This window comes from Stenotrophomonas sp. 99219_Sma, assembly GCF_056480785.1.
In genome coordinates, this window is the sequence record NZ_CM151117.1 from 1,235,478 (window position 1) to 1,347,722 (window position 112,245).

At 66.4% G+C, this 112,245-nt stretch carries 102 protein-coding genes, 1 tRNA gene and 2 pseudogenes (2 of these 105 running past the window's edge); 50 read left to right on the forward strand and 55 right to left on the reverse strand.

The features are described 5' to 3' along the window. Positions 1-269 carry the 3' portion of a DUF423 domain-containing protein gene (locus ACZK13_RS05625; RefSeq protein WP_019659313.1) on the forward strand. It extends 103 nt beyond the left edge of the window, so the window shows 269 of its 372 coding nt (coding positions 104-372); its start codon lies off the left edge, out of view; its stop codon occupies positions 267-269. A gap of 394 nt (positions 270-663) precedes the next feature. Here the strand turns inward: ACZK13_RS05625 and ACZK13_RS05630 are convergent, their stop codons facing one another. The 5 genes from ACZK13_RS05630 to ACZK13_RS05650 are packed head-to-tail and all read right to left on the reverse strand — an operon-like array spanning position 664 to position 3,363. Further along, positions 664-1,473 (reverse strand): M15 family metallopeptidase, encoded by an 810-nt coding sequence (locus ACZK13_RS05630; RefSeq protein ID WP_032127600.1) that lies wholly within the window; start codon positions 1,471-1,473, stop codon positions 664-666. A 9-nt stretch (positions 1,474-1,482) separates the two neighbouring features. Further along, positions 1,483-2,076 (reverse strand): PH domain-containing protein, encoded by a 594-nt coding sequence (locus ACZK13_RS05635; RefSeq protein WP_032127599.1) that lies wholly within the window; start codon positions 2,074-2,076, stop codon positions 1,483-1,485. A gap of 3 nt (positions 2,077-2,079) precedes the next feature. Continuing rightward, positions 2,080-2,259: a DUF4177 domain-containing protein gene (locus tag ACZK13_RS05640; protein WP_032127598.1), complete on the reverse strand. Its 180-nt coding sequence runs from the start codon at positions 2,257-2,259 to the stop codon at positions 2,080-2,082. Then, positions 2,256-2,435: a type II toxin-antitoxin system antitoxin gene (locus ACZK13_RS05645; RefSeq protein ID WP_065178114.1), complete on the reverse strand. Its 180-nt coding sequence runs from the start codon at positions 2,433-2,435 to the stop codon at positions 2,256-2,258. The genes ACZK13_RS05640 and ACZK13_RS05645 overlap by 4 nt, the downstream gene beginning before the upstream one ends. A gap of 46 nt (positions 2,436-2,481) precedes the next feature. Continuing rightward, entirely contained in the window at positions 2,482-3,363 is an 882-nt protein-coding gene (locus ACZK13_RS05650; protein WP_032127597.1) for an SPFH domain-containing protein, read from the reverse strand. 137 nt (positions 3,364-3,500) lie between these two features. On the opposite strand from ACZK13_RS05650, the gene purT reads away from it, so the two are divergent. Next, positions 3,501-4,688, forward strand: coding sequence for a formate-dependent phosphoribosylglycinamide formyltransferase (gene purT, locus ACZK13_RS05655; RefSeq protein ID WP_014646362.1), 1,188 nt, complete (start codon positions 3,501-3,503; stop codon positions 4,686-4,688). Positions 4,689-4,759: 71 nt separating this feature from the next. Here the strand turns inward: purT and ACZK13_RS05660 are convergent, their stop codons facing one another. Further along, entirely contained in the window at positions 4,760-5,965 is a 1,206-nt protein-coding gene (locus ACZK13_RS05660) for an endonuclease/exonuclease/phosphatase family protein (protein ID WP_125893785.1), read from the reverse strand. A gap of 38 nt (positions 5,966-6,003) precedes the next feature. Then, positions 6,004-6,759: an arginyltransferase gene (locus ACZK13_RS05665; protein ID WP_478482343.1), complete on the reverse strand. Its 756-nt coding sequence runs from the start codon at positions 6,757-6,759 to the stop codon at positions 6,004-6,006. Positions 6,760-6,915: 156 nt separating this feature from the next. Between ACZK13_RS05665 and ACZK13_RS05670 the strand changes: the two genes are divergently transcribed. Beyond that, positions 6,916-7,479, forward strand: a complete 564-nt coding sequence (locus tag ACZK13_RS05670) for an EF-hand domain-containing protein (RefSeq protein ID WP_478450578.1) — start codon at positions 6,916-6,918, stop codon at positions 7,477-7,479. A 51-nt stretch (positions 7,480-7,530) separates the two neighbouring features. Here the strand turns inward: ACZK13_RS05670 and ACZK13_RS05675 are convergent, their stop codons facing one another. From ACZK13_RS05675 to ACZK13_RS05690, 4 genes are all read right to left on the reverse strand, one after another. After that, the gene (locus ACZK13_RS05675; RefSeq protein WP_049398908.1) at positions 7,531-8,748 is read right to left on the reverse strand and encodes an RNA polymerase sigma factor; all 1,218 of its coding nucleotides are present in this window, start codon (positions 8,746-8,748) and stop codon (positions 7,531-7,533) included. A gap of 208 nt (positions 8,749-8,956) precedes the next feature. Further along, positions 8,957-9,466 carry a pathogenicity-like protein gene (locus tag ACZK13_RS05680; protein WP_032127591.1) on the reverse strand — a complete coding sequence of 170 codons (510 nt, stop codon included), beginning with the start codon at positions 9,464-9,466 and terminating at the stop codon, positions 8,957-8,959. Between the two features lie 4 nt (positions 9,467-9,470). Continuing rightward, on the reverse strand, positions 9,471-10,391 hold the full coding sequence (gene tesB, locus ACZK13_RS05685) for an acyl-CoA thioesterase II (RefSeq protein WP_004148214.1): 921 nt from the start codon (positions 10,389-10,391) through the stop codon (positions 9,471-9,473). Between the two features lie 127 nt (positions 10,392-10,518). Beyond that, a complete protein-coding gene (locus tag ACZK13_RS05690; RefSeq protein WP_032127589.1) occupies positions 10,519-11,295 on the reverse strand; it encodes an enoyl-CoA hydratase/isomerase family protein in 777 nt (258 codons plus the stop codon). 34 nt (positions 11,296-11,329) lie between these two features. On the opposite strand from ACZK13_RS05690, the gene ACZK13_RS05695 reads away from it, so the two are divergent. Continuing rightward, on the forward strand, positions 11,330-11,776 hold the full coding sequence (locus ACZK13_RS05695) for a copper chaperone PCu(A)C (RefSeq protein WP_125895428.1): 447 nt from the start codon (positions 11,330-11,332) through the stop codon (positions 11,774-11,776). Positions 11,777-12,017: 241 nt separating this feature from the next. Here the strand turns inward: ACZK13_RS05695 and ACZK13_RS05700 are convergent, their stop codons facing one another. From ACZK13_RS05700 to uvrA, 3 genes are all read right to left on the reverse strand, one after another. Then, positions 12,018-12,743, reverse strand: a complete 726-nt coding sequence (locus ACZK13_RS05700) for an enolase (protein ID WP_125895429.1) — start codon at positions 12,741-12,743, stop codon at positions 12,018-12,020. Between the two features lie 98 nt (positions 12,744-12,841). Continuing rightward, complete coding sequence (locus tag ACZK13_RS05705; protein ID WP_006424673.1) at positions 12,842-13,249, reverse strand: acyl-CoA thioesterase; 408 nt, start codon at positions 13,247-13,249, stop codon at positions 12,842-12,844. Next, complete coding sequence (gene uvrA, locus ACZK13_RS05710) at positions 13,249-16,251, reverse strand: excinuclease ABC subunit UvrA (protein WP_478482344.1); 3,003 nt, start codon at positions 16,249-16,251, stop codon at positions 13,249-13,251. The genes ACZK13_RS05705 and uvrA overlap by 1 nt, the downstream gene beginning before the upstream one ends. Before the next feature lie 316 nt (positions 16,252-16,567). Between uvrA and rplU the strand changes: the two genes are divergently transcribed. The 3 genes from rplU (at position 16,568) to cgtA (ending at position 18,388) form a co-directional block, all read left to right on the forward strand. Next, positions 16,568-16,876: a 50S ribosomal protein L21 gene (rplU, locus tag ACZK13_RS05715; RefSeq protein WP_005408557.1), complete on the forward strand. Its 309-nt coding sequence runs from the start codon at positions 16,568-16,570 to the stop codon at positions 16,874-16,876. Positions 16,877-16,894: 18 nt separating this feature from the next. Continuing rightward, a complete protein-coding gene (gene rpmA, locus ACZK13_RS05720) occupies positions 16,895-17,158 on the forward strand; it encodes a 50S ribosomal protein L27 (RefSeq protein WP_005415704.1) in 264 nt (87 codons plus the stop codon). 177 nt (positions 17,159-17,335) lie between these two features. Then, positions 17,336-18,388: an Obg family GTPase CgtA gene (gene cgtA / locus ACZK13_RS05725; RefSeq protein ID WP_032127584.1), complete on the forward strand. Its 1,053-nt coding sequence runs from the start codon at positions 17,336-17,338 to the stop codon at positions 18,386-18,388. Between the two features lie 204 nt (positions 18,389-18,592). On the opposite strand, the gene rpsT is transcribed toward cgtA, so the two are convergent. Continuing rightward, a complete protein-coding gene (gene rpsT / locus ACZK13_RS05730; protein ID WP_005408560.1) occupies positions 18,593-18,862 on the reverse strand; it encodes a 30S ribosomal protein S20 in 270 nt (89 codons plus the stop codon). A gap of 117 nt (positions 18,863-18,979) precedes the next feature. Here rpsT and murJ point away from each other — a divergent pair, with 117 nt between their 5' ends. The 7 genes from murJ to ACZK13_RS05765 all read left to right on the forward strand — a co-directional run bounded on the left by murJ (position 18,980) and on the right by ACZK13_RS05765 (position 28,705). Further along, on the forward strand, positions 18,980-20,584 hold the full coding sequence (gene murJ / locus ACZK13_RS05735) for a murein biosynthesis integral membrane protein MurJ (protein ID WP_125895443.1): 1,605 nt from the start codon (positions 18,980-18,982) through the stop codon (positions 20,582-20,584). A 75-nt stretch (positions 20,585-20,659) separates the two neighbouring features. Next, entirely contained in the window at positions 20,660-21,607 is a 948-nt protein-coding gene (locus ACZK13_RS05740; RefSeq protein WP_032127582.1) for a bifunctional riboflavin kinase/FAD synthetase, read from the forward strand. Further along, positions 21,604-24,435: an isoleucine--tRNA ligase gene (ileS, locus tag ACZK13_RS05745; protein ID WP_125895432.1), complete on the forward strand. Its 2,832-nt coding sequence runs from the start codon at positions 21,604-21,606 to the stop codon at positions 24,433-24,435. The genes ACZK13_RS05740 and ileS overlap by 4 nt, the downstream gene beginning before the upstream one ends. After that, the gene (lspA, locus tag ACZK13_RS05750) at positions 24,435-24,959 is read left to right on the forward strand and encodes a signal peptidase II (RefSeq protein WP_049424357.1); all 525 of its coding nucleotides are present in this window, start codon (positions 24,435-24,437) and stop codon (positions 24,957-24,959) included. The genes ileS and lspA overlap by 1 nt, the downstream gene beginning before the upstream one ends. Before the next feature lie 27 nt (positions 24,960-24,986). Beyond that, positions 24,987-25,937, forward strand: a complete 951-nt coding sequence (ispH, locus tag ACZK13_RS05755) for a 4-hydroxy-3-methylbut-2-enyl diphosphate reductase (protein ID WP_049424359.1) — start codon at positions 24,987-24,989, stop codon at positions 25,935-25,937. Positions 25,938-26,159: 222 nt separating this feature from the next. Continuing rightward, entirely contained in the window at positions 26,160-28,043 is a 1,884-nt protein-coding gene (locus tag ACZK13_RS05760; RefSeq protein WP_253143264.1) for a M61 family metallopeptidase, read from the forward strand. Next, positions 28,040-28,705 carry a lysoplasmalogenase gene (locus ACZK13_RS05765; protein WP_478482345.1) on the forward strand — a complete coding sequence of 222 codons (666 nt, stop codon included), beginning with the start codon at positions 28,040-28,042 and terminating at the stop codon, positions 28,703-28,705. The genes ACZK13_RS05760 and ACZK13_RS05765 overlap by 4 nt, the downstream gene beginning before the upstream one ends. A gap of 83 nt (positions 28,706-28,788) precedes the next feature. On the opposite strand, the gene ACZK13_RS05770 is transcribed toward ACZK13_RS05765, so the two are convergent. From ACZK13_RS05770 to ACZK13_RS05790, 5 genes are read right to left on the reverse strand one after another with little or no spacing between them, the layout of a single operon-like run. After that, positions 28,789-29,508, reverse strand: coding sequence for a hypothetical protein (locus tag ACZK13_RS05770; RefSeq protein ID WP_032127576.1), 720 nt, complete (start codon positions 29,506-29,508; stop codon positions 28,789-28,791). Further along, positions 29,505-30,461: a hypothetical protein gene (locus ACZK13_RS05775; protein WP_032127575.1), complete on the reverse strand. Its 957-nt coding sequence runs from the start codon at positions 30,459-30,461 to the stop codon at positions 29,505-29,507. Before ACZK13_RS05775 ends, ACZK13_RS05770 begins: the two co-directional genes overlap by 4 nt. Before the next feature lie 46 nt (positions 30,462-30,507). Then, on the reverse strand, positions 30,508-33,306 hold the full coding sequence (locus ACZK13_RS05780; protein ID WP_478482346.1) for a TonB-dependent receptor plug domain-containing protein: 2,799 nt from the start codon (positions 33,304-33,306) through the stop codon (positions 30,508-30,510). A gap of 11 nt (positions 33,307-33,317) precedes the next feature. After that, positions 33,318-34,286 (reverse strand): FecR family protein, encoded by a 969-nt coding sequence (locus tag ACZK13_RS05785; RefSeq protein WP_285302732.1) that lies wholly within the window; start codon positions 34,284-34,286, stop codon positions 33,318-33,320. Further along, the gene (locus ACZK13_RS05790; RefSeq protein WP_229301228.1) at positions 34,283-34,762 is read right to left on the reverse strand and encodes an RNA polymerase sigma factor; all 480 of its coding nucleotides are present in this window, start codon (positions 34,760-34,762) and stop codon (positions 34,283-34,285) included. Before ACZK13_RS05790 ends, ACZK13_RS05785 begins: the two co-directional genes overlap by 4 nt. A 284-nt stretch (positions 34,763-35,046) precedes the next feature. Between ACZK13_RS05790 and ACZK13_RS05795 the strand changes: the two genes are divergently transcribed. The 3 genes and pseudogenes from ACZK13_RS05795 (at position 35,047) to ACZK13_RS05805 (ending at position 40,143) form a co-directional block, all read left to right on the forward strand. Continuing rightward, on the forward strand, positions 35,047-37,920 hold the full coding sequence (locus ACZK13_RS05795) for an autotransporter domain-containing protein (RefSeq protein ID WP_478482347.1): 2,874 nt from the start codon (positions 35,047-35,049) through the stop codon (positions 37,918-37,920). Positions 37,921-38,017: 97 nt separating this feature from the next. Next, positions 38,018-39,022, forward strand: a complete 1,005-nt coding sequence (locus ACZK13_RS05800; protein ID WP_478482348.1) for a 2-hydroxyacid dehydrogenase — start codon at positions 38,018-38,020, stop codon at positions 39,020-39,022. Between the two features lie 413 nt (positions 39,023-39,435). Beyond that, positions 39,436-40,143: pseudogene (locus ACZK13_RS05805) on the forward strand (integrase core domain-containing protein). 110 nt (positions 40,144-40,253) lie between these two features. Here the strand turns inward: ACZK13_RS05805 and ACZK13_RS05810 are convergent. The 3 genes from ACZK13_RS05810 to ACZK13_RS05820 all read right to left on the reverse strand — a co-directional run bounded on the left by ACZK13_RS05810 (position 40,254) and on the right by ACZK13_RS05820 (position 43,448). Then, on the reverse strand, positions 40,254-40,556 hold the full coding sequence (locus tag ACZK13_RS05810; RefSeq protein WP_253143259.1) for an OB-fold protein: 303 nt from the start codon (positions 40,554-40,556) through the stop codon (positions 40,254-40,256). Between the two features lie 97 nt (positions 40,557-40,653). After that, positions 40,654-41,871, reverse strand: a complete 1,218-nt coding sequence (locus ACZK13_RS05815) for a chymotrypsin family serine protease (RefSeq protein ID WP_253143258.1) — start codon at positions 41,869-41,871, stop codon at positions 40,654-40,656. Positions 41,872-43,031: 1,160 nt separating this feature from the next. Further along, the gene (locus ACZK13_RS05820; RefSeq protein ID WP_253143257.1) at positions 43,032-43,448 is read right to left on the reverse strand and encodes a hypothetical protein; all 417 of its coding nucleotides are present in this window, start codon (positions 43,446-43,448) and stop codon (positions 43,032-43,034) included. Positions 43,449-44,009: 561 nt separating this feature from the next. Between ACZK13_RS05820 and ACZK13_RS05825 the strand changes: the two genes are divergently transcribed. Then, positions 44,010-44,085: transfer RNA gene (locus ACZK13_RS05825), tRNA-Thr, on the forward strand. A gap of 95 nt (positions 44,086-44,180) precedes the next feature. On the opposite strand, the gene ACZK13_RS05830 is transcribed toward ACZK13_RS05825, so the two are convergent. Together ACZK13_RS05830 and ACZK13_RS05835 are read right to left on the reverse strand one after the other, a co-directional pair. Further along, positions 44,181-44,513, reverse strand: coding sequence for a hypothetical protein (locus tag ACZK13_RS05830; protein ID WP_253143256.1), 333 nt, complete (start codon positions 44,511-44,513; stop codon positions 44,181-44,183). A gap of 28 nt (positions 44,514-44,541) precedes the next feature. Next, the gene (locus ACZK13_RS05835; RefSeq protein ID WP_253143255.1) at positions 44,542-45,162 is read right to left on the reverse strand and encodes a GyrI-like domain-containing protein; all 621 of its coding nucleotides are present in this window, start codon (positions 45,160-45,162) and stop codon (positions 44,542-44,544) included. Between the two features lie 352 nt (positions 45,163-45,514). On the opposite strand from ACZK13_RS05835, the gene cyoA reads away from it, so the two are divergent. The 4 genes from cyoA to cyoD are packed head-to-tail and all read left to right on the forward strand — an operon-like array spanning position 45,515 to position 49,531. After that, a complete protein-coding gene (gene cyoA / locus ACZK13_RS05840) occupies positions 45,515-46,555 on the forward strand; it encodes a ubiquinol oxidase subunit II (RefSeq protein WP_032127566.1) in 1,041 nt (346 codons plus the stop codon). A 2-nt stretch (positions 46,556-46,557) separates the two neighbouring features. Beyond that, positions 46,558-48,555: a cytochrome o ubiquinol oxidase subunit I gene (cyoB, locus tag ACZK13_RS05845; protein WP_049462341.1), complete on the forward strand. Its 1,998-nt coding sequence runs from the start codon at positions 46,558-46,560 to the stop codon at positions 48,553-48,555. Further along, positions 48,552-49,190 (forward strand): cytochrome o ubiquinol oxidase subunit III, encoded by a 639-nt coding sequence (gene cyoC / locus ACZK13_RS05850; RefSeq protein ID WP_012510428.1) that lies wholly within the window; start codon positions 48,552-48,554, stop codon positions 49,188-49,190. The genes cyoB and cyoC overlap by 4 nt, the downstream gene beginning before the upstream one ends. After that, positions 49,190-49,531, forward strand: coding sequence for a cytochrome o ubiquinol oxidase subunit IV (gene cyoD / locus ACZK13_RS05855; RefSeq protein WP_005408584.1), 342 nt, complete (start codon positions 49,190-49,192; stop codon positions 49,529-49,531). Before cyoC ends, cyoD begins: the two co-directional genes overlap by 1 nt. Before the next feature lie 117 nt (positions 49,532-49,648). Here cyoD and ACZK13_RS05860 read toward each other — a convergent pair whose 3' ends face one another. Next, a complete protein-coding gene (locus ACZK13_RS05860) occupies positions 49,649-51,709 on the reverse strand; it encodes a putative bifunctional diguanylate cyclase/phosphodiesterase (protein WP_125894539.1) in 2,061 nt (686 codons plus the stop codon). A gap of 149 nt (positions 51,710-51,858) precedes the next feature. On the opposite strand from ACZK13_RS05860, the gene radA reads away from it, so the two are divergent. The 4 genes from radA to ACZK13_RS05880 all read left to right on the forward strand — a co-directional run bounded on the left by radA (position 51,859) and on the right by ACZK13_RS05880 (position 58,148). Beyond that, positions 51,859-53,235, forward strand: coding sequence for a DNA repair protein RadA (gene radA, locus ACZK13_RS05865; protein ID WP_014646395.1), 1,377 nt, complete (start codon positions 51,859-51,861; stop codon positions 53,233-53,235). 144 nt (positions 53,236-53,379) lie between these two features. Continuing rightward, entirely contained in the window at positions 53,380-55,236 is a 1,857-nt protein-coding gene (locus tag ACZK13_RS05870; protein ID WP_478482349.1) for an ATP-binding protein, read from the forward strand. Between the two features lie 48 nt (positions 55,237-55,284). Further along, the gene (locus ACZK13_RS05875) at positions 55,285-57,591 is read left to right on the forward strand and encodes a tetratricopeptide repeat protein (protein ID WP_478482350.1); all 2,307 of its coding nucleotides are present in this window, start codon (positions 55,285-55,287) and stop codon (positions 57,589-57,591) included. 92 nt (positions 57,592-57,683) lie between these two features. After that, positions 57,684-58,148 (forward strand): YqhG/Tai3 family protein, encoded by a 465-nt coding sequence (locus ACZK13_RS05880; protein WP_121503901.1) that lies wholly within the window; start codon positions 57,684-57,686, stop codon positions 58,146-58,148. A gap of 90 nt (positions 58,149-58,238) precedes the next feature. On the opposite strand, the gene ACZK13_RS05885 is transcribed toward ACZK13_RS05880, so the two are convergent. Next, a complete protein-coding gene (locus ACZK13_RS05885) occupies positions 58,239-59,033 on the reverse strand; it encodes a cytochrome c biogenesis protein CcsA (RefSeq protein WP_121503900.1) in 795 nt (264 codons plus the stop codon). A 122-nt stretch (positions 59,034-59,155) separates the two neighbouring features. Here ACZK13_RS05885 and ffh point away from each other — a divergent pair, with 122 nt between their 5' ends. Next, complete coding sequence (ffh, locus tag ACZK13_RS05890) at positions 59,156-60,532, forward strand: signal recognition particle protein (protein ID WP_005408591.1); 1,377 nt, start codon at positions 59,156-59,158, stop codon at positions 60,530-60,532. Positions 60,533-60,581: 49 nt separating this feature from the next. Here ffh and ACZK13_RS05895 read toward each other — a convergent pair whose 3' ends face one another. After that, positions 60,582-61,544: an IS110 family transposase gene (locus tag ACZK13_RS05895; RefSeq protein ID WP_478482351.1), complete on the reverse strand. Its 963-nt coding sequence runs from the start codon at positions 61,542-61,544 to the stop codon at positions 60,582-60,584. Positions 61,545-61,882: 338 nt separating this feature from the next. Between ACZK13_RS05895 and ACZK13_RS05900 the strand changes: the two genes are divergently transcribed. The 9 genes from ACZK13_RS05900 to ACZK13_RS05940 all read left to right on the forward strand — a co-directional run bounded on the left by ACZK13_RS05900 (position 61,883) and on the right by ACZK13_RS05940 (position 67,439). Next, entirely contained in the window at positions 61,883-62,965 is a 1,083-nt protein-coding gene (locus ACZK13_RS05900; RefSeq protein ID WP_049424473.1) for an NAD(P)H-dependent flavin oxidoreductase, read from the forward strand. Further along, positions 62,962-63,744 (forward strand): aminotransferase class IV family protein, encoded by a 783-nt coding sequence (locus tag ACZK13_RS05905; RefSeq protein WP_478482352.1) that lies wholly within the window; start codon positions 62,962-62,964, stop codon positions 63,742-63,744. The genes ACZK13_RS05900 and ACZK13_RS05905 overlap by 4 nt, the downstream gene beginning before the upstream one ends. Positions 63,745-63,875: 131 nt before the next feature. Then, positions 63,876-64,136: a 30S ribosomal protein S16 gene (gene rpsP / locus ACZK13_RS05910; RefSeq protein WP_005415733.1), complete on the forward strand. Its 261-nt coding sequence runs from the start codon at positions 63,876-63,878 to the stop codon at positions 64,134-64,136. A gap of 44 nt (positions 64,137-64,180) precedes the next feature. Then, on the forward strand, positions 64,181-64,693 hold the full coding sequence (rimM, locus tag ACZK13_RS05915) for a ribosome maturation factor RimM (protein ID WP_010483256.1): 513 nt from the start codon (positions 64,181-64,183) through the stop codon (positions 64,691-64,693). Between the two features lie 8 nt (positions 64,694-64,701). Further along, positions 64,702-65,460 (forward strand): tRNA (guanosine(37)-N1)-methyltransferase TrmD, encoded by a 759-nt coding sequence (trmD, locus tag ACZK13_RS05920; protein WP_088025178.1) that lies wholly within the window; start codon positions 64,702-64,704, stop codon positions 65,458-65,460. Positions 65,461-65,614: 154 nt separating this feature from the next. Continuing rightward, positions 65,615-66,016 (forward strand): 50S ribosomal protein L19, encoded by a 402-nt coding sequence (gene rplS, locus ACZK13_RS05925; protein WP_005408597.1) that lies wholly within the window; start codon positions 65,615-65,617, stop codon positions 66,014-66,016. 82 nt (positions 66,017-66,098) lie between these two features. Then, positions 66,099-66,479 carry a DUF6404 family protein gene (locus ACZK13_RS05930; RefSeq protein ID WP_049462347.1) on the forward strand — a complete coding sequence of 127 codons (381 nt, stop codon included), beginning with the start codon at positions 66,099-66,101 and terminating at the stop codon, positions 66,477-66,479. Positions 66,480-66,558: 79 nt separating this feature from the next. Beyond that, positions 66,559-66,993 carry a DUF1801 domain-containing protein gene (locus ACZK13_RS05935; protein WP_478482353.1) on the forward strand — a complete coding sequence of 145 codons (435 nt, stop codon included), beginning with the start codon at positions 66,559-66,561 and terminating at the stop codon, positions 66,991-66,993. Positions 66,994-67,031: 38 nt separating this feature from the next. Continuing rightward, positions 67,032-67,439, forward strand: a complete 408-nt coding sequence (locus tag ACZK13_RS05940) for a DUF1801 domain-containing protein (RefSeq protein ID WP_478482354.1) — start codon at positions 67,032-67,034, stop codon at positions 67,437-67,439. Between the two features lie 177 nt (positions 67,440-67,616). Here the strand turns inward: ACZK13_RS05940 and ACZK13_RS05945 are convergent, their stop codons facing one another. Next, positions 67,617-69,077 carry an MATE family efflux transporter gene (locus tag ACZK13_RS05945; protein ID WP_049399635.1) on the reverse strand — a complete coding sequence of 487 codons (1,461 nt, stop codon included), beginning with the start codon at positions 69,075-69,077 and terminating at the stop codon, positions 67,617-67,619. Positions 69,078-69,139: 62 nt separating this feature from the next. Here ACZK13_RS05945 and ACZK13_RS05950 point away from each other — a divergent pair, with 62 nt between their 5' ends. The 3 genes from ACZK13_RS05950 to ACZK13_RS05960 all read left to right on the forward strand — a co-directional run bounded on the left by ACZK13_RS05950 (position 69,140) and on the right by ACZK13_RS05960 (position 71,097). Beyond that, entirely contained in the window at positions 69,140-69,379 is a 240-nt protein-coding gene (locus tag ACZK13_RS05950; RefSeq protein ID WP_125894513.1) for a hypothetical protein, read from the forward strand. Positions 69,380-69,388: 9 nt separating this feature from the next. Further along, on the forward strand, positions 69,389-69,796 hold the full coding sequence (locus ACZK13_RS05955; protein WP_005408603.1) for an RNA-binding S4 domain-containing protein: 408 nt from the start codon (positions 69,389-69,391) through the stop codon (positions 69,794-69,796). Between the two features lie 113 nt (positions 69,797-69,909). Continuing rightward, positions 69,910-71,097: a glycoside hydrolase family 5 protein gene (locus ACZK13_RS05960; protein ID WP_032127549.1), complete on the forward strand. Its 1,188-nt coding sequence runs from the start codon at positions 69,910-69,912 to the stop codon at positions 71,095-71,097. A 72-nt stretch (positions 71,098-71,169) separates the two neighbouring features. Here ACZK13_RS05960 and ACZK13_RS05965 read toward each other — a convergent pair whose 3' ends face one another. The 3 genes from ACZK13_RS05965 to mutS all read right to left on the reverse strand — a co-directional run bounded on the left by ACZK13_RS05965 (position 71,170) and on the right by mutS (position 76,389). Next, positions 71,170-71,772: a DUF937 domain-containing protein gene (locus tag ACZK13_RS05965; RefSeq protein ID WP_049424483.1), complete on the reverse strand. Its 603-nt coding sequence runs from the start codon at positions 71,770-71,772 to the stop codon at positions 71,170-71,172. A gap of 108 nt (positions 71,773-71,880) precedes the next feature. Beyond that, complete coding sequence (locus ACZK13_RS05970; protein ID WP_049399631.1) at positions 71,881-73,524, reverse strand: catalase; 1,644 nt, start codon at positions 73,522-73,524, stop codon at positions 71,881-71,883. A gap of 195 nt (positions 73,525-73,719) precedes the next feature. Continuing rightward, positions 73,720-76,389, reverse strand: coding sequence for a DNA mismatch repair protein MutS (gene mutS / locus ACZK13_RS05975; RefSeq protein WP_428993067.1), 2,670 nt, complete (start codon positions 76,387-76,389; stop codon positions 73,720-73,722). A 227-nt stretch (positions 76,390-76,616) separates the two neighbouring features. On the opposite strand from mutS, the gene ACZK13_RS05980 reads away from it, so the two are divergent. Further along, a complete protein-coding gene (locus ACZK13_RS05980; protein WP_032127545.1) occupies positions 76,617-77,894 on the forward strand; it encodes an O-antigen ligase family protein in 1,278 nt (425 codons plus the stop codon). Continuing rightward, positions 77,894-78,886, forward strand: a complete 993-nt coding sequence (locus ACZK13_RS05985) for a glycosyltransferase (RefSeq protein ID WP_049462355.1) — start codon at positions 77,894-77,896, stop codon at positions 78,884-78,886. Before ACZK13_RS05980 ends, ACZK13_RS05985 begins: the two co-directional genes overlap by 1 nt. Positions 78,887-78,914: 28 nt before the next feature. Here ACZK13_RS05985 and ACZK13_RS05990 read toward each other — a convergent pair whose 3' ends face one another. After that, a complete protein-coding gene (locus ACZK13_RS05990) occupies positions 78,915-79,307 on the reverse strand; it encodes a barstar family protein (RefSeq protein WP_049462356.1) in 393 nt (130 codons plus the stop codon). 280 nt (positions 79,308-79,587) lie between these two features. Here ACZK13_RS05990 and ACZK13_RS05995 point away from each other — a divergent pair, with 280 nt between their 5' ends. Both ACZK13_RS05995 and ACZK13_RS06000 read left to right on the forward strand, forming a co-directional pair. Then, the gene (locus ACZK13_RS05995; protein ID WP_032127542.1) at positions 79,588-81,810 is read left to right on the forward strand and encodes a methyl-accepting chemotaxis protein; all 2,223 of its coding nucleotides are present in this window, start codon (positions 79,588-79,590) and stop codon (positions 81,808-81,810) included. A gap of 166 nt (positions 81,811-81,976) precedes the next feature. Beyond that, positions 81,977-82,345 carry a glycine zipper 2TM domain-containing protein gene (locus tag ACZK13_RS06000; RefSeq protein ID WP_032127541.1) on the forward strand — a complete coding sequence of 123 codons (369 nt, stop codon included), beginning with the start codon at positions 81,977-81,979 and terminating at the stop codon, positions 82,343-82,345. A gap of 120 nt (positions 82,346-82,465) precedes the next feature. Here ACZK13_RS06000 and ACZK13_RS06005 read toward each other — a convergent pair whose 3' ends face one another. The 5 genes from ACZK13_RS06005 to ACZK13_RS06025 all read right to left on the reverse strand — a co-directional run bounded on the left by ACZK13_RS06005 (position 82,466) and on the right by ACZK13_RS06025 (position 88,140). Beyond that, positions 82,466-83,593, reverse strand: coding sequence for an ABC transporter permease (locus tag ACZK13_RS06005; RefSeq protein ID WP_180837957.1), 1,128 nt, complete (start codon positions 83,591-83,593; stop codon positions 82,466-82,468). Continuing rightward, positions 83,590-84,777: an ABC transporter permease gene (locus ACZK13_RS06010; RefSeq protein ID WP_478482355.1), complete on the reverse strand. Its 1,188-nt coding sequence runs from the start codon at positions 84,775-84,777 to the stop codon at positions 83,590-83,592. The genes ACZK13_RS06005 and ACZK13_RS06010 overlap by 4 nt, the downstream gene beginning before the upstream one ends. Then, positions 84,762-85,775 (reverse strand): HlyD family secretion protein, encoded by a 1,014-nt coding sequence (locus ACZK13_RS06015; protein ID WP_032127538.1) that lies wholly within the window; start codon positions 85,773-85,775, stop codon positions 84,762-84,764. The genes ACZK13_RS06010 and ACZK13_RS06015 overlap by 16 nt, the downstream gene beginning before the upstream one ends. Further along, positions 85,768-87,168 (reverse strand): TolC family protein, encoded by a 1,401-nt coding sequence (locus tag ACZK13_RS06020; protein WP_478482356.1) that lies wholly within the window; start codon positions 87,166-87,168, stop codon positions 85,768-85,770. Before ACZK13_RS06020 ends, ACZK13_RS06015 begins: the two co-directional genes overlap by 8 nt. Before the next feature lie 78 nt (positions 87,169-87,246). Next, entirely contained in the window at positions 87,247-88,140 is an 894-nt protein-coding gene (locus ACZK13_RS06025; protein ID WP_478482357.1) for a LysR family transcriptional regulator ArgP, read from the reverse strand. Positions 88,141-88,246: 106 nt separating this feature from the next. On the opposite strand from ACZK13_RS06025, the gene ACZK13_RS06030 reads away from it, so the two are divergent. Then, a complete protein-coding gene (locus ACZK13_RS06030; RefSeq protein ID WP_032127535.1) occupies positions 88,247-88,867 on the forward strand; it encodes a LysE/ArgO family amino acid transporter in 621 nt (206 codons plus the stop codon). A gap of 175 nt (positions 88,868-89,042) precedes the next feature. After that, on the forward strand, positions 89,043-89,711 hold the full coding sequence (locus tag ACZK13_RS06035; RefSeq protein ID WP_032127534.1) for a hypothetical protein: 669 nt from the start codon (positions 89,043-89,045) through the stop codon (positions 89,709-89,711). On the opposite strand, the gene map is transcribed toward ACZK13_RS06035, so the two are convergent. From map to ACZK13_RS06110, 15 genes and pseudogenes are all read right to left on the reverse strand, one after another. Beyond that, positions 89,708-90,490, reverse strand: a complete 783-nt coding sequence (gene map, locus ACZK13_RS06040) for a type I methionyl aminopeptidase (protein WP_293793497.1) — start codon at positions 90,488-90,490, stop codon at positions 89,708-89,710. The two genes, ACZK13_RS06035 and map, sit on opposite strands and share 4 nt — an antisense overlap. 10 nt (positions 90,491-90,500) lie before the next feature. Then, the gene (locus tag ACZK13_RS06045) at positions 90,501-90,713 is read right to left on the reverse strand and encodes a ParD-like family protein (RefSeq protein ID WP_012510456.1); all 213 of its coding nucleotides are present in this window, start codon (positions 90,711-90,713) and stop codon (positions 90,501-90,503) included. Positions 90,714-90,781: 68 nt separating this feature from the next. After that, positions 90,782-91,141, reverse strand: a complete 360-nt coding sequence (locus ACZK13_RS06050) for a bleomycin resistance protein (RefSeq protein ID WP_125894499.1) — start codon at positions 91,139-91,141, stop codon at positions 90,782-90,784. A gap of 174 nt (positions 91,142-91,315) precedes the next feature. Further along, the gene (locus ACZK13_RS06055; protein ID WP_253143358.1) at positions 91,316-92,200 is read right to left on the reverse strand and encodes an arginase family protein; all 885 of its coding nucleotides are present in this window, start codon (positions 92,198-92,200) and stop codon (positions 91,316-91,318) included. Between the two features lie 3 nt (positions 92,201-92,203). Beyond that, positions 92,204-93,268, reverse strand: a complete 1,065-nt coding sequence (locus tag ACZK13_RS06060) for a GNAT family N-acetyltransferase (protein ID WP_478482358.1) — start codon at positions 93,266-93,268, stop codon at positions 92,204-92,206. Positions 93,269-93,297: 29 nt separating this feature from the next. Beyond that, positions 93,298-94,700 (reverse strand): annotated as a pseudogene (locus ACZK13_RS06065) (aspartate aminotransferase family protein). Between the two features lie 64 nt (positions 94,701-94,764). Further along, positions 94,765-95,481 (reverse strand): MtnX-like HAD-IB family phosphatase, encoded by a 717-nt coding sequence (locus ACZK13_RS06070; RefSeq protein WP_032127528.1) that lies wholly within the window; start codon positions 95,479-95,481, stop codon positions 94,765-94,767. Positions 95,482-95,655: 174 nt separating this feature from the next. Further along, on the reverse strand, positions 95,656-96,858 hold the full coding sequence (locus ACZK13_RS06075) for a DegT/DnrJ/EryC1/StrS family aminotransferase (protein ID WP_125894494.1): 1,203 nt from the start codon (positions 96,856-96,858) through the stop codon (positions 95,656-95,658). 10 nt (positions 96,859-96,868) lie between these two features. Further along, positions 96,869-97,267, reverse strand: a complete 399-nt coding sequence (locus ACZK13_RS06080) for a DMT family transporter (protein WP_125894491.1) — start codon at positions 97,265-97,267, stop codon at positions 96,869-96,871. Continuing rightward, positions 97,264-97,623 carry an EamA family transporter gene (locus tag ACZK13_RS06085; protein ID WP_012479558.1) on the reverse strand — a complete coding sequence of 120 codons (360 nt, stop codon included), beginning with the start codon at positions 97,621-97,623 and terminating at the stop codon, positions 97,264-97,266. The genes ACZK13_RS06080 and ACZK13_RS06085 overlap by 4 nt, the downstream gene beginning before the upstream one ends. 1 nt (position 97,624) lies before the next feature. Continuing rightward, the gene (locus ACZK13_RS06090; protein ID WP_010483180.1) at positions 97,625-98,461 is read right to left on the reverse strand and encodes an alpha/beta hydrolase; all 837 of its coding nucleotides are present in this window, start codon (positions 98,459-98,461) and stop codon (positions 97,625-97,627) included. A gap of 79 nt (positions 98,462-98,540) precedes the next feature. Continuing rightward, positions 98,541-99,920 (reverse strand): sensor histidine kinase, encoded by a 1,380-nt coding sequence (locus ACZK13_RS06095; RefSeq protein ID WP_005412674.1) that lies wholly within the window; start codon positions 99,918-99,920, stop codon positions 98,541-98,543. After that, entirely contained in the window at positions 99,917-100,600 is a 684-nt protein-coding gene (locus ACZK13_RS06100) for a response regulator (protein WP_014646433.1), read from the reverse strand. Before ACZK13_RS06100 ends, ACZK13_RS06095 begins: the two co-directional genes overlap by 4 nt. A 134-nt stretch (positions 100,601-100,734) precedes the next feature. Continuing rightward, positions 100,735-101,862: a metallophosphoesterase gene (locus tag ACZK13_RS06105; RefSeq protein ID WP_180837966.1), complete on the reverse strand. Its 1,128-nt coding sequence runs from the start codon at positions 101,860-101,862 to the stop codon at positions 100,735-100,737. A gap of 73 nt (positions 101,863-101,935) precedes the next feature. Continuing rightward, positions 101,936-102,385, reverse strand: coding sequence for a winged helix-turn-helix transcriptional regulator (locus ACZK13_RS06110; RefSeq protein WP_180837967.1), 450 nt, complete (start codon positions 102,383-102,385; stop codon positions 101,936-101,938). A 77-nt stretch (positions 102,386-102,462) separates the two neighbouring features. Between ACZK13_RS06110 and ACZK13_RS06115 the strand changes: the two genes are divergently transcribed. Then, positions 102,463-103,680 carry an MFS transporter gene (locus ACZK13_RS06115; RefSeq protein WP_293793416.1) on the forward strand — a complete coding sequence of 406 codons (1,218 nt, stop codon included), beginning with the start codon at positions 102,463-102,465 and terminating at the stop codon, positions 103,678-103,680. A gap of 95 nt (positions 103,681-103,775) precedes the next feature. Here the strand turns inward: ACZK13_RS06115 and ACZK13_RS06120 are convergent, their stop codons facing one another. Then, a complete protein-coding gene (locus ACZK13_RS06120) occupies positions 103,776-105,191 on the reverse strand; it encodes a GGDEF domain-containing protein (RefSeq protein WP_125894485.1) in 1,416 nt (471 codons plus the stop codon). Positions 105,192-105,480: 289 nt separating this feature from the next. On the opposite strand from ACZK13_RS06120, the gene ACZK13_RS06125 reads away from it, so the two are divergent. Both ACZK13_RS06125 and ACZK13_RS06130 read left to right on the forward strand, forming a co-directional pair. After that, positions 105,481-107,730, forward strand: a complete 2,250-nt coding sequence (locus ACZK13_RS06125) for a TonB-dependent siderophore receptor (protein ID WP_253143353.1) — start codon at positions 105,481-105,483, stop codon at positions 107,728-107,730. A gap of 179 nt (positions 107,731-107,909) precedes the next feature. Beyond that, positions 107,910-108,890, forward strand: a complete 981-nt coding sequence (locus ACZK13_RS06130) for a cation diffusion facilitator family transporter (protein ID WP_107432646.1) — start codon at positions 107,910-107,912, stop codon at positions 108,888-108,890. 38 nt (positions 108,891-108,928) lie between these two features. Here ACZK13_RS06130 and nfi read toward each other — a convergent pair whose 3' ends face one another. Then, positions 108,929-109,603 (reverse strand): deoxyribonuclease V, encoded by a 675-nt coding sequence (gene nfi / locus ACZK13_RS06135; protein ID WP_253143352.1) that lies wholly within the window; start codon positions 109,601-109,603, stop codon positions 108,929-108,931. A gap of 94 nt (positions 109,604-109,697) precedes the next feature. Here nfi and gpmA point away from each other — a divergent pair, with 94 nt between their 5' ends. Continuing rightward, positions 109,698-110,447 (forward strand): 2,3-diphosphoglycerate-dependent phosphoglycerate mutase, encoded by a 750-nt coding sequence (gpmA, locus tag ACZK13_RS06140; protein ID WP_019337589.1) that lies wholly within the window; start codon positions 109,698-109,700, stop codon positions 110,445-110,447. Positions 110,448-110,656: 209 nt separating this feature from the next. Next, positions 110,657-112,245: the 5' portion of a M13 family metallopeptidase gene (locus tag ACZK13_RS06145; RefSeq protein WP_253143351.1), read on the forward strand. It continues 505 nt past the right edge of the window; 1,589 of the gene's 2,094 nt are visible here — the first part of the coding sequence; it begins with the start codon at positions 110,657-110,659; its stop codon lies off the right edge, out of view.

Here is a 112,245-nt window from a genome sequence, read left to right on the forward strand (position 1 = left end):
GTGTGGCCGACCCGCTGGCGCAGCAGCATCTGAACATGGCGGCGCTCTATGCGTTCGCGCATGGCGCGGTACTGGTGGCGCTCGGGCCGCGCGCGCAGGGCGCGATCGCGCACCTGGCGTTGTACGTGCTGCTGCTGGGCGTGCTGCTGTTTTCCGGCAGCCTGGTGGGCGGTGCGTTGTGGCAGTGGCCGACACGGATGGCACCGATCGGTGGCACCAGCATGATGGCTGGATGGGTGCTGCTGGCGATCAATGCGTTGAGGCGGTGACGGTCGCAGGGCTGTCGCTCCGATCCATGCCGATGCGATCGTGATGGTCCATGGGCGTTACTTTTCTTTTCGCGCGAAAAGAAAAGTAACCAAAAGAAACGCGCCGCCGGCCGCGAGCCGGTGCTGCGCACCGGTCCCCTGTGCTCCTCGGCCCGTCGAGGGACGGTGCGGGAACTCGCTGCGCTCAGACACCCGCACCTCTTCGCCCTCGCCGGACCTGCGGTGCTCGGCTCGCTTGAAGGCGGACCCAACAGCCGCGCGCTGATCCGTTGTAGAGGCTTCGAGCGAAGCGACCGGCTTCTGTCTTTGCCTTCTTGTTCCATCTCGTGGTGGGCGCGCGCGGAATCCGCCCGGACAGCTCCATGAAGTTCGCCGTGCAGCCGCCACGAGTGGCTCAGCCGTTGGCCGGTCTCCAGCACCAGTGCCAAGGTTCGTAGACGATCCCATGCGGGTTGTCGCGCGGGTAGCTCAGCTGGAAGCCATGCCCACCGGCATTCGCCTGCAGCCACGCAAACGCGTCGGTGGCTTCGAACGATTCTTCAGCCGGGGCGTCGCCCGGTGTACCGATGTCCAGCGCGTGGCCGCTGTGGTGTTCACTGAAACCCGGTGCGGCATTCACCTTCAGGATCTCCGCCACGCTCAGGCCGCGCGCCAGCTTCCGTTCGAAGATGCCCAACTGGTAGGCATGGCTGCGGAAGCCGGAGATGGCGTCCAGCGCAATGCCATCCTGTGCCGCATGCAGTCGCATCCGTCGCCAGCCCTGCGCGGCGCCACGGCGCAGCCATAGCGGGCGGGCGAAGCGATCGCGGCCGGCAAAATGCAGCAGGCAGGGTTCGGGTTCCAGCGGCAGGCCGCTGTCGTCGGCGTAGCGCTGCGGGTCCAGGCCAAGCTGCTGCAGGCGCTGCTGCAACCCGGCCAGCGGCAGCCACTGATCTTCCAGTCCGGCGCCGAAGGGCCGTGCAGCCGCGGTGTCCAGCAGCGCCAGTGCATCCTCGACCCCGGGCTCGCGCGGCAGGCGCGGCACCATCGAATGCACGCCGTGCGGCAGTACCGCCGCCAGATAGCGGCCATCACGCTTGCGCCGCAGCACCCACTGCGCCTGCGACAGCAGGCGTGCATCCAGGTTGCTGCGTGCGCGCAACAGGTGGGCGGGCCACAGCTCGATGGCCTCGGTATTGATCAGCAGGGGCGGGCGTCGTTGCATCGCCTCAGCTTACTGCCGTGGTGCCGACGCGGCCACCTTGCGCAGCGCATCGAGCAGCGCCTGCGGCCGGTCCACGCTGAGCAGCAGCGTGCTGCCATCACTGACCGGCAGGGCGAGGACACGCGCACGGTCGGTGACCAGCGCGAAGCCCTTGCCGCCACCCTGCAGGCGGAAGTGGCCCGAGTAGAAGCCCGGCATTGAATAGCCATTGGTTTTGACACGGATGCCATAGCGGCGGTCACGCTGCAGGTCGACCACCTCGGCCTGGTCCAGCCGCAGCTGCGCCACCGGCACGCGCCGCCGGTACATCGTCGAGCGCACGTCCAGCACGTTGCCGGCCAGCTCCACCCGGCGACGGAAGAAGGCGGCCCCCAGCCCGACAGCGAGTACAGCGATGACGATCAGGCTCCATGCCGCACTGCCGCCCATCCGGAACCAGGGCGGCGACAGCGTTACTTCGATCCAGGGTGCGTTCGCCGGTGCCTTGTACAGCTGCGCATACAGGCAGGCCACGAAGGCAGCCAGCAGCGGCAGCACGATCCACAGCACGCGCAGCGGCGAACTCTCGGCCACGTCAAAGGGTTTCGGGTCACTGCCGCCCATGGTTCAGGCCTCCTTCTTGAACACCAGCATCGCCGGGCGCATCGGCGCCGGGATGATGATGTTGACCAGCTCCCAGCCCAGCTGGCCCTGCCGGCTCAGCTCGGCCTGGACATCCTCGGCCTTGAGTACGCCCATCATGGAGGTCTTGACCTCGATGGTCTGGTAGCTCCAGCGCTTGCTCATTCCTTGTCCTCCGACGATGGCGTGGGTTTGGGCAGGCGTCCTGCCTTGCGCAGGGCGTCGCGCAGCACGTACTCGATCTGCGCGTTGAGGCTGCGCAGCTCGTCATCAGCCCAGCGCTGCGCCGCGGCCAGGACCTCGGCATTGATGCGCAGCGGATAGGCTTTCTTCTCACTCATGGGGGGCTCCTGGCGGGGCGGTGGGGCGCCCCGTTGCGAGGGTGGCTCAGTACAGCGAGCCTGCATTGACGATCGGCTGGGTGCCGCGGTCCGAGCACAGCACGGTCAGCAGGTTGCTGACCATGTGCGCCTTGCGTTCCTCGTCCAGCTGCACCACGCCGTTCTTCTGCAGTTCGGCCAGGGCCATCTCGACCATGCCGACCGCACCGGCAACGATGCGCGTGCGTGCGGCGATCACCGCGTTGGCCTGCTGCCGCTGCAGCATCGCCTGGGCGATTTCAGCGGCGTAGGCGAGGTGGCTGATGCGCGCATCGATCACCTGCACGCCGGCGTCGGCCAGGCGCTCGGCCAGTTCGTTCTTCAGGTGCTGGGAAATCTCGCTGGCATGACTGCGCAGGGCCAGCTGGCCATCCTCATGCTGGTCGTAGGGGTAGCTGGTGGCCATCGCGCGCAGCGCCGATTCGGACTGGATGTGCACGAAGCTCTCGTAGTCGTCCACGTTGTAGACCGCCTCGGAGGCATCGACCACCTGCCAGACGATCACCGCCGCGATCTCGATCGGGCTGCCATCCAGCTCGTTGACCTTCAGCTTGCCGCTCTCGAAGTTGCGCACGCGCTGGCTGACCCGGCGCTTGGCATAGAAGGGGTTGTTCCAGCGCAGGCCGTTGTCCTTCACGGTGCCCACGTATTTGCCGAACAGGCTCAGCACCGCCGCCTGGTTGGGCTGGACGGTGTACAGGCCGGCCAGGGCGAAGATCGCCAGCGCCGCCACCAGAATGCCGGCCAGCATCAGCAGCAGGTTGGGGGAACCGGTGCTGGCCTTGGCTGCTACCCCCAGTACGAACAGGGCGCCGCCGGCGAGGGCGACAAGCAGGGCGCCGGCCAGCGTGCCGAGGCCGTTGAGCGAAGACAGCGACTTCTCTTTCATGGCGGTACGTCCTTGAGGGTTCGGAATTAAGATATCAAAGTGATATCACTTATCGACTACCGTTCGTCGGATGCCATGGCCGGGGTGCCCGGCCAGCTAGAATGCCCACCCGCCTTCACATCGCTGCTGGAACCGCCATGGCCAAGCTTGGAACTCCGTTGTCCCCCTCCGCCACCCGCGTGCTGCTGCTGGGCTCGGGCGAACTCGGCAAGGAGGTGGCCATCGAGCTGCAGCGGCTGGGCGTGGAAGTGATCGCCGCCGACCGCTATGCCGATGCCCCGGCCATGCAGGTCGCGCACCGCTCGCATGTGATCGACATGCTGGATGCGATGGCCCTGCGCGCGCTGATCGCCCAGGAGCAGCCGCACCTGGTGGTGCCGGAGATCGAGGCCATCCACACCGAAACCCTGGTCCAGCTGGAACAGGAGCAGGGCCTGCGGGTGATCCCGACCGCGCGCGCCGCCCGCCTGACCATGGACCGTGAAGGCATCCGCCGCCTGGCCGCCGAAACCCTGGGCCTGCCGACCTCGCCCTACCGCTTCGTCGATACCGAAGCCGAGTACCGCGCCGCTGTGGCCGCCATCGGCCTGCCGTGCGTGGTCAAGCCGGTGATGTCGTCCTCGGGCAAGGGCCAGAGCACGCTGCGCAGCGAGGCGGACATCGCCCCGGCCTGGGACTACGCGCAGACCGGTGGCCGTGCCGGTGCCGGCCGCTGCATCGTCGAAGGTTTCATCGATTTCGACTACGAGATCACCCTGCTGACCGTGCGCCATGCCGGCGGCACCTCGTTCTGCGCGCCGATCGGGCATCTGCAGAAGGACGGTGATTACCGCGAAAGCTGGCAGCCGCAGCCGATGTCGAGCGCGGCACTGGCGCGTGCCGAAGAGATCTCGCGTGCGATCACCGATGACCTCGGTGGCTGGGGCCTGTTCGGTGTCGAGCTGTTCGTGAAGGGCGACGAGGTGTGGTTCAGCGAAGTGTCGCCGCGCCCGCACGACACCGGCCTGGTGACGCTTGTTTCGCAGGAACTGAGCGAGTTCGCGCTGCACGCGCGCGCCATCCTCGGCCTGCCGATCCCGGTGATCCGCCAGAGCGGCCCGTCGGCCTCATGCGCGCTGCTGGCGCATGGCGAGGGCGTGCCGTACTTCAACAACGTCGCCGCCGCCCTGCAGGTGCCGGACACCGCCGTGCGCCTGTTCGGCAAGCCGAGCGTGCACGGCCATCGCCGCGTGGGCGTGACCCTGGCGCGCGCGGAAACCATCGACGAAGCGCGCGCCATCGCGCGTGATGCCGCCGACGCCATCGGCGTCGAACTGCGCCCGTAAAGCAAAAAGGGGACGGAGGGGATTAAGTCGTTTGTGGCACAAACGACTTAATCCCCTCCGTCCCCTTTTTGTTATTTCACATCCACCCACACCAGGTGGTGGTCGCTGCCGTCGGCGATCTTCGCTTCCGGGCTCTCATTGGCCGGCCAGAACACGCCGCTGCCGATGTACTCGAAACCGGTCGAGGGCAGCACGTAGTCCAGGCGCATGGTGCCGGACTTTGGGCCGAAATCGCCGGTGGCATGGAACGGTGCGCCCTTGCGCTCGATGCCCTTGGCCGCATAGGCCAGGCTGGTCTGCTCGCCACCAACGCTGCGCGGGGTGGGGTAGCGCAACACGCGAGCGTTCTCGATCAGTTCGACGATCGCCTCATGGCGGCCATCACCATCGACCGGGTCGTTGTTGAGGTCGCCCAGGATCACGAAGCGCGCGTCCTGCGCCAGGCCACCGCACTGCCCCTTGTCGTCGCACAGCCACGGCTTGTCACCCTTGGACAGGTATTCCTGCCACAGGCGCAGTTCGTCGTGGTTGCGCGCGGCGTTGCGCTTTTCCGGGCCATCGAACACTGGCGGGGTCGGGTGCGAGACCAGCGCGTGGACCACGCCGACCGGGGTCTTCACCGGCACGTCCCAATGCGACTTCGACGACAGGCGCAGCTGCGACCACACGTGGTCGTTGTAGAAGCTCTTGCCGGTGCGCGGGTCGACCGGACGGATCGCGCCCGGCATCGCGCTCCACTTCAGCAGCTGAAAGCTGCGCACCTTGGCTTCATCGATCGGGTAGCGCGACAGCACCAGCATGCCGTACTGGCCCGGGTGCAGGCCGTAGCCCCAGGCATCGTTGCCGCGGCTGCGGCCTTCGCCGCCGACCACGCCGTTGTTGTCCAGGTCCAGGCCGCTGGGCACGCCGGTGTTGACCGGGGCCAGGTAGCGGTAGGCGAAGTGCAGCGGCTTGCCGCCGCCGGGCTGGGCCACTTCCAGGTAGCGCTTCTGGAACAGGTCGGCGGCGCGGTGGGCGTCGTCGAAATCGAATTCGTTCAGCAGCACCAAGTCCGGGCGCGCCTGCTGCAGCACCGCGGCGATCTTGCGCGCGTGCTCGCTGTCGCCTTCCAGTTCCTTGATCAGGCCACCGGTCTCATCGGAGTACAGCGAGGTGTTGTAGGTGGCCAGGCGCAGCGCAGCGGACGGCTTTTCGGTCATCGCAGGGGACGTGGCGAAGGCGGGGGCGGTGGCGCCGCAGAGCAGGGCCAGGGCGAGGATCTGGGGTCGGAGGTTCATGCGCCGTATTGTGCACCCGGCCCGGTGTCAGTGGTTTGTCAGCGTCCGTCCAGTTCGTCGTCGAAATCGTGCCAGCGGCGGCCGTCATAGGCTTCCAGCGGTCGATAGCGCCGTTTGTAGTCCATCTTCTGATGCCCGCGGATCCAGTAGCCCAGGTAGACGTGCAGCAGGCCCTCGCGGCGGGCCCATTCGATCTGCTGCAGGATCGCGAAGGTGCCCAGCCCGCGCGCGGCATGGTCCGGGTCGAAGAAGGTGTAGACCGCCGACAGGCCGTGCTCGGTGACGTCGGTCACCGCCACACCCAGCAGCTGGCTGGGCTGGCCGTCGTGGCCGGGCAGGCGCATCTCCATGAAGCGGGTGTGCGACCAGCTGCCGATCAGGAACTGCTCGAATTCGTGCGGGCCATGGTCGTCCATGCCACCGTTGGCGTGGCGATGCACCAGATAGCGGTGATACAGCGCGAACAGGTCATCGCGGGCGGTGGCCGCGGTGATGCGTACTTCCAGGTCTTCATTGCGGGCGGCACAGCGGCGCTGGCTGCGGTCCGGGGCGAAGCGGGCCACCGGAATACGCACCGCCACGCAGGCCTGGCAGTGCGCGCAATGCGGGCGGTAGACCAAGTCGCCGCTGCGGCGGAAGCCCCAGCTCAATGCCAGCGGGTACAGGCCGCCGAGACGACGGTCGTGCGGATCCAGCACCAGGTCGCGTGCCACCCTGTCCGACCAGTACCCGCAGGGGTGTTCGCCGGTCTGGAAAAGCCGCAGTTCGTCGTCTCTGTCGCCGTGTATCGCCATGGGCACAGCATAGCCCCAGGCTGTCGCAGTGGCGGCGACTGTCCGCCGGATGAATGGAACCGGCAGCGGCGTCAACCGATGTCGCGCCCGGGCGTTGTTGTCCCCCGAGGGTGAAGTGATCACCCCGACGCAATCCCCATCCCCAGGAGTGACCTCATGATCCGTACCCCCCTGCTGCTGGCCCTGCTGCTCGGCACTTCCGCTAGCGGTATCGCGCTGGCCGCCGATGCCCCGACTGCGCCGGCGCAGCGCCCGGCCAAGCTGGACACCAACGGCGACGGCGTCATCGACCGCAGCGAAGCCGCTGCCAACCCGCGCCTGGCCGCGAAGTTCGACGAGCTGGACAAGAACAAGGACGGCAAGCTCTCGCGCGATGAGCTGCCGCGCTGGCAGCATGGTCGCCGTGGTGGCCACGGCGGTGAGCGCTGGGCCAAGCTGGACGTCAACAAGGACGGCCGCATCAGCCGCGAGGAAGCCAAGGCCGATCCGCGCCTGGCCGCGCGCTTCGACGAGCTCGACCTCAACAAGGACGGTTACCTGGACAAGGCCGACCGCGAGCTGCGCATGAAGCAGCGTCGTGATGCCTGGTTCGCCGCCGCCGACACCAACAAGGATGGCCAGCTGAGCAAGGCCGAGTTCGACGCGGCCAAGGGCCCGATGCACGGTGGCCCGCGCCACGGCGGTCCGCGCGATGGCGCGGCGCCGAAGCCGCAGCGCTGAGGTTCAACGCAGTGAATGACGACAACGCCGGCGCACTGCCGGCGTTGTCCGTTACAGGCGGCCGCTGCGCATCAGTGAGTACACCACCAGCGCGATGACCATCAGGTTCATGGCGATGATGCCGGTGCGGCCGTACATCGATTCGAACTTCCAGTTGATGCCGGTGCGTCCGCGGCGGGCCGAATCGCGCGCGATCATCGGTGCCATCACCCGCTGCAGCGGCACCAGGCACTGGTAGTTGACCACGCCCAGGCCTACCGCCAGCACCGTCAGCTGCGCCCAGACCGGCGCCTGCAGCATCACAGCCAGCAGGATCGCCAGGCACCAGAACATGCCGGTGATGATGTTGAGGTAGAGGAAGCGGCGCACGTCGCGGCGCTCGGACGCCGTTTCGGTGTACGACATCAGGAAGCGGCCGCCGAGATAGCTGCCGATCGCACCACCGACCACGCCGCCGATCACCGCCCCCCAGCTTTCGGCCGGCAGCACGTGCAGCTGGCCCAGCGTGGCAGTCAGCGAGCCCATCGCGGTGCCGCCCGCAGCGCTGGCACCGCCGAGGCCAAGCTTGCTGCCGCCGATGCCGACACCGGTGCCGAGCAGCACCGCAGCACTGGCCGTGCCGGGCGCAGCCACCAGTACCATCGAAACCACCGCCGTAGCGAACGCGGCACTGGGTGCGCTGCTGCGCGCGAACTCGCCGAAGCGTTGTAGCAGGCCGTCGCGCACCAGAGCGCGGGCACGCGACAGGCGCTTGCGCACGGCGGCGTCACTGAGCCCAAGCAGGTCGGCCACCTGCTGCGAGCGCTGGCCTTCGCGGTAGTACAGCAGCAGCACTTCGCGGCTGTCGGCGGGAAGGGCGGAGATGATGTCCTCGGCGGCGATCTCTTCTTCCACCCGTTGCAGGCGGTCGGCCGCGCCCGGGGCCGGGTCGGCGGCCATGCCCATCGCCACCTCGGCGGCCTCGCCGGTCAGCGGCCGGCCGCGCTGCGCGCGCAGCCAGTCGCGGGCCAGGTTGCGGGTGATCTGCCGCAGCCACGGCAGGAAGCTGGTCGAACTGCGCAGCTGGTGCAGCTGCTGCCAGCCCTTCACGAAGGCCTCCTGGGCGATGTCCTCACTGGCCTGACGATCGCGGGTGATGGCCAGCGCGATGGCGGTAACCGTGTTCTGGCAGGCCAGCACGATGCGGCCATAGGCGTGCTGGCAACCGCTGGCGGCGGCAGGCAGTTCGCGTTCCAGTGTCTGGTCGATCGATGCGGCGAACGTCGTCATGGCGGCGGCTCTCCTGCTGGGATTGTGTCCCAAGACGGAGCCGCGCGCCGAATGTGACCGGCCTTCTGCACGGTAGTGCCGGCCGCTGGCCGGCAACCTCATGACAAAAAAAGGGGACGGAGGGGATTAAGTCGTTTGTGCCACAAACGACTTAATCCCCTCCGTCCCCTTTTTCGGCTGCCGGCCAGCGGCCGGCACTACCCGTGCGTCACTTCGAGGGCTGGATGCGAACCCGGATTTCTTCCTCTTCCGGTGCGGCCTGCGGAGCCGGTTGCGCCTGCTGCGGCTGGGTCTGCGGGGCAGGGGCCGGTGCGACCGGCGCCGGGGCGCCACGATGGCGCAGGCCGATCACCAGCGCCACGCCGGCGATCACCACCAGCAGGGCGATGCGGATGCGCCAGGCCCAGCCACGGCCGCCGCCGGTCGTCTCTGCGGTGTCGCGGAAGGCGAATTCGGCGGTCGGATGGTCGCGGCGGGTGGTGTCGAGCAGTCGCGCCTCGCGCAGGATTTCACGCGCGCGCGGCTGGTCGTCGGCGCGCACGATCCACACCGCTGGGTAGGCGTTGGCGTTGCCCAGGTCGGTATAGCTGAACTGGCCGCGGCGACGGGTCTTGTACGAGCGCCCATTGGTCACCTTGACGTCGATGCCATGCCCGCGCAGGAGCTCGGCGACGCCTTCAACGGTTTCCACACGCTGGCTGCTGAAGATCTGGCGCATCGGATCAGTCCTTGGCCGGCACGGCGGCGGCCGCGGCCTGGTCGGGAACCACGCGGATCAGGCCTTCCTGCGCGGTGCTGGCCACCAGCACGCCATTGCGGGTGAAGAACTGGCCGCGGGCCAGGCCGCGCGAATCCTGCGCGCTGGGGCTGTCCAGCGAGTACAGCAGCCAGTCGTCGGCGCGGAACGGGCGGTGGAACCAGATCGCGTGGTCGAGCGAGGCCATCTGCACGTGCGGGTGGTAGTAGCTGATGCCATGCGGGAACGTGGCGGTGCCCAACAGGTGGAAGTCGGAGGCATAGGCCAGCAGCGCCTGGTGCAGCTCGGGCGCATCGCCGACCGGCTCGCTCAGGCGCAGCCACACCTGGTGGTAGGGCGGGCGCTTGGGCGGGTTGAGTTCATCGCGCGGGTAGACGTGGCGGAACTCGAACGGGCCGCCGCGCGACAGCCAGCGCTGCACCTTGATCGGCAGCCGCTCCAGCACTTCGGCCGGCAGCGGGCGGTTCGGTTCGATGTCTTCCGGCTGCGGCACTTCGGGCATCTTGTGCTGGTGCTCGGCGCCGGTCTCGGCCTGCTGGAACGAGGCCGCGCAGAAGAAGATCACCTTGCCGTGCTGGATCGCAGTGACGCGGCGCACCGAGAAACTGCCGCCGTCGCGGGTACGGTCCACGTCGTAGACGATGGGGTGGTCGATGTTGCCGGCGCGCAGGAAGTAGGCGTGCAGCGAGTGCACGTGGCGCCCGTTGTCGACCGTGGCCTGCGCCGCAGCCAGCGCCTGGCCCAGCACCTGGCCGCCGAACACGTACTTGGTGCCGATGTCGCGGCTCTGCCCGCGGAACAGGTTGTCCTCCAGCCGCTCCAGGGTGAGCAGGTCGATCAGCTCGGAGACGACGGGTTCGGGCGTGTCGTTCAAGGGGGCGGCCACAGCAATGAAGAGGCCCCGATTATACCGTTGCAGGCCAGTCCATCATTGGTAGTGCCGGCCGCTGGCCGGCAACCTCATGATCCTCCTGGGGCACCTGCGGTTGCCGGCCAGCGGCCGGCACTACCGGTTACTTGCCCAGCCGGGCGACCAGCGCCTGCAGGGCATTCTGCGCGTCCGGGGCGAACCAGGCCTCGACGAAGCGGTCGAGCTGGATCAGGTCCGGGTGCAGGGCTTCGTGCAGGTCGGCACGGGCAATGGCGCGGGTCAGCAGCATCGGCTGGCGCGGCTGCTTGAGCAGGTTCTGCAGCCAGGCGATGGCGCGCGCCACCACCAGGTCGCCTTCGGCCAGTTCATCGACCAGGCCGATCTGCAGCGCCTGTTCGGCCGGCACCAGCGAGCCGGTGGTCAGCAGGACGCCGGCGCGGTGTACGCCCACCGCGCGGCGCAGCAGGCGCTGGATGCCCTCCGGCGCGATCAGGCCCACCTGCACTTCGTTCAGGCCGATGGCATACGGCCGCGACGGATCGGCGCTGCGCGCCATCACCCGGTAGTCGCAGCACAGGGCCAGCACGCAGCCGCCCGCCGGTGCGTGGCCGGTGATCGCCGCGACCACCGGGATCCGGCTCTCGGCCAGCGTGCGCACGGCGCCAAAGAAGGCGTTCCAGGTGTCCAGCAACTTGTGCTTGTCATCACCATGCGAGAGCAGGTGCGGCACGTCCATGCCGCCGGTGAAGATGCGCTCGCTGCCCGACAGCACGATGCCGTGCGCGTCTTCGGCCATGGCCAGCTCGATGGCATGGATCAACTGCCGGCACAGTTCGGTGTCCAGTGCGTTGACCGGCGGCCGCGCCAGGCGCAGTTCGCGGATGGGGCCATGGTTGATCACCTCGATGAGCGTCGTCATGCTGCGGTCTCGTTGCGAAGAAGGAACCTGGGCGATGATAACCAAACCATTCGTTGGCGTACTGTTGGTTCTGTGTGCGGCCGCAGCATCGGCGTCGGCGGCGGAACCGGACTGCGTCACGGTGGAGCAGGGCTGGGCGCGGTTGCCACCGAATCCGGCGATGCCGATGACCGCCGGCTACGGCGTGATCCACAACGGCTGCAGCAAGGCGGTGGCGATCACTGGCGCGACCAGCAGCAGCTTCAATGATGTGTCGCTGCACGAGACCACGATCGTCGATGGGGTCAGCCGCATGCGCGCGATCGAGCGTCTGCCGCTGGCACCGGGCGCGCGCGCCGAGCTCAAGCCCGGTGGTCTGCACCTGATGCTGATGCAGGGCAAGGGCGCGTTGAAGGAAGGCCAGGCGCTGCCGCTGCGGCTGCAGCTGGAAGGCGGTGGCGAAGCGAGCGCGACGTTGGTGGTGCGCAAGGCCGCGCCGTAAGCGCGCGGGGAAACGGCACGCTGCTGCTGACGCAAGGGGTTGGGATGGCCGTCGTAGCGTCGAGCTTGCTCGACGGCCCCGGCCTGCAGCAGTCGAGCAAGCTCGACTCTACGGATGAAGCGACGATTGGGATGGCTGCCGTAGCGTTGAGGACGCTGGGCGCGAACGGAATATCCGGTAGTGCCGGCCGCTGGCCGGCAGGACGCGAAATGCCGGCCAGCGGCCGGCACTACCAGGGGGCTTACGACCAGTCGAACGAGAACAGCACCGTGCGGCTTTCCGGCTCGTACAGCATCACGATCGCATCGGCACCGGTGGCGCACCAGTTGTAGCCGGCCACGTCGGCCACGGCGAAGAATTTGTTGCCATTGCGGGTGATGATCACTGTTTCGGCATCGTCCGCAGCGTTGGGGTCATCGGCAGCTTCGGTGAAACCCAGCTCGAATGCCGCGGGAATCTCTGCGGTTTCGGTCCAGTTGCCGAAACTGATCGGGCCACCCAGCGTATCCAGATAATCGCGCTCGCTGGCCTCACCCTTGCCATAGCGCGAGTAGCAGGCGAGACGGCCATGCGTGGCATGGTAATCGCGGGCCTTGGCGTAGCTCTCGCGCATCTGCGCGATGTGTTCCTGCGCATCCTTGTCCTGCACCGCATCACCGATGAAATAGCCCGCGTTGCCGAGGAAGCGCATCTCGTTGCCGGCGGTCAGTTCGAAGGCGATCCAGTTGGTGCCGGTGAAATCGTTGTGGTGTTCTTCTGTGGTCTCGCCGATGCAGCCGTCATACGGCTCGATCGGGCACAGCATCGTTGCCACCTGGCCGGCCAGTTCCGGGCGCAGCACGCCGAGGTCGATCTTCAGCAGCGGCAGCAGGTGCTGGCCGAGCCAGGCCTGGTCGGAGGGGAAGACATCGGTGGGGAAGGCGACCATGCCGGGCAGCAGGTCGCGCAGTTCAGTCTGGTGGATCATGTCAGTCCTTTGAATTGGATCGGTAGTGCCGGCCGCTGGCCGGCATCCGCGATACATCTGGAGGTTGCCGGCCAGCGGCCGGCACTACCACAGGCGCGTCAGGTAGACGCGCTACGGATCGCCTCCGGCAGCGGCGCGCTCTTGCCGGTCTGGGTGTCCATCCAGACCACCACCACGTTGCCGTCCGAATAGAGCTTCGATTCGTCCTGCTGGTCGACGATGCGGTGGCCGATGGTCACGCTGCTGTTGCCCAGGCGCTCGACGAACAGCTCGACCAGGATGTCGTTGGGCCACACGATCGGCAGCCGGTAGTTGACGTTGGTCGCGGCCACCACGGGTGCGATGCGGTCGGTCATCGACACACCGTCCACGCCCAGCATCCAGCGCACGCGCGCTTCTTCCAGGTAGGAGATGTACTTGGCGTTGTTCACATGGCCCATGCTGTCCATGTCACGCCAGCGCACGCTGATCGGGATGCGGGCCAGGATCTTGTGTTCGCTGCTCATCAGGCGTCCTTTTTCTTCTTGCTGGCAGTGGCGGTCTTGCTGGTCTTGCCGGTGCTCTTGGCAGCCACGGCCTTCTTCGCCGGCTTCTCGGCCTTTTCAGGCTTCACCTTGCGCGGCGGGCGGGCGTCGGGCTTGTTCGCCACGGCGGCCGGCTGCTCCGGGCGCGCGTGGGTGGACGGCAGCATGCGCGCAAGGAACTGGCCGGTGTACGACTGCGGGCAGGCCGCCACGTCTTCCGGCGTGCCGGTGACCAGGATGGTGCCGCCGCGATGGCCGCCTTCCGGACCCAGATCAACGATCCAGTCGGCGGTCTTGATCACGTCCAGGTTGTGTTCGATCACCACCACCGTGTTGCCCTCGTCGCGCAGCTTGTGCAGCACGCCCAGCAACGCTTCGATGTCGTGGAAGTGCAGGCCGGTGGTCGGCTCGTCGAGGATGTACAGGGTGCGGCCGGTATCGCGGCGCGACAGTTCCTTGGACAGCTTCACGCGCTGCGCTTCACCACCGGACAGCGTGGTCGCGCTCTGGCCCAGCTTGATGTAGCTCAGGCCGACGTCGACCAGTGTTTCCAGCTTGCGCGCAATCGACGGCACCGGTTCGAACAGCTTCAGCGCATCCTCGACGGTCATTTCCAGCACGTCGTTGATGTTGAAGCCCTTGTACAGGATCTCCAGCGTCTCGCGGTTGTAGCGCTTGCCATGGCAGACGTCGCAGGGCACGTACACGTCCGGCAGGAAGTGCATCTCGACCTTGATCAGACCGTCACCCTGGCAGGCTTCGCAGCGGCCGCCGCGCACGTTGAAGCTGAAGCGGCCCGGCGAATAGCCGCGTGCACGCGCTTCGGGCACCTGTGCGAACAGTTCGCGCAGCGGCGTGAACAGGCCGGTGTAGGTGGCCGGGTTCGAGCGCGGGGTGCGGCCGATCGGCGACTGGTCGATGTCCACCACCTTGTCGAACAGGTCCAGGCCATCGATTTCCTTGTACGGAGCGATCGGGTGCGAGGCGCCGTTGATCTCGTTGGCGGCCAGCGAGAACAGGGTGTCGTTGATCAGGGTCGACTTGCCCGAGCCGGACACGCCGGTCACGCAGGTCAGCAGGCCCGACGGAATCGCCAGGTCCACGCCCTTCAGGTTGTTGCCGGTCGCCCCGCGCAGGTGCAGGGTCATCTTCGGGTTCGGCGTGTGCCGGCGCGCCGGAATCTCGATCGCGCGCTTGCCCGACAGATACTGGCCGGTCAGCGAACGCGGTGCCTCCAGGATGTCCTGCAGGGTGCCCTGGCCGACGATCTCGCCGCCGTGCACGCCCGCGCCCGGGCCGATGTCCAGAACGTAGTCGGCCAGCCGGATCGCATCCTCGTCATGTTCGACCACGATCACCGTATTGCCCAGGTCACGCAGGCGGGTGAGGGTGCCGAGCAGGCGTTCGTTGTCGCGCTGGTGCAGGCCGATCGACGGCTCGTCGAGCACGTACATCACACCGACCAGGCCGGCGCCGATCTGGCTGGCCAGGCGGATGCGCTGTGCCTCGCCACCGGACAGGGTGTCTGCCTTGCGCTCCAGGGTCAGGTAATCCAGGCCGACATCGACCAGGAAGCCGAGGCGTTCGCCGATCTCCTTGACGATCTTCGCGGCGATCTCGCCACGCCAGCCCGGCAGGCTCAGTTCACTGAAGAACTTCAGTGCCTCGTCGATCGGCAGCACCACCAGCTCCGGCAGCGGGCGATCGGCCACGAACACGTTGCGTGCTGCCTTGTTCAGGCGCGCGCCATTGCATTCCGGGCACGGCTGTTCGCTGATGTACTTGGACAGCTCCTCGCGCACCGCAGGCGACTCGGTTTCCTTGTAGCGGCGTTCGAGGTTGGGAATGATGCCCTCGAAGCGGTGCTTGCGCTGGGTGCGGCCGCCAGCTTCGGTGAAGTAGGTGAAGGTGATCGTTTCGTCGCCGCTGCCGTACAGCACGGCCTGCTGCACCTTGGCCGGCAGCGAGTTCCAGGCGGCGTCCACGTCGAACTTGTAGTGCTTGGCCAGCGAGGCGATCAGCTGGAAATAGTAGGCGTTGCGGCGGTCCCAGCCGCGCACCGCACCGGCGGCCAGCGACAGCTCCGGATGCACCACCACGCGCGAGGGATCGAAGAACTCGGCGATACCCAGGCCATCGCAGCCGGGGCAGGCGCCCATCGGTGCGTTGAACGAGAACAGGCGCGGCTCCAGTTCCGGCAGCGAGTAGTCGCACACCGGGCAGGAGTACTTGGAGGAGAACAGCGCCGGCGTGGCGTCGGCGGTGTCCAGGCTCTTCACCGAGGCCATGCCATCGCCCAGCTTCAGTGCGGTCTCGAAGCTCTCGGCCAGGCGCTGCTTGATGTCCTCGCGCGGGCGGAAGCGGTCGATCACCGCCTCGATGGTGTGCTTCTGGCGCAGCGCCAGCGGCGGCACCGCATCGATTTCATACAGCTCGCCGTCCACGCGCACACGCACGAAGCCCTGCGCACGCAGCTGGTCGAACACCTGTGCGTGTTCGCCCTTGCGGTCGCGGATGACCGGCGCCAGCAGCATGTAGCGCTGTTCCGGGTCCAGCGTCAGCACCTGGTCGACCATCTGGCTGACCGTCTGCGCTTCCAGCGGGTAGCCGTGGTCCGGGCAGCGCGGGGTGCCGACGCGGGCGTACAGCAGGCGCAGGTAGTCGTAGATCTCGGTGATGGTGCCGACCGTCGAACGCGGGTTGTGCGAGGTCGACTTCTGCTCGATCGAGATGGCCGGGGACAGGCCTTCGATGTGGTCCAGGTCCGGCTTTTCCATCACGCTCAGGAACTGGCGCGCATAGGCCGACAGCGACTCGACGTAGCGGCGCTGGCCTTCTGCATAGATGGTGTCGAACGCCAGCGAGGACTTGCCCGAACCGGACAGGCCGGTGATCACGATCAGCTTGTCGCGGGGCAGGTCGAGGTCGAGGTTCTTCAGATTGTGCGTCCGCGCGCCGCGGATGCGGATGAAATCCATCGCCATGGGGGATCCGGTTGTGGGGGCGTTGGCTGGGTGCCGGGCCAGCAGGGAACGGCAATCGGTCAGCCTACCGAGGTGACCAGATGGGGGCAATGGGCGACAATGCCAGCCCGATGTCTCACCTGATGAGACAGGCCGACAGGCAGGGGTCAGATCCCTTTTCACAACGTGAAAAGGGATCTGACCCCGTTCCGGCCGGGCCCCCGGGCCGTTCAGGGGTTGACTTGACCCGCGCCCGCTGATCTGCGTACAATCCCGCTCCTGTCCGCCCTCGATGGCGGCAGCTCAGACCACAATAACTACAGAGGAAGGCCTGGTCATGTACGCAGTACTGGTCACCGGCGGTAAGCAATACCGCGTGGCGCAGGGCGAAAAGCTCCGCATTGAAAAGCTCGAAGTCGAAGTCGGCAGCGAGATCAAGTTTGACAACATCCTGATGCTGGGTGACAGCGACGGCGTGAAGCTGGGCGATGCGCTGAAGGGCGCTGCCGTCACCGCCAAGGTCCTGTCCCAGGGTCGTGCTGACAAGGTCCGGATCATCAAGTTCCGTCGCCGCAAGCACCACATGAAGCGTCAGGGTCACCGTCAGTACTACACCGAAATCGAGATCACCGGCATCGCCGGCTAAGCATCAGGAGAAGCAGTCATGGCACATAAAAAGGGCGTAGGCTCCTCGCGCAACGGTCGCGACTCCAACCCGAAGTACCTGGGCGTCAAGATCTTCGGCGGCCAGGCCATCGAAGCCGGCAACATCATCGTGCGTCAGCGCGGCACCCAGTTCCACCCGGGTTCGGGCGTTGGCCTGGGCCGTGACCACACCCTGTTCGCCCTCGTGGACGGCAAGGTGGAGTTCTCGGTCAAGGGCGCCAAGAAGCGCCGCACCGTCAGCATCGTCTCGGCCGACGCCTGATCCAGGCATCGCCGGCACCCGTGCCTCGGCATGGGGGTGCTGCATGAAGAGCCCCGCTTCGGCGGGGCTTTTCGTTAGAGTGAAAGCAAGACCGGCCAGGCCGAGTTGCCGGCCAGCGGCTGGCATAACATTCAAGGCGACGGCTGGCAGGCCGCGCCCATCGCAGGCATCGAAACAATGAAACTGGTAGACGAAGCAGAAATCGAAGTGTTCGCCGGCAACGGCGGCAACGGCTGCATTGGCTTCCGTCGCGAGAAGTTCATTCCGCTCGGCGGCCCGGACGGCGGCGACGGCGGTGCGGGCGGCAGCGTGTACATCCGCGCCGACGAAAACCTGAACACCCTGGTCGACTTCCGCCATGACCGCATTTTCAAGGCGCAGCGCGGCGAGAACGGCATGGGCCGCCAGGCCTATGGCAAGGGCGGCGAAGACCTGACCATCACCGTGCCGGTCGGCACCGTGGTGATCAACGTCGCCACCGATGAAATCATCGGCGACCTGACCCAGCATGGTGATCGCCTGCTGGTGGCGCAGGGCGGTCGTGGTGGCCTCGGCAACATGCACTTCAAGAGCTCGACCAACCGCTCGCCGCGCCAGGCGCTGCCGGGCGAGCCGGGCGAAGAGCGCACGCTGAAGCTGGAGCTGAAGCTGCTGGCCGACGTCGGCCTGCTGGGCTTCCCCAACGCTGGCAAGAGCACCCTGATCCGTGCCGTTTCGGCGGCGACGCCGAAGGTGGCCGATTACCCGTTCACCACGCTGTACCCGAACCTGGGTGTGGTGAAGGTGGAGAACTACCGCAGCTTCGTGATTGCCGACATTCCCGGCCTGATCGAAGGCGCTGCCGACGGTGCCGGCCTGGGTGCGCAGTTCCTGCGCCACCTGCAGCGCACCCGCCTGCTGCTGCACCTGGTGGACATCTCGCCGATGGAGGGCGGGGTGGAAGGCATTTCCCCGGTCGAGCAGGTGCGCGCGATCGAGCGCGAACTGGAAAAGCATGATCCGGAGCTGCTGCAGAAGCCGCGCTGGCTGGTGCTGAACAAGGCCGACCTGATGTTCGAAGACGAAGCGAAGGCTGCGGCCGAACAGATCGTTGCCGAGCTGGGCTGGAAGGAGCCGTGGTTCCTGGTCTCCGCGCTGGGCCGCGAAGGTACTTTCCCGATCATGAGCCGGATCATGGCCTTCTTCGATCGCCAGAAGGAAGACGAGCTGGAAGCCCGCAACGCGCAGTAATGCTGTTGTGGTTCCATGCGAAAAACCCGGCTTCGGCCGGGTTTTTCATTTTCCGTTAGTGCCGGCCGCTGGCCGGCATTCCTCGGGGTTGCCGGCCAGCGGCCGGCACTACCGGATCGCGTGGATCGCAGGCAACAAAAAACCCGGCCGGGGCCGGGTTCTTGTCTGCTGCCCTACCCGAAGGGGCAGGGCGGCAACGCCGGATCAGGCGGCCTTGAGGGCCTTGATGCGGTCGTTCAGGCGGCTCTTGTGGCGAGCAGCCTTGTTCTTGTGGATCAGGCCACGCGCGCTGAAGCGATCCAGGATCGGCTGGGCAACGGCGAAGGCGGCTTCGGCGCCGGCGGCATCGTTGGCGTCCAGCGCCTTGATCACTTTCTTGACAGCGGTGCGCAGCATCGAGCGCTGAGCCACGTTGCGCGCGTTGCGCACGACGGTCTGCTTGGCGCGCTTCTTGGCGGACTTGATATTGGCCACGGTGGTGGTTTCCTGAAAAAATCGGTGTTATGGGAACAGCAAGCTAGCTAGTATGATGGCCCGAGAAATGCACGTCAAGTCGATTGTCAAGAGGGACGCTGAGTGAGTTCACCGAAGATGTTGCGAGGCCTGCTGTCGTTCAGCAGCATGACCATGGTCTCGCGGGTGCTCGGACTTGTCCGTGACCAGGTGATCACCACCACGTTCGGCACCAATGCGGTTACCGATGCGTTCTGGGTTGCCTTCAGGGTACCCAATTTCCTGCGCCGGTTGTTCGCCGAAGGCTCTTTCGCCACCGCTTTCGTGCCGGTGTTCACGGAAGTGAAGGAAACCCGCAGCCATGCCGAGCTGCGTGAACTGATGGCCCGCACCGCCGGCACCCTGGGTGGGGTGCTGATGCTGGTTACCGCGCTGGCGCTGATCTTCGCGCCGCAGCTGGCGGTCGCATTCTCGAGTGGTGCTGATACCGACCCGGTCAAGCAGACCCTGCTGGTCGACCTGTTCCGCCTGACCTTCCCGTTCCTGTTGTTCGTCTCGTTGACCGCGCTGGCCGGTGGCGCGCTGAACAGCTTCCAGCGTTTCGCGATGCCGGCGCTGACCCCGGTCATCCTCAACCTGTGCATGATCGCCGGTGCGCTATGGCTGGCGCCGCAGCTGGGCGGCACCCCGGAAAAACAGATCCTGGCGCTGGGCTGGGCGGTACTCGCCGCCGGCATCCTGCAGCTGCTGTTCCAGCTGCCCTCGCTGAAGGGCATCAACCTGCTGACCCTGCCGCGCTGGGGCTGGCGCCATCCGGGCGTGCGCAAGGTGCTGACGCTGATGGTGCCGACCCTGTTCGGTTCCTCGGTGGCGCAGATCAACCTGCTGCTGGATACCCTCATCGCAGCCAAGCTGACCGACGGCTCGCAGTCGTGGCTGTCGCTGGCCGATCGCTTCCTGGAGCTGCCGCTGGGTGTGTTCGGCGTGGCGCTGGGCACGGTGATCCTGCCGGCGCTGGCCCGCCATCACGTCAGCACCGACCGCGAGGGTTTCTCGCGCTCGCTGGACTGGGGCCTGCGGATGACCCTGCTGATCTCGGTGCCGGCCATGCTGGGCCTGCTGCTGCTGGCCGAGCCGCTGATCGCCACTCTGTTCCAGTACCGCCAGTTCACCGCCTTCGATACCCGCATGACCGCGCTGTCGGTGTACGGCCTGAGTTTCGGCCTGCCGGCGTTCGCCCTGCTGAAGGTGGTGCTGCCGGCGTTCTATGCCCGCCAGGACACCAAGACCCCGGTCCGTGCCGGTGTGGCCGCGCTGGTGGCCAACATGGTGTTCAACTTCGCCCTGCTGGCCGTGCTGTACCAGGTCATGGTGCCGGACGAGCTGAAGGCGCAGGGCGTGATGGCGGCCATCGGCAAGCAGCCGGGCCTGCACCTGGCGCTGGGCATCGCCAGCGCACTGTCCAGTTACCTGAACCTGGGCCTGCTCTGGTACTGGCTGGGCAAGACCGATGTCTACCAGCGCCGGCCGGGCTGGGGCGGCTATCTGGTGCGGCTGCTGCTGGCCTGTGCGGCCATGGTCGGCGTGCTGTTGGCCCTGCTGCATTGGGTTCCCGACTTCACCGTCATGGACAAATGGCACCGTATCGGTGGCCTGATGCTGCTGGTCGGCGGCGGTGGCGCGACCTATGCGGTGGCCATGCTGGCGATGGGCTTCCGCCCGCGCGACCTGCGTGGGCATTGATCGCGGCCCGTGGCGGCTATACTTCAGGGTTACACCATTGAAGCAGCGGCCCCGGTCGGGCCGGAACGAGAGTTGATGAGCAGGCTGTTCAGAAGCGTCGAGGGCGGGGAGCTGTTCCCCAACGGAAGCGTGGTCTGTATCGGTGCATTCGACGGCCTCCACCTGGGCCATCGTGCGCTGGTCCGCCACGCGGTTGCCCGCGCGCGCGCCTTGGGCGTGGCCGCGGTGGCCGTGGCGTTCGAGCCGCTGCCGCGTGAATTCTTCGCCCAGGGCACGCCGCCGCCGCGGCTGACCCTCGCACGCAGCAAGGTCGAGATCCTGCGCGAGCTCGGCGTCGATGCGATCGGTCTGCTGCGTTTCGATGCGGCGATGGCGGCGATGCCGGCCGAGACCTTCGTGCGCCAGCTGCTGGTCAATCGCCTGAGTGCGCGTGAGGTCTGGATCGGGCCGGAGTTCTGTTTCGGCAACCGCCGTCGCGGCGACCTGGCCCTGTTGCAGCAGCTCGGTGCCGAGCTCGGCTTCAGCGCCGGCGAGATCGAAGCGGTCGACCTGCATGGCGAGCGCATTTCCAGTACCCGCATCCGCCAGTTGCTGCAGGACGGCGACTTCGCCCGTGCCGGCGACCTGCTCGGGCGTCCGTACGCGATCAGCGGGCGGGTGGTGCGCGGCCGCCAGCTTGGTCGTACGCTGGGCTTCCCCACTGCCAACCTGCGGTTCCCGAAGACGCCGGCGCTGTCGGGCATCTACGCAACCTGGGTGCACGGCGTGTTCGACCAGCCGTGGCCGTCGGTGTCCAGCTTCGGCACGCGGCCGACCGTGGACGGCGTGGAGCCGTTGCTGGAAGCCCATCTGTTCGATTTCCAGGGCGACCTGTACGGGCGCCACATCGACGTGGAGTTCGTCGCCAAGCTGCGCGACGAAGAGAAATTCAATGATCTGGCGGCACTGACCGACCAGATGCACCGCGATGCCGAACAGGCGCGCGCCATCCTTTCCGAACATAGATTGCGAGCCACTGCGTGAGCCAGGACTACAAGACCACCCTGAACCTGCCAGCCACCGAATTCCCGATGCGCGGCGACCTGCCCAAGCGCGAGCCGGGCATTCTGGCGCGGTGGGAAGAACAGGGGCTCTACCAGCAGCTGCGCGACAACGCCGCCGGCCGCCCGCTGTTCGTGCTGCACGACGGCCCGCCGTACGCCAACGGCCGCATCCATCTCGGCCACGCGGTCAACAAGATCCTGAAGGACATCATCGTCAAGTCGCGCTACCTGGCTGGCTTCGACGCGCCCTACGTGCCGGGCTGGGACTGCCACGGCCTGCCGATCGAGATCGCGGTCGAGAAGAAGTGGGGCAAGGTCGGCACCAAGCTCGACGCCGTCGAATTCCGCCAGAAGTGCCGCGAGTTCGCCGAAGAGCAGATCAACATCCAGCGCGTGGACTTCAAGCGCCTGGGCGTGACCGGTGACTGGGACAACCCGTACAAGACCCTGAGCTTCGACTTCGAAGCCAACGAAATCCGTGCGCTGGCAAAGGTCGTGGCCAACGGCCACCTGGTGCGTGGCGCCAAGCCGGTGTACTGGTGCTTCGACTGTGGCTCGGCGCTGGCCGAGGCCGAGATCGAATACCAGGAAAAGGAATCGCCGGCGATCGACGTGGCCTACGCCGCGCGCGATGCGCAGGCCATCGGCCAGGCGTTCGGCGTGAGCGTGCCGGCTGACGTGGAAGTGGCCGTGCCGATCTGGACCACCACCCCGTGGACGCTGCCGGCTTCGCTGGCGGTGTCGCTGGGCGCGGAGATCAACTACGTGCTGGCCGAAGGCCCGGCGCACAACGGCAAGCGCCGTTGGCTGGTGCTGGCCGCGGCCCTGGCCGAGCGCGCGCTGCAGCGCTATGGCGTCGAAAACGTGGTGCTGCACGGTGAAACCACCGGTGCCGCGCTGGAGAACCAGCTGCTGGCGCACCCGTTCTACCCGGAGCGCGAGATCCTGGTGCTCAACGGCGAGCACGTCTCCGACGAGGACGGTACCGGTGCGGTGCACACCGCCCCCGGCCACGGCCAGGAAGACTTCGTGGTCAGCCAGAAGTACGGCCTGCTGGACAAGTACAACGCCGGCCAGGTGACCCCGATCGACGGCCGTGGCGTGTACCTGGAATCGACCCCGCCGGCCGGTGACGTGGTGCTGGCTGGCCAGCACCTGTGGAAGGCGCAGGAGGCCATCGTCGGCGTGCTGCGCGACAACGGTTCGCTGCTGGCCTTCCACCCGATCCGCCACAGCTACCCGCACTGCTGGCGCCACAAGACGCCGGTGGTGTTCCGCGCCACCCCGCAGTGGTTCATCTCGATGGACAAGGCCAACCTGCGCAACGATGCGCTGGCCGCCATCGATACCGTCGGCTGGTTCCCGACCTGGGGCAAGGCGCGCATCCAGAGCATGGTCGACGGTCGTCCGGACTGGACCATCTCGCGCCAGCGCACCTGGGGCGTGCCGATCGCACTGTTCACCCATCGCCAGACCGGCGAGATCCACCCGCGTTCGGTGGAGCTGATGCAGCAAGTCGCCGACCGCGTCGAAGCCGAGGGCATCGACGTGTGGTATTCGCTGGATGCCGCCGAACTGCTGGGCGCCGAAGCGGCCGACTACGAGAAGGTCACCGACATCCTCGACGTCTGGTTCGACTCGGGCGTGACCCATGAAGGCGTGCTTGCGGCGCGTGGCTTCGGCAAGCCGGCCGACCTGTACCTGGAAGGTTCCGACCAGCACCGCGGCTGGTTCCAGTCCTCGCTGCTGACCGGCGTGGCGATCGACAAGCGCGCGCCGTACAAGCAGTGCCTGACCCACGGCTTCACCGTGGACGAGCACGGCCGCAAGATGTCCAAGTCGCTGGGCAACGGCATCGAGCCGCAGGACATCATGAACAAGCTGGGCGCGGACATCCTGCGCCTGTGGATCGCCTCGGCCGACTACAGCAACGAGATGTCGCTGTCGCAGGAGATCCTCAAGCGCAACGCCGACGCCTACCGTCGCCTGCGCAACACCGCACGCTTCCTGCTCGGCAACCTGGACGGTTTCGATCCGGCCCAGCACCTGCAGCCGCTCGACCAGATGGTCGCGCTGGACCGCTGGATCGTGCATCGCGCGTGGGAGCTGCAGGAGAAGATCAAGGCGGCCTACGACGGCTACAACATGGCCGAGATCGTGCAGCTGCTGCTGAACTTCTGCAGCGTGGACCTGGGCTCGCTGTACCTGGACGTGACCAAGGACCGCCTGTACACGATGCCGACCGATTCGCACGGTCGCCGTTCGGCACAGAGCGCGATGTACCACATCGCCGAAGCGTTCACCCGCTGGGTGGCGCCGATCCTGACCTTCACCGCTGACGAGCTGTGGGGCTATCTGCCGGGCGAGCATGCCGGCCATGTGCTGTTCACCACCTGGTACGACGGCCTGGCGCCGCTGCCGGCCGATGCCCAGCTCAACGCCGCCGACTTCGACCAGCTGCTGGCCGTGCGCGAGCAGGTGGCCAAGGTGCTCGAGCCGATGCGTGCCAACGGCGCGATCGGTGCCGCGCTGGAAGCGGAAATCACCATCGCCGCCAGCGAAGAGCAGGCCGCGAAGTGGCAGCCGCTGGCCGATGAACTGCGTTTCCTGTTCATCAGTGGCGACGTGCAGGTGCGCCCGGCGACCACCGACGAGGTGTTCGTCAGCGCCCAGCCGACCACCAAGGCCAAGTGCGTGCGCTGCTGGCACCACCGCGCCGACGTTGGCAGCAACGCCGACCACCCGGAACTGTGCGGTCGCTGCGTGAGCAACATCACCGGCGCCGGTGAAGTGCGGAGCTGGTTCTGATGGCCGCGCCCCGTCCGCATCCGAACGCCCTGGTCTGGCTGCTGCTGTCGGCCGCCATCATCGGCTTGGACCAGTGGTCCAAGGCCTGGGTGTTGTCGAGCCTGCCGGAGTTCCAGCCGGTGGTGGTCATCGACGGCTTCTGGAACTGGTACCGCACCTACAACACCGGTGCCGCGTTCAGTTTCCTGAGCGACGCCGGTGGCTGGCAGAAACACTTCTTCACCGTGTTGGCGATCGTCATCAGCGGCCTGATGGCCTGGTGGCTGCGTAGCACTGCCCGCGGCAACTGGAAGGCCGCGGTGCCGTACGCGCTGATCATCGGCGGCGCGATCGGCAACGTGATCGACCGCCAGGTGCATGGCCATGTGGTCGACTTCATCCAGTGGTACGTGGGCAGCTACACCTGGCCCTCGTTCAACATCGCCGATTCGGCCATCGTGGTGGGTGCCATCGGCATCGCCCTGTTTGGCCTGTTCGACGGCAAGTCCGCCAAAAAGGCGGATAATGCCAATCCGAAACCGTAAGCCGGCCGCTGCCGGGAGACTGAACTGATGGATGTGCTGCTCGCCAACCCGCGTGGATTCTGTGCCGGCGTCGATCGTGCGATCGAGATCGTCAAGCGCGCGATCGAAACGCTGGGCGCGCCCATCTACGTCCGCCATGAAGTGGTGCACAACCGCTTCGTGGTCGACGACCTGAAGCAGCGCGGTGCGATCTTCGTCGAGGAACTCGATGAAGTGCCGGACAACAACACGGTCATTTTCAGCGCGCATGGCGTGTCCCAGGCCGTGCGCCAGGAGGCCGAGCGTCGTGGCCTGAAGGTGTTCGACGCCACCTGTCCGCTGGTGACCAAGGTCCACTTCGAAGTGGCCCGCCACTGCCGTGCCGGCCGTGACGTGGTGCTGATCGGCCACGCCGGTCACCCGGAAGTGGAGGGCACCATGGGCCAGTGGAACCGCGAAGCCGGCACCGGCCAGATCTATCTGGTCGAGGATGTCGAGCAGGTTGCCACGCTGCACATCAACCAGCCGGAAAACTTCGCCTATACCACCCAGACCACGCTGTCGGTGGACGATACGCGCGGCATCATCGATGCATTGCGTGAGCGCTTCCCGGCGATGCAGGGCCCGAAGAACGACGACATCTGCTACGCCACGCAGAACCGCCAGGACGCCGTGCGCGATCTGGCCAAACGCTGCGACCTGGTGCTGGTGGTCGGCTCGCCGAACAGTTCCAATTCCAACCGCTTGAGCGAGCTGGCCCGTCGTGAGGGCGTGGAGTCGTACCTGATCGACGGCGCGCACGAGATCGACCCGCAGTGGGTGGTTGGCAAGCAGCACATCGGTGTGACCGCAGGTGCCTCGGCGCCGCAGGTGCTGGTCGATGGCGTGCTGGCGCGCCTGGCCGAGCTGGGCGCCAGTGGCGTGGGCGAGCTGGACGGCGAACCGGAATCGATGGTGTTCGCGCTGCCGAAGGAACTGCGCCTGCGCCTGGTCGACTGACCGGGAAGCGCCTCATCCACGCATGGCGTGGATCTACTGAAACTGCTCTGGTGGGTGCGAACCAGCACAAGGTGGCTGCAAACCAGCACAAGGTGGGTGCGAACCTTGGTTCGCACGCTTCTGGGCATGCACGGATGGGCGCGCGCCCATGACCTTTGGCCATGGGGCGGGGCACTTTACAGGCCTAGCATCGGAAGATTCTCCGTTGTTGGAAGCTGTCCGATGAAGACCCGAGCCTTGGCGATGTCGTTGCTGTTCGCGCTGGCGGCCACGCCTGCACTGGCGCAGACCTCGCCACCGGCGAACGCGGCGGCTCCCGGCCTGCTGCGCATCGACGTGGACGCGCGCGATCTGGCCCGGCGCATCTTCAAGGTGACCGCCACCGTGCCGGCCAAGCCTGGCCCGATGACCCTGCTGTACCCGCAGTGGATTCCCGGCAACCATTCGCCCACCGGCCCGATCGACAAGCTGGCCGGCCTGCGCGTGACCGCCAACGGCAAGCCGCTGGCCTGGCAGCGCGACCAGTTCAACGTCTATGCGTTCAAGGTGAACGTGCCCGAGGGCGTGAGCGAGATCGTCGCCCACTTCGATTTCCTGTCCTCGCAGGGCGGCAGCCAGGGCCGGGTGGTGATGACCCCGGAAATGCTCAACCTGCAGTGGAACGCCAATTCGCTGTATCCGGCCGGCGTCGATGCGCGCAACCTGCAGGCGCAGGCCAGCGTGACCCTGCCCAAGGGCTGGTCGTTCGCCACTGCGCTGGAAACCGCGCGACGCGACGGTGACACCGTGGTGTTCAAGCCGATCTCGTATGACCATCTGGTTGATTCGCCGTTGTTCGCCGGCGAGCACTACCAGCGCATCGATCTCGACCCGGGTGCGAAGGTGCCGGTGCACCTCAATGTGTTCGCCGACGAGGCCAAGTCGTTGAAGCCGAGCGAGGCACAGATCACGATGCACCGCGCGCTGGTGCAGCAGGCCGACAAACTCTATGGCGCGCGCCACTACAACCACTATGAATTCCTGCTGGCGTTGACCGACCGCCTTGGCGGCATCGGCCTGGAGCATCACCGCTCCAGCGAGAACAGTGCCGATCCAGGCTACTTCACAGAGTGGGACAGCAACGCGTGGATGCGCGACCTGCTGCCACATGAGTACACCCATTCGTGGAACGGGAAGTACCGTCGCGGCGCCGATCTGGCCACCGCCAACTTCAACGTGCCGATGGGCGACAGCCTGCTGTGGGTGTACGAGGGCCAGACCCAGTTCTGGGGCCAGGTGCTGGCGGCGCGTTCGGGCCTGTGGTCGACCACACAGGCGCGCGACATGCTGGCCAACGTGGCCGCAACCTATGACCGTGGTCGCCCGGGCCTGGCCTGGCGGCCGCTGCAGGACACCACGAACGACCCGACCATCGCCCAGCGCCGCACGTTGCCCTACCGCAACTACCAGATGAGCGAGGACTATTACTCCGGCGGCCAGATGCTGTGGCTGGAAGTGGAGGGCAAGCTGCGCGAACTGAGCGGCAATCGCCGCAGCCTGGACGACTTCGCACGTGCGTTCTTCGGCGTCGGCAATGGCAATTGGGACGTCAATCCGTACACCTTCGATGATGTGGTCGCGACCTTGAACGGTATCGCGCCGTACGACTGGGCGACGTTCCTGCGCGGGCGCCTGGATGGCCATGGTTCGTTGACCGGCGGCCTGGAACTGGCGGGCTGGAAGCTGGTTTACCGCGATACTCCGAACGACGCCTACAAGGCGCAGGAAAAGCGCGCCAAGGCGGCGCTGCTGGCGTACTCGCTGGGCGCGACCGTGCTCGACAGCGGCGTGGTCGGCGACGTGATCTGGGACAGCCCGGCGTTCAATGCAGGACTGGCGCCGGGCATGAAGGTGATTGCGGTTGGCGGACGCGAGTACAGCAGCCAGCGCTTGAAGGATGCAGTGGGGGCCGCAGCAAAGGACAAGGCGCCGATCGTGTTGCTGGTGAAGCAGTTCGATCGCATCGAAACGATGAGCATCGCCTACCACGGTGGCCTGCAGTACCCGGTGCTGGAGCGCATCGCCGGCAAGCCTGACCGCCTGGCGGATCTGTGGAAGGCGCGATGAAGCCGCGCGCCCGCGATGGCGTGATCCTGTTGATGGCGATCCTCGCCATCGTGGGCGCATTCCTGCACGGCGATGGGCGTTGGCTGCACTGGCTGGCCAAGCCGGCCACCACGCTGCTGATCGCTGCCATCGTCTGGCGCGTGCATGATCCGGTGCAGCCGTTCTACCGCCGCGCGGTGCTGGCCGGCATGCTGCTTTCGTGCTTGGGTGATATCGCACTGATGCTGCCGATGGATGCGTTCGTACCGGGACTGGTCGCATTCCTGCTGGCGCATGTCTGCTACATCATCGCCTTCCGCGGAGGCCTGCGTGCCGGGCGTGGGCTGGTCGGCGCCAGCGTCCTGCTCGGTGCGTTTGCCGTGCTCAACGTGCTGGGCCTGTGGCCACACCTGCCCGCACCGATGCGTATTCCGGTGCTGGCGTACGTGGTGGTGCTGGCATCGATGGCGGTGCTGGCCCTGGCACGGCAGTGGCGCCGCCCGCAGCCTGACGCCATGGAGGCCGCCAGTGCCCGTTGGGCCGCTGCCGGTGCCGTGCTGTTCGTCGCCAGCGATTCACTGTTGGCCTGGGACCGCTTCGCCGGTGGCCTGCCGCTGGCCAGCCTGCTGGTGCTGTCCACGTACTACGCCGCGCAGTACGCCATCGCGCGCTCGGTGAAATAGAAAAAGGGGACGGAGGGGATTAAGTCGCAAACCGCACCAAGGCACATACGACTTAATCCCCTCCGTCCCCTTTTTTGTGTGGCCTACCGGCGGCTCACGCCGCGCAGGGCGCCCTGCGCATCGAACTGCAGGCGCACGGATTCGCGGTCACCGGCGACTTCGTCCGGCAGCCATACCAGCTTGCCGGCTTTGCGCACGATCACGTAGACGTGGCCGACTTCAGATGCGGGGTTCTGCAGCGCATTGCGCTGTTCCTGCAGCGCCTGCGCCACGCGCGGAACAGCCTCGAAATCGATGCTGGCCAGGGATGTGCTGCTGCGCTGCAGGCTGATGGTCGGCGCAAACTGCTGCGGGTTCACCGGATTGCCCTTGCGCCATTGGCCACGTTCAAAGTGATAGCTGTCGACGTGGCCCGGCTGTTGCGGATCGACCAGATCGAGGTTGATGCGGCCATCGTCGTAGAAGTGGATGCTGTGGAAGACCGTCAGCCGCTGGCCGGCCAGCGCTGGCATCTGCTCCAGTGCCTGACGGGCAGCCAGCAGGTAGTCCGCATCGAACAGGCGGTTGTTGCGCTCGGGCGCTCCAGCGGTGCTCGCGGCGGGGAAGGGCGCCGGGGACGGCACAAGCGATGCGGATTGTTCGCGCGGCGACTGGGACGAGACGGACGCGGGCAACCGGTCCGGCTGTACCGAATGCCCCAGCGTTTCGCTGATGGTCTGCAGGGCGCCGCCGGCAACGGCCACGCCCGCCAGAACCAGCAGCAGTACCAGGAACACGGTGCGGGTTGAGGGCGGCTGTTTCATACTCCCTCCAGGCGCACGTTGCTGCGGTCATCCGGGTCGTACAGCAGCGTCACATGCTCGCGCGGGATGTTGGCCAGTTCAATCAGCGGGATGAAGCGGCGCACGCGAGCCTGCTGCACGTTGCCTTCGCGGTCGATGTATTCCAGCTGGAACTCCACCTGCGGCTGTTCGTTGAGGTAGGTGCCGGTCTGACGCACCTTCAACACCCTGGCCTCCACGCCTATGCCGCGATACTTCAGCGCATCGCCGCGGGCATCGGCGTGCAGCAGGCGGCCGAGCAGGCGCAGGCCCAGCGCATAGCCACACAGCACCAGCGGGCACACCAGCAGCGGGTGACCGAACGACAGGAAGGTCCAGCCCAGCCCCTCGCTCTGCAGCTGGTAGGCCCACACATAGGCAGCGGCAACGATGGCGATGCCGAGTGCTGCACCGATGCCGCGCCGCCACAGGCTGGCGACATTCAGTTCGGGCTGGGCACCGTCCAGCACGATGTTGGGGAATGCTCCGGGTGTCCGGCCCAGGCGCGCATCGATGTGCCTGCCCACCTCGAAGCGATGCAGCTGGGGTTTGCTGTCGACCACCAGCATCTGTTCGCGGACCGGCGTACCGGACAGGTTCTTGAAGGACAACTGCAGTTTCCATTGCGCGAACCCACGTACCTGCACGCCGGTCTGTTCGGCCTGCTCGATCAGCGCACTGCGCGGTTCACCGTCGGCCAGGATCGACTGCACCCGGTGCAGTGCGCGTGGCGGCCCCAGCAACAGGTAGTGCAGGAAGGCGAACAGCAGCATCAGCCACAGGACCATCGACAGTGCGAGCAGCAACAGTGCCAGCCACGGTGCGCTGCGGTCGACCAGCGCTACCGGCCACGAAGTGCCGAAATAGAGAATGCAGGGAAAAGGCAACGCGAAGAACAGCAGGAACGCGCCCCAGAACCAGAGATAGGCTTTCATGGGGGAAGGGGACCGCGGTGGAACAGGGCGCGTAGATTACTACGCTTCAGCGGAACTGCAGGGTAAGCAGGTAGTAGCGGCCGAGCGGATCGTCCAGCCCGGGCATCTGCCCGCCATTGCCGACCAGATAGTTCACCGGTTGCGTGTCCAGCACGTTGTGCACGTCCAGCGCTGCAACGATGCGCGGCCCCAGCCGGCGTGCGAGGTGCAGGTTCCAGCGCAGCTGCCGTGGGTTCATGCAGTGGTTCCGGTCGACCTGCTTCTGCGGGCACTCCGCCCCCGGCAGCCAGGCACGCGTGCGCCCGATCTGGTTGCCGCGCAGCGCGATGTCCCAGTTGCTGTTCTGCCATTGCACGTTCAACACCGCAGCCAGCTCGGGTGTCACATGGCCACGCAGGTCCACGGCGGCCTCATGGTCACGGCGGCGAAGCAGTTCCTGCTGCTTCAGCGCATCGAGCGAAAACAACCATTGGCCGTTGCTGCCGCTGTCGATGCGGTACTCGCCACGCAGCACCCAGTTGCGGGAGGTGGTGCGGCCGATGTTGTCGAACGACAGGCGCAGGCTGCCCAGGTGGCCGTCTTCATCCAGTTCCCACGTGCTGCGGTTCCACACCGCATCGCTCGGCTGCAGGGCGAGGATCTCGTTGCGCAGTTCCACGATGTTGTGGGTCAGCGACAGCGAGAACGTGTCGTCGGGCGTCCACGTGGCTGCCAGCGAATGGCTGCGTGATCGTTCGGCCTTCAGTGCATCGTTCTCAACCACGTTGGCCGTGACGCTGCAGCCGCCACCACGCGTGGTGATCGCACATTCCGGAAGGGCACTGGACACCGGAAGCGTGATCGAGCCGAAGTAGCCGGGAGGCCGCCGTTGCTCGAACAGGCTCGGTGCACGATAGCCGCGCCCGCTGGCCAGCAGGAACGACCAGTGCGGCGTCGGGCTCCAGCGCAGCCCGGCACGAGGCGAGAACGCCATGAAGCCGCCGTCGCGGTCCCAGCGTGCAGCCAGGTCCGCGCGCAGCGTGGGGGCCAGCGGCAGGCCCAGCTCGGCGTAGACGCCACTGCTTTGTCGCGACAGGCGGCGTCGCTGCTGTGGCAGGCCCAGCGCAAGGTCGCCCTGGCTCAGCAGTGCGTCCGGGCGCGAGGTCCAGCGTTCATGGCGCAGGTCGATGCCGGTGGCCAGCTGCGCATTGCCGCCGGGCATTGCCATCAGCTCACGCTGCACGCCCCACCAGCCCTGCCATTGTGCGGTGCTGCCGCGGTTGCGGATGGACGGAAACAGCGTGTCCGCCTCGGCCGCCGGCGGCGCGTCGAAACCGGGAGTGAACCTGCGCGCCTGCGTTGCTTCAAGCAGGCGTGTCGTGCGCACGGTGCCTGCAGTGGACAAGGTCACGTCGCTGCGCTGCGCGCTGATGCCCGCCTCCCAGCTGCGCCGGCCCTGGTCGCGGCCGATGCCGAAGGTAAGGTCGGCATCGGTGGCGCGGACGCTGGGGCGCACGTTGCCGGCCTCACGCAGCACACTGTTGAAGGTGATTCCGCGCGAGACCACCGCAACGGCGGTCGGGCCCAGATCGAAGCGCTGGCGGTTGTGACTGGCCCGCGCCTCGACATAGGCATAGCGTCCCTCACCACGTTCATGCCGGTAGTGCAGGAAGGCCGACGCGGTATCCGAGGCGGGCTGCAGCGACCGCGGCCGCGCGCTGTCAAACCAGCAGCCATCCTCGCGCCGCTTCAGGGGCGGCTCGCAGCGCCGGGCGGGCACGTACCAGTTGCCGAAGATCGCGCCGATCGGATACAGCGAGGTTTCCGCGTGCCAGTCACGCTGGTCACCGGCGACATGTTCGACACGGTGCAGATCGAGTCCGGCAAACCAGCGGTCCCCGTTGCCACGCGCGCCGCCCGTGGCGGCCTGCAGGCGGTACTGGCCCGCATCGCCGCGGCTGCTGAGCCCGGTCTGCAGCATGGCTTCGGGCCCATCGGCCTGGTCGCGCAGGATGATGTTGACCACGCCGGACATGGCGTCGGCCCCATAGATGGCCGAGGCACCACCGCGTACCAGTTCGATGCGGTCGACGAAGCTCAGCGGAATGCCGCCGAGGTCGGTGAGCCCACCCTGTTCCAGCGACACCATCGGATAGCGCGGCAGGCGCCGGCCGTTGACCAGGAACAGCGTCGCCCGCGGGCCCATGCCGTCGAGACTGGTGGTGGCCGCTGCGCCCACCGGCAGGTACTGCGAATCGCCGCCGCGCGAGGTGCTCATGGCCGGATGGCCGTTCATGCCGGGCAGGTGCCGCAGCAGGTCGAACAGATTGCCGTAGCCGCTGCGCAGGATATCGTCGCGATCGATGGTGGTGACCGGCAGTGTGGTCTGCACCGAAGAGCGCGGCAGCCGGCTGCCGGTGACATGGATGGGCGCCAGTTCCACCTGGTGTGGCGTGTCGGCGGACTTGGGAGCCGGGCGCGGCAGGCGCGGGACTGCGACCGCTTTCGGCGGCGTGGCAGGGGGCTCGGGATGGACGCGCCGCACGACAAAGGCACCGGATGAAGTGCGCAGGATGTTCACCGGCAGGCCGGCGACCAGCTGCTTCAGGGAGGCCCCGGTATCGCGTTGGTCACGGCTGCCGCCGGTGCGCAGATCATCCAGTTCACGTGCGTCGAACAGCAGGGCGGTGCCACTCTGCCGGGCCCATTGCTGCAGTGCCGGCACCAGTGGGCCGGCGCCCACGTCGATCTCCAGCGTGCCGGCGGGCTCGCCGGCATCGGCCATCGGTAGTGCGGCAACACCCAGTGCAAGGCATAGCAGGGCGCGGAGCAGCCCCCACTGCAGCGCACCCGGACCTGCCTTCACTGCCGGTCTCCTCAGTAGGTGCGGCGCAGTTCCAGCGCGCCATCCGGACGCGTCTGGCCAGCCACGGACCAACCCAGTTCCAGCGCCGACAGCAGCTCCTGTGCATCACCGGCGCGGAAGGTGCCGCTTACCGCCAGGTCGGTGATCTCCGGATCGACGATCACCAGTGGCGTGCGGCCATAACGGTTCATGCGCTCGACCACGATCGACAGTGGCGTGGCATCGAACACCAGTTGCCCACGCAGCCAGCCTTCAGCGGCTGCGTTGGACGAGAGGGCAGGGCCCGGCTGGATACGGCCGGAGGGCAATACCTGCAGCTGTTGGCCGGGTGCCAGCGTGTGCTGCGCTGCGCCGTTGCTGACTTCCACGGCACCTTCCAGCAGTGCGACCTCGACCAGGCCGTCGCGCAGGCGTTCCACCTGGAAGGTCGTGCCGATGTCGCGGATCGTACTGTCGCCGGCGTGCAGCTGCAGCGCCTTGTTCGACGGAGCGACCTGCAGTTGCAGCCGACCCCGCTCCAGCACCAGATCACGATGACGCCAGCCGAAGCGGGCGCGGAGGGTGGTGCCGGCATCCAGCATGGCGACGCTGCCATCGGCCAGCGTCTGCTGCTGTGCCTGGTGCGAATCATTGGCGTAGACCTGTGGCGTCGGGTTGCCGTCGACGGCAACCATCCAGCCGATGCCGATCGCCATGCAGACACCGGCGGCAGCGGCCATGCCCGGCAACCAGCGCCGGCGCGGCGGACGCGCCGCCCGTGCCGCGGCGGTGCGCAGCCAGGGGTCAGCCGCAAGCTCCGCACCCTGCTGGAACAGGGTTTCGGCCTGCACCCAGGCTTTGACGTGGGCCGGATCTTCGGCCAGCCAGTCCTCGAACGTTTCGCGTTCGGCCGATGTGCAGTCCGGGGCTTCCAGGCGGGCTACCCAGGCGCTGGCGCGTTCAAACAGCTGTGCATCATCCCTGTGCGGGGTGCCACTCATTGGCCGTCCCTGTCGTTGTGCAGCGGATCCGATCCCAACTCCTGACGCAGGCCCTGCAGGGCCCGGGCGATATGTTTTTCCACGGTCTTGGCAGTAATTCCACAATGCCGCGCGATCTGCGTGTAGCTCATGCCGGTGATGCGGTTGAGCAGATAGACCTCGCGTGCGCGTTCGGGCAGCTTGAACAGGGCCTGCCGCAGCAGGGACAGCATCTGCCCTGACTCGGCCTGGCGCAATGGATCGGGCGAGGAACTGGACGGTTCGTCGCTGCCATCGTGTTCGGCCAGCGGCAGATGCGGCCGCGACTGCGGCGAGCGGCCGCGGTCTGCCAGGCGGTTGCGGGCGATACGATACAGCAGCAGGCGCAGTTCGTCCGGGCCCTGTGCGCGATAGCGGATCAGCCGCTCCATGCAGTCCTGCGCGATATCCTCCGCATCCTCAGGCCCGACCCCCCGCGTGCGCAGGAACGCGCACAGCGGTGCGCGCTCTTCGCGTACGAACGCGATGAAGGCATCCGCAGGTGCGGGCGGCTCCGGCGCGCGATGGATCAGGGGAGACGGGGTGGACAGGGCTGGCCTCGACTGTCGGTGGCGAATGCGTCATCGAGTTTTACGCGACGATGACCGGATGGGGAAGAGTGTGCATCGATCGAATCCTCATTGTGAATGTATTCATTTTTCAGGATCCGTTCCACTGGGGGAGATCGCCCCGCTGCGGCGTTGATCGTTCTACCCGCGTGTTGCGGGTGGAGAGAGAACGCATGAAGTATTCGAAGTTGAGCCTGGCCCTGGCCGGGCTGATGGGCGTTGCCGCCATATCCGTGGTGGATGACGTCATGGCAATGAGTTATCACGTGCAGGACGATCGCGTCTTCCTCAGCGGCGGCGTCACCGTCGCCGATGTGGTGGCGCTGCCCGCACTGCTGGCCAAGGCGCAGGCTGAAGGCCGTCCGATCCGCGAAGTCGTGCTGCGAACGTCCAACGGTGGCGCGCTGATTGCCGGCGAGTGGCTGCAGGCGGTGATCCGTACCCAGGGCCTGGACACCATCGTGTCCGGCCACTGCATTTCGTCCTGCTCGATCATGCAGTCCGGTGGCGTCAACCGTTACCTCGGCGGCGATCTGCCGCTGGTCGACTCGGTGCAGATCCATGCCGCCAGCAGTGGTGGCAGGATCACCTATGCGCCGTCGCCGCGCATGACCCAGATCTACACAGGCAACTACGGCGGTGGCATGGATGCGGGCCTGTTGCACAAGGCCATGTATGAAGTGGTGCAGCCCAATGGCCTGCTGGTATTCCGCGACCCGGCGCGTACCACGGGTACGTCGGTTACCTTCGATCCGGATGGCAGTGGGAGCAAGCTGGAGTCATTCCCGGGCCAGGACATCCGCAGCAACAGCATCATCAACACGGCGGGCTATCGCGATCCGGGTGACACCCTTCGTGTCACCAGCAACGTCAGCGGCGACATCAACCCGGGCTACCTGCGCACCGCGCGCCAGCTGCAGGCCTTCGTCGACGACGATTTCGCGCGCTGGAATACCGACTGGGCCAGCACCTACATCAACTATGCGGTGAGCCTGTACAACTTCTCCACGCGGGGGGCGAACGGTATCGGCGCGCAGTCGTTGCAGCAGCTGCTCGCCGACCCCGACCTCCAGGATGAACTGCGCGGCCAGCTGCGGCTGGCCGATCTGGATGCCTCGACCCTGGCCAACTCCGCCGGCGTGATCCGTGTCAGCAATGGCGCCACCTGGCGCACTGCTGAAACCACCGGCGCCGATTTCATTCTGGTGGACAACGGCACCATCGCACTGGAGGGTGGTGCGCTGCGCACCCCCGAGCTGCGGGTGATGCCGGGCAGCATCGTGGTCGGCCACGGTGATATCGCATCGGTCGGCACCGACAGCGATGCGCTGCTGGATGGCACCGGCCCGTCCTACCGCGAAGATGGCTTCAACCGCCTGCGCGTGTTCGGCACGCTGATGCCGCGCGGTGGGGATCTGGTGACCCACGGCTACGTCAACATCATGCCCGGCGGCCAGGTGCTGTTTGATGTTACCGAAGCCGGTGGTACCGGCAGTGGCCGCCTGCGCGTCGGCAGCTTCTACGACGGCGGCACCGAGGAGGGCGCGCTGGTGATCGCGCAGGGCGCACACCTTGCGTTGAATGTGGCCCAGGGCTTCTATGCCGGTGCCTACCGCCGCGATCTGGTGGAAGGGCCGATCTACCAGGGGGGCTTCCAGGATGTCGTGCGGCTGGGGGACGCCGGATACAGTGCCAGCATCACTGCCGGTGAAGTGTTCCGCCCGCGCCACAATTCACTGCTCAGCTTCAACGTGAAGCAGACGGCCGATGGCCTGTGGCTGACCGCCAACCCGGGCTTCGACCAGCTGGGCCTGTTTGCCAACGGTACGTCCGGCGACGGCCTGGGCCGCGCGCTGGCGACCGCCTCCGATCGCCAGGACAAGGGACTGAGATCGCTGCTGGGCGCACTGCAGTTCGCCGACCGCGATGTGATCGCACAACAGGCCGGTGCCCTGCGCGGTGATGCGCACGCCAGCCTGCGACTGGCCGACACCGCGCTGGTGGGCAGTATCGGCAACGTCGTGCAGCAGCACCAGTCGGCCATGCGCAGCGGCGGTGATGCCGATGGCCTGGCCTCGCAGGTGGCGCAGTCGGTCTCCTCCCAGCCGGGCATGCGCCATGGCAGCCTGTTCAACCAGCTGGCGATGCACCTGGTCGAGCCGGCGTCGGACAGCGTTGCGGGCAGCGGTGACGCTGGACGCAGCCACGGCATCTGGGCACGTGGTTTCGCCAGCCATGGTCGCATCGATGCTGACGGTGGCGTGGCCGGCCTGAGCCACACCATCGGTGGCATCGTGGTCGGTGCCGATACCCGCGTGGCCGATGACCGCGTGACCCTGGGCGTCAGCGTGGCCGCGGCGGACATGTCGACCAAGGCCAGCGATGGCTCTGGTTTCACCGGTGACGTGCGTGCGCTGGACGTGGGCGGCTACCTCGATGCGACGTACGCGCGCGGCTATCTGTCGGCGGCCGTGCGCTACACCGATCTGCGCCACGATACGCGTCGCAGCATCAACGGCATTGATGGCCTGCAGCAGCCACTGCGCGCCAAGTACAGCAACGATGCGATCTCCGCACGGGTGGAACATGCGTTCTCCTTCACCACCGCCAAGGGCCTGGTGATCCAGCCGTTGCTGCCGGTGGTGGACTACGCGCGCACCTCGGCTACCCGCTTCAACGAAGGGCAGGGCGCCGGTGCGCTGGTTGGCCGCAGCGGCAGCCTGGAGAGCATCCGCGTGGGTGCGGGTCTGCAGCTGTTCAAGACCTTTGAAGGCAACAACGGCGAGCGCATCACCCCGCGCGCCCGGGTGGTCTGGCAGAAGGAACTGGGCGATTCGCAGGCCCGCTACAGCACCGGCTTCGCCGCGGCACCGGATCTGGTGTTCGGCGCCAGCAGCCAGGCGGTGGGCGAGCAGGTGCTGGCCTGGAACCTGGGTGTGACCAGCCGTGCCAGCGAGCGGCTGTCGATCATGGCCGATTACGTGGGTGAGCGCCGCGACGGGCAGATCCAGAACGGCGTGATGCTGGGCCTGGGCTACAAGTTCTAAGTGGCACCCGGCACCGGCGATGACGGCATCGCCGGTGCCATCCCAACGCGGGTGCTGCTGCGGTATGGTCGGTATGCCATTCCACCCAGGCCCGTCCATGCAGATCGCCGTCTTCAGTGCCCGTCCCTACGACCGTCGTTTCCTTGATGAGGCGAACCAGCGCGATGCGGCTGGGGACGGCTTTGCGTTCGTGTACTTCGATGTGGCGCTGGACGTGCACACGGCCGCGCTGGCGCAGGATTGCGCAGCCGTATGCGTGTTCGTCAACGACCGCCTGGATGCGCCGGTGCTGCACGCCCTGCATGCGATGGGCGTGCGGGCCGTACTGCTGCGCTGTGCCGGCTTCAACAATGTGGACCTGGCAGCCGCGAAAGCGCTGGATCTGTTCGTCGCACGCGTACCGGCCTATTCCCCGGAGGCGGTGGCCGAGCATGCGTTGGCGCTGGTGATGACCCTCAACCGGCAGACTCATCGCGCCTACAACCGCGTGCGCGAGGGCAACTTCATGCTCGATGGCCTGCTCGGACGCACCTTGCATGGCCGCACGGTTGGCATTGTGGGTACCGGCAAGATCGGGCTGGCCACCGCGCGCATCTTCAACGGCATGGGCTGCACCGTGCTGGGGCACGATCCTTATCCGTCACCCGCGTTCGGCGGTATCGGCGAAATGGTCGGGCTGGATGAACTGCTGGCGCGTGCCGACATCGTGTCGCTGCATTGCCCGCTGACGCCTGAGACTCATCACCTGATCAATGATGCATCACTGGCCCGGATGAAGCCGGGCGCGATGCTGGTCAACACCTCGCGTGGCGGGCTGGTCGATACCCATGCGGTGATCTGCGCGCTGAAGTCACGCCGGCTGGGTCATCTGGCCATCGACGTGTACGAGCAGGAAAGCGCGCTGTTCTTCCAGGACCTGTCTGGCGAGATCATCGACGACGAGGCCTTCCAGCGCCTGATGACCTTCCCGAATGTGCTGGTGACCGGCCACCAGGGCTTCTTCACCGTGGAGGCGCTGCAGGAGATCTCGGCGATCACGCTGGGGAACCTGCAGGATTTCGCGGCCGGGCGGGTGTGCGCCAACCGGGTAGAGGCGGCGTAGGTACGCTGCGAGCGTGGACCCCATCCAGCCTGCCAGAGATATTCACTTTGGGTGAACATCATATGATGCTGTCGCGAGGGGGCTTGTGCCCTCGGTGGTACACGGGGCGCAAGGGACGGCGCGGCTGTTTTCCGGCCGGAACATGACGCCAGCACACGCCGATGGCTTGCCGGACGTCTGGTGATTGCCGACGCATTTGGACAAAGGGATGTTCCATGCGTAACTGGCAGCAGCAGTTGTTGTTGGGGGCAGTACTGGTTGGCGTCGCGTGGCCGGCCTGCGCAAGGAGTCCTCTGACTCCCCACACGGAGTACAACAAGCGGATCCGGACATGACCCACCCCCAGAAAACTGGTGCAGGCGAAAGTAGAGACGTCGGCAGCATTGGGCCCCGTGACAAACGAGGATTCAGGCATGAAGAAGTCGCGTTTCACCGAGGAGCAGATTGCCTATGCGCTGAAGCAGGCGGAGCTGGGAACGGCAGTAGGCGAGAGCTGCAGGAAAATGGGTATTGCCGAGGCCACTTTCTACGTATGGCGAAAAAAGTATGGTGGGCTTGGCCTTTCGGAATTGAAACGTTTAAGGCTGCTGGAAGGGGAAAACCGAAAGCTCAAGCAATTGGTTGCTGATCTCAGCCTGGACAAAGCCATGTTGCAGGAGGTGGTCACAGAAAAGCTCTGAGGCCTGCCCAGCGACGCACCTGGGTCGGCACGCATGAGTGTCTTGCTATCGTCGTGGACCAGTCGCTACGCGGGGAGCATGTGGCGGAGGCAATGACAAGATTGGCAGCCCAGCGAGGATCGCCGGGCGCAATCAAGGTGGACAACGGCAGCGAGTTCGCCGGAAGGTCATGGATTGTTGGGCTTATGAAAACAGGGGGAGCTGGATCTTTCCCGACGCGGCACGCCGACAGACAACGCGCTTGTAGAAAGCTTCAACGGTCGCCTTCGGCAGGAGTGCCTGAATGAGCATTGGTTCTTGTCACTGGCCGACGCATGGAGCAAGATCGAAGGGTGGCGGCGCTTCTATAACGAGGAACGTCCCCACAGTGCACTAGGATGGAAAACCCCGGAGGAATTCGCCCTGAAACACGGGTCCCATGCGAACTCCAGGGTGCCCTAGAACGCCGGATTTTCTACTTTGAAATGCACCGGGAATTGGCGGTGGGTCAGAACCACCACAAAGTCTAAAGTCTATGGTCTGTGCCCAACCCACAACCCAAGCGGCAGTGGTCAGGGGGCTGGCTGAACCAGCGTGCAACTTTTGAGCATCGGCATGCCGGAGACGTGCCCGTTGCCCAGGCAATCGAGCGTCACAGACTGCCCACTGCGCAAACCGGCCAGTTCGGCCTTGCGTGCCGGATCCAGCACCGGCACTGGCCGGTCGTGGATCCCTGTGCCCTCAAAGGCCAGGGAAGGTGGGCGGCGGTACAGGGCGGGCTCTTCGGCAACCACCCCAGTGACCCACAGCCGTTGGTCCTTGTAGCGCCTGTCGGCAGCGGCAGCGTCACGGGTGTAGGCCGTCAGCAGGACCATAGAGCCCACAGCAATCCCATGTGTTCAGGATCTGCCCGTTGGCGTCCGGCCGAGCATGCTGGCTCTGCATCCTCAGCCGGACATTTCGTCGGAGAGACTAACCGCCCGCCTCCAGCCCTAATGCGCTGACTGCGCCCCAAGGCATTGCGGAGACTCCCTTGCAGCTTCCCCCTTGCAGGCTTGCCTTAGCGACAATGCCGTATCCATTGTCTCCGAAGAAGATAGCGGCACCGCTATCTCCATATCCGCACGCCAACGACGATCCTTCGATGCGTATCCACGCGTTCGCGCAGGGAAGGTTTCCGGTTGGACCGCATGCGAGCTCGGGATTGTGCTTGATGCTCACGACAGTTCCGCAGGTGTATTGGCTGGTGACGCCTCTGAAGCACATGCTCTGGCCTTGAGTAGCGTTGGTCCACATGTACATGATGCGGCGCCTACTGTAATCCGAAGTGGAGGTGGCATACACCTCCCTGAGCGGTGTGTGTGACCCCACCGTATGCCACTGAACGTCGTGGCTCGCATCATTGATCTGGTCCACGAATGTCAGCGGCACGGTGTACTTCCCTGCGCCGGTTGCGTAGTTTCCGTAAATCAGATTGTCGGGGCAATGCGCCGCGGTGGTGATACCTCTTCGTCCGGTGGCCTTATGAATAACCGGAAATCCTGAGGTGCAGTAGCTATTATTGGATTGGAGGGGGGCGCCGCCAACAACATACTCCGCATTGACTGACTTCGGCATGTTGGGCCGGACTTCAATCTTGAGACCGGTGACTCTTTCAAGCTTCTTGATTGTATCCTTCAACTCTTCTGCTTGGCCGCTGTCTCCTTTTATGTCGATCAGCACCCGGTCTTCGCCTGGGAATCCAGTCGTCCCGGTGATGCCTGGTATGGCGCTATGAAGAAGAGGTCTGTGCTGAGCAAGCAGCGCGTAAAACTCGTCTTGGGTGTACTTGTGACCAACCTCGAACACCACACGGGTCGTCCCGCTCTCGGTGGTGATCGTTCGACCCGCGACTGGATCGGGCCCTTTGAGTTGCACCAGGATGTGTTGATCTGGCGCGTCTTTGATCGACAGTTCCGTTAGACGATCTGCGAACTCGATACGCAACGCTTCAATATCCGACATCACCTCACCTTGAACCGCTAGGCGCGTGATTGCGTCATCTATCGAGACAGAGGGGTGTTCACTCATATAGCTGTGAACCTGAATCTGCATCTCCTTGCCTTCCTGCGTGTCAGCGTTCGGCACTTGCGCCAAAGCACAGGTGGATACAAGAAGTGCTGCGGAGCATCCTAGAAGCTTCCGTTTCATGCGACATCTCCTGAGTTTGCAACAAGTCATCGAGGCTTGTGAACGCCTCGATCCGAGACACTAGCACTGTCTCCTCATACACAACGAGACTTGACGCACATGCGACCATGTTCTTGGCATCGGGGTAGGAGCCAAGTGTTTAACACCTCCAGCGCAAAGCACTGGGGTGTTGACCGTGGTCGCTCGTATGGGGTTGCGCTCATACCCGACGAACTGAAAAGGTAGACGTTCCGAAGCACAACGACGAGGGGGATCGCAGTGGCGTTCAAATTGGTCGATGTGGAAGACCTCGTGGCGCAAGCGAAGGCATCGGGTGTGAGCAGGATCAGCGTTGATGTCCCATTGCTCGCGTCATACGGCCAAGAAGCGTGCGTGTCGCAAACCCAGTGGATGACGGGTCCTCACTTCACCAAGACTATACGTGGTTGCACGTGGGCGCAGATGGAGTGCCTTTCTACGCTGGGTACGGTCGAGGCGCGTTTGCTTGACAGAAGAACGGTGGAACTGCCTGGGAATGGTTCGTCCGAGAACGGTTGGGCGGCGAGTACCGCGTGGTTGTCCTGGCGGTCGGAATGTCCGAAGCGCATGCTCAAAGCATCTTTGAGCAGATGCTAGAGGTGTACAAAAAAAAGACTGCTTAATCAAACAAGCTTCCACCGTGGAATGGGCTACGCCGCGCTCAAAGAAGAGAACGACAAGAAGACGGCCATTCGCCCGTACTACGTTGTGGTCCGCAGCAAAAAGCCAGCTGCAGTCATCTTTGAAGTCGCTTTGACGGCTCAAAAATGCAGTACGACCTCAACCCCTACCGCATGGAAACGGGCCGATTTGGTGAAGTGTTGCGGGACGGACGTGTACCAGCCAATCAACGCATCGTTCATTACGTACATTGTGGAGTGGTACATGGGGCAGGGTGACATTGAGACGGCACGGGAGGCACTGGCCGAATTCAGGCGGCGCGCCCCTCGGCACAACAGCCACGAAAGAATTACGCGGTTGGATAAGCTTGTCGGACGCGGGCGCTTCTACCGGCGTCCAGGCTGGCTTGACCAGTAGCGCTATGCATCATTCCTTGGGCGGACGGCGCCGGCGGGTGGACTCAGGGTGCAGCCAGCCACTTGCCACCTCATCCACAATTCGGTAAGCGTTTTTCTGGCGTTCTACGTCGGAATTGATTGCGTTCTTTTCATTTGCTCTGAACTTTTCAAAGTCGGGCTCAATATCTTGACCTTCCCCGGTTCCAGCCCGCTTCTGTCCCAACTGCCGTGCGACAGCGGTGCAGCACGAGCGGTCACCAAGATGTCCGCCGCCAAGTCACGCATCACGTCATGACGAGCTTGGAGTTGCACCAGCTGTGACCGAAGGTTGGCGATTTCGCGCTGGGCTTCTTGCAATCTCTGGATGTTGTCCAAGTCGTTTCGAGCCTTCATCCTCTTGAGCTTTTCGTCCTGCTGATCGTTCTTGATAGTCATCACAGCGGTTACGCCCGCGCTGCGTTGGGCTTCATCTGCAAGCAGGTTTTGAGTGTCGGCGCCGCTTGAAATAATCACGTCGCCATTTTGTTTGATGTAGCTCATGATGCCCCCTTGGATGCGGATGAGCTGATTTACTGCACCGGTAATCATGATTTGGCAAGGGGTGTAAAAGATAAGGCCGGTGAATGCACCGGCCCTTTCTAATTTGTCGCGGCCACCAACTTTTGTAAGTAATTTCAGAATGAGCAGTCATATCTCAATGATGTAGTAGTCAACGCCGCCGCTCTTGAGGGAGATCTGTCTCGGTTGAATGGCAAGTGGTACAAAACTGTGCGCCTGAGGGCCGTGTTTCATCCGACGAATGATCCCATCGCTCCGTGGTTTGGCGTCATGCGTGGCGTCAGCGTTGCAGATCCGGTCGTCCCCTTGGAAAGGGAAGACCCAGTGGTGATTCACGAGGGCGTGTCCTTTGAAGGTCAACGCTGATGTCCATTGGAGCGCCTTGTGCAGTGCGCGGTCGATGCTTGTTCGGCTTGCGGGTTCGGGAGCGTTGCCGGCGTTCGGCTCGATCGCCGCAGAAGTCTTGAGGGGCAGTAGATCCCCATGGCCTTGCAATCCGGCAATTGACCAAAGTGCCGGGCACCTACTAGAATGACTAGCTCCGCCGGAATAGCTCAGTTGGTAGAGCGGCGCATTCGTAATGCGTAGGTCGCAGGTTCGACTCCTGTTTCCGGCACCAGTTGTAATGAAAAGCCCCGGCCTTGGTCGGGGCTTTTTGTTTGCGCCCGCCGGTGATCATTGGATTACTACCTCACCGAAGGCTGCAAGCCTTCATCAACGCCTCGTCATCCCTGCGCCTCGTGCCAGCCACCACGCGAGGTGCCGGAGATAGCCACCTGCTGCTCCCGCCGATGCGCCGATCAGCAGGCGTGCGAGCACTCTGGTCCAGCGCGCGGCCCGTTCCCGCACCCAAGGCAGTACCGCCACCACCTGCGCACCCAGCAACAGCATCAGCACGTCCAGCCCAAGCGCATCCACCACCGGCAGCAACGGCGACAGCGCCGGATTGCAGGCCAGCACGATCACCAGCGCAGCCCCAAGCGTGGCCAATAGCCGGCGCCCGGCGGGCAGGGTGGTCCAGTGCAGCAGTCGGCTGATCAGGCGCATGGCATTCCTTGTGTCATGAGCGCGAACCTCAATCAGGTCCAAGCGCGCGCACCGGCTGCCGCAGCACGGTCTTCAACCGCGCCGCGTCGGTCTTGCGCGGATCGCTCAGGTAGATCTCGTGATGGGGGCCGGCGAAGGCGTAGCCCAGCGAAGGCATCAGTTCGCCGTGCAGATGGGCCAGGGCCGGACCCTCGTCATCGTAGGCACCCACATGCAGGGTCTGCAGGCAGAGGCCTTCTTCAAGAACTTCGTGGCGAAGGCTGGCCGGAACGTCGCCCAGTTTCTTCGCCGCCTTGGCGATGGCAGCCTCCAACTGCGCTGGACTGATCCCGTCCGGCGTGCGGATCATCACCGTCCACTTCCACTCATCCTTGCGGCGAGCCACAAAGCTCGACGGATCCTCGGCGGTCCACAGGGCTTCCAGCGGTGGCACCACGTAGTCCTGGCCCCCGGCCTTCAGTGCGAACTTCAGTGCATAGCTCACCGCGTACAGCCACTGCACCGCCTCCAGATAGGCTGGCGCGATATTCGGATCGCCGTGGCCGTCGACCATCAGGTAGGGCAGGGGCGGCACCTGCACCGGAACGAACTGGCCTGCCGGTGGCTGGTACAGCGCCCGGTCGCGTTTCTTGAAGTCGATCTTGTCCATGCACCTTCCTCCTGTGCCGAGCATCCCACGCCTTGCTTTCGCAGGCATGCCTGAACATGTTCAGGCGACTTTGCCGAACACGGGCGGAGCAGCCGCCATCGCCCGATGCTAGGATGCCGCCCCCGGGTGTTCTGCCCGCCGCGGTTGCGCGGTGCGACAACGTGTCGCAGCCAGAAACGGGCCTTTCCTGCGCTCGATCATTGTCAATGCCTTTCTTAAATGGTGGGTGACGGCCTAAAATTGAAAGGCTGACTCGACCCCACCTCCCTACCTGTCTTCCGGACCGGTGGGACCGGCTTTGGCCGGAACAGGCAGGACGGGGAACGGCATTCCCTCGCAATTGGATCGACCGATGATTCCGTTGAAAACCCTTGGGCGCTGGTTGCGCCCGGGCCTGCTGCTGTCGTTGCTGGTGATGCTCACTGGCTGCGATGCGGTGGCCATCCTCAGTCCGAAGGGCCAGATCGGCCAGGATGAGAAGACCCTGCTGATCACGGCCACCGTGCTCATGCTGCTGGTCGTCATCCCGGTCATCATCATGACCCTGACCTTCGCGTGGAAGTATCGCGCCTCCAACACCAAGGCCCGCTACGAGCCGAAGTGGTCCCACTCGACGGCGATCGAGGTGGTGGTGTGGTCCATTCCCTGCATGATCGTGCTGGTGCTGGCGGTCCTGACCTGGCGCTCGTCGCACGCACTGGACCCGTACAAGCCGCTGGATTCGGACGTCAAGCCGGTCACCATCGAGGCGATCTCGCTGGACTGGAAGTGGCTGTTCATCTATCCGGAAGAGAAGGTGGCGGTCGTCAACGAAATCAAGTTCCCGGTCAACACGCCGCTGAACTTCAAGATCACGTCCGATTCGGTGATGAATGCGTTCTTCATCCCGCACCTGGGCAGCATGATCTACTCGATGGCTGCGATGGAGACCAAGCTCCATCTGATCGCCAACGAGACCGGTGAATTCCCGGGCATGTCCTCGCACTACAGCGGCGCGGGCTTCGCCAAGATGCACTTCACCGCCTACTCGGTCACCGATGCCGAATACCGCCAGTGGCTGGACCAGGTCCGCGCCGGCGAGCAGACCCTGGACAAGGCCTCGTTCAAGGCGCTGGGTGAAGCACGCAACGCCGAGTGGTATCCGGTCACCTACTTCGGCAAGACCGAAGAAGGCCTGTTCGACTGGGTCATCGCCAAGCACATGGGCGACAACAAGCATTACGGCATGAAGCACGAACACGCCGGTGCCGCCGCTGCCGATGCCGCCAGCCATGAAGCGCACGAGGGCCATGCCCCCAGTGACGCGCATGATTCCAAGGAATCGGGTGAAAACCTGGATGCCAACGAACACGAACACGCAGGCCACGCCGGCCATGCGGGCTCGGGAGAATGAACATGTTGGGTAAACTCTCAATTGAGTCGATCCCCCACGATCCGATCGTGCTGACCACCCTGGTCGGCGCGGTGCTGGGTGGCCTGGGCGTCATGGCCCTGATCACCAAGTTCAAGCTGTGGGGCTATCTGTGGAAGGAGTGGTTCACTTCGGTGGATCACAAGAAGATCGGCGTGATGTACCTCATCGTCGCCTTCGTCATGCTGCTGCGCGGTTTCTCCGACGCCATCATGATGCGTACCCAGCAGGCGCTCGCCGTCGGCGGGTCCGAGGGTTACCTGCCGCCGCACCACTACGACCAGATCTTCACCGCCCACGGCGTGATCATGATCTTCTTCGTGGCGATGCCGCTGATCACCGGCCTGATGAACCTGGCCGTGCCGCTGCAGATCGGTGCGCGCGACGTCGCGTTCCCGTTCGTCAACTCGCTCAGCTTCTGGCTGTTCGTGTCCGGCGCGGTGCTGATCATGCTGTCGCTGTGGATCGGTGAGTTCGCTGCCACCGGCTGGCTGGCGTTCCCGCCGTTGTCGGGCATCGAATACAGTCCAAGCGTAGGCATGGACTACTACATCTGGGGTCTACAGGTCGCAGGCCTGGGTACCACGCTGAGCGGTATCAACTTCTTCATCACCATCCTGAAGATGCGTACCCCCAGCATGAAGCTGATGCAGATGCCGGTGTTCACCTGGACCGCCCTGGTGACCAACGTGCTGATCGTCGCTGCCTTCCCGGTGCTGACCATCACCCTGGTGCTGCTGACCCTGGACCGTTACCTGGGTACGCACTTCTTCACCAATGACGGTGGCGGCAACGCCATGCTGTACATCAACCTGATCTGGATCTGGGGTCACCCGGAGGTGTACATCCTGGTCCTGCCGGCGTTCGGTGTGTTCTCCGAAGTCATCGCGACCTTCTCGCGCAAGGCGCTGTTCGGCTACAAGGGCATGGTCTACGCCACCGCCTGCATCGGCGTGCTGTCGTTCATCGTGTGGCTGCACCACTTCTTCACCATGGGCTCGGGTGCCAACGTCAATGCCTTCTTCGGCATCACGACGATGATCATCTCGATCCCGACCGGCGTGAAGATCTTCAACTGGCTGTTCACCATGTTCCGCGGTCGCGTGCAGTTCACCACGCCCGTGCTGTGGACCATCGGCTTCATGGTCACCTTCACCATCGGCGGCATGACCGGCGTGATGCTGGCGATCCCGGCCATCGACTTCGTGCTGCACAACAGCCTGTTCCTGATCGCCCACTTCCACAACGTCATCATCGGCGGCGTGGTGTTCGGCATGTTCGCCGGCATCACCTACTGGTGGCCGAAGATGTTCGGCTTCCGCCTGAACGAGTTCTGGGGCAAGTGCGCGTTCTGGTGCTGGTTCATCGGCTTCTACGTGACCTTCATGCCGATGTACGTGCTGGGCTTCATGGGCATGACCCGTCGTCTGCAGAGCACCGTCAACCCGGCCTACGAGCCGCTGCTGCTGGTCGCTGCCGCAGGTGCCTTCATCGTGGGTGCCGGCATCCTGTGCCAGATCATCCAGGTGGCCGTGTCGATCCGCGACCGCAAGAAGACCGCCGACCTGACCGGCGACCCGTGGGATGCCCGTACGCTGGAGTGGGAAACCTCTTCGCCGCCGGCCTTCTACAACTTCGGCAGCCTGCCGGAAGTCACCGAGCTGGACGATTTCTGGGAGCGCAAGCAGCGTGGTGAAGCCTGGCCGAAGCCGGCCAAGTACACCGACATCCACATGCCGCGCAACACCGGCACGGGCGTGGTCATCGGTGCCTTCAGCCTGGTGTTCGGCTTCGCGATGATCTGGCACATCTGGTGGCTGGCCATCGTCGGCTTCGTCGGCATGATCGCCACGTTCATCTACCGCACCTTCGACCAGGACGTGGACTACTGGGTCCCGGCCGCCGAGGTGGAACGCATCGAGAACGAACACCGCAAGCACCTGGAAAACCAGGGCCTGGTGAAGTCGGAGCTGAAGGCATGAGCACCAATACCTCGACCCTGAGCCACGGGCACGCCGCGCAAGCGGCGGCCCATGGCCATGACGACCACGAGCACCACGACACCGGCGGCAACACCGTCTTCGGTTTCTGGGTGTACCTGATGAGCGACTGCCTCATCTTCGCCTCGCTGTTCGCCACCTACGTGGTGCTGGCCGGCGGTACCGATGGTGGCCCGACCGCGAAGGACCTGTTCGAACTGCCGTTCGTGGCATGGGAAACCGCGCTGCTGCTGACCTCCTCGCTGACCTTCGGCCTGGGCATGATTGCCATGCACCGCAAGCAGATGGGCCAGATGTACCTGTGGCTGGGCATCACCTGGCTGCTGGGCTTCGGCTTCATGTGCATGGAAGTGTGGGAGTTCCAGCACCTGATCCATCAGGGCTATGGTCCGGACCGCAGTGCCTTCCTGTCGGCGTTCTTCGCCCTGGTCGGTACCCACGGGCTGCACGTCAGCGCCGGCCTGCTGTGGCTGCTGGTGATGTTCGTGCAGCTGAAGAAGTACGGCCTGACCCCGACCAACAAGACCCGCATGGCGTGCCTGAGCCTGTTCTGGCACTTCCTGGACCTGATCTGGATCGGCGTGTTCTCCGTCGTCTACCTCAATGGAGCCCTGTAATGGCACATGACAACCATGCACACGACCACGGCACCGGCGGCGAAAGCCATGGCACCGTGAAGTCGTACCTGATCGGCTTCGTGCTGGCGGTGGTGCTGACCGTCATCCCGTTCTGGATGGTGATGTCGGGCGACTTCTCGCGCACCGTCAACGGTGTGGTGATCGCGATCACCGCGGTGCTGCAGATGCTGGTCCACCTGGTGTTCTTCCTGCACCTGGACCGCTCTTCGGAAAGCCGCTGGAACGTCAACGCTGCGGCCTTCACCGTGGTGGTGATCGGCATCATCGTGGTCGGTACCCTGTGGGTCATGCACAACATGAACGTGCACATGATGCACTGACGTCCTCGCGACGTTGCCACGCAGAAAGGCCGCCCTCGGGCGGCCTTTTTGTTTGTCTGCGGATGGGTAGTGCCGGCCGCTGACCGGCAATCGCGGGAAGCCGGCCGGCGGCCGGCTCTACCCCGCCACCCGGCGCAGGAACTCTTCGGCATCCATAGGCCGGCCCAGGTGATAGCCCTGCAGCTGGTCGCAGCCCAGTTCGCTCAGGTATTCGCGCTGCGCCTGCGTCTCCACGCCTTCGGCCACCACCTGCAGCTGCAGGGTGCGTCCCAGCGCAATGATCGACGACACGATGGCGGCGTCTTCGTCGTTGCGTTCCAGGTCATGCACGAACGCGCGGTCGATCTTCAGTTCGGTGGCCGGCATCCGCTTCAGGTACAGCAGGCTGGAGTAGCCGGTGCCGAAATCGTCGATGGCGATATGCACGCCCATCGCCGTCAGGTCGTTGAGGATCGCCAGGCTGGCGTCGACATCCTTCATCGCCGTGGTCTCGGTGATCTCCAGGGTCAACCGCGCCGGCTCGATCCGGTGCCGCTGCAGCACCTCGCGCACGCTGTCCAGCAGGGCCGGCGAGGAGAACTGCAGCGGCGACAGGTTCACCGCCATCGACCATCCGGTATGCCCGGCCTCGTGCCATGCACGCAGCTGTGCACAGGCACGGTCCAGTACCCAGTCACCGATCGGCAGGATCAGGCCACTGCGCTCGGCGATGGGAATGAACACATCCGGCGCCAGCAGGCCCAGTTCCGGGTGCTGCCAGCGCAGCAGCGCCTCGGCGCCGGTAGCTGGTGCGCCAGCGGCCGGGAACTTCGGCTGGTAGTGCAGCAGCAGCTCGTCACGCGCGATCGCCTTGCGCAGGTCCTGCAGCAGGCGCAGTTGGCGGTTGGCGCTGAGCTGCATCGACGGGGTGAAGAAGGTATAGCCGTTCCGGCCGGTTTCCTTGGTGTGGTACATCGCCGCATCGGCGTGCGCCATCAGTTCGCGCTCGTTGCTGGCGTCATCCGGGTACAGGGCGATGCCGAGACTGGCGCTGACCTGCAGTTCGGCGGCATCCAGGGTGAATGGTTCGCCGGCAGCGGCGATGATGCGTTCGGCCACCACCACCGCATCGTCCGGGGTGTCGATGGCCAGCACGATCACGAACTCGTCGCCGCCGAGGCGCGCGAACGTGTCCTGCGGCCGCAGCAGGCCGCCGATGCGCTGTGCCACCGCCACCAGCAGGCGGTCGCCCAATTGGTGGCCGTAGGCATCGTTGACCGCCTTGAAGCCGTCCAGGTCGCAGAACATCACCGCCACTGCGCGGCCGCGGCGGCGCGCCTTTTCGATGGCCTGCTCGATGCGGTCCTGCAGCAGCATGCGGTTGGGCAGCTGGGTCAGCGGGTCATGCAGGGCGGCCTGGATCAGCTTGTCGTTGGCGTGTGCCAGTGAATCGGCCAGCAGCCCGGTGCGCACGCGCATCTGCCGATCGAACAGCGAGGCGACCAGGGCGATACCCAGCGTGGCTACAGTGGTGACGATCACCAGCACTGCCAGCCAGCGCGTGTCGATGCCGCCGCTGCCGACCGCGCCGCAGATGCTGCCTTCGGGGAAGCGTGCGGCGGCCATGCCGGTGTAATGCATGCCGACGATGGCCAGGCCCATCACCAGCGAGGCCAGTGCGCGCAGGCGCGTGGTGTGGCGCTGCTCGGAACGCAGGCGGAAGGCGATCCACAGCGCCGCGCCGGCGGCACCGATGGCTACTGCAATGGAGGCGGCGAACCAGCCCGGGTGATAGTCGATACCCGGCTGCATGCGCATCGCGGCCATGCCGAGGTAGTGCATGGTGGCAATGCCCAGGCCCATCAGCACGGCGCCGGCCAGCAGTCGTCGCCAGGGCAGGCTGGGTCGCGACACCAGCCACAGCGCATAGGCCGAAGCGCCGATCGACACTGCAAGCGAATACAGGGTGATGCCGAGGTCGTAGCCGACCGGGATCGGCAGGTCGAAGGCCAGCATGCCGATGAAATGCATCGACCAGATACCCAGGCCCATCGCCGCCGCGCCGCCGGCCAGCCACCAGCGGGCCACGCGGCCCTCGGCCGTGGCCAGGCGGCCGGCCATGTCCAGCGCCGTGTACGAAGCAAGAATGGCCACCAGCAGGGAGATGGCGACCAGGCTCTGACTGTAACTGCCAGTCATGTTGAATCCAGAGGGGGAGGGAGGGGCGCCCGCAAGGCGCACGCCCGCGACAGCTATCGGCGCGGGTGGGCAGGACTTGAGCGGTCGCAGCACCTGCGACCCGGCTCGGCTATCCTGCCACGCCTGTTCCCGTTGCTGGAAATCATCCGATGGCAAAAGCCCGCACCGCCTACGTCTGCAATGAATGCGGCGCCGAATTCAGCAAGTGGCAGGGCCAGTGCACCGAGTGCAACGCCTGGAACTCGCTGTCGGAAATCGTGCTGGAGAGCGCGGCGGCGGCCAAGGCGCCGGCGTCGCGCCGGGCCGGCTGGGCCGGCAAGATCGACCCGCCGAAGATCACCGCCCTGAAGGACGTGGAGCAGACCGAGCATCGCCGTGTCTCGACCGGTATCGGCGAGTTCGATCGCGTGCTGGGCGGTGGCCTGGTCGAGGGCGCGGTGGTACTGGTTGGTGGCGACCCGGGCATCGGCAAGTCGACCCTGCTGCTGCAGGCGGTGGCGAAGATGGCGGCCGAGCTGCCGGTGCTGTACGTCACCGGCGAGGAGTCGCTGGCCCAGGTGGCCGGCCGCGCACACCGGCTGGAATTGCCGCTGGATGGTGTCAACGCGCTGGCCGAGACCGGCGTCGAGTCGATCCTGCAGCATGCGTCCAAGGCCGGCCCGCGGCTGATCGTGGCCGACTCCGTACAGACCCTGTGGACCGAGAGCCTGACCGCCGCGCCCGGCTCGGTCAGCCAGGTGCGCGAGAGCGCGGCGCGGCTGGTGCGTTTCGCCAAGGAGACCGGCACCGCCGTGTTCCTGGTCGGCCACGTGACCAAGGAGGGCGGTATCGCCGGCCCGCGCGTGCTCGAACACATGGTCGATGCGGTGCTGTACTTCGAAGGCGAGAGTGGCAGCCGCTTCCGCCTGCTGCGCGCGTTCAAGAACCGCTTCGGTGCGGTCAACGAGCTGGGCGTGTTCGCGATGGGCGACAAGGGCCTGAAGGAAGTCTCCAATCCGTCGGCGATCTTCCTGTCCGGTGGCAGCACCCATCAGCCGGGCAGCTGCGTGATGGTCACCCGCGAGGGTACCCGGCCGCTGCTGGTGGAAGTGCAGGCACTGGTCGATGCGTCGCCGCTGTCGAACCCGCGTCGTGTCGCGGTCGGCCTGGAGCAGAACCGGCTGGCCATGCTGCTGGCGGTGCTGCATCGCCACGGCGGCGTGCTGGTCGGCGACCAGGACGTGTTCGTCAACGTGGTCGGTGGCATCCGCGTGCAGGAGACCGCTGCCGACCTGCCGGTGCTGCTGGCGGTGCTGTCCTCGCTGCAGGACCGGCCGCTGGCGGAAAAGACGATTGCGTTTGGCGAGGTTGGCCTGTCCGGCGAGATCCGACCGGTACCCAATGGCGAAGACCGCCTGCGCGAGGCCGCCACCCATGGTTTCAAGCGCGCCATCGTGCCCAAGGCCAATGCGCCCAAGGGCGGCTCGGTGAAGGGTATGGAAGTGATTGCGGTGGAGCGCCTGTCCGAGGCCATCGACGCGGCGTGATCGCGCCGGGCATGGCCCGGCGTCACCACCGCGCACGTGGAATACGGCGGCCGACACGGTAACGGTCAGCCTCCCTGTGCTAGTTTTTCCCGCTCGACGAAGACGCCCTCTGGCGTCTTTCCGTGCCCAGGAGTAAACGATTACATGCAGGACACCGCGCTCACCGCCCCCAACGCCGAAATCCGTCGCGCCGGGGTCGATCTCAATGGACTGATGACGGTGCTGGGCAAGCACCTGTATTCCACCCCGGTGGTGGCGCTGCGTGAGCTGGTGCAGAACGCGCACGACTCGATCATCCGCCGCCGCATCGAACAGCCCGGCGTCGAGGTACCTTCGCGCATTTCGGTGCAGGTCGATGCCGGTGCCGGCGTGCTGCGCATCATCGATACCGGCGCCGGCCTGACCCGCCAGGAGATCCATGACTACCTGGCCACCGTCGGCGTCGGCTACACCCGCGGCCTGCGCCAGGGCGGCGAGGACGATGAGGGCCTGATCGGCATGTTCGGCCTCGGCTTCCTGTCGGCCTTCGTGCTGGCGCGCCGGGTCAGCGTGCGCACCACCTCGTACCAGACGCCGGAACTGGGCCATCTGTACGTGTCCAGCAACGCCGAGCAGTACACCGTCAGCGAAGTGCCGGCACGCGCGGTCGGCACCGAGGTGGAACTGGAGCTGCATCCGGACTTCCTGCCGCTGGCCAACGAGGCGCGCCTGCACGAAGTGCTGGGTCGCTACTGCGCGCTGCTGTCCGAGCCGATCTTCATCGGTGCTGCGGCCGAGGCGCTCAACCCCGAGCCGCCGCCGTGGCGCGGCCAGGGCGATGTGGCCTTGCATCCGGTGCAGGCGCGTCGCCAGGCGCTGCAGTTCGCGGCGCGTTTCGAACATGATTTCGAGCCGATCGTCACCGTGCCGCTGCGTGCCGATGGCAACAGCGATGCCACCGGCCTGCTGTGGGTGCAGGACGGCGCCACCTACGGCACCAGTGACAACCGCAACCTGTCGGTGTTCGTGCGCGGCATGCTGCTGGACGACGATGCGCGTGACCTGCTGCCGCCGTGGGCGGGCTTCATCGGCGGGGTGATCGAATCCTCGCGGCTCACGCCCACCGCCAGCCGCGAAGACCTGCAGCGCGATGACCAGTACCGCGCCGTGCAGCATGCGTTGCTGGAGGCGCTGATCGACGGCTTGGCCGACGTTGCGCGGCAGCAGCCAGAGGCGTGGCGACGCGTATTGAGCCGCCACAACGAGGCCCTGCTGGGCGCGGCGCTGTGCGATGACCGCCTGTTCGACCTGCTGCTGGAACACGTGCGCGTGCCGACTTCGCAGGGTGACCTGCCGGCCAGTGCGCTGCCCGCACGCGGTGCCGTGCATGTGATCCTCGACAACGGTGGCGGCTTCGAGGAAATGCTGTTCCGTGCGATGGGCGTGCCGGTCGCGCATGGCCATCGCTATGCGGTGGTGCCGTTCCTGCGGCGCTGGGCCCAGGCCAAGGGCCTGCGCCTGGTCGAGCTGGGGACCGAGCAGGGCAACCGCGCGCTGTTCCGCAGCGATGACAGCCTCGACGAGGCGCAGCTGGCGTGGCTGCGCGAGCAGCTGGGTGACGGCGAACAATTGCTGCCGGCACGCTTCAGTCCCGAGTCGCTGCCGGTGGTGGTGGTGCCCGATCGCGAAGCCGAACTGAAGCAGCGCCTGGAAGACGATGAGAACGACAAGCGCGTTTCAATGGCGGCGCTGCGGCTGGCGCGTCAGTTCACCGCGCGCATCGAATCGCGTGCGCCATCGCGGTTGTACCTCAACCTCGACAACCCCGCGGTGCAGGCGCTGCTGCGCGCCCAGCGCGAGGGCCACCCGCAGGCCGAAGCCGCAGCGCGCCTGCTGCGCTCACTGAAAATCATCGTCGCCGCGCAGGGCCGTCCACTGGCCCGCGCGACCGCCACGCCCGGCCCGGATCTCAACGGCGCCTTCACCGATATCGCCGGTGCCCTGCAGCAGATGCTGCGCTGAGCACCGCATCCTCTCATCCAGCCTTCGCTAGACAGGAGTACTTACCCCATGGACATCTGGAACTGGGTCGAAAAACTGCAGGGTGACCTGCGCCAGGCCGGCCAGGCGCAGAATGCGCACCTGCTGAATCGCCTCGCCGACGAGGTGAGCGAACTGCGTGTCGACCGCGTTGACGCGCTGCTACCCGAAGCGCGAGCGCTGGGCAAGGCGCTGGGCAACCCGTGGGTCGACGTCTACGTCGGCCACTGGGCGCTGCGCAACCGCGTCGGCAACCGCGTCGAAGGCGAGAGCGCGCTGGGCGAAGCCGTGGCGCTGTTCGAGCGTGCGCATCGCGAGGACACCCTGGAATGCCCGCAGTCGATCTGCGTGACCCAGGATCTTGCCGCCTGCTACGGCAACATCGATGGCCCCGGCTGGGTGCCGGAGCGCATCGAGGTGTGCGACGAGACGCTGGGCCGCATTGCCCCGAGCTGGGCCTGCTTCCAGTGCCTGAGCTGCGAGAAGGCCGATGCACTGCTTGATGATGGCCGCGGCCAGGAGGCACTGGATTACCTGCAGGTGCAGTCCGACGCGATCGAGGCCTGCGGCAAGGAAGTGTTCGACAGCTTCCCGGAGATGCAGATCAAGATCCTGCTGGGCATGGGCCGCGCCGAAGAAGCGCTGCTGCTGATCGAGAAGCGCGAGGCCGAAGTGGCGGCGTCCGGCGAGTACGAGCCGGCCAACTGCACGGTGCCGCGCCGCCTGTCCAAGGCGTGGGCGCTGGCGCAGCTGGACCGCGACGAAGAGGCCCTGCAGCAGCTGGTGCCGTGGAGCGAGCTGACGCCTACCTACTGGCGGCTGTGGGCGAACACCGCCGCAGCGCTGTGCCGGCGTGATCCCGCACGCAATACCTGGGACCTGGGTACGCGCTTCAACACCATCATCGAACACTTTGCCGAGGTTGGCTCGCACCGCCTGCTGATCGAAGTCGCTGCGCTGAGCCTGGAGCTGGCCCTGCAGCGTGGCGCACGCTGGGTGGCGCTGCGCCAGCTGGAACTGGCGCGTACCCATCTGGCACAGCTGCGCCAGGACCGGGGTGCGGCTGCGCTGGTGGCCGGCCTGGCGGCACGCATCGATGCATTGCCGGATGTGGCGCCGCTGCCGGTGCCAGCCGCTGAACTACTGGTTTGGCTGAACGAACAGGGAGAGCAGAATCAGTCGCGCGATCCCGAACGTGAGGCGCAGTGGCTGCTGCAGGCACAGGCGCAGCTGCCAGATGACGAGGCGCTGGCCGAGATGGCTGCCTCCGCGCTGAGCGCCTGTGGGGCGCAGACGGAAGCGCGCGCATTGCTGTGGCGCTTCGTGCGCGCACACACGCAGGATGATGGCCCGGCCGCCTACACGCTGATGCGCTGGCTGACCGAGCAGGGCGACGACGAAGGCCTGCGCCAGCTGGCTGATGCCTATCGCGGCAGCGTGCCGGTGTTCGCGCACTGGTGCGAGGTGCAGCGCGCCCGTCGCGTGTCCGACTGGCCGGCACTGGAGCAGGCCGCGCAGGCGCTGCTGGCGGCCTCGCCGGGCTCGCATGGCGCACGCGGTACGCTGGCGCGGATGTACATGGAAACCGGTCGCTTCAGCGAGGCGCAGGCCTGCTATGCGCAGCTGGTGGAGCTGCTGGAAGAACCCAACGCCGCACACTGGGACCACATGAGCGCGGCCAGCGCGGCACGCGACTGGGATGCGGTGCGCCGCTCGGCGGCGGCGATCGGCATGGAGCTGTCCAGCCAGGACGGCGTGGTCGAGGAGCCGTGGGGCTGGGTGATCATCCGCAGCGAAGAGAACGGCGAGCCGATGGAGTACTACGCGCGCCGCAGTGGCCCGGTCACCGCACGTATCGTCGAGAACGCACCGGCCAACCGTGCCCAGCAGGTAGGCGACTGGGTGGTGTTCGATGCTGCGCTGGTGCACCCGGCGCCGGAGGAGGAGGAAGCGCGCGAGCATTTCATCCCGACCTATGCGCAGGTGCATGTGCTGGAGCGCGGCGGCTTCGCCCGCAGCTGGCTGATCGACGGCGCGCACCCGGGCGAAGATGCGTGGGATGCCTTTGTCGCAGCGGCCGAGGCGCAGGGCTGGCAGGTGTGGTCGCACAGCCGCCCGGACTACACCGTGACCGATCCGGACGAGGAGGAGGGCACGCTGCCGGGCCTGCTGTTCACCGTCGCCCAGCCGCAGGACCATGCACCGCTGGCGCTGCACCGCTTCCTGCAGCAGGAAACCGCGAAGTGGCAGCATCCGCATTGCTGGCTGCGGCTGGCCGAAGCCTGCGACCAGGATCGCCAGCCGCACCTGGACGTGATCGAGCGTTACGGCTTGTAAGCCGGGTATCGGGTAGTGCCGGCCGCTGGCCGGCAGCGCCGGGATATTCTGTGTTGCCGGCCAGCGGCCGGCACTACCTCAAGGAGAAATACATGCGGAAGACAGGGATGTTCATGATCGCCGGGCTGCTGCTGGCCCCCGCCGTGCAGGCCGCACCGGCCTGCCAGGAACCAGTGGCTGTCGCCCGTGCCTTCTACGAGGCAACCACCGGCAATGGCGATCTGCTGGAATCGCCGCCGGCGCTGGTCAGCCCGGCCTTCGGCAAGGCCCTGCGTGGCGAGCGCGCCTGCCAGACGCGCGAGGAAGGCATCTGCACCATCGATTCGGACCCGTGGCTGGATGCGCAGGATGGCGACATCGAGAGTCCGGTGCGCTACATCTGGAAAGAGGTCTCGGCGACGTCCGGCCAGGTCGAGATGCGCTATTCGGTATGGAAGAAGGCCTACGTGACCCGGTTGCCGATGGTGCGCCAGGGGCAGGGCTGCTGGCAGGTGGATGACATCCTCACCAACAGCGGTCGCTCGGTACGGAAGATCCTGGCCCAGCCGCTGCCTTGACCGTCTGCGGCATCCACGCAGGGTGCGGTCCTGTTGCCGGCCAGCGGCCGGCACTACCCGGGTGGGTGCCGACCGTTGGCCGGCACACCGCTATCGCGAATGCCCGAACACCAGTTCGATCACGAACTGGCTGCCGAAGAAGGCCAGCAGCAGCAACAGCATTGCCGCCAGCGTCCAGTGCACCGCCTTCATGCCGCGCCAGCCGTAGCGGCGACGGCCGATCAGCAGCACGCCGAACACGATCCACGACAGCACGCTCAGCACGGTCTTGTGCACCAGCTTCTGCGCCAGCAGGTCGTCGACGAACAACACGCCGGTGACCAGGGTCAGGGTCAGCAGCGCGAAGCCGACGGTGATCACCCGGAACAGCAGCGATTCCAGATCCGCCAGCGGCGGCAGGGCGCGCAGCCACGGCCGGAACTCGCGGCGGCGCAGGGCGCGTTCCTGCAGCCACAGCATGATCGCCAGCAGCGCGGCGATGCTCAGCGTGGCGTAGGCCAGCAGCGCCAGCCAGGCGTGGCTGGCCAGGCGCCAGCCCAGCACCTTGCTCGGTTCGTGGCCGTAGCCGTGGTAAGCCAGCAGCAGTACCGCGGCCAGCGGGAACACCACCACGCCCAGTGCCGACATGCGCCCGCGCGCACCGACCAGCGAGGTCAGCCAGGCCATGCCCAGGCCGACCAGCGACAGCGCAGCGAAGAAGTGCATGTCCGGCCCGCCGTTGGTGCGCATCGCCACCATCACGTGGTAGCCGCCGTGCAGCAGCATCGCCGGCAGGGCGGGCCACAGCCAGGCGGGGGAGCCGGTGCTTCCATCGCGGCCAAGCGCACGCACCAGCAGGGCGCTGGCGGCCAGGTAGAGCAGGGCGGCGATGAGAACGATTAACATCGTTGCAGTTTCGCATACCCCTGCGGTGGTGGCGACGGCCCTGTGGTCGCAGTCCGGGGAGGGGAGCGGACCCGTTATACTGTCTGCCTTATTGTCCCCCGCTTTCAGACAGGTTGCGCCGCATGTTCGAGTCACTGACCCAGCGCCTTTCCGGCACCATCGAGCGCCTGCGTGGCCGCGGCCGCCTGACCGAGGAGAACATCCGCGAGGCCACCCGTGAGGTCCGCATCGCGCTGCTCGAAGCCGACGTTGCGCTGCCGGTGGTGCAGGCCCTGATCGAGCGCATCAAGGTGCGCGCGGTCGGCCAGGAAGTGCTGAAGTCGCTGACCCCGGGCCAGGCCCTGATCAAGGTCGTGCGCGACGAGCTGACCGCGGTGATGGGCGCCGAAGCCAGCGACCTGAACCTCAATGTGCCCGCTCCGGCCATCATCCTGATGGCGGGCCTGCAGGGCGCCGGCAAGACCACCACGGTGGGCAAGCTGGCCAAGCACCTGAAGGAAAAGCGCAAGAAGAAGGTGATGGTGGTCTCGGCCGACGTCTACCGTCCGGCCGCGATCGAGCAGCTGAAGACCCTGGCCGAGCAGGTCGGCGTGCTGTTCTTCCCGTCCAGCGCCGACCAGAAGCCGGAAGCCATCGTCCGCGCCGCCATCGACGATGCGCGCAAGTCGTTCGTCGACGTGCTGCTGGTCGATACCGCCGGCCGCCTGGCCATCGACGAAGCAATGATGGCCGAGATCAAGGCCCTGCACGCGGCGGTGAATCCGGCCGAAACCCTGTTCGTGGTCGACGCCATGACCGGCCAGGACGCGGCCAACACCGCCAAGGCCTTCGGCGACGCCCTGCCGCTGACCGGCGTGGTGCTGACCAAGACCGACGGTGACGCCCGTGGCGGTGCCGCGCTGAGCGTGCGCTACATCACCGGCAAGCCGATCAAGTTCGTCGGTGTCAGCGAGAAGCCGGAGGGCCTGGACGTATTCCACCCGGACCGTATCGCCAGCCGCATCCTCGACATGGGCGACGTGCTGTCGCTGGTCGAGCAGGTCGAGCAGCAGGTCGACAAGGACAAGGCCGCCAAGCTGGCCGAGAAGGTCGCCAAGGGCAAGAAGTTCGACCTGAACGACATGCGTGACCAGCTGGAGCAGATGCAGAACATGGGCGGCATCGGCGGCCTGATGGACAAGCTGCCGGGCCTGGGCAACATCCCCGACCATCTGAAGCAGCAGGTCAGCCAGGGCAAGGAAGTGCCGCGCATGATCGCCATCATCAGCTCGATGACCAAGAAGGAACGGCGCAACCCGAACCTGCTCAACGGCTCGCGCCGCGCGCGCATCGCCAAGGGCTCGGGCGTGACCCCCGCCGACGTCAACAAGCTGATGAAGCAGTACATGCAGATGGAAAAGATGATGAGCAAGATGGCCGGCGGCGGCATGAAGGGCATGTTGCGCAGCATGAAGGGCATGATGGGTGCCATGGGCGGCCGCGGCATGCCGTTCCGTTGATGCGTTGAACACCGGCTTTTTTTGTAGAGTCGAGATCCTATGTTCGCGGTCAAGCCTGCTGGAAGCAGGCTTGACCCACCTTCAGCATGGCCGGATCGAAGTCCTGGCCGCTTTTGAAGACACCCCAGGCGATCCTGGCCAGCTTTCTGGCTAGGATGTTGAAGACGGCGGTGCTGGGGTGACCGCGTTTTGACAGCTCGTCGTAGAGCGGTTGCCCCCGGCGACACCGCTTGAGCCCCATTGCGGCCATGTAGAGCATCTGGCGCAGCACTGGCGCGCCCTGTTTGGACAGCCGACGCCGTCCCGTTCTGCCGCCAGACTCGTTAGGCCGGGGATCCAGGCCGGTGCAGGCGATCCACGCGTTGGCGTTGGCCAACGGCCAGCGCGTCATGTAGTAGATCAGGTGAGCGGCGACGGCAGGGCCGACACCAGGGATGGTCAACAGGCGCTTGTAGAGCGTGCCATGCTCTCCATCGCGACCCAAGCGCTGCAGTTCGCTTTCCAGCTCGGACAGCGTCCCAGCCAGAGCGCAGAACAGATCTGACAGCTCCCCGGGGGCACTTTTGCTTACCCCGAAGGATTGCTCCAGGCGCGCGCGTGTCTTTACCAGCGTCTGCCGCTTGCGCAGCAAATCGTGCATCTGCTGCTGCTCGTCGGTACGCGGTACGTATTCACGCAGGCGATCGTTCTCCTTCTTCACGTACCGGGCGATCGCTTCGGCGTCCATGGCGTCCGTCTTGCCACGCGAGCCCGTCGCCCGGCCGTAGTGCTTGATCAGACGTGGATTGATCACATAGACAACGTGGCCTGCCTGGCCAGCCATCCGAGCCAACAACTCGTAGTACCGCCCCGTCGCCTCCATGCCAATCCGGCATCGCTGGGGCAAGGTGTTGAGCCACTGGGCTATGCCGGCCCGGGTGTTGGCGATCCTGTCGCCGGCCTTGCGGTCGGCCACTGCCGGTACGAACTCCTTGGAGTCCACGTCCACGCCAATATCGAGAGAATCAGACATTTGTACGGCTCCCAGCTATCTTTAAGGGGCTGGGGTGGTACCGCACCGACGTTAGCTTGCCTACATCGACGATCCCCTTTGGGGGCCGTACGATCCTTTATCGACGTTCGTGTGCGGGATGGGGATCGCTCGACTCGTCTGTCGGCTAGTATCCGCAGATGCATGCTTGACGGTCCCTCCACCCTGGCTCCTACATACCGCGTAGGAGCCGGGAGGAACATACAAGCCATGCTCGACTACTTTTCTGCCGGTGCCTGGGTCGAGGTAGAGTCGAGCAAGCTCGACGCCACCCCTGTCCTGCGCGCACCATGGGGGCCTGTCCGAAACGATGGGCCGTCATGCAGAGTTCCGCTGTATCTGTATCTTCCCGCGTCGAGGCGTTCTGCCGGCGCTTTGGCGTATCCGTTCCGATCCTGCTGGCCCCGATGGCCGGCGCCTGCCCGGTGCCGTTGTCGGCTGCGCTGGCCAATGCCGGCAGCATGGGGGCGATGGGCGCAGTGCTGTCGTCATCGGCCGATATCGGCCACTGGATGGATGACTTCCGCGCTGCCTCGACGGGCCCCGCACAGGTGAACCTGTGGGTGCCGGACCCGGCACCGACCCGTGATGTCGCCGCTGAAGCCGCCAGCCGCGCCTTCCTCGCGCAGTGGGGTCCGGACGTGCCGGCCAGCGCCGCCGATGCCACGCCCGCCGACTTCGAAGAACAGTTCGCCGCACTGCTGGCGGCGCGCCCGGCGGTGGCCTCGACCATCATGGGCGTGCTGCTGCCGCGCCACGTACAGCAGTTGAAGGATGCCGGCATTGCCTGGATCGCCTGTGCGACCACCTTGTCCGAAGCGCGTGCGGCACAGGACGCCGGTGCCGACGCGGTGGTGGCACAGGGCGTGGAAGCCGGTGGCCATCGCGGCGCGTTCGATCCGGCGATGGCCGAGCGTCAGTTGGTCGGCCTGTTTGCGTTGTTGCCGCGCCTGGCCGATCACCTGCAGATTCCGGTGATCGCCGCCGGTGGCATCGCCGATGGCCGTGGCATTGCTGCCGCACTCACCCTGGGGGCCAGTGCCGTGCAGATCGGCACTGCCTTCCTGCGCACGCCCGAAGCGGCGATCGCTTCAGCGTGGGCCGATGGATTGGCGGCCAGCGAACCCGAAGATACCTGGCCGACCCGCGCCTTCAGCGGCCGCCTGGGCCGTGGCCTGGCGACACCCTATGTGCGCGCCGCCGCTGCGGAAGGCGCACCGGCGCCACGCCCGTACCCGGTGCAGCGCGGCCTGACCGCGCCGATGCGCAGGCAGGCCGTGCAGGAAAATCGTCTGGCAGCGATGCAGGCCTGGGCCGGGCAGTCGGCGTGGATGGCCCCGGCACAGCCGGCCGCCGACGTATTGCGCGGCATGTGGGAACAGGCGCAGGCGCTGCTGCGATGACGGTGACCTGCAACGGCCAACCGGTGCAGGTGGAGGATCTGCTGCCTGCGCTGGTCAACTATGGCCACTTCACCTCGCTGCAGGTGCGCGGTCACGCCGTGCAGGGACTGGACCTGCATCTGGCGCGGCTGTCGCAGGCCACGCGCGAACTGTTCGGCAGCGAACTGGATGCGGCGCAGGTGCAGGGCTGGATGGCGCAGGCGCTGCAGCAGGCTGGCCTGGCCGATGCCTCGCTGCGGGTGACGGTGTACTCGCGCCGCTTCGATTTCCGCAATCCGCTGGCGGCCGTACCGGTGGACGTGCTGGTGGCGGTGTCCGCGCCGGTGGCGCTGACCGCACCGAAGCGGGTGCGCAGCGTGGTGTGGCAGCGCGAACTGCCGCAGATCAAGCACGTCGGCACCTTCGGCCTGTTTGCCGAGCGCCGTGCGGCGATGGCGGAAGGGTTCGACGATGTGCTGTTCGTGACCGCTGATGGCGTGATGAGTGAAGGCAGCACCTGGAACCTGGCCGTGCACGATGGTGAGCGCCTGCTCTGGCCACAGGCGCCGGCCCTGCGCGGTACTGCCGAGACGTTGTTGAAGCAGCATTGGCAGGGGGCACAGCTGACGCGGCCGTTGGCATTGGCTGAACTGGATAGCGTGAAGGCCGCTTTTGCCTGCAACGCCAGCGGCCTATGGGCGCTGGACGCCATCGACGGGCATGTCCTGCCGGGTTCGCAGGCACTGGCTGAACAGGGCAGGGCAGTGCTGGCGGCGGCGGCTTGGGACAGATTGGGGTGAAAACCCCCGCCGGGCATGGCCCGGCGCTGCCGTGAAGGCGGATTCACCCCGGGGTTGGCTCGGCCGGGCTCTGCCGCTATAATCGCCCGCTTACCTCGCCATCCTGGCGACTGGGCAATAGGAAAAACACCATGGTCAAGATTCGACTGACCCGCGGCGGCGCCAAGAAGCGTCCGTTCTACCACATCATCGTCACCGACGTGCGCAGCGCGCGCGACGGCCGCAACATCGAGCGCGTTGGCTTCTACAACCCGGTCGCCCAGGGCGCCGAGAAGCGCATCGAGCTGGACCTGGCCCGCGTTGACCATTGGGTCAAGAACGGCGCCCAGCCGACCGACAAGGTCCGCAACCTGATCAAGGAAGCGACCAAGTCCCAGGCCGCTGCGGCCTGATCCTGACGGGCCACGCTTCGGCGTGGCCCTCTTGGTTGAAGCAGATGAAAGATATCGAGCGCCGCATCCTGCTGGGCAGGGTTGTCGGCGCTTTTGGTGTGCGCGGCGAGATCAAGCTCGAGTCCTGGACCGAGCCACGTTCCGCCATTTTCCGTTACCAGCCGTGGATCGTGCGCAGCCCGTCCGGCGTGGAAACCACGATTGAAGGTGTACGCGGCCGCGACAGCGGCAAGCACCTGGTCGCCCGTTTCCCCGGCGTCGAGGACCGCGATACCGTTGAAGCGATGCACGGCACCGAGATCTACGTGGCCCGCAGTGCGTTGCCGCCGCCGAAGCCCGATGAGTATTACTGGGTGGACCTGGAAGGCCTGGACGTGAAGACCACCGAGGGCGTTGCCCTGGGCCAGGTCTCGCACCTGTTCAGCACCGGCGCCAACGACGTGGTGGTGGTCCGTGGTGACCGCGAACGGATGATTCCGTTCGTGCAGCCGGACTTCGTCAAGTCGGTCGACTTCGAGGCCAACCTGGTCGTGGTCGACTGGGATCCCGAGTTCTGAGTGTGAGCATGCGTTTCGACGTCATCACCCTGTTCCCCGAGTTCCTCGCCCAGTCCGCTGGACTGGGCGTGGTCGGGCGCGCGCAGGAGAAGGGCCTGTTCAGCCTGCATGGCTGGAATCCCCGTGATTACGCCGAAGGCAACTACCGCCGGGTGGACGACCGTCCGTTCGGTGGTGGCCCGGGCATGGTGATGCTGATCGAGCCGCTGCAGGCCTGCCTGCAGGCGATCCGTGATGCTGATCCGACCCCGGCGCGGGTGATCTACCTCAGCCCGCAGGGGGCGCCGTTGACCCAGGCCAAGGTGCGGGAACTGGCGGCGCTGCCGCGCATGGTCCTGCTCTGTGGCCGCTACGAAGGCATCGACGAGCGTTTCCTGGAGGCCAATGTCGACGAGGAGATTTCCCTCGGCGACTACGTGCTGTCCGGTGGCGAGCTGGGCGCGGCGGTGATCATCGACGCCGTGGCCCGCCTGCAGGACGGTGCCCTGAACGACGCGGAATCGGCGGCGCAGGACAGCTTCGAGGGCGACCTCGGCCTGCTCGACTGCCCGCATTACAGCCAGCCGGCCCAGCACCCGCTGGGTGACGTGCCGGACGTGCTGCGCTCGGGCAACCACGCGGCCATCGCGGCCTGGCGCCGCCAGCAGTCGCTGGTCCGTACCGCCCAGCGGCGCCCGGACCTGCTGGATGAACAGGCGCTGGGCAAGGCCGACCGCAAGCTGCTGGAGCAGGGCCGTCAGGCCCAGAAACACAAGGCCAGCCCCTAGCGCAGGGCTGGCGTTATCGGCTATCATGGCCAATTCCCGTCGGCCCCGGCCGGCGCGCGCAGTACCCAAAACAAACGTGCAGCACAGTCCGGTGACTGCATGAGCCTACGTTGTCGATACGACACGCCCACCCGAACAAGAATCGGTGTAACCCATGAGCAAGCTGAACAAGTCCATCGTCGCGGAATTCGAATCCGCCCAGATCACCCGTGAACTGCCGAAGTTCAGCCAGGGCGACACCGTTGTCGTCAACGTGAAGGTGAAGGAAGGCAGCCGCGAGCGCGTGCAGGCCTACGAAGGCGTTGTCATCGCCACCAAGAACGCCGGCCTGAACTCCTCGTTCACCGTCCGCAAGATCTCGCACGGCTACGGCGTCGAGCGCGTTTTCCAGACCCACAGCGCCATCATCGACTCGGTCGAAGTGAAGCGTCGTGGTAAGGTCCGCGCCGGCAAGCTGTACTACCTGCGTGGCCTGGAAGGCAAGGCTGCCCGCATCAAGGAAGACCTGGCTGCCGCTGCTGCCGCCAAGGCTGCCCGTCTGGCCGAAAAGGCCTGATAAACAACTTCGGTTGTTGCCGCGACGGCCACCTTCGGGTGGCCGTTTGCGTTTCCGGCATCGCTTCGGCCACGATCAGGGGATGAACGACATCAACCCGCGCTATCCCGCCGTGATCCAGTCGGCGCTGCGCTTCCTCGACGGAAAAGGGCTGGCGCGCGTGCAGTCGGCACCGCTGCTGCATCGCCTTCTGTGGCGCATGGGCATCGCACTGCCACCGCCGATCCTGGCCGGCTTCGGCACCAATGCGCTGGTGCAGGGCCTGCTGTTCGGGCTGTTCTGGACCGCGCTGATGTGGCTGATGCTGTGGCAGGGCAGTGAGCGCCCGCTGGCCCTGCTGCTGGCGGCCGGCCTGGTGGCCGGTGCGCTGTTCGGCATTGTGATGGCGGCGCTGATGCGTTCGCTGCGCCGCCACCGCAAGCTGCCGGACTGGCAGCAGTTCCGGGCGCGGCAAGCGGACTGAGCCGATGGCGCACTGCGCCGTGACCGTTGGGGACAGGCCGCGCTAGGCTGCGGTTTCATCCCGATGGACGTGCTGTGCGATGCCTGCCAAGCGAACCGCACCTTCCACCGCGCCCGCGCTGTTGTCAGGCGGCAACCCGCAGATCGCCAAGGGCGAGGGCGATGCGCCGGTGCAGGCCTATATCGCGGGGATGCCGGACTGGAAGCGGCCGATCGGAGCACAGCTGGACGCGCTGATCGAACAGGCTGTACCCGGTGTGCACAAGGCAGTGAAGTGGAATTCGCCGATGTATGCGGTTGCGCCGGGCGAAGGCTGGTTTCTCAGCTTCCACTGCTTCACCCGCTACATCAAGGTGGCGTTCTTCCGCGGCGCTGCGCTGAAGCCGGTGCCGCCGGAGCCGTCGAAGAGTGCTGATACGCGCTACCTGCACATCCAGCAGGAGGGTGCGTTGGATGAGGCGCAGTTCCTCGACTGGGTGCGCCAGGCCGCGGCATTGCCCGGCGAGCGCATGTAAGTGCATCGTTCCGATCTCCCTGCCGACGAGAACCGCTGATGGCCACGCATGCACCGAACCCTGCCGATGCCGGAACCCCGGCCGCTGAACTGATCGATGCACGCATCGCCGAGCTGGGCGACTGGCGTGGCGAGGCGCTGGCACGCGTGCGTGCCTTGATCCATGAGGCGCTGCCGGACGTGCAGGAAACCTGGAAGTGGCGCGGTACACCGGTGTGGGAGCACAACGGCATCCTGTGCACCGGCGAAACCTACAAACAGGCGGTGAAGCTGACCTTTGCCAACGGTGCGGCGTTGGCCGATCCGAAGGGTCTGTTCAACGCCAGCCTGGACGGCAACACGCGACGTGCGATCGACATCCATGAAGGCGCGATGCCGGATGCCGCCGCGTTGAAGGCACTGCTGCGCGCGGCGGCCACGTTCAACGCGGTGAAGAAGAAACGGTAGAGCCGGCCGCTGGCCGGCTGTTGCACGATGCTTCCGCAGAGGTTTGAAATTGCCGGCCAGCGGCCGGCACTACCGTGGTAATGACCGGCGGCGAAGAAGAAGCGGTAGAGCCGGCCGCTGGCCGGCTGTTTTGCGATGCCCCCGGAGGGGTTTGAGGTTGCCGGCCAGCGGCCGGCACTACCGCAGTGGCGCGGCATCCGGGTCTGCCACCGGCGACGGCGGGCAGGCCGGAATCTCCGACGGCGTGGCCAGTTCTTCGGCGTGCGAGGGCTTGCCCATCATCTTCGCCTTGCGCCAGCCACCCCAGCGGTAATACGCCAGCGACAGCAGCATCGACACCAGCGAGCTGACCGGGAAGCTCCACCAGATCGCATCGGCGCCCCAGTACGGCTGCAGCAGTTCGGCGAACGGGACGCGTACGCCCCACAGCGAGCCGGCCAGGATCAGCAGCGGCGGAATCACCGCGCCGGTGGAGCGCACCACGCCGGAGATCACGAAGCTGACGCCGAAGAACAGGAACGAGCCGATCACCACGTGGTTGAGATGGCGGGCGATGTCCAGCGCCTGGCTGGCCGGTGGCAGGAACAGTGCCAGCAGCTGGCGATCAAACACCACCAGCGGCAGGATCAGCGCGCCGGTCAACAGGAAGTTGAACAGCACGCCCTGGCGCGCAGTGCCACGCACGCGATCCCAGCGCTGCGCACCGACGTTCTGCGCGGCCATCGACGAGCACGCCGCACCGATCGCCATGGCCGGCATCTGCAGGTAGTTCCACAGCTGCAGGGCAGCGCCGTAACCGGCGCCGGTGTCGGTGCCGTACTGGTTGACCATGGTCATCAGCAGGATCACCGACAGCGAGATCAGCACCATCTGCAGGCCCATCGGCACGCCCTTGATGACCAGCGCCTTGAGGATGGTCAGGTCGAGCTTGAACAGGCGCATGTCGGCGCGGCCCAGCCACAGGGTGTGGCGCTTGTGCCGCATGTACAGCAGCAGGCCGGCCAGCGACAGCGTCTGCGCGACCAGCGTGGCCCAGGCCGAACCGGCAATGCCCAGCGCCGGGAACGGCCCCATGCCGAAGATCAGCACCGGGTTCAGCACGATGTCCAGCGCCACCGACACCATCAGGAAACGGAACGGCGTGCGTGAATCACCGGCACCGCGCAGCGCGGCGGTGAGGAAGGCGAACGCGTACAGCGTCGGCATCGCCAGGAAGATGATCTGCAGGTAGGCCTCGGCCAGCGGCAGCGAGGCGGCCGGCGTGCCCATCGCCGCCAGCAGCGGATGGGCCATGAACCAGCCGGCGATGGCGATGATCACCGACAGGCCGATGAAGAAGGTGGCGCTGGTACCGACCACGCGCCGTGCCTGCGCGATGTCGCGCGCACCGATCGCCTGGCCGATCAGGATGGTCGAGGCCATGCCGAAGCCGAACACCGAGCCGATCAGGAAGAACATGATGTTGTTGGCGTTCGCGGTGGCGGTCAGTGCCGCCTCGCCGAGGAAGCGCCCGACCCAGACCGCATTCACCGAACCGTTCAGCGACTGCGCGATGTTGCCGGCCAGGATCGGCAGGGAAAACAACAGGAGATTGCGGCCGATCGGGCCGGAGGTCAGGTCAAGCGGCGCTTTGGCCATGGAGTGGTGATCGAATCCCGGGAGGCGCACACTAGCACCAAGCCGGTTTGCAGGATGTGGCAATGCATCAACGACTGCAGGTGAAGCGAAGGCTGGCGCTGGCCTTGATCGGCGCCGCGCTGGCCGCATGTTCGACAAGTGACCGGCTGGGCGATACCCAGGTGCGGCCAACCGACCGCGCCGAGTGCCTGGTCGGCAGCCAGCGCCAGGATCTTTCCGCCGGCGTTCCCACCCTGATCGGGGGCAGCGGCTGCCGCACCGACCCCGACAACCCGCGTCCCCTGAACAAGCGAACGGAGTAGTCCCTGCCGATGACCGAGCTTTCCCCGCTGTCGCCCAGTGTCCGCCTGGACATCTGGCTGTGGGCGGCCCGTTTCTTCAAGACCCGCAGCCTGGCCAAGCAGGCCATCGAGACCGGCAAGGTCAGCGTGGCCGGGCAGCGCCCGAAGTCCTCGCGCGCGGTGCGCGTGGGTGAGCAGCTGCAGGTCGACCGCGGCGAGGAGCATTTCGAGATCCAGGTGCTGGGCCTGAGCGACCAGCGCGGGCCGGCGCCAACGGCACAGCAGCTGTACGCCGAGAGCGAGGCTTCGAAGGCGCGCCGTGCCGAACAGCGTGCACTGCGCATCGCGGCACGCGATGGTTTCCAGCCGCCGGAACACAAGCCGGACAAGCGCGCGCGGCGTTTGATCCGGGCCTTGGGTGACATCGACGCGCTCTAGCGAAATCCTGATTCCAACGGATTGTTCCTATCGCGGTGCGAAACAAGGCGCCGGTCACGGTACGTTCGGATTGCGCTGGGCAGGCTGGTTTTTCACCTATCGAAGGCCTGCCCATGCGTCGTCTGCTGTTATGCCTGTCCCTGCTTGCTGCTGCGCCACTGCACGCTGCCGACATCACCTTCTGGGACGTTCCGCAACGCGGTGGCAACAGCATGAACATGTCGCCTCCGGACCGGAAATACTTCGAGGCGCTGCGTGCGACCGGTGCGACCTGGGTGCGGCTGGTGCCGGACAAGTGGAAGGGGCAGGGCGGTCGTGACTTCCTGATCGGCAACGCCGATGACTATCGCGGACTGGTTCCGGCCGACCTGGCCACGCTGCGGCGGGTGCTGGATGACGCCGATGCGGCCGGACTGAAAGTGGTGCTGACGCCGCTGTCGCTGCCGTTGCTGCGCTGGAAGCAGCACAACGGCGATGTGGTCGACCAGCGCCTGTGGCAGTCCTTCGACAACCATGTGCCGGCCCGTCGCTTCTGGCATGACCTGGCCACGGCGCTGAAGGGTCATCCTGCCTTGGCCGCCTACAACCTCATCAATGAGCCGGTGCCCGAGTACGGTGCAGGCCTGGCCGAGCATGCGTCCACTGAGGCGATGCAGCGGTGGTATGCCGGTGTGCAGGACGGCCCACGCGATCTGCGCCGCTTCTACTCGGAACTGATCGCCAGCATCCGCGAGGTCGACACCGCGATGCCGCTGATGCTGGATGCGGGCTGGTATGCCGCCGCCGACGGTTTCAACTACTGGCCGGCACCGCTGGCGGATTCGAAGCTGCTGTACAGCGTGCACATGTACGAGCCGTATGCAGCAACCAGTGCACCGAACCAGACGCGTGCCAAACCCTGGCGCTATCCGGCGCAGGTGCCGTTCGGTGCAGGCAGCGAGCATTGGGATGCGGCGCGTGTACGCCGTTACCTGCAGCAGCCGATGACGTGGGCCGCCTCGCATGGCGTCGGTGCCAACCGCATGGTGGTGGCCGAATTCGGCTGCATGCGGCGGTGGCCGGACTGCAGCCGCTACCTGCAGGATGTGCTGCAGGTGCTGGAGCAGGACAAGGTGCACTGGGCCTTCTACGCCTTCCGCGAGGATGGCTGGGACGGCATGGACTACGAACTGGGCGACAAGCCGCTGCCGTGGTCGTACTGGCAGGCGCAGGAAAAGGGCGGCCATGTCGAGCCGCCGCGTTCGATGCAGGCGCCCCTGTTCGCACCGATCCTGCAGCGTTTGAAGGCGGGCAACCGGTAAGCCGCCGGGCATGGCCCGGCGCTACCCATGGCGATGCCGGTAGCGCCGGCCCATGTCCGGCCAGGCTTTCCCTCAGCGCTTGCCGCCGAGCAGATTGCCGCCCAGCTTGAGCAGATCGCCCACGCCCAGCTGACCATCACCATCCTGGTCCAGCAGGCTGCCGAGCAGGCCACCGGCAAGACCGCCCTGTTGCTGCACCTGCTGCTTTTCCTGGCCCAGGGCCTGGCTGAGCGAGCCGGCATCGGCCTGGCCGCCGCCGAGACGCTGGGCGAGGAAGGCCATCACGATCGGGGCAAGAATCTGCAGCAGCTGGCTGGTGCGGCCGCTGTCGAGCTGGGTGGCCTGGGCCAGGCCGGTCTCCACCTTCTGCTGGCTGCCGCCGAAGATGTGGCCGAGGATGCCGGCACCGTCGCTGGCGGCACCACCGCCACCACCACCCAGTACCGAGCCGAGCACGCTGCCCAGGTCCAGGCCGCTGTGGTTGTTCTGCAAGGCGCCGAGCAGGGCCTGCGCGCCCTGCGGCTGCGAGGCGTTGTTGCCCAGCGCGCCCATCAGCACCGGCAGCGCGGCACTGATCGCGCCGGAAGCCTGGGTATCGCTGATGCCGAGCTGCTGCGACACCTGCTGCAGCGGGGCGCCCTGCAATTTGGCGAGAAGTTCATCGGTCAGGCTCATCTGCGGAATCCTTGATTGGGGTTGGGCGTGCAGAAGGTACGACGCGGACCGTTAAAACGGCGACGCCGCCTCACGGGGAGGCGGCGTGCCGTTCACGGGGAAGGGCGATCAGAGCTCGATGTCTTCAGCGCCCGGGGTGGCGGTGGGGAAGTCCGCTTCCGGCTGCGCCGGCTTGAACGGATCCGACGGCTGGCTGGCCAGCGCCTTCAGCGCCGCGGCAACACCGGCACCGTAGGCCGGGTCGGCCTTGCTGCAGTTGTCGATGTGGCGCTGCTTGATGAAGTCCGGCGCATCGCCCAGGGCGCGGGCGGTGTTGGCGAACAGGCGGTCCTTCTGTGCCTGGTTGTAGCTGCGGAACAGCGCACCGGGCTGGCTGAAGTAGTCGGCGTCGTCCTCACGGAAATTCCAGAAGTCGGCGTCGCCGCGGATCTTCATCGGCGGTTCGCGGTACTGCGGCTGTTCCTGCCACTGGCCGTAGCTGTTCGGTTCGTAGTGCGGCAGACCGCCGTAGTTGCCGTCCACGCGCATCGCACCGTCGCGGTGGTTGCTGTGCACCGGGCAGCGCGCTGCGTTCACCGGAATCTGGTGATGGTTCACGCCCAGGCGGTAGCGCTGCGCATCGGAATAGGCGAACAGGCGCGCCTGCAGCATCTTGTCCGGCGACGGGCCGATGCCCGGCACCAGGTTGCTCGGTGCGAACGCCGACTGCTCCACGTCCTGGTACCAGTTGACCGGGTTGCGGTTCAGTTCGAACTGGCCCACTTCGATCAGCGGGTAGTCGCTCTTCGGCCACACCTTGGTCAGGTCGAACGGATGCACGCGGTAGGTTTCCGCGTCCAGCTCCGGCATGACCTGGATGAACAGCTTCCACTTCGGGAAGTCGCCCTTCTCGATCGCGGCGAACAGGTCGCGGCCGTGGCTTTCGCGGTCATGGCCGACCAGGATCTGCGCTTGCGCGTCGGTCAGCGATTCGATGCCCTGCTGGCTGACGAAGTGGAACTTCACCCAGAAGCGTTCGCTGTCGGCGTTGGTGAAGCTGTAGGTGTGCGAGCCGAAACCGTGCATGTGGCGGAAGCTGCGCGGAATGCCGCGGTCGCTCATCACCACGGTCACCTGCAGCAGGGCTTCGGGCAGCAGCGTCCAGAAATCCCAGTTGTTGCGCGCGCTGCGCAGGTTGGTGTGCGGGTCGCGCTTCACGGCCTTGTTGAGGTCGGCGAACTTGCGCGGGTCGCGCAGGAAGAACACCGGGGTGTTGTTGCCGACCAGGTCCCAGTTGCCTTCTTCGGTGTAGAACTTCAGCGCGAAGCCGCGGATGTCACGTTCGGCGTCGGCGGCGCCACGCTCGCCGGCCACCGTGGTGAAGCGGGCGAACATCTCGGTCTGCTTGCCGACCTTCTCGAACAGCTTGGCGCGGGTGTACTTGCTGATGTCGTGGGTGACGGTGAAGGTGCCGAACGCGCCCGAGCCCTTGGCATGCATGCGGCGCTCGGGAATGATCTCGCGGTTGAGGTTGGCCAGCTTTTCCAGCAGCCACACGTCTTCCATCAGCAGCGGGCCACGCGGGCCGGCGGTCTTGCTGTTCTGGTTGTCCACCACCGGTGCGCCGAAGGCCGTGGTCATCGGCGTGACCGGATCATCGCCGTGCTTCTGCTTGGGCGTGGTGCTCAGCTCGCGCTGCTGCTCGGCGCCCTGCTCCGGCGACGGGGCGGTGTGATACGGGCACTTGGCGTTGTTGTTGTCGGACTGGCTCATCGGCTGGCTCCTGGTGGCGGTGAAGACGTGGGAGAAACATCTTCACTCGACTTTAGCTATGGCCAGATGAAATGAATAATCGAATGATCCATTCAGGTTGATAGATTCTGTCAATTGAAACGCAGAATCGGATTTGCACAGTCTTTCAACAGGCCTCCCGCAAGGCGAGCGGGAGGCCATGGGCGTGCGCTGCGGCTACAGCAGTGCCTTCAACCGGTACAGGGCTTCCAGCGCCTGCTTCGGCGTCAGTTCGTCCGGGTCGATCGCCGCCAGCGCGTCCTGCGCCTTGCTCGACGGTGCTGCGAACAGGCCGAACTGCTGCGGCGCATCCAACGCCTGCGGCGCCAACTCGGCGGCATGGCTTTCACCACCGCGCTGTTCCAGCTCGGCCAGGCGGCGCCGTGCCTGCGCCACGGTGGCGCGCGGCAGGCCGGCCAGTGCGGCCACCTGCAGGCCGAAGCTGCGGTTGGCCGGGCCGTCCTTCACTGCGTGCATGAATACCAGCGCTTCACCGTGCTCGACCGCGTCCAGGTGCACGTTGGCGATGCCGCTGCGGCCACCCTCGTGCTGCTCGTCGGCCAGCGCGGTCAGCTCGAAGTAGTGGGTGGCGAACAGCGTGTAGCAGCGGTTCTGGTAGGCCAGGTGGCGGGCCACCGCGTCGGCCAGCGCCAGGCCATCGTAGGTGGACGTGCCGCGGCCGATCTCGTCCATCAGCACCAGCGAATGGGCGGTGGCGTGATGCAGGATGTAGCTGGTCTCGGCCATCTCGACCATGAAGGTCGACTGCCCGCGGGCGAGGTCGTCACCGGCGCCGATGCGGGTCAGGATGCGGTCGATCGGGCCGATCAGCGCACGGCTGGCCGGCACGAAGCTGCCGATGTGGGCCAGCAGTACGATCAGCGCGTTCTGCCGCATGTAGGTCGATTTACCGCCCATGTTCGGGCCGGTGATGACCAGCATGCGACGGTCCGGATGCAGATCCAGATCATTGGGTTCGAACGGCTGCTCGCGCACCGCCTCGACCACCGGGTGGCGGCCACGCTCGATCTTCAGGCACGGCTCGGCCTGCAGCTCCGGGCGCGCCCAGTCCAGCGCCTGCGCGCGTTCGGCGAAGGCGGCCAGTACGTCCAGTTCGCTCAGCGCGGCGGCGCATTGCTTCAGCGGTTCCAGTTGGCCGCCGAGGGTGTCCAGCAGCTGCTCGTACAGGTACCTCTCGCGCGACAGCGAGCGGTCACGCGCGGACAGCACCTTGTCTTCGAACGCCTTCAGTTCTTCGGTGATGTAGCGCTCGGCATTGGTCAGCGTCTGGCGGCGGGTGTAGTGCACCGGCGCGCGGTCGGACTGGCCCTTGCTGATCTCGATGTAGTAGCCGTGCACGCGGTTGTAGCCCACCTTCAGGGTGGGAATGCCGCTGCTTTCGCGCTCGCGCTGTTCCAGGTCGACCAGGAACTGGTCGGCGTGGGTGGACAGGCGGCGCAGCTCGTCCAGCTCTTCATCGAAGCCATCGGCCAGCACGCCGCCATCGCTCAGCTTCAGCGGCGGCATTTCGGCGATGGCGCTGGCCAGCAGCTGCGCGCACTCGTCGTGTTCGCCCAGCGCCGCATGCAGCGTCTGCAGGCGCGGCGAATCCAGTGGTGCCAGCACCTCGCGCACCGCCGGCAGCAGGCCCAGGCCGTCGCGCAGGGTGGAGAAATCGCGCGGCCGCGCCGAACGCAGCGCGACACGGGTGAGGATGCGTTCCAGGTCACCGAGGCGGCGGAACTGCTCGCGGATGTCCGCATCGCTGCCGCGATCGATCAGGGTTTCCACCGCATGGTGGCGCTGTACGAGCACCTCGCGCAGGCGCAGCGGGCGGTGCAGCCAGCGCCGCAGCAGGCGCCCCCCCATCGGCGTAACCGTGCTGTCGAGCACACCCAGCAGCGTATTGCGGGTGTCGCCATCAACACGCGTATCCAGTTCCAGATGGCGGCGGGTAGCGGCGTTCATCGCGATCGCCTCGCCGGCGGTTTCCATCGCGATCGAGGTCAGGTGCGGCAGGCGCTGCTTCTGGGTTTCCTCGACATAGCCAAGCAGGGCACCGGCCGCAGCGGTGGCGCGCGGCTTGTCGTCGATGCCGAAGCCGCTCAGGTCATGCAGCTTGAAGAAATTCAGCAGCTGGCGGCGGCCGCTGTCGGCATCGAACAGCCACGGCGCGCGGCGACGCACGCCGGTGCGCTGGCGCAGGAACTCCGGCCAGTTCTCCTCGTCGGGCACCAGCAGCTCGGCCGGCTCCAGCCGCGCCAGTTCGGCTTCCAGCGCGTCGTCGGTTTCCACCTCGTTGACCAGGAAGCGGCCGCCGGCCAGGTCGGCCCAGGCCAGGCCGTAGCCCTGCTTGCTGCGCGACAGGGCCATCAGCAGGGTGTCGCGGCGTTCATCCAGCAGCGCCTCGTCGGTGACCGTGCCGGGGGTGACGATGCGCACCACCTTGCGCTCGACCAGGCCCTTGGCCAGCGCCGGGTCGCCGATCTGCTCGCAGATCGCCACCGACTCGCCCAGCGCCACCAGCCGTGCCAGGTAGCCTTCATAGGCATGTACCGGCACGCCGGCCATCGGGATCGGTGCGCCGCCGGAGCTGCCGCGCTGGGTCAGGGTGATGTCGAGCAGGCGCGCCGCCTTGCGGGCGTCGTCATAGAACAGTTCGTAGAAGTCACCCATGCGGAAGAACAGCAGCAGGTCCGGGTAATCGGACTTGGCCGCGAAGAACTGCTTCATCAGCGGGGTGTGTTCCTTGGACGCCTTGGCGTTGCTGGTGTTGTCTTTTGTATCAGTCACTTGGGGCGTTTCGCGTCTTGGGCAGGGCGTCGGGGCGTGGCCATGCGCAGGCATGGCCGGAGAGGACATTAGTGTAGCGACCTGGGGCGGTCGATGATCCGCGGCACCCGCGCTGGGCCCGGGGGCTGTCCGTGTGCCAACGCCTGCGCCCCTGCGCCGGCACTTTGGTTGATTTCCCCAGGGGCCCACGGTAGTGTCAGCCCCGGCGATTTCCGCCAAGCGGCCTCCATGGAAACCGGGGCGACTTATCCCCCGGGCGGGCGTTGATGGAAAGAACAAGCATGACTGCAGCCTGCATGGCCGCCGAACCTCGTTACACCTGGCGTACCGTCCTGCTGAGCATCCTGGTCGCCATCGTTCCGCTTGCCGGCTCCGCACCCTACACCTTGCTGAAGGCGGTGCTGCTGCTGGCCCTGCTGGTCACCGGCGTGGTTCTGATCCGCCGCCAGCCCGATGTCCGCCTGCGCTACCGCATCGCCCGGTTCATCGTGATCGTCTGCTTCCTGCGCCTGGCCTATGCCTTCTACAGCATCCTCTGGCACGGGCTGCGCTGGAACGAGCTGGATCTGCCGGCGCAGACACTGCTCTACCTGGGTACCGCTGCCGTGTTCGCCACTGCGCTGGACTGGCGCCTGATCTGGAAGATCTTCGCCGTGTCCACCCTGGTCTTCGGCGGGTCGTGCATCGTGCAGCACCACGTGATGGGCCTTGAACGCGCGCACGGTTTCAGTGGCGGCGAATGGACCGCCATCGAGTTCACCATGGTGACGCTGTGCATGGCGTTGTTCTCGGTCATCCGGTTGATCCAGCCCAATGTGCATCCGGCCGAACGCTGGCTGCACGGCGTGGCCATCGCCGTTGGCGTCTACGGTTCGATCCTGGCGCAGAGCCGCGGGCCGATCCTGGCGTTCATTCCCGCCATGCTGATGGTGATTGCGGTGCACGTACGGCGCACCCGGCGCTGGCGGGGGGCACTGGCCTTCGTCGGTGCCCTGGTCATTGGCGTGGTCGGTGCCACCTCGGTGCTGAACCATGAGGTGATCCAGCGCTTCGGTGAGGTCAGTGGCGAGATCTCCGGTTTCAACCAGGAAAACGAGGTCGGCTCGGTCCGTGAGCGCATCGCCATGTGGGGCGTGGCGGTCGACGCCTTCGCCGAGCATCCCGTGGCGGGTGTGGGCCTGAACCAGTTCGGTACCTATGCACGTGAGGGCATCGCCCGCGGCGAGGTGTCCGAGTCGATCTTCCGCTACAACCACCCGCACAACGAGTACCTGGAAGCGGCGGTGACCGGTGGCGTGCCGTTGCTGCTGATCATGCTGCTGGTCTTCATCCTGCCCGGCATTCATTTCGTGCGGCGCCTCGGCCACGCCGACGACATCACCGCGATGATCGCCACCGCCGGACTTGCCGTGGTCATCGTCTATGCGCTGTCGGCGTTCACGGACAACGTGTTCTACCGGGCGATGCCCCATTCGTTCTATTTCTACCTGGTGCTGGGCTTCATGCTGGCGACCGCCTTGCCTGCGCGCGACCTGCGCCGGCCAGGGAGTCCCTCCTGATGGCGCATATCCACCTGCTGGCCGCCGACAACCAGCGTGGCCTGTCCCATGACATCCAGGTGATCGAGCGCTCGTTGCAGCAGCTCGGGCACACGGTGACGGTCAGCCGTCTGGACGCGGTGCGCAATGGGGGGGCCTGGAAGCTCCGCGGGATGCGCCTGCGCAGGCTGCTGGCCTCGTGGCTGAGCCTGGGGCGCACGCCGGCCCGGTTCGACATCAACATCTCGCTGGAGCATGTCCGGCCGGCAAGCTTCGGACTGGCCGAGGTCAATCTGTTGATTCCGAATCCGGAATGGGTGTCCGCACGCAGCCTGCGGATCCTGCCGCGGTTCGATGCGTTGTTGACCAAGACCGAAGACGCCACGCGCATCTTCAACGCACTGGGCATGCGCGCGCTGGAAGTCGGTTTCTGCAGCCGTGACCGCTACGACCCGGCGGTGCCGCGCAGGCCGCGCACTTTCCTGCATGCGGCCGGTACCAGCCGCATGAAGGGGACGGCAACGCTGGTCGAGGTCTGGAAGCGCCATCCGGAGTGGCCCTTGCTGACCATCCTGCGCGGCGGCCCTTCGGACGAAGATGAGGGCGGGGCCGCGAACCTGCGGATCGTCCGCGAGCGGCTGCCCGACCAGGAGGTGCAGCGCCTGCAGAACGAACATGCGTTCCACCTGTGCCTGTCGCAGACCGAAGGCTGGGGCCATTACCTGGTGGAAGCGATGAGCTGCGGGGCGGTGGTGATCACCTGCGATGGCGCGCCGATGAACCAGATGATCGACGACAGCCGCGGCATCCTGGTTGACGCGCACGAGGGCGAGCCCTGTCATCTGTCCAGGACCTGGCATGTGGATGAGAAGGCGCTGGAACAGGCCGTCGAGCGTGCGCTGGCGATGGATGAGGCCGAGTGGACCCGGCTGGGCGCCAATGCACGCGCATGGCACCTGGCCAGCGAAGTGGCGTTCCCACGCCGGCTGGGCGAGGCCCTGGCCAAGCTTTGAGTTGATGCGGCTGGTTGCTGCAGAGTGCTCAGCCTGGCACCAGGGTGATCTGCGGATGGCTGCCGAAGATCTCCATGACGATCTCGAAGTAGGTCTGTCCCTGGCCAAGTGACAGTGCCGTCAACTGAGCGTGGATGGCCGGACCGTTGAACCTGCCGCCCTGATCGAGTTTCGACTGCAGCCAGGCGCGTGTGGTCTCGCGGCCCAGTGCCTCGCGGCTGTGGGCGATGTCGCGCCACACCACCGTGGCGGTGGCATGACCGGCGAGCGCGCCGTAGCCCCCGTGCAGCAGGTCATCAAGCGCGTCCAGGCTTGCGCCCAGCTGCCAGTCTTCGTCGGCCATGAACACACGATTGATTTCCACGTAGAGGCTGGCGATGTCGTTGATGGACGCGCCTTCGATGTGCAGGATCCGTGTCATCTGCAGACTGTAGCCCTCCGGGGCGACGGTTGTGTCCGGCGCAGATAATCCGGGCCGCCCTGGATGGGGTGGCGTTATTATGGTGTTAATCCTGCGTGATTTTCATCGGACGCTGGCGTGTCAGCGCTATTCGATAAGGATATGGCGCCATTATCGGTCGCCGCATTTTCTGACTGCCTGCACAGTTCCATATATTTGGATCGGTCCATATATAAAGTCCCGTAAAGTTTCCCTCCGCTGCGCCGCCATCGAACGTACGGCCACGATCAAGGGAATTGAGATGCTTGCCTTACGTAATCTCCGTGTGGGATCCCGGCTTGGCGCCGGCTTCGGTCTGCTGCTGCTGTTCATCATGGCCATCGTCGGCCTGGTGCTGTATGGGAATCAGCTGAAATCCGCCCAGTTCGAGAAAGTGGTGGACGTCAACATGGTGAAGATGCGCCTGTTGAATGACATGCTTGATACCAACAACGCGGTGCTGATGCATCGTCGCCTGATGGTGATCAAGCGGGGTGACGAGTTCGACAAGGATTACCAGCGTGCCCAGGAGTTGTCGCGGACCTATGACGGTATCTGGGCCAAGTACATCAAGATTCCGCGTGACGCTACCGGCGATACCCTGGTCGCGCGCATCGAGGCGGCCCGCAAGGCCACCGATGCATCAACCCAGCAATTGCATGAGCGCATGAAGGCGGGGGATTTCGATGGTGCAGCGAAGGAGCTGCTGGCCGAGCACGGATTGGCAACGGCCTGGAATGAATCCATTTCGGCCCTGCTGCGCCACCAGGAAGCACTGACCGAACGCAGCCGCGAAGAGTACCGCGCAACCGAATCGTGGACCGGCACGCTGTCGATCGCGTTCGGGGCACTGAGCCTGTTGCTGGGGACGTTGGCGGCCTGGGCGATCACCCGCAGCCTGACCCGCCCGCTGGAAGGAGCGGTGAAGCTGGCCGACGGCATCGCCAGTGGCCGCCTGGACAGCAGCATCGACGCCACCGGCAACGATGAGGTGACCCAGCTGCTGAAGTCGATGCAGCGCATGCAGGCACAGCTGCAGTCGGTGATGGCGGCACAGGGGGAGCTGGCCCGCCAGCACGATGCCGGCAGCCTCAGCTACCGCATGGACGAGAGCGCGTTCCCCGGTGACTACGGGCGCATGGTGCATGAGACCAATGCGCTGGTTGGATCGCACGTGCAGGTACAGAACCGGCTGATCGAGGTGATGAAACACTACGCACGCGGCGATCTGTCGGTGGACATGGACCCGCTGCCCGGCGAGAAGGCGGCGATCACCCAGGCGATGGACGAAACCAAGTCCAGCCTGTCGGCGATCAACAGCGAGATCCGCCGGTTGGCGACAGCGGCTGCGGCAGGCGACTTCAGCCTGCGCGGCGACGAAGATCGCTTCGCCTATGATTTCCGCGACATGGTGGCTGGGCTCAATCGCCTGATGCAGACCACCGACGAGAACCTGGTGCAGGTCTCGACCCTGCTGCAGGCCATCTCGCGCGGCGACCTGACCGTGCGCATGCAGGGTGATTTCCATGGCGTGTTCGCGCGCATGCGTGATGACTGCAATGCCACCGTCGACCAGCTCAAGCAGATCGTCGGCCGCATCCAGTCCAGCGCCTCCAGCATCAATCTGGCCGCAGGTGAAATCGCTTCGGGCAACACCGACCTGTCGCGGCGTACCGAACAGCAGGCGGCAAACCTGGAAGAAACGGCAGCATCGATGGAGGAACTGACCTCCACCGTGAAGCAGAATGCCGAGCATGCACGGCAGGCCAACCAATTGGCCATCGGCGCGCATGGTGTTGCCTCCCAGGGCGGTGAAGTGGTGGGCCAGGTGGTCACCACGATGTCGGCCATCGAGGCATCGTCGAAGAAAATCGCCGAGATCATCAGCGTCATCGACGGCATCGCCTTCCAGACCAATATCCTCGCGCTGAACGCGGCGGTCGAAGCTGCGCGTGCCGGCGAGCAGGGCAGGGGCTTTGCAGTGGTGGCCAGCGAAGTGCGTACGCTGGCGCAGCGCTCGGCGGGGGCGGCCAAGGAGATCAAGGGGCTGATCGAGGATTCGGTCGGCAAGGTCGCCGACGGCTCGGCGCTGGTCCGCCAGGCGGGCACCACGATGGGCGAGATCGTGGCCTCGGTGCAGCGCGTGACCGACATCATGGCCGATATCTCTGCTGCCTCCCAGGAGCAGAGCTCGGGCATCGAACAGGTCAACCAGGCGGTGGTGCAGATGGATGAGACCACGCAGCAGAATGCGGCGCTTGTAGAAGAGGCCAGTGCGGCGGCACGCTCGATGGAGGAGCAGGCCAACCTGCTGGCCGAGGCGGTTTCGGTGTTCCGCACGGGGGCGGTGACCGCTGCCGCCGCGGTGCGCCCGGCGCTGGCAGCCGTGGCGGCATCGGTTGCGCCGGTGCGCCGGCCCGCGGTGCTGTCGCCGCGGATCGAGCCGACGCTGGCCGCCAATGCGGGTGGTTGGGAAGAGTTCTAGAAGAGAGCAAGGCCGGCAGGGAGACGGCGCCCATCGCGACGGCTGGTCGCGATGGGCGCGGATTTTCTTCCTGAACGTGCGATGGCCGATGAAGTGGCGGACACGCGCATTTCACTTCCGGTTGCCAACCGCGGGAGGACACTGGCGCCATACCGGAACTCAGGAGATGGCCATGAAGACCTCGACCCGATTGCTTGTGCTGGGCACCCTGCTGGCAGCTTCGTCGGTGGCCGGCGCGCAGACCTATGGCCCGCGCGATGAGGGACGCAAGTTCAACGACGGCAGCCGCGTGGTCTGCAAGAACGTGGAAGTGCAGCGCAACTCGCGCGATCCGAACCGCATCACGGGTACCGCTACCGGCGCGGTGATCGGCGGCCTGCTCGGCAACCAGGTAGGTGGCGGCAACGGCAAGAAGCTGGCCACCGTGGCAGGCGCCGTTGCAGGTGGTGCGGCCGGTCGCCAGATCCAGGGCAACAGCCAGCAGAAGAACGGCGACCGCGTGGTGGAACGTCGCTGCGAACGCGTCTACCGCTGATTGACCGACCTGGTTGGCCCTTCCACGATGCAGTATCCGAACGCCGGCCTCGCGCCGGCGTTCTTCGTTGCAGGAAAAGGGGACGGAGGGGATTAAGTCGTAATTCCCCAAACCGGCCGCTTACGACTTAATCCCCTCCGTCCCCTTTTTTGCGAGGAGGCGCCAGCTGGCGAGGCTGCCGTAGAGCAGCAGCAGGGCGGTGAGGGTGATCAGTTCGTGGCTGACTTCGGTCAGGCGGGCGTCCATCTGGTTCAGGCGCACCATCAGGTTGATGCCCGAGGTGGTCGGCAGAAGCTGCGCAAGCCAGACCAGCGGTTGTGGCGTCATCACCGCCGGCCACGACAGGTTGGCCAGGAAGAACAGCGGGATCGAGGTGGCGATGATGTACTGGAAGGCGCGTTCGCGGGTTCGGAAGAAGCTGCCGACGAACAGGCCGAAGGCCACGGTGGCGGCGATGAACAAGGTGCCGCCGAGCAGCTGGCCCAATGGGTTGCCGCCGCGCGGATAGTCCTGCACCCAGGCGGTGAAGCCGGCGTAGTAGAACAGGCCGAACAGGCCGATCAGGCCGAAGCCCAGTGCCATGCCGGCCAGCGTCGGCAGGTCGAAGCGCAGGCGCCGGCCGAGCGCGAGACGACGGCCGCCGAGCAGGACGCCGATGCCCATCAGCAGCGTCTGGTGCACGATCAGCTCGGCCACGCCGGGCACGATGGCGCTGCCGTAGCCTTCCTGGGTGTTGTACAGCGGGCGCTGCACCAGGGTCACCGGTGGTGCCTGCGGCGCGCCCATGAAGGCGGCCTGGCCGACCACCGCCTCACGTCCGAACGCACCCAGTGCATCGGCCACGCTGCCCAGCACCCAGCTGGCGCGGCCCAGGTAGGCGCCGTTGCCGAGCAGCACCAGCTTGGCCGGGTGGCCGCGCAGGATGTCGCGCTCCAGGTTGGCCGGGATCAGCACGATGCCTTCGGCATGACCGGCTTCCAGCTGCTGGCGCGCGCTGTTGATGTCCGCAGGCTGCCCGACCACGCGTGCGACCCGCAACGCGTCGAGCTTCCGCAGCAGCTCGCGGCTGGTCGCGCTGTGGTCTTCGTCCACCACCAGTACCGGCAGGTTGCCGGCCACCTGGTGGCGATACGCGGCCGGGTAGAAGAACGAGTACAGGATCACCGCGCCGACCATCACCACGATCGCATAGCGGTCGCACAGCACCGCCATCAGGGTCTGCCGCAGACTGCGCCACAGTGCGCTCATGCGTCAGCTCCTGCCGGTTGTGCGGCTTCGGGCGTGCGCGCGAAGGCAATCAGGCGCAGGCCACCGATGCCGCCAGCCACCACTGACATCAGCAGCAACGTGGCCAGCGGCCATACCGAAACCTGCAGCGGCGAACCGATGAACTGTTGCTGGGTCTGCAGCTTGATGTAGGCGCTCAATGGCAGCAGCTGGTGCCAGATGCGGGTGAACAACGGGCCGTCCAGCACCGGGAAGGTGGCGCTGGAGAACGCCAGTGCAGTACCGATGCTGAGGCCGACCGCGGACAGCGCGGTACCCATGTCGCGGGTGACGCCGACGAAGAACAACGCGTAGGCGGCAGTAGCCAGGTAGAACAGAGGTTGTGCGAGCAGCATCAGGAGCACGCTGCCGGCCACACCGTCGCCGCGCAGCCAGGCCAGGTAACCGATGCCGAGCGCGCCATACAGCGAGAACAGCAGGACGTACGGCGCGATCTTGCCGGCAATCGCCGGCCACGGTGTGCGGCCGAGCCAGGCGGGCAGGCTGCCGTCGCGAATCTCGCGGCCGAGGCTGCCGGCCACCGCAAGTGCCAGCACCAGCGACAACACCGCCGGGAAGATCAGCGGCAGCAGGAACAGCTCGTAGCTGCGCGCCGGGTTGTACAGGATGTCCGACTGCACCGCGATCGGTGCCGCACGCAGCTTGCCCGGGCCGACCTGCAGGCCGATGCGCTCGCGCAGCAGGCGTGCGTTCCAGGCCGAGACCGCGTCGCCGATATCGCGCGCTGCGGACTGGCCGGTGGTCATGTAGGTGGCGTTGTAATAGGCGAACACCGTGCCCTGGCGTCCACGCAACGCCTGCCGGGTGACATCGCGCGGCACCAGTACGATGGCGAATACATCCAGCCGACGCAGCTGCGAACGTGCATCTTGCATGTCCGCAGGCTGGCTGGCGATGCGCACGCCGGGGCTGGCATCGAGCATGCGCAGCAGCAGGCGGCTGTCGCTGCTGTGGTCGAGGTCGACCACGGCGATCGGGATGTCGCGCATCACCGAGGGCGTGAACATCCACGCCATCACGGCCAACATCAGCAGCGGCAGCAGGGTGACCAGCAGCAGGTCGGCGCGGTTGCCGCGCAGCGACCGCAGCTCGCGCCGCCAGCTGGCGGCGAAGCTGCTGCTGTCGGGGCTCAGTGCTGGGGCCATGCGAACAGCACGCTCATGCCGGGGCGGAAGCCCTCGATGCGGCGTACCGGGCGCACCCGCACCTCGAAGCTGCGGACGTCGTAGCCGGACGACTGGCGGGTGGTCCGCCAGGTCGCATAGTCACCGGCCGGATTGATGAAATAAACCTCGAACTCGCCGTCCTGGCCAAGCGCCGGCACGCTGCCCTGCAGCTTGCTGCCGACCTTCAGGCCCTGCATCTGCGATTCGCGCAGGTTCATCGCCACCCACATGCGGTCGATGTCGACCAGGGTGAACACCGGATAGCCTGCTGGCACCAGTTCGCCGGGGTCGGCCATGCGCTTGTTGATCTCGCCGGCCACCGGCGCGCGCCCTTCCACTTCGACGCGCGCGGCGTTGACTTCGGCCACCGCGCCCTGTGCCTGCTGCACCTGGCCCTGCGCGGCACGCTTGTCCTGCTCGCGTGCGCCGGCCAGGGCCATGTCGTACTGCGCGCGGGCGGCGCGGGCCAGTTCGCGCGAGCTGGTGGCCTGGGCATGCGCTTCATCGCGCTTCTGCCGGGTCATCACCCCTTCGTTGAACAGGTTCTGCACGCGCTGGTAGGTGGCTTCAGCCAGCGTCGCACCGGCTTCGGCCCGCTTCCAGTTGGCTTCGGCGGCGCGGATGTCTTCGCTGCGCGCGCCTTCGTCGGCCTTGTCGGCCACCGCCTGTGCGGCGGCCAATGCGCCGTGCGCCTGCTGTTCCTTGGCGGCCACTTCGGGGCTGTCGAGCAGGAACAGCACCTGCCCGGGCTGCACGCGGTCGCCCTCGCGCACCTTCAGTTCGGCCACGCGCGCGGTGATCTTGGCGGCCACGTTGATGGTGTCGGCGTCGGCCATGCCCTGGATCTGGTCGGCCGGGCTGCGCCAGGCCAGCCACAGGCCGAGCACCACCACGACCAGCAGCACCACTATCAGGATCGGGCCCAGGCGGCGCTTGGCCGGGGGCGTCGTTGCATCGTCGTGCAGCACATCACTCATGGTCGATCACCTCGTCCGCACGCCGCCGGAACTCTTCGAAACGGTCCATCTGTCCACTGACCTCCAGCAACTGTGCCAGCGCAATATCGTATTGGTAGGCGGCCTGTGCGCGCTCGACGCGGGCGCCGCCGAGGCCGAGCCGCGCGTCGATCACATCCAGCGAAGTCGCCTGGCCTTCGCGGAACGCCAGCTCCTGCAGGCGCAGGTTTTCCTGTGCCTGGGCAATGCTGCTGTCGAGCAGCACGAACTGCTGGCGTGCGGTTTCCAGTTCGTTCCAGGCCTTGCGCACACCCAGCGCGACCTGGTTCTCGGCTTCGCGCAGGCCGGCTTCGGCCTGTTCCTGCTGTGCACGCGCGGCGCTGATCTGCGCCGGCCGCGAGTTCGGCGACAGGAAGGTGTACTTCAGGCCGATACCGAAGGCCCAGTCCGGATCGGTCAACATCTCGTCACGGCGGCGGAAGTCGTACTGGCCGAAGGCGAAGATCTGTGGCTTCAGCTTGGCCTGCTGCACGCGCACACCCTGTTCGGCCTGTGCCACCATCGCCCGCAGGCGTGCGATCTGCGGCTGGCGTGCCTGCGCAGTACGCTCGAAGCTGGCCACCGGTTCCAGCGGCACGCGCTGCACGAACAACGGCGACACCGGCTGTACCTCGCCACCACTGCGCAGCAGCGTGGCCAGCGCCGCCTTCAGCGTGGCCAGGTCGTTCACCGTTTTCTGGTATTCGCGCTCGGCCTTGTCGCGGGCCACGGTGGCCTGCAGGCGCTGGGCGCGGGTGGCGAAGCCCTCGCGTTCCAGCTTCTCTGCGTCGGACAGGTGGCGGTTCAGGCCATCGCGTACGTCGCGGCGCACATCCACTGCCTGCTCGGCCAGGCGCTGGCCGAAATAGGCCTGGGCCAGCTGCACGGTCAGCGATTGGCGTTGTGCTTCGCGTTCGGCACTGGCCTGTTCGTGGGCGGCGCTGGCGGCGCGTTGCGCGGCCGGAATCACGCCGCCGGTGTACAGCGGCAGCACCGCGGTCACCACCGGCCGGGTACGCCAGTCGCGTTCGGTGAATGACAGCGGAGAGTCGATGCCATAGGCCTCGGCGACAGGCGCCAGCGAACCCAGTGGCAGGGTGAGGGTCTTCTGGAACTGCAGCCGGCGCACTTCGCCGGTGATCTCCGGCAGGCGCAGCAGGCGCGTGGCGTCCTGTAGGTCCTGCTTGTTGCGCACCGCTGCGTCGGCGGCGGCCAGTGCATCGGAGACCTGCTCCAGGCGCTGCCGCGCCTGTTCCCAGTCCAATGCGGGTGCATCGGTGAGAGTCTGCGCCGCTGCAGCCAGTGGCAGGCAGGCTGCCAGCGCCAGCGCGGCCCTCGCGCCGTGCATCCTTGTACGTCGGCCGATCACGCCCATGCCGTCCCAGTGGTGAAGAAGTGCGCAAACGGTAGTGCGCGCGGCGTGAAGCCCGGGTCTGCGGTCATTGGATTGTCCTCATCGTAGGGTGCCGCTGGCCGCAGTGCGTAGCGCCTGGGTGATGTGCTGCAGCGTGCTTGAGCGTACGGCGGCATGCTGCCAGTACAGCGGCACATCGAGCCAGCGGCGGGGTTCCAGTACCACCACGCGGCCGGCGCGCACGGCGGGCGCGACCAGGGTTTCCGGGGCCATGCCCCAGCCGAGTCCGCACGCGGCGGCTTCGACGAAACCGGTGGAGGAGGGCAGGTAGTGTAGCGGCGGCTGCAGTCGCGCGCGGGTCAGCCGCCGCACGAAGTACCATTGCAGTTCATCCTTGCGGTTGAACACCAGCATCGGTGCGCGCGCCAGGGCCGTGGCCTGCATGCCGTCGCGGAAGTACTGGCGGGCGAAGCCGGGCGAGGCGATGGCGTGGTAACGCATGGCGCCGAGCGGATGCACGTTGCAGCCCTTCACCGGTTGGCTTTCGGCAGTGACCGCGCCGAGCACGCTGCCATCGCGCAGCAGCTGCAGGGTATGGTCCTGATCATCCATGCGCAGGTCGAACAGGTAGCCATGGCGCTGGTGCAGTTCGGCGATGGCCGGTACGAACCAGGTATCGAGCGAGTCATCGTTGACCGCCAACGGGATCGGCGTGCGCGCTGCATCGCTGCCGCGTTCGGGCAGCAGTTCGGCCAATGCCTCGGCCTCCAGCGCCTGCATCGGCCGGACCCGGCGCAGCAGCGCTTCGCCTGCGGCGGTGGGCCGGCACGGTGCCTGACGTACCACCAGTACCTGGCCGAGCCGGTCCTCCAGCGCCTTGATCCGCTGCGACAGGGCCGACGGGCTGATCGACAGGCGGCGTGCCGCGGCGTCGAAGCTGCCTTCTTCCAGCACCGCAGCAAACGCGGCCAGTTGCGGATGTACCAGATCCATGCCGGTGCCTCTTCAGTTTTCCTGCACAGGATAAAGAAAAATCAGATTGTCTAAACAGGGTCAGCGGCCGCACCCTGCGCGTCCCCTCGCTGCCTGGCCTGTCCTGATGTGGATCGCCGCTACCGCCGCCGGCCTGTTCGCAGGTGCCGGCCTGATCATCGCCATCGGCGCGCAGAACGCCTTCGTGCTGCGCCAGGGCCTGCAGCAGCGCCATGTGGGCAGGGTGGTGCTGGCCTGTGCCGGCGCGGACATCGTGCTGATCCTGGCCGGCGTCGGCGGCATGGGCGCGCTGGTGCTGCAGTGGCCGCTGCTGCTGCAGGTGCTGCGCTTCGGTGGTGCGGGCTTCCTGCTCTGGTATGGCCTGCAGGCGGGGCTGCGCGCATGGCGCGGTGGCAGTGCGCTGGCCGCCGCCGAGGCGCAGGGCGGCAGCGGACGGCAGGTACTGCTGACCTGCCTGGCCTTCACCCTGCTCAACCCGCACGTCTATCTGGATACCGTGGTGCTGCTGGGCAGTCTGTCCACGCGTTACCCGGGCGATCTGCGCTGGGCCTTCGCCGCCGGTGCCTGCATTGCCAGTGTGGTCTGGTTCTGCACGCTGGGCTATGGCGCGCGCCTGTTGCAGCCGGTGTTCCGCAGGCCGGGCGCCTGGCGTGTGCTGGATGCAGGCGTGGCGATCTTCATGTTCTGCCTGGCGACGTTGTTGCTGCTGCGTCCTTTATCGCCATGAGTGCGTGACGTACGCCGGTGTTGCGTATGTGTTCCACCGGTACGGTTCACGTGGCCGGATACAGCGCGGATAATGCGCGCCTGGTCGCGACCCCGCCGCGCATGCCGTCGTTCGGCAGCCCCCCGGTCGCCTGTGTTCTCGTTGTACGACCGCCACGGCGCGGCATCGGTGTTGCATGAAAGACAATCTACAGCTGCTCCTGTCCCACCTGGGGCGCACCTTCCTGTTCGGCCTGATGATGGCGCTTCCGCCTGCGTTGGCCTGGCTCGACATCCATTGGCTGGGCAATGCAGTCGGCGAGTGGTCGCTGGTCGAACTGACCCAGGAAGGCTTCCTGGTCGCCAGCGTGGCTGCCTTCGTCCGGCTTGCATTGCGACGTGCCGATGATCGGGCCTTTGCCGTTCTGGCGGCCGCGCTGTTCGCCTGCATGCTCCTGCGTGAAATGGATGAGGCGCTGGACCTGATCGCACACGGCTTCTGGAAGTACCCGGTGGCCGTGCTGATCATCGGTTCACTGGCCTGGGCCAGCCGCGACTGGCGCCGGGCCATGCCGGCGCTGGTGCGTTTTCTCGTATCCCGGCCGGGTACCGTGATGACGATCGGCCTGGTTCTGCTGCTGTTCTATTCGCGTCTGATCGGCATGACGTCGTTGTGGACCGGACTGCTGGGTGACCAGTACATCCGCGTGTTCAAGAACACCATCGAGGAGACCACCGAACTCCTTGGTTACACCTTCATTCTCGCAGCCAGCGTCGGCTATGTGGCACAGCGGGTACGCGAACCGCTGACGGCACGGAAGCGCGCCGTGCACGAGGGTGCCGGGATGCAGCAACGGCCACTCTAGGCGGCATCCACCGCGCACAACGGCGTCTCGCCGGGGCGCAGGGTCAGTACCCGCACGCCGGTGCGGGTGACCGCCACCGTATGCTCGAACTGCGCCGACAGCTTGCCGTCGCGGGTGTACACCGGCCATTCGTCCGGCTGCTGGCGGATGGCCGGCTTGCCCTGGTTGAGCATCGGTTCGATGGTGAACACCATGCCTTCTTCCAGCACCATGCCGGTGTTGGGATGGCCGTAGTGCAGGATCTGCGGTTCCTCGTGCATCTCCTGGCCGATGCCGTGGCCGCAGTATTCCTTCACCACGCTGTAGCCGTGGCTGCTCGCGTGGCGGGCGATGGCGTGGCCGATGTCGCCCAGGCGCGCACCAGGACGCACGGCGGCAATGCCTTTCCACATCGCCTGGTAGGTGGTCTGCACCAGCCTGCGCGCGGCGTAGTCGACCTCACCGACCCGGTAGGTGGTGCTGGAGTCGGCGATGTAGCCGTTCTTCTCCAGGGTGATGTCGAGGTTGACGATCTGGCCGTTGCGCAGCACGTCGGTGGTGCTGGGTACGCCGTGGCAGACAACGTTGTCGATCGAGGTGTTGAGCACGTACGGGAAGCCGTACTGGCCCTTGCTGGCCGGCCTCGCCTGCAGCTCATCAACGATCATGCGTTCGACGAAATCGTTGATCTCCATGGTGCTACGGCCCTGCAGCGGCAGCCGGTCGAGTGCGGCGAACACCTGCGCCAGCAGGCGGCCGGAATCGGCCATCAGCGCGATCTCGTCGGGACGCTTGATGATCGCCATCGGCTCAGGCCTGGCCCGGCGGCAGCAACGGCGGCTGCACGCCGGCCGCCCGCAGCTCGCTGGCGACGATGTCCTGGAAGCTGAGCGTGGGGTTCAGCTCGCACAGCATGCCGACCCTGATCCAGAAATTGGCCTGGGCATTGATCGAGCGGCTGGAAACGGTGCAGGCACGACGCAGCTGGTCGTGCAGGGTGTCATCGATGTTGACGATGCCCATGGGCGGTCCTGAAGGAGTGGATATACGAAGCGTATATGTTTCGTATATCCGGCTCAAGGCCGCCCGGTTCAGCTCGCGTCGGTGGCGAAGCGCAGGCGGTTGCCGTCGGGGTCACGCAGCAGCATCTCGCGGCTGCCCCATTCGGTGTCATGCGGCGGCTGTTCGATGGGGACGCCTGCGGCGCTGAAGGCGCGGTGCAGGGCGTCGACGTCCTCGACGATGAAGTACACCGCGCCGCCGACCTCGCAGTCGCCGCTGTGTTCGGTGAGGAAGATCGTCTGGCCATCGCGGGTGAGCTGGGCGAACAGCGGGAAGCCGGGTTCGAAGCGGTGTTCCCAGTCAACCACGAAGCCTAGTCCCTGCACGTAGAACGGCAGGGTGGTGTCGGCGTGGCGCATGCGCAGCTGCGGGATGACGGTCTGGGCCATGGTGGCGGCTCCTGGGGCGGGAACCCAGTGTAGTGCCGAGCCATGCTCGGCCATCGCCCCCTGTAGAGTCGAGCCATGCTCGACTGCTGTTTGCCGTCCGCTGAGTCGAGCATGGCTCGACTCTACAGAAAGCGATAGCGATAGCCGAGCATGGGCCCGGCACTACCGAGGCGCTCAACAGGCGGTCGGCACCGCGGCCATCGCCGCCAGCAGTTCGCGGTTCACCTGCTGGTGCCGCGCCTGCCACAGCGGTAGATCCCCGGCGCTGACGTCAGGCTGGCCATCCAGCGACGACAACCAGCGCTTGAAGCGGCTCTGGTAGTTGGCCAGCGACACTTCGCCGGTGATGTCACTGCCGACCAGGCCGCCGGCACGCAGTGCTTCAATCACCACCAGCGCGTGTTCCAGCTGGAAGCGGCCCTGGTCCCAGTTGCTGCGGGCGACGTCCTCGGCAAACACATCCTTGTCGATCGACAGGTAGGTCGGCTGCGGCGACTTGGCCTGCTCGGCGGCGAACGCGGCCACCAGCGCTTCGGGATGCTCGAAACGGCGGAAGGCGTGGCCCATGCCGAGACGATGCCCCCAGCCCACGTCCACATCCATGCACCAGTAGGTCAGGCGACTGCCGATCAGCGGGCGCCAGTGGTTCTCCCAGGCATGGCCGAGGCCGATGTCGCTGGAGGTGATGCCGAGCACGTGGATGTGCGAGATCTGCGGCAGCTTGCTGGCGGCGTTCACCCACGACCCGCAGTGCATGCCGAACGGGAAGCGCATGTTGTCCGGATGGTTGTCCAGCACCACCAGCTGGAACGGCGCCTGCGTGCGCATGCGCTGCAGCAGCGGCAGGCTGAGGTGGTGGAAGTCGCCACTGCCGAGCATTACCGTGCCGAGCTGGGCCGGCAACGGTGCCAGCACTTCAGTGGCGAAACGGTTCAGGGTGGCATTGCGGCAGGCGAAGCGCAGTGGATCGTGCCATTGCGGCAGGGCCAGGGTCTGCGCCTCTGGCAGCGGCAGCACGCCACCGTCCAGGTCCAGGATCAGCGGGGAACGCAATGGCATCGCTCAGCCGCCTCCGTCCGGTTCGCCCTGCAGGTACGGGGCCAGCCTGCGCAGGGCTGCACGCAGCAGCGGGGAACGGGCGTGGATAGCATGCCGGGTGGAGGTGAAGCTGGCACCCAGTTCGGCCTTGATCCGCGAATCGGTCCAGCCGGCCACATAGTGGCTCAGGCCGTGCTGCAGCGCGTACTCGAGGTTGTGCATCCAGCTCACCGCGTACAGGTTGTGCTCGCGCGATTGCGGATAGGCCAGGCCGATGTACTTGTCCACCAGCTTGCCCGCATGCAAGTAACACAGGTTCCAGCCGATCAGCTGGCCCTGGTGGCGATACAGGAACAGCCGTCCCTGGCCCAGGCTGTCGGCCAGAAGATGCTGGAAGTAGGACAGGTCGAGCTGGTCGAAATGCACTGCGCTCTGCGCGTACACGCCGAGGTACAAGGCATACAGTTCGGCCTGCAGCTGCGGGTCGGCCAGCGCCGGATCGCCGGTGGCGATGCAGTCGATCTGCAGGTCGTCGCGCGAGCGCAGCTTGCGCCGGATGTTCTTGCGGCGCGAAGACGACAGGCGGCCGAGATAGCCGTCGAGCGAATCGAAATCGATCGCCACCCAGGCCAGCGGCATGCCTTCCAGCTCGACGAAGCCGCGTGCCAGCAGCGCCTGCAGGAAGGCATCGCTGTGTGCATTGGCTGCATCGTCCAGCAGCGGTGAATCGATTGCCAGGTCCTTGACCACCAGCAGGCGCGTATCGCCGATCGCGTGACGTGTCACGTCCTCGGCCAGTGCCTCCGGCGCGACATGCGCCGGCAGCGGGGTGTACTCGGTGCTGGTGGCACCGATGAAGCGGGTCTGCCAGGTGATCCACGGCCGCCACAGGCGCGACAGCGGCAGGCCAAGCAGCTTGCCGCGCAGGTCGTCGTCCATGGTGGTGGTCAGATCCAGCGGCGCACGGAAGGTCGGCAGGCCGCTGGGAAGGCGGCCTGCCTCGAACCCGAGCGGTGGGTGGGCCAGGAAGCCCTCCAGCAGCGCGGCCGGTTCCAGCGCGGTGCTGGATGCGCGTGACGTCATTTCCATCGGCACGGGAACCGGCAGCGCATCGGACCTCAGCCCTTGGCCTTGGTCAGCGCCTGGTCAAGCAGGGTGATCGCCAGGTCGATCTCTTCGTAGCTGATGTCCAGCGACGGCGCGAAGGTGATCACGTTCTTGTACCAGCCACCCACGTCGAGCACGAGGCCCATGCGCTTGCCGTCGTGCAGCAGGTCACCGGCCAGGCCGATGTCGACCATCCGGTCCAGCAGTTCCTTGTTCGGGGTGTAGCCGTCGGTCTGGCAGATTTCCGCACGCAGGGCCAGGCCCAGGCCGTCGACATCGCCGATTTCCGGGTGGCGCTTCTGCAGGCCACGCAGGCCGTCGAGGAAGTACGCGCCCTTTTCCGGCACGGTGCGCTCGTAATCCATTTCCTTGCCCAGCTTCAGCACTTCCAGGCCCAGGCGGGTGCCCAGCGGGTTGGAGTTGAAAGTGGTGGAGGGGTGGAGCCCGGCGGGAACACGGTCGGGTTGATCAGCTCTTCGCGCGCCCACAGGCCCGACAGCGGGTTCAGGCCGTTGGTCAGCGCCTTGCCGAACACCAGCACGTCCGGGGTCACGCCGAAGTGCTCGATGGCCCACAGCTTGCCGGTGCGCCAGAAGCCCATCTGGATTTCATCGACGACCATCAGGATGCCGTACTTGTCCAGCACGCGCTTGAGGCCGGTGAAGAAGTTGCGCGGCGGGATGACGTAGCCGCCGGTGCCCTGGATCGGTTCGACATAGAATGCGGCGTACTCCGCCTGACCAACCTTGGGATCCCACACGCCGTTGTATTCGCTTTCGAACAGGCGCTCGAACTGCCACACGCAGTGGTCGGAATACTCTTCCGGGGTCATGCCCTTCGGGCGACGGAAGGGGTACGGGAACGGAATGAACATCGCGCGCTCGCCGAAGTGGCCGTAGCGGCGGCGGTAGCGGTAGCTGGAGGTGATCGACGACGCACCCAGGGTACGGCCGTGGTAACCACCTTCGAAGGCGAACATCAGGCTCTTGCCGCCGCGTGCGTTGCGCACGATCTTCAGCGAGTCTTCGATGGCCTGCGCGCCGCCGACGTTGAAGTGCACGCGGCCGTCGAGGCCGAACTTTTCGTGCATGTCCACGGCAATGGTCTTGGCCAGCTGCACGCGGGTCGGGTGCAGGTACTGGCTGGCGACCTGCGGCAGGGTGTCGATCTGGTCCTTCAGCGCGTCGTTCAGGCGCTTGTTGCTGTAGCCGAAGTTGCAGGCCGAGTACCACATCTGCAGGTCGAGGTAGGGCACGCCCGCACCGTCGAACATGTAGCTGCCTTCGCCGCGCTGGAAGATCTTCGGCGGGTCGACGTAGTGGACGGTATCGCCGAAGGAGCTGTAACGGGCTTCGTCGGCCAGCAGCTGCGCGTCGGAGGCGGCTGCGTCGGCGTTCTTGTCAAAAATGTTCATGCAGTTCGGTTCCGTGAAGGACGTTCGAAAGAGGACAACAGGGGGCGTGCTTGGAAGGGAGTGCTCAGGCGGTGGCCAGCAGCAGGGGCAGTACGGCGGGCTGCGGGCTGGCGTCGATACGACGTGGCTGCAGCAGGCTGCCATCGAGCAAGCGCGGCAGCAGTGCGATTGCATCGTGGAAGGTATCGATGGCGGCATGCTCGATGCCGGCATGGGTGCAATGGGTGATCAGGCGACGCTTGGCGAACACGAAGTCGGCATCTTCGGAGACGCAGAAATCCGAACTGCCATCGCCGATCATCAGCACACGCGGTGCTTCGTTGGCGCGCGCCTGCGCAGCGCAGGTGCACTTGCAGGTGCCGCTGCGGCAGCCTTCGGCCTGGTAGGGCGATTCCAGTTCCCAGTGGTCATCGCACCAGCGCAGGTGGTTGGCCACCACCGGCAGTCGCGACAGGCCGTGGTTGGCGAGGATGCGGTGGATCGCATGGTCCAGGCCGTCGCTGACGATGCGCAGCGGCACGCCCAGCTGTTCGGCACGGCTGACAAAGGCGGCAAAGCCCGGATCGATCTGCACCTGGTCCAGGTGGGCGTCGAGCGTGGCCGGGTCCAGCTTCAGCAGCCTGACCTGGCCCTGCATGCATTCGCGCGAGCCGATCTTTCCCGCTTTCCACTGGTCTTCCAGTTCCTGCCAGCCCGGCTGGCCGTATTTCTCCAGCAGCGAGTCAATGACATCTTCGAGGCTGATGGTGCCGTCGAAGTCACACAGGATGCTCCAGTGCATGGGCAGGTCCGTCGATGAAAGGAACGTCCGGCGCGATGCCGGGCCAGGCTCAATGTAGGCAGGCAGCCTTTCTCGTTCCTTTCCTGTTGAAAGCCTGCATTGCAGGGCGCGGAAAGCGTTCAGGAAGGTGCATGGATGAATGCGTGAGGCGCACTCCATCCGTGCGTCCTGGCGTCACGCGCGGGCCAGTGCCCGCAGTATTTCGGCGGTCTCTTCACGGGTCTGCCAGGCGCTGTTGCCGAGGGTCAGCATGCGTGCGGCGAAGTCGCGTGCGTTGGGCATGTCGTCCTGCGGCACGATGCCGCGCAGGTAGGCATAGCCGGGCAGGGCATGGATGAACATGCGGCTGGCGCCAAGCCCGCGTGGCCACAAGTCCTTCAGTACCGCATCGCGGGCGCGTTGGCTGGGCAGCAGCAGCATTAACAGTGGCCAGGTGCCACCGCTACCGGCCAGCCCATCGACCACCTCAACGGCGGGCAGCTGTGCCAGCTGCACCCGCAGCTGCAACGCACGCAGCCGACCGGCCTGAAGGAATGCCGGCAAGCGCCGCGCGGCATGCGCGCCGATGTTCTGCCGCCACTGGCTGACCCGGTGCTGCGGGATATCCAGCGGGAAAATGTCACCGACCGCATCTTCCAGATCGCCACGCTGAAGCGCATTGCGCAGTGGATTGCCATACACCAGTGACAGCAGCGAAGGGCGATAGCAGGCAGCAAGGCCCAGCAACTGCAGGCTCCGCAGCAGCTCCCAGCGCAGGCTGGAGCGAACGTGCTGGACGGCATGTTCGGCCAGCGCAGCACGCAGTTCGTCATCGCGGCTGACCAGCAGGCCGCCTTCATGCAGGCTCAGGCCCTTGCCGGCGGCCAGGCTGAAGAATCCGATATCGCCGCGCAGGCCGACACTGCTGTTGCCGACCCGTGCGCCGAGTGCCTGCGCGGCATCTTCGATCACCCAGGCGCCGGCGTTGCGGGCGACTTCGCAGGCCAGCTCGACATCGGCAATGCGCCCGCCCAGGTGGGTGGGCAGGATCGCCAGCGTGCGCGCATCGGCCAGCCGCTTGAGCTGGCCGGGGTCGAAGTCGAAATGACCGCGCCGGGTATCGCACAACTGCACGCGCAGGCCCAGGCTGTGCACCGCGATCGGCACCAGCGGGCAGGTATAGGCCGGCATGATCACGGTGTCGCGCTTTGGCGCACGCTTGCGCAGCGTGCGCAGGGCGATCAGCAGCGCGTGCGTGCCGGAACAGGTCAGCTGCAGCGGCGGTGTGCCGAGCTGGCTGGCAAGGATGTCACGCAGGTCGCCGCCACCGGGAAGGAAATCGCTGGCCTGCATCGGCAGGCCGGCGGTTGGTGGCAGTTCGCGCGCGAACAGGCTCATCGCAGCGCGCTCACGGGGTGCTTTCGGCAGGGCTGTGCGGGTCGTGCGCCTCGGCGCGGCCGAGGCAGACGATGCCGGCCACGATCAGTACCGCACCGAGCAGATGGTGCAGGGTCAGCGGCTCGTTCAACAGCCACGCCGACAGCAGCAGCACGCTGATCACTTCCAGGTGCGAGGCAGCAAAGGCGGGACCGATCGGCGCATGGCGCAGCAGGCTCATCCAGGTGAAGAATGCACCCACGTAGCCGAGGATGGCGCCGTAAACCCACGGCTGCGACAGCACGCGCAGCAGCCAGGCGGTGTTGGCCTCGACCGGCAACGCGGCGTCACCGGCGTACTTGAAGCACAGCTGGGCCAGCGTGTCGAAAGCCATCAGCAGCGGGAAGCCGATCACATACAGGCGCCTCATGAGCCGGCCCCCACCACGGCTACGCCGGCGGTGACCAGCAGCATGCCGGTCACCCGCAGCGGCGTGAGTTTCTCGCGGAACAGGAAACGGCCGGCGATCATCAGCGCGACGATGTTGATCGAGCCCAGCAGCACGCCCTTGGACAGCGGCACCAGCGACAGGAACGCGATCCAGGCGACGAACTCAAGCACGTAGCAGGCGATGCCGATCCACAGCCAGGGACGGCTGAGCATGTGTTTCCAGCGCTGCAGTCCTTCGCCCTCCTGCGGGTCGCTGGCGGCGGCCTTGAAGGCGAGCTGGCCACCGGTATCGAGCACGACATTGGCCAGCCACAGCAGCGTGGCAAGTGCCCCCATGTCAGGCCACCGCCTTGAGCACGCCAGTGCGTTCACCGATTTCGGTGAAGAAGCGCGCGCTGCGGCGGATCACATCGCGGCGTTCGCGGTCGATGGTGATCATGTGGTAACTGTCTTCCAGCACCACCAGTTCCTTCGGGCCGCTGACCCGCGACATCACCAGCTCGGCGTTGCCCATGCTGGCCACGTCGTCCTCGCGGGCGTGCATCACCAGGCACGGCGCGGTGACCTGGTGCAGGTGGCGGCGGGTCCAGTTGCTCAGGGCGCGCATTTCGGCCAGGGCGTGCCAGGGGTTGCCCGGCAGGCCGGCGGCGGCGCTGTCGCCGGACAGCATGGCGGCACTGACTTGTGCACGCAGGCGCTCGTCACGCAGGCCGTACGGCGGCTCTTCCATGAACATGCGGTCGCGGCCGATGTTGAAGCGCTTGAACCACGGCAGCAGGAACGAGAAGCGGGCCACGGCGGGGATGTTCCAGCCGTCATAGCGGAAGGTGGCGCCGTATACGCCAACCCCGGACACCCACTCGGGGCGACGTGCAGCCAGTGCCAGCGACAGCACCGCGCCCATCGACAGGCCGCCGACGAACAGCTGGTCGACCTTGCCGCGCAGGGTTGCCGCCGCATCTTCCACGCCCTGGTACCACTGTTCCCAGGTGGTTGCCAGCAGGTCATCCACGCTGCCGCAATGGCCGGGCAGCTGCACGCCGTGCACGGTGAAACCGGCGTTGTTCAGCCCTTTGCCCAGCATGCGCATTTCCGCCGGGGTGCCGGTCAGGCCATGGACCAGCAGCACGCCCTGTGGGCCACCGGGGAGGAAGAAGTCGTGCGATTCGGTCACCTGGCGGCTCCGGGACGGCAGTGGGGATGGCAGGATCGCAAGCGCGATTTTCGCCAGCCTTTCAGCGCCCCGGGCCGGGTCAGGGCGCCTTCAGCAGCGGCAGCGTGATGGCGACCTTCAGTCCGCCACCTGGGCGGTTCAGGAAGCTCAGGCGGCCGCCGAAGTGCTCCACCGCCTCGTGCGCGATGGCCAGGCCGAGGCCGGTGCCGCTGGCAGCGGTGCCCGGCGCCCGGAAGAAGCGCTCGCCCAGCCGTGGCATCACGTCGTCGGGCACGCCAGGGCCGTTGTCTTCCACATACAGTTCGACATCATTGTCGTCCAGCGCGTGCACGCCCACCGTGACGGTTGCATTGCGGCCGGCATAACGCAGGGCGTTGTCGATCAGGTTGTCCAGCGCTTCCTGCAGCATGGCGCCGTTGCCCAGTACACGCAGCGGATGGGGACTGCCGCGGTAGCCCAGATCGATGCCATCGCGGATCGCCTCCGGTACGCGCATGCCGACCCACTGCGGTACCAGCTCGCACAGGTCCAGTGCCTCCACGGTATCGGGCACGGTCTGCGCCCGGCTCAGTGCCAGCAGCTGGGTGCTGACCCGCGCGGTGCGCTGGTTGAGCCGGCGGATGTGCTGCAGCGCCTCGCGCACTGTGTCGGGGTCGCCATGTGCCAGCGCCTGGTCCACGTGCAGGGCCATGCCCGCCAGCGGCGAACGCAGCTGGTGCGCGGCATCGGCGATGAAACGGTTCTGCAGGGTGATCATTTCCGCCTGGCGGGCAAACAGATCATCGATGGTGCTGATCAGTGGCTGGATCTCCTCTGGCACGTCGGCATCGGAGATCGGCGCCAGTTCGCCGCGGCGCTGGGCCAGGCGGGTCCTCAGCGGGGTCAGGATACGCAGGCCATAGGTCACGCCGAACCAGACCAGCGCTGCGGTACCCAGCGCCAGCATGGTCATCAGCGGGATGATGATCATCAGGATCTCGCGCGCACGCTGCCGGCGGTCGGCCATGCTCTCGGCCACGGTCACCGCCAGCTGGTCCTGCGGATCGTTCATCGCCTGCGTGCAGACGGTGGCCATGCGCACCTGCTGGCCATTGAGGTTGCCGTCGTACAGCGCCGGATGCACGCCGGTGCAGTCCTGCGAAGGGGCGTACGGGCTGAAGTCTGCATTGCCGCTGAGCGTACCCATGCGGCTGCTGTCGACGTTGAAGTAGCGATGGCCGTCGGGGTCGTACTCGATCAGGAAGCGCGCCTGCGGAGACAGGTCGCTGGTCACCGGCATGGTGCTCAGCATCTGCGCGAACGAATGCGTGTCGTCGATCAGGTTGCGGTCGTGGATGCGGTTGGAATAGTCCAGCGCAACGTAGTAGGCCAGGATCGTGTTGAAGGTGAGCAGGCCCAGCATCGGCAACGCCAGGAAGGCGAGCAGGCGCCGACGCAGGCTGGGTGGTCCACTGATCACGGGGCGCTGTCGTCCTGCGCGTCTTCCAGCATGTAGCCCAGCCCGCGCACAGTGCGGATGCCCATGCCGCCGGGCTGCAGCTTGCGGCGCAGGCGGTGCAGGGCGATGTCCAGGCCGTTGTCGGTGAGGTCCTGGCCCCAGTCGCACAGCGCTTCCACCAGTTGCGCGCGCGACACGATGCGCTCGGCGCGTACCGCCAGTGCCGACAGCAGGCCGAACTCGCGCGCGGTCAGTTCCAGCGACTGGTCGTCGATCCACACCCGGTGCCCGGCCAGATCGATACGCAGGCGGCCGATGCGCAGGTCCGGGTTGCCATTGCTGGTGACCCGCCGCAGCTGCGCACGCACGCGTGCTTCGAATTCGTCCAGCGCGAACGGCTTGACCAGGTAGTCATCGGCGCCCAGGTCGAGCACGCGCACGCGTTCGGCCAGGCCATCGCGGGCGGTCACCACCAGCACCGCCAGGCCATCGCCGCGCTGACGCAGGCGCTGCAGCACATCGCGGCCATCCAGCTGAGGCAGGCCCAGGTCCAGCACCAGCAATGCGTACTGGGTCGAGCCCAGTGCCGCGTCGGCGTGCGCGCCGTTGTCGACGTGGTCAACCACGTGCCCCTGCCGGCGCAGCGAGGCGCACAGGCCGGAGGCGATATCCGGGTCGTCTTCAGCAATCAGAACGCGCATGCGCGGGGGCTCCTGTAACGGTCAGGCCCACCGGATGGACGGGGTGGGCCTCTCTCGGCTGCCGAGGGTAGCCGCAAACCGGGTGAAGGTGGAGCGCGCCGCCGCCGCCCGGTGCCGTCGCGCTGTCCCTTCATTCAGTCCTGCAGGCCCGGCTCACCCGGCGCCAACGGCACCCGCGAGCCATCCAGCAGGCCACGGCTGAGCCTGCCATTTTCGATGAACAGCAGTTCGCCGTTCTCGCCGTTCTTGATGCTGCTGTCGATGGCGATCACGCGGTCGCCATGGAAGCTGCTGACGTGTGGCATCGAGGTGTGGCCGACCACGATGCGTTTGAGCTGCAGGCGGTCGAGTACGGTCTGCACCCCCGCGGTGTCGAGGCGGCCATCGAAGTAGCCGCGGTACCAGATCGGGCTGGTCTTGCCGTCATACAGCGGTGCGGTGGCCGGGTCGGCCTTTACTTCGGCCTTTGGCAGGCCCAGTGACGCCTGGTAGGCCGCATTGGTGCGCGCCGGGTCCAGCGCCAGCTGCACTGCCTCGGGCGAAATACCGCCGTGCAGGAACAGGGTGTCGCCGATCTTCAGCAGCACCGGGCGGGTGCGCAGCCACTGCCCGATCACCGAATCGGCACCGTACAGCTGCGGGTAGCTGCGGCCGAGCAGCTGCGCGCTGCGCAGGTACTTCGGGTTGACGTAGCGCAGGTCGTCGTACAGCACCATGGTTTCGTGGTTGCCGAGCACGAAGTGCACCGCGCCGCCGGCGGCGGCCGCCTGCAGCTGCAGGCCATACAGCAGCCAGAAGGCCTCGGTCACCTGCGGGCCGCGGTCGAACACATCGCCGGCGATGACCAGCGTGTCCTTGCCCAGCGCCCAGCGATCCTGGGCATCGATGACCTGGTGGGCGCGCAGCAGGCGCACCAGCAGCCCGTACTGGCCATGGATGTCGGACAGCGCAACGATGCGCGGCACGGCCGGCAGCACGGAAACCGAAGGCGCATTCGGGGCAGCCACGTGCACCGAGTGCTCGTAGCCGCAGCGCGGGGCGATGTCGGTACCTGCGGCCTGCGTGGCAAGCGTGTGCGACTCGACCTTGTCGTCGCAGATCCACTTGGCCTGCAGCTGGTCGCCCTGGCGGAACACATAGGGGCCATCGGCCTGCACGTGGTCGGCGGGCGCGGCAACCTCGCGGGCCTGCGTGGTTGCTGTGGCGCAGGCCAGCAGCGGCAACAGCAGGGCGGTCAGCAGGGAAGGGCGATCGCGCGACATCGGCGGCATCCAGTGGCGGAAAGGTCTGATGCTAACCGGCGCGGATGTTCGTCGGTGTGCGCGAATGGGCGAATCAGGTGTCGCGCCCGTCGTCCCTGAGCTTGCGCACGCGGGTGGCGCTGGGCTGAAGTGGCTGGCCGTCGCGCCCGCGCGGCTGCATGTAGGGCAGTGGCCGCCGTGTCGCCGATTCGATCAGCTGTGAATGGGCTTCACCGGCCTCGAAGCGATGGCGTTCACCCCATTGGCGCAGCGCGACCAGCAGCGGGAACAGTTCCTGGCCAGCGGCGGTGAGCACGTATTCCTGGTAGGCCGATCCATCGGAGGCCGGCTGCAGCTGCAGGACGCCGGCCTCTACCAGCCGGCGCAGGCGGTCGCTGAGGATGTTGCGCGCCGCGCCGAGGCTGCGCTGGAAATCACCGAAACGGGTGACGCCATCGAAGGCATCACGGATGACCAGCAGCGCCCAACGGTCACCGAGCAGATCGGCGCTGCGGGCGACGGGGCAGGGGCTGTCGGTGTGCATGGTGGACCTCTCTGATGTGGTTGCAGTTTAAAACCAATGGCAGTAGCCTGCATCAAGTTTCAAATTGCAACCACATCATGAGTGCCATATCACTTCCCCGCCCGCTGCTGGTCCTGCTCGCGGTTGCCGCAGGTGCCAGCGTTGCCAACGTCTATTACGCGCAGCCGCTGCTGGATCAGCTTGCACGCGCCTTTGCGCTGGACCGGGCCATGGCTGGCGCGGTGCTGGCTGCTACCCAGGCCGGTAGCGTGCTGGCGTTGCTTGGCCTGCTGCCGCTGGCGGACCGTGGTGACCGGCGACGCCTGCTGCGGCTGCAGTTGATCGCATTGGTGCTGGCGCTGCTGTGGCTGGCAGCGTCACGCACGGCGGGCTGGCTGTTGTCGGGCATGCTGCTGGCCGGCTTGCTGGGCACGGCGCTGACCCAGGGCCTGATCGCCTATACCGCCATGCTGGCACCGCCCGAGCAGCGCGGTCGCGTGGTCGGTGTGGTGCAGGGCGGCGTGTTCATCGGCCTGCTGCTGGCGCGCGTGGTGTCCGGTACGGTGGCGGCGGCCTTTGGCTGGCAGATGGTCTACCTGTTGTCAGCGATGGTGATGGCGGGGTTGGCGGCGCTGCTGTGGCGGCGCCTGCCCCCAGTACCGGTGCCGTCGGTTCCCCCACGCTGGCGCGAGCTGCTGGGCTCGATGCTGGGCATGCTGCGCCGCGATCGAACGCTGCGCGAGCGTGGGCCGCTGGCACTGCTGCTGTTTGCCGGCCTCAATGTGTTCTGGGCGGCGGCACCCTTGCCGCTCTCGGCGCCACCGCTGCATTGGTCGACCGCCGCCATCGGTGCACTGGGCCTGGCCGGGGTGATCGGTGCGCTGCTGGCGGCGCGGGTAGGGCACTGGATGGACCGTGGTTTCGCGCATCCGGTCAGCGTCGGTGCGCTGTTGTTGATGCTGGTTGCGTGGTGGCCCTTGCTGGGCCTGCCGCAGTCGCTGTCGTTGCTGCTGTTGGGCGTGATTGTGCTCGACCTGGGTGGGCAGGCACTGCACGTATCTAACCAGGCATTGCTGCTGCGCGCGCCGGCTGAACAGCATGGACGCCTGGTGGCTTTGTACATGCTGTTCTATGCGGTGGGCAGTGGTGCCGGTGCAGCGGCCGGGCCGTGGATGCAGGCGCGCCATGGCTGGCCGGCGGTATGCCTGTTGGGGGCGGGCATCGCGTTGCTGGCGCTGCTCTGGTGGGCAGCGTGGTGGGTGGTGGCGGTGAAAGCAGCGGCCGGCGGCCGTATCGGTAGTGCCGGCTGTCAGTAGAGTCGACTGTCAGCCGACTGCTCTTCGCCCTGCGCGCGAAAAACCCCGCGGTGCGCGCGATAGTCGACCCGCGGTCGACTCTACCTGTCCTGCCGTCATCGCTGCAGTGCGCGCCGTCCCGGCGCTTCCTGCAGGTCCGCACTGGCCACCACCACGCGGTTGCGGCCGCTGCGCTTGGCCTCGTACATTGCCGCGTCGGCACGGGCCATCAGCCGCTCGTAGTCCGGATGACCGTCGTGGCCGGCCACGCCGATGCTGGCGGTCAGTGCCAGCACCTGGCCGTTGGCCAGTGCCACCGGCGACTGTGCGATCTGCCGCCGCAGGCTCTCGGCGATCACGGTCGCCTGCGATTCGCTGGCAGCCACCAGTACCACCACGAATTCTTCGCCGCCATAGCGGAACAGGTAGTCGCTGCCGCGCGTGAGCTGGCCGAGCAGGCCGGCGACGTGCTGCAACGCGCGGTCGCCGGCATCGTGGCCGTGGCCGTCGTTGATTGCCTTGAAGTGATCCAGGTCGAGCAGCAGCAGCGAGAACGGTGTGCGGTTGCGTGTGGCCAGCTCGATTTCCCGGCGCAGCACGGTGGGCAGGAAGCGACGGTTGAGCAGGTTGGTCAGCGCGTCGCTGCCGGCATCCAGTTCGCCGATGCGCTCGAACAGCAGTGTCATCAGGGTGCGGATGGCGGCCAAGTCCTCGCGGATGGCCGGCAGCACCGCCAGTCGCTGCGCCGGAGCATCGCCGCTCGCGCGCTGCAGGTGGCCATCAATGCGGGCCATCAACTGGCCCACCTGCTGCGTTTCGCTGCTTTCGCCGAAGCTGGGGATGCCCTTGTGGGTGAACCACAGGCCGAACTCCGAGGTAGCCAGGCTGGCGTTGTCGCTGGCCTGCACGTGGCCGGCCAACGCGTAGAGCAGGGCGTTTTCCCAGTCCAGCAGCAGTGCGCGCTGGCGCTCGCGTTCGGTACCGACGTTCTGTACCAGCGAGAACAGCCGGTAGGCGGCGTCGGCACGGGTGGAGCGCTCGCGCGCGTGGGTGTAGGCCAGGGTCATGCCTTCCATGGCGATATCCATGATCGCGCTGAGGCAGTCGATGGCGGCAAATGCGGTGTCGCTGTCCGGTGCATCGTCGCGCAGGCGCACGAACAGTTCGTGCTTGAGCACACGCGCACCGCGGGTAACCAGGTCGACCGGAATGCCGACGCGGGCGTGCACGTCGCCGATGATCCGCTGCGAGGCCACGGTGTTGGCGATGCCGCTGGCATCAGTGGTCAGCAGCTGCGCCAGCCAGCGCTGCATGGCCGGCTGCAGGCGCTGCTTGACCTGGTCGTGGGACAGGAAACGGCGCGCACGGGTGTCCTGCAGCAGTACTTCGTAAAAGCGCTGGGCCAGCGCGGGTGGGGCATCGGTAGCAGCGGCCGTGAGCAGCGCGGTGGCGGCAGGGCCGGCCTGCAGCAGACACTGCTGCCAGGCCTCGGCCAGCGGCTGGCTGGCATCGTCCAATTGGGGTGGTTCCACGTCGATCTCTGACTGCGTACGGCAAACCACGGGTATCGGCCGCGGCGGCATACGGTTGATGGCGGGTTAGCCGGCCAGTTTACGCGCGGTGCAGGGTTGCACGGTGCGCAAACCACATCGGCGCCGCTGCGGCAATGAGTGAACGCATTTGAGAATCAATCGCATTGATGGGAGAATGCGCGCACGGAACGGGCTGCAGGTGCCTGCTGCAGGACTGCTCCGCCTCCCCCTCGTCGTTGCCTCAAGCCCTTTGCCAGAGGCCCCGTAGCCCTGCCAGAAGGTCCTGATCATGTCCCCTGCCGTTGTCCTTTCGCCGCGCCCGCTGGCGCTTGCCGTTGCCGCCCTGCTGGCCGGCAGCGCCCTGACCGCCCACGCCGAAACCGACGCCACCGATATCGACACGGTGCACGTCACCGCCTCGCAGATCGCGCGCCAGGCCCTGGGTACCTCGACCATCACCGCAGAGGACATCGCCAGGCGCCCGCCGGCCAACGACATCGCCGAGCTGCTGCGCACCATGCCCGGCGTCAACCTGACCGGCAACAGTGCCTCGGGCCAGTACGGCAACAACCGCCAGATCGATCTGCGTGGCATGGGCCCGGAAAACACCCTGATCCTGGTCGACGGCAAGCGCATCGGTGCGCGTGATGCCGTGCGCATGGGCCGCAGCGGTGAGCGCAATACCCGCGGCGATACCAACTGGGTGCCGGCGGAAATGATCGAGCGCATCGAAGTGCTGCGTGGCCCTGCAGCGGCACGTTATGGCTCGGGTGCTTCCGGTGGCGTGGTCAACATCATCACCAAGCGCCCGACCGGCGACCTGACCGGCGCGGTCGACCTGTATGGCCTGGTGCCCGAGCACAGCGCCGAAGGCGGCAGCGAGCGCGTCGGCCTGCAGCTGAGCGGGCCGATGACCGACACCCTGTCGTTCCGCCTGTACGGCAATCTCAACAAGACCGACGCCGATTCGCTGGAACTCAATCGTGACTTCGCGACGAATCCGAACGCGGTGCCGCCGGCCGGTCGCGAGGGCGTCAAGAACCGCGATGTCAACGCGCTGCTGCGCTGGGACGTGACCGCCAACCAGGTGGTCGAATTCGAAGCCGGCACCAGTCGCCAGGGCAACATCTATGCTGGCGACCGCGCGGTCAGCACCACCGGTACCTCGACACCGATCGATCTGGGGGCGTTGGCCGAGCAGCAGGCCGAGACCAACCGCATGTACCGCAACACCGGCGCGATCACCCACCGCGGCCGCTGGGGTGATGTGACCTCGCGGGTAACGGCTGCAGTGGAGGCGGTGAACAACTCACGCATCAACGAAGGCCTGGCCGGTGGCCCGGAGGGCAGCTTCAACGGCACCGACTGGTCGACCTCGCGCCTGCGCAACTACCAGCTGGACGGCGAAGTCAGTTTCCCGACCACGCTGGGTGGTGCCGAGAACATCTGGACGCTGGGCTTTGAATACCTGGACAGCCGCCTGACCGACCCGTACTCGATGAGCCAGTCCAGCAGCAGCGGCGGCGGCATCCCGGGGCTGTCGGCCGATCGCGCACGCGGCAAGTCCGACGCGCAGACCACCGCCGTGTTCGTGGAAGACAACATCTACCTGGGCGAGCGCTGGATCGTCACCCCGGGCCTGCGCTTCGACCACCACAGCCAGTTCGGCAACAACACCAGCCCCAGCTTCAACGCGCAGTTCCGCATCAACCGCGACTGGGTGGTGAAGGGCGGTATCGCCCGTGCATTCAAGGCGCCGAACCTGTACCAGTCGAATCCGGACTACCTGTACTACACCCGGGGCAATGGCTGCCCGAATGCACTGCCGAGCCTGGGCGCCGGCTGCTACATGCGCGGCAACTCGGACCTGAAGGCGGAAACCAGCCTGAACAAGGAACTGGGTATCGAGTGGGCACCGCAGAGCGGCTGGCAAGCGTCGTTGACCTACTTCCACAACGACTACAAGGACAAGATCCAGGCCGGGTACAACCAGATCGGGCTGACCGCCGACACCAAGGGTCGCATCTTCCGCTGGGAGAACGCACCCAAGGCGATCGTGCAGGGGCTGGAAGGCAACCTGGTGGTCCCGCTGCTGGGCGAGCAGGGCAACCGCCTGAAGTGGAGCAACAACTTCACCTACATGGTGGAGAACGAGAACAAGAGCACCGGCCAGCCGCTGTCGGTGATTCCGAAGTACACCGTCAACACGATGCTGGACTGGCAGGCCACCGACAAGTTGTCGCTGCTGCTGACCGGCACCTTCTACGGCAAGCAGAAGCCGGCCACCACCAACATCAACAATGATCCGCGCTGCACCGGCACCTGCGATCCGTCGATCGCGCTGCAGGACCGTGGTGCGTACAACATCTGGGGCGTGAGCGCGCGCTACAAGGTGACCGAGACGGTCAGCTTCGGTTTCGGCGTCAACAACCTGGCCGACAAGCGCCTGTTCCGCGAGGCCAACAGCAGCGATGCCGGCGCGGCGACCTACAACGAGCCGGGCCGCGCGTACTGGGCCAGCCTGCGCTTCGGGTTCTGACCGCAGGCGGATGTCGGTCCGCTGCGTTCGCCAGGCGTGGCCTGGCGTTGCCGGCCGCGCTCCGGTAGCGCCGGGCCATGCCCGGTGAGGGACCGCGTGGCCTGCAATGTTATAAACACCGTGATAGTTTCCCCACGGCCGCCGGCGTAGCCTGCCTCCATCGCAAAGGAGCTGTTGCCATGGGCCACGACCACGATCACCTGCCATCCGAGATCCGCCACGAGAAACCCTTGTGGTGGGCGCTCGGCCTGACCTCCACCTTCCTCGTCGTCGAGGTGGTGGGCGCGTTCTGGACCAACAGCCTGGCGCTGTTGTCCGATGCGGCGCACATGGCCACCGATGCTCTGGCATTGATGATCGCGCTGGTCGCGGTACGGCTGAGCCGGCGCCCGCCGGACGCGCGCCGCACCTACGGCTATGCACGCCTGGAAGCGCTGGGCGCGATGATCAACGGTGCGATGCTGTTCGTGGTCGCCGGTTACATCCTGTGGGAGGCCATCGGGCGTTTCCGCGAACCGCAGGAGATTGCCTCGTCAGGCATGCTGGTGATTGCCGCGGCGGGCCTGGTCATCAACCTGATCTCGATGCGCCTGCTGCAGGCCGGCAGCGGTGAGAGCCTGAACGTGAAGGGCGCCTACCTGGAAGTGTGGGCGGACATGCTCGGCTCGGTGGCGGTAATTGCGGGTGCGCTGTTGATCAAGTGGACCGGCTGGAAGCCGATCGATCCGATCCTGGCGGTGCTGATCGGCCTGTGGGTACTGCCGCGCACCTATGTGCTGATGCGCGAGGCGATCAACGTGCTGCTGGAAGGCGTGCCCAAGGGCATGGACGTGGCCAAGGTGCGTGACAGCCTGTCCGGCCACGCTGCGGTACTGGACGTGCATGACCTGCATGTGTGGGCGCTGGCCTCCAGCACCCCGGCGCTGACCGCGCACATCGTGATGCGCGACGGCACCGATGCCGATGCGCTGCGTCGTGATCTGGGCGGGCGCCTGCACGATGACTTCGGCATCGAGCATGTGACACTGCAGATCGAAGCGGACCACTGCGGCGAAGCCTGTGGTGAGCCGGCGCCGGCCAAGGCCGGCGAGCACGAGGGCCATGAAGGCCATGACCACGGCGAGGACGCGCAGGGCCACCGCGGCCACGTGCATCGCTGAACGAGGATGGCGACCGCGCCGGGTGATGCCCGGTGCGGTCATTCGTCCCGTCGCGAGGCCAGCCGGTCTGCCAGCCGCGTCGGCTCCGGCAGCCGGTAACCGCGCAGCGTGCGCTGCACCCAGTCCAGCGCGGTATCCGCACTGACCCGATGGCCGCCGGCCACGAACAGTGGCTTGCAGCGCAGCTTGCTGCGCAGCACCCAGCCCAGTTGCTCATCGCCATCCAGCAGCGGCGTATGCGCACCGGCCTCGGCGCCCGGTTCGACGAACCTGCCCACCAGCTTCGACTTGGCCACGCCGATGCTCGGCAGGTCGATGACCACTCCGAGATGAGCGGCCACGCCCAGCCGGCGCGGGTGGCTGATGCCATGGCCATCGACGAACACCAGGTCCGGCGTATGCGGCAGCAGCGCCAGCGCGGCCAGCAGTGCCGGCAGCTCGCGGAAGCTGAGCAGGCCGGGGATATAGGGCATCACCGTGGGGATGCGCGCGATCTCCTGCGCCACGGGCTGCAGCGTCTCCGCGTCCAGCAGTACCGCCGCGGCGCGTGTGATGGCGCCATCATCCTCGAAGCCGACATCCAGCCCGGCCAGCCAGCGCACCGTGCGTGGCAGCCGGTCCTGGCGTTCCACGCGACCGGCCAGCTGGAGCTGCTGCTCGCGGGCCGCGGCGACGCTGCCTTCCCAGCGTCCGGGGTCGATCACCGTATTCATTGGTTGCAGCATCGCATGTGTGGGGCCACGGCACGGTGAGCGGCGCCCGGGGCTACAATGGCGGCCTGCCTTTCCTCGCGTTGGAGACCCTGCAGTGACCCGTAAACTCGTACTGTTGCGCCATGGCCAGAGCCAGTGGAACCTGGACAACCGCTTCACCGGCTGGGTCGATGTCGACCTGACCGAGCAGGGGCGCCGGGAAGCGGCTGCCGCCGGTCGCCTGATGCGCGAGGAAGGCCTGCAGTTCGACGTCGCCCACACCTCCGTGCTCAAGCGCGCCATCCACACCCTGCAGGGTGCGCTGGCCGAGCTGGAACAGGACTGGCTGCCGGTGAACAAGTCCTGGCGCCTCAACGAACGCCATTACGGCGGCCTGCAGGGCCTAGACAAGGCCGAGACCGCCGCCAAGCACGGCGAGGACCAGGTCAAGGTGTGGCGTCGTTCGTACGATATCCCGCCGCCGGCCATGGACCTGGAGGATCCGGGCCACCCGATCCATGACCGCCGCTACGCTGGCCTGGACCGCAACGCGCTGCCGGGCACCGAATCGCTGGCCACCACGCTGGACCGCGTGCTGCCGTACTGGCACGACGCCATCGCGCCGCAGCTGAAGGACGGCAAGACCGTGCTGGTCACCGCCCACGGCAACTCGCTGCGCGCGCTGTACAAGTACCTCAACAACGTCTCGCGCGAGGAAATCCTCGAGCTGAACATCCCGACCGGCATCCCGCTGCTGTTCGAGTTGAACGACGACCTGACGGTGCAGTCGTTCCGCTATCTGGGCGACCCGGAAGCAGCGCGCAAGGCCGCTGAAGCCGTGGCCAACCAGGGCAAGGCGAAATAAAACAGAAGGCCGGCGCAAGCCGGCCTTCGTTTTTTTGTAGAGTCGAGCCATGCTCGACTGCTGTTGGCCTCTTGCCGCAAGGACAATAAACCCGGAACGGAGCGCAGTCGAGCATGGCTCGACTCTACATAAGCGCGTCCTGTGACCTTTGGCCGGTCCCACCGCAGGCCTCCCCGGCTACCCTGTGAAATTACCCGCAGGAGAGCCTCATGAACGTCCGCAACCTGGTCCCGCTGGGCCTGACCATCGCCATCGCTGCCTCGCTGGCGGCCTGTGGCAAGAATGAAACCGCGCCGGCGGCCAGCGCCGACGCCAAACCGGCCTTCGACCTGTCGCAGATCAAGACGCCGCTGATCTCGCTCAACAGCGCCGACCTGGATCCGGCCATTTCGGCCTGTACCGACCTCAACGGCTTCGTCAACAGCAAGTGGCTGAAGGCCAACCCGGTGCCGGGCGACCAGACCACCTGGGGCAGCTTCGAGATCCTGCGCGAGCGCTCGCTGGAAGTGCAGCACGCACTGGTGCAGCAGGCCGCGGCCAGCCAGGCCAAGGCCGGCTCGGTGGAAGCCAAGATCGGTGACATCTGGAAGACCGGCAACGATGAAGCCAAGATCGAAGCCGCCGGCCTCGCTCCGCTGCAGCCGCAGCTGGACAAGATCACCGCGCTGAACGACACCGCCGCCATCACCCAGTACCTGCGCGACAGCCAGGCCGAGGGCAAGGGCGTGCTGTTCTCGCTGTTCGCCAATGCCGACTACAAGGATTCGGCCAACGTCATCGCCTACGTCGGCCAGGGCGGCCTGGGCCTGCCGGAGAAGGGCTACTACTTCGACGATGCGCAGGCCAAGATCCGCGATGCCTACGTGGCCTACATCGCACAGGTGCTGACCCTGTCCGGCGTGGACGCGGCACGGGCCGCCGAGCAGGCCAAGGCCGTGATGGCCTTTGAAACCCGCCTGGCCAAGGCCTCGATGTCGCGCATCGAAATGCGTGACCCGGCCAAGCGCTACAACCCGCTCAGCGCCGCCGACGCCGACAAGCTGACCCCGAACTTCAGCTGGACCGCGCTGTTCGACACCCTGAAGGTGCCGGCCGCGCAGAAGTTCTCGCTGGCCCAGCCGGGCTTCTTCAGTGAAATGGACAAGATGCTGGCCGATACCATGCCCAGCACCTGGCAGGCCTACCTGCGCTTCCACACCATCGACGACGCCTCGCCGTACCTGAGCAGCCAGTTCGAGAAGGCCAACTTCGATTTCTACGGCACCACCCTGCGTGGCCAGAAGGAAATGCAGCCGCGCTGGAAGCGTGTGCTGGAGTCGGTCAACGGTGGCATGGGCGAAGCCCTGGGCCAGCTGTACGTCGACGCCGTGTTCCCAGCCGAATCCAAGGTGGCCATGCAGCACCTGGTGGAAAACCTGTCGCAGGCGCTGAAGGCGCGCCTGGAGCAGCTGCCGTGGATGGGCGAAGAAACCAAGAAGAAGGCCCTGGAGAAGTGGGCCAGCTTCACCCCGAAGATCGGTTACCCGGACAAGTGGCGTGACTGGGCGGGCCTGCAGACCAACGGCGACAGCTACCTGGGCAACATGCAGGCGGCGCGTGCGTTCAATTACCGCTACATGCTGGACAAGATCGGCAAGCCGGTGGACAAGACCGAGTGGGGCATGACCCCGCAGACCGTCAATGCCTACTACAACGCCACCAAGAACGAGATCGTGTTCCCGGCGGCGATCCTGCAGGCACCGTTCTTCGACGCCAAGGCCGATCCGGCGCTGAACTACGGCGGCATCGGTGCGGTCAT

Excerpts from the sequence above, each read along its gene's own strand:
- ACZK13_RS05905 (WP_478482352.1), top strand. The coding sequence starts at position 62,962 with ATGACGGTGACCTGCAACGGCCAACCGGTGCAGGTGGAGGATCTGCTG.
- ACZK13_RS05995 (WP_032127542.1), top strand. The coding sequence starts at position 79,588 with ATGCTTGCCTTACGTAATCTCCGTGTGGGATCCCGGCTTGGCGCCGGC.
- ACZK13_RS05785 (WP_285302732.1), bottom strand. The coding sequence starts at position 34,286 with ATGAGTGGCACCCCGCACAGGGATGATGCACAGCTGTTTGAACGCGCC.
- ACZK13_RS05650 (WP_032127597.1), bottom strand. The coding sequence starts at position 3,363 with ATGAAAGAGAAGTCGCTGTCTTCGCTCAACGGCCTCGGCACGCTGGCC.
- ACZK13_RS05820 (WP_253143257.1), bottom strand. The coding sequence starts at position 43,448 with ATGAGCTACATCAAACAAAATGGCGACGTGATTATTTCAAGCGGCGCC.
- ACZK13_RS05775 (WP_032127575.1), bottom strand. The coding sequence starts at position 30,461 with ATGAAAGCCTATCTCTGGTTCTGGGGCGCGTTCCTGCTGTTCTTCGCG.
- ACZK13_RS05760 (WP_253143264.1), top strand. The coding sequence starts at position 26,160 with ATGAAGACCCGAGCCTTGGCGATGTCGTTGCTGTTCGCGCTGGCGGCC.
- ACZK13_RS05875 (WP_478482350.1), top strand. The coding sequence starts at position 55,285 with ATGGACATCTGGAACTGGGTCGAAAAACTGCAGGGTGACCTGCGCCAG.
- ACZK13_RS05945 (WP_049399635.1), bottom strand. The coding sequence starts at position 69,077 with ATGGCCAAAGCGCCGCTTGACCTGACCTCCGGCCCGATCGGCCGCAAT.
- ACZK13_RS05935 (WP_478482353.1), top strand. The coding sequence starts at position 66,559 with ATGCCTGCCAAGCGAACCGCACCTTCCACCGCGCCCGCGCTGTTGTCA.
- cyoD (WP_005408584.1), top strand. The coding sequence starts at position 49,190 with ATGGCACATGACAACCATGCACACGACCACGGCACCGGCGGCGAAAGC.
- ACZK13_RS06005 (WP_180837957.1), bottom strand. The coding sequence starts at position 83,593 with ATGAGCGCACTGTGGCGCAGTCTGCGGCAGACCCTGATGGCGGTGCTG.
- ACZK13_RS05990 (WP_049462356.1), bottom strand. The coding sequence starts at position 79,307 with ATGACACGGATCCTGCACATCGAAGGCGCGTCCATCAACGACATCGCC.
- ACZK13_RS05670 (WP_478450578.1), top strand. The coding sequence starts at position 6,916 with ATGATCCGTACCCCCCTGCTGCTGGCCCTGCTGCTCGGCACTTCCGCT.
- ACZK13_RS05765 (WP_478482345.1), top strand. The coding sequence starts at position 28,040 with ATGAAGCCGCGCGCCCGCGATGGCGTGATCCTGTTGATGGCGATCCTC.
- ACZK13_RS06085 (WP_012479558.1), bottom strand. The coding sequence starts at position 97,623 with ATGGGGGCACTTGCCACGCTGCTGTGGCTGGCCAATGTCGTGCTCGAT.
- ACZK13_RS05870 (WP_478482349.1), top strand. The coding sequence starts at position 53,380 with ATGCAGGACACCGCGCTCACCGCCCCCAACGCCGAAATCCGTCGCGCC.
- ACZK13_RS05660 (WP_125893785.1), bottom strand. The coding sequence starts at position 5,965 with ATGAACCTCCGACCCCAGATCCTCGCCCTGGCCCTGCTCTGCGGCGCC.
- nfi (WP_253143352.1), bottom strand. The coding sequence starts at position 109,603 with ATGAATACGGTGATCGACCCCGGACGCTGGGAAGGCAGCGTCGCCGCG.
- mutS (WP_428993067.1), bottom strand. The coding sequence starts at position 76,389 with ATGCCTGCGCATGGCCACGCCCCGACGCCCTGCCCAAGACGCGAAACG.
- ACZK13_RS06115 (WP_293793416.1), top strand. The coding sequence starts at position 102,463 with ATGAGTGCCATATCACTTCCCCGCCCGCTGCTGGTCCTGCTCGCGGTT.
- ACZK13_RS05895 (WP_478482351.1), bottom strand. The coding sequence starts at position 61,544 with ATGTCTGATTCTCTCGATATTGGCGTGGACGTGGACTCCAAGGAGTTC.
- rpmA (WP_005415704.1), top strand. The coding sequence starts at position 16,895 with ATGGCACATAAAAAGGGCGTAGGCTCCTCGCGCAACGGTCGCGACTCC.
- ACZK13_RS06025 (WP_478482357.1), bottom strand. The coding sequence starts at position 88,140 with ATGGATCTGGTACATCCGCAACTGGCCGCGTTTGCTGCGGTGCTGGAA.
- ACZK13_RS05955 (WP_005408603.1), top strand. The coding sequence starts at position 69,389 with ATGACCGAGCTTTCCCCGCTGTCGCCCAGTGTCCGCCTGGACATCTGG.
- ACZK13_RS06035 (WP_032127534.1), top strand. The coding sequence starts at position 89,043 with ATGAAAGACAATCTACAGCTGCTCCTGTCCCACCTGGGGCGCACCTTC.
- ACZK13_RS05665 (WP_478482343.1), bottom strand. The coding sequence starts at position 6,759 with ATGGCGATACACGGCGACAGAGACGACGAACTGCGGCTTTTCCAGACC.
- rpsP (WP_005415733.1), top strand. The coding sequence starts at position 63,876 with ATGGTCAAGATTCGACTGACCCGCGGCGGCGCCAAGAAGCGTCCGTTC.
- trmD (WP_088025178.1), top strand. The coding sequence starts at position 64,702 with ATGCGTTTCGACGTCATCACCCTGTTCCCCGAGTTCCTCGCCCAGTCC.
- ffh (WP_005408591.1), top strand. The coding sequence starts at position 59,156 with ATGTTCGAGTCACTGACCCAGCGCCTTTCCGGCACCATCGAGCGCCTG.
- ACZK13_RS05815 (WP_253143258.1), bottom strand. The coding sequence starts at position 41,871 with ATGAAACGGAAGCTTCTAGGATGCTCCGCAGCACTTCTTGTATCCACC.
- cgtA (WP_032127584.1), top strand. The coding sequence starts at position 17,336 with ATGAAACTGGTAGACGAAGCAGAAATCGAAGTGTTCGCCGGCAACGGC.
- ACZK13_RS06070 (WP_032127528.1), bottom strand. The coding sequence starts at position 95,481 with ATGCACTGGAGCATCCTGTGTGACTTCGACGGCACCATCAGCCTCGAA.
- ACZK13_RS06015 (WP_032127538.1), bottom strand. The coding sequence starts at position 85,775 with ATGAGTGATGTGCTGCACGACGATGCAACGACGCCCCCGGCCAAGCGC.
- ACZK13_RS05950 (WP_125894513.1), top strand. The coding sequence starts at position 69,140 with ATGCATCAACGACTGCAGGTGAAGCGAAGGCTGGCGCTGGCCTTGATC.
- cyoC (WP_012510428.1), top strand. The coding sequence starts at position 48,552 with ATGAGCACCAATACCTCGACCCTGAGCCACGGGCACGCCGCGCAAGCG.
- ACZK13_RS06020 (WP_478482356.1), bottom strand. The coding sequence starts at position 87,168 with ATGGGCGTGATCGGCCGACGTACAAGGATGCACGGCGCGAGGGCCGCG.
- ACZK13_RS05695 (WP_125895428.1), top strand. The coding sequence starts at position 11,330 with ATGATAACCAAACCATTCGTTGGCGTACTGTTGGTTCTGTGTGCGGCC.
- ACZK13_RS05810 (WP_253143259.1), bottom strand. The coding sequence starts at position 40,556 with ATGGTCCTGCTGACGGCCTACACCCGTGACGCTGCCGCTGCCGACAGG.
- ACZK13_RS05965 (WP_049424483.1), bottom strand. The coding sequence starts at position 71,772 with ATGAGCCTGACCGATGAACTTCTCGCCAAATTGCAGGGCGCCCCGCTG.
- ACZK13_RS06055 (WP_253143358.1), bottom strand. The coding sequence starts at position 92,200 with ATGCCATTGCGTTCCCCGCTGATCCTGGACCTGGACGGTGGCGTGCTG.
- ispH (WP_049424359.1), top strand. The coding sequence starts at position 24,987 with ATGGATGTGCTGCTCGCCAACCCGCGTGGATTCTGTGCCGGCGTCGAT.
- ACZK13_RS06045 (WP_012510456.1), bottom strand. The coding sequence starts at position 90,713 with ATGGGCATCGTCAACATCGATGACACCCTGCACGACCAGCTGCGTCGT.
- ACZK13_RS06010 (WP_478482355.1), bottom strand. The coding sequence starts at position 84,777 with ATGGCCCCAGCACTGAGCCCCGACAGCAGCAGCTTCGCCGCCAGCTGG.
- cyoB (WP_049462341.1), top strand. The coding sequence starts at position 46,558 with ATGTTGGGTAAACTCTCAATTGAGTCGATCCCCCACGATCCGATCGTG.
- ACZK13_RS05860 (WP_125894539.1), bottom strand. The coding sequence starts at position 51,709 with ATGACTGGCAGTTACAGTCAGAGCCTGGTCGCCATCTCCCTGCTGGTG.
- ACZK13_RS05940 (WP_478482354.1), top strand. The coding sequence starts at position 67,032 with ATGGCCACGCATGCACCGAACCCTGCCGATGCCGGAACCCCGGCCGCT.
- purT (WP_014646362.1), top strand. The coding sequence starts at position 3,501 with ATGGCCAAGCTTGGAACTCCGTTGTCCCCCTCCGCCACCCGCGTGCTG.
- ACZK13_RS06105 (WP_180837966.1), bottom strand. The coding sequence starts at position 101,862 with ATGTCGCGCGATCGCCCTTCCCTGCTGACCGCCCTGCTGTTGCCGCTG.
- ACZK13_RS05970 (WP_049399631.1), bottom strand. The coding sequence starts at position 73,524 with ATGAGCCAGTCCGACAACAACAACGCCAAGTGCCCGTATCACACCGCC.
- ACZK13_RS05680 (WP_032127591.1), bottom strand. The coding sequence starts at position 9,466 with ATGCGCCAGATCTTCAGCAGCCAGCGTGTGGAAACCGTTGAAGGCGTC.
- ACZK13_RS05835 (WP_253143255.1), bottom strand. The coding sequence starts at position 45,162 with ATGGACAAGATCGACTTCAAGAAACGCGACCGGGCGCTGTACCAGCCA.
- ACZK13_RS06075 (WP_125894494.1), bottom strand. The coding sequence starts at position 96,858 with ATGAGCCTGTTCGCGCGCGAACTGCCACCAACCGCCGGCCTGCCGATG.
- rplU (WP_005408557.1), top strand. The coding sequence starts at position 16,568 with ATGTACGCAGTACTGGTCACCGGCGGTAAGCAATACCGCGTGGCGCAG.
- ACZK13_RS06060 (WP_478482358.1), bottom strand. The coding sequence starts at position 93,268 with ATGGAAATGACGTCACGCGCATCCAGCACCGCGCTGGAACCGGCCGCG.
- ACZK13_RS05985 (WP_049462355.1), top strand. The coding sequence starts at position 77,894 with ATGGCGCATATCCACCTGCTGGCCGCCGACAACCAGCGTGGCCTGTCC.
- ACZK13_RS05690 (WP_032127589.1), bottom strand. The coding sequence starts at position 11,295 with ATGACGACGCTCATCGAGGTGATCAACCATGGCCCCATCCGCGAACTG.
- ACZK13_RS05675 (WP_049398908.1), bottom strand. The coding sequence starts at position 8,748 with ATGACGACGTTCGCCGCATCGATCGACCAGACACTGGAACGCGAACTG.
- ACZK13_RS05880 (WP_121503901.1), top strand. The coding sequence starts at position 57,684 with ATGCGGAAGACAGGGATGTTCATGATCGCCGGGCTGCTGCTGGCCCCC.
- ACZK13_RS05645 (WP_065178114.1), bottom strand. The coding sequence starts at position 2,435 with ATGAGTGAGAAGAAAGCCTATCCGCTGCGCATCAATGCCGAGGTCCTG.
- ACZK13_RS05640 (WP_032127598.1), bottom strand. The coding sequence starts at position 2,259 with ATGAGCAAGCGCTGGAGCTACCAGACCATCGAGGTCAAGACCTCCATG.
- ACZK13_RS05635 (WP_032127599.1), bottom strand. The coding sequence starts at position 2,076 with ATGGGCGGCAGTGACCCGAAACCCTTTGACGTGGCCGAGAGTTCGCCG.
- ACZK13_RS05830 (WP_253143256.1), bottom strand. The coding sequence starts at position 44,513 with ATGCGCCTGATCAGCCGACTGCTGCACTGGACCACCCTGCCCGCCGGG.
- ACZK13_RS06030 (WP_032127535.1), top strand. The coding sequence starts at position 88,247 with ATGTGGATCGCCGCTACCGCCGCCGGCCTGTTCGCAGGTGCCGGCCTG.
- ACZK13_RS06080 (WP_125894491.1), bottom strand. The coding sequence starts at position 97,267 with ATGAGGCGCCTGTATGTGATCGGCTTCCCGCTGCTGATGGCTTTCGAC.
- rimM (WP_010483256.1), top strand. The coding sequence starts at position 64,181 with ATGAAAGATATCGAGCGCCGCATCCTGCTGGGCAGGGTTGTCGGCGCT.
- ACZK13_RS05700 (WP_125895429.1), bottom strand. The coding sequence starts at position 12,743 with ATGATCCACCAGACTGAACTGCGCGACCTGCTGCCCGGCATGGTCGCC.
- ACZK13_RS05885 (WP_121503900.1), bottom strand. The coding sequence starts at position 59,033 with ATGTTAATCGTTCTCATCGCCGCCCTGCTCTACCTGGCCGCCAGCGCC.
- ACZK13_RS06050 (WP_125894499.1), bottom strand. The coding sequence starts at position 91,141 with ATGGCCCAGACCGTCATCCCGCAGCTGCGCATGCGCCACGCCGACACC.
- ACZK13_RS05740 (WP_032127582.1), top strand. The coding sequence starts at position 20,660 with ATGAGCAGGCTGTTCAGAAGCGTCGAGGGCGGGGAGCTGTTCCCCAAC.
- rplS (WP_005408597.1), top strand. The coding sequence starts at position 65,615 with ATGAGCAAGCTGAACAAGTCCATCGTCGCGGAATTCGAATCCGCCCAG.
- ACZK13_RS06110 (WP_180837967.1), bottom strand. The coding sequence starts at position 102,385 with ATGCACACCGACAGCCCCTGCCCCGTCGCCCGCAGCGCCGATCTGCTC.
- ACZK13_RS05930 (WP_049462347.1), top strand. The coding sequence starts at position 66,099 with ATGAACGACATCAACCCGCGCTATCCCGCCGTGATCCAGTCGGCGCTG.
- cyoA (WP_032127566.1), top strand. The coding sequence starts at position 45,515 with ATGATTCCGTTGAAAACCCTTGGGCGCTGGTTGCGCCCGGGCCTGCTG.
- ACZK13_RS05705 (WP_006424673.1), bottom strand. The coding sequence starts at position 13,249 with ATGAGCAGCGAACACAAGATCCTGGCCCGCATCCCGATCAGCGTGCGC.
- radA (WP_014646395.1), top strand. The coding sequence starts at position 51,859 with ATGGCAAAAGCCCGCACCGCCTACGTCTGCAATGAATGCGGCGCCGAA.
- ACZK13_RS05800 (WP_478482348.1), top strand. The coding sequence starts at position 38,018 with ATGCAGATCGCCGTCTTCAGTGCCCGTCCCTACGACCGTCGTTTCCTT.
- uvrA (WP_478482344.1), bottom strand. The coding sequence starts at position 16,251 with ATGGCGATGGATTTCATCCGCATCCGCGGCGCGCGGACGCACAATCTG.
- ACZK13_RS05770 (WP_032127576.1), bottom strand. The coding sequence starts at position 29,508 with ATGAAACAGCCGCCCTCAACCCGCACCGTGTTCCTGGTACTGCTGCTG.
- ACZK13_RS06130 (WP_107432646.1), top strand. The coding sequence starts at position 107,910 with ATGGGCCACGACCACGATCACCTGCCATCCGAGATCCGCCACGAGAAA.
- ACZK13_RS05980 (WP_032127545.1), top strand. The coding sequence starts at position 76,617 with ATGACTGCAGCCTGCATGGCCGCCGAACCTCGTTACACCTGGCGTACC.
- ACZK13_RS05960 (WP_032127549.1), top strand. The coding sequence starts at position 69,910 with ATGCGTCGTCTGCTGTTATGCCTGTCCCTGCTTGCTGCTGCGCCACTG.
- lspA (WP_049424357.1), top strand. The coding sequence starts at position 24,435 with ATGGCCGCGCCCCGTCCGCATCCGAACGCCCTGGTCTGGCTGCTGCTG.
- ACZK13_RS06000 (WP_032127541.1), top strand. The coding sequence starts at position 81,977 with ATGGCCATGAAGACCTCGACCCGATTGCTTGTGCTGGGCACCCTGCTG.
- murJ (WP_125895443.1), top strand. The coding sequence starts at position 18,980 with ATGTTGCGAGGCCTGCTGTCGTTCAGCAGCATGACCATGGTCTCGCGG.
- ACZK13_RS05900 (WP_049424473.1), top strand. The coding sequence starts at position 61,883 with ATGCAGAGTTCCGCTGTATCTGTATCTTCCCGCGTCGAGGCGTTCTGC.
- ACZK13_RS05795 (WP_478482347.1), top strand. The coding sequence starts at position 35,047 with ATGAAGTATTCGAAGTTGAGCCTGGCCCTGGCCGGGCTGATGGGCGTT.
- ACZK13_RS06100 (WP_014646433.1), bottom strand. The coding sequence starts at position 100,600 with ATGCGCGTTCTGATTGCTGAAGACGACCCGGATATCGCCTCCGGCCTG.
- ACZK13_RS05630 (WP_032127600.1), bottom strand. The coding sequence starts at position 1,473 with ATGCAACGACGCCCGCCCCTGCTGATCAATACCGAGGCCATCGAGCTG.
- ACZK13_RS06125 (WP_253143353.1), top strand. The coding sequence starts at position 105,481 with ATGTCCCCTGCCGTTGTCCTTTCGCCGCGCCCGCTGGCGCTTGCCGTT.